This is a genomic window from Janthinobacterium paucivorans (assembly GCF_051380805.1).
GTDB lineage: Bacteria > Pseudomonadota > Gammaproteobacteria > Burkholderiales > Burkholderiaceae_D > Janthinobacterium > Janthinobacterium lividum_D.
The window spans coordinates 1-95,954 of sequence record NZ_JBNYXR010000019.1; the positions used below are offsets into that span (position 1 = coordinate 1).

Sequence of the window (95,954 nt, forward strand, 5' to 3'; positions counted from 1 at the left end):
GGATACAGCATCCAGTTACCCGGTCTTGATATGCCTACCAAGATTTTGACAGCGGTCGATACCGTTCGCAATATCACGAACGGCATGAAGGGAATAATACAAGGTCGGATTAGCGCGCTAGCGCGTAATCCGACAGCCGCCAACAATATTGTCTACGCGAACAAAACGGGCAATTCCTGCGAGCGCTTTCTCAGCGCCTGCTTGGCGCCATCGTAATCGGGATAGATCGATTCCACGGTGGCCCAGAAGCGGGGGCTATGGTTCATTTCCAGCAGGTGCGACAGTTCATGCGCCACCACGTAGTCGATCAGCGGCAGGGCGAAGTGGATCAGGCGCCAGTTCAGGCGGATCTTGCGCTCGATGGTGCAGCTGCCCCAGCGCGTACCGGCCGAGGATAGCGATAATGAATCGTAGCGCACACCGAGCTTGTCCGCATACAGGTCCAGCCGCGCTTCGAACAACTGGCGCGCTTCATGCTGGAACCAGCCCTTCACTTTTTCCTTCAACTGTTGTTCGCTGCCCGTGGGTGTGACCCAGACGTGCAGCTCATTGGTCTCGCGCTGGAAGCTGGCGCGGTGGCGCGGTGCCTGGTGCAAGCGCAATGTGATCTCGCCACCGAGGTAGGGCAGTACGGCGCCATCGATCCATGCTACGGGTGGGCGTTGCTGGCGCTGCACCTTGCGCTCGCCCCTTTCCAGCAGCTTCGAGACGATCCAGCTTTGCTTGGCGCGGATGGCATTGTCGATCTCGGACAGGGTGACGCGCTTGGGCGCGGTGACGCGCAAGCCGTTATCGTCGATCATGAAGCCGATGGAACGGCGCGTGGAGCGGCGCAGGGCGAATTCGATCAGGTGGCTGCCCAGTTGCAACTGGCGCAGCACAGGGCCATCGACAGTGCGTGGCGGGGAAGGCAGATGAGGTGAGGAAGGAAGCGCGACAGGTGACACGGGCACTGCCGGCCACGTTCGATGCTGAAGCGGTGGCGCCACGGGCGGCGCCGGCGGTGCCGTGGGGCGCACCACCGGGGGCGTGCTGGTCGAGACGTCGTGCGCGAACAAATCCAGTTGCTGGTCGCCGACCTTGATGGTCTTCATCTGCTGGCGCAGGGTCGGCTCCTGGATGACCGCGCTGATGCCGTCTAGCCAGCGTTGTAGGCGTGAGGCGAAATGACGCGCATTTCTGATTCTATCCAATTTTCCACCTGTTGCATCATGCTGTCCGGGGTTTGCCCTTCCGGCGAAATCGGTTTGCCTATCGACACGGTGATCAATCCCGGACGTTTGAGAAATGACTGCTTGGGCCAGCATTCGCCTGAATTATGTGCAATCGGCACCACCACGGAGCCCGTGGCGATTGCCAGACGCGTGCCGCCGCTCTTGTACTTGCCGGCCTGGCCTACCGGAATGCGGGTGCCTTCGGGGAACATGATAATCCATTGGCCATCGGCCAGGCGACGTTTGCCATGCGCGACCACGCTCTTGAAGGCATGTTTGCCCTGCTTGCGGTCGATGGGAATCATGCGCAGCAGCGCCATGGCCCAGCCGAAAAAGGGGATGTACAGGATTTCCTTCTTGAATACATACACCAGCGGACGGGGCAGGCTGGGCAGCAAGAAGATGGTTTCCCAGGCCGACTGGTGCTTTGACAGCACGATGGCCGGTGCATCCGGGAAGTTCTCGGCGCCTTTGATTTCATAGCGGATGCCGCAGATGACCTTGGCGCACCAGAGGATAAACACGTTCCAGCGCGAGGTGACCCAATAGCGCTTGTTGTAGCTCAATGGTGCTGCAAAAAAGCACACGCAGGCCCAGACGATGGTGGCTAGGATCATGATGCTCATGAATAGCAGGGATCGCAGGAACAGGGAAATATTACGCAATGCGGTTCTCCGAAAATTAGATACTGAATGCCATGGAGGGCGCTGGCGCCGCTGCTGCCTTGAGCAGGTGGCTGACCACAGCGGCCAGGTCGGGGAAGACCTGGGTGCCAGGTGGCAGGCCACCCGTTTCATTGGTTTTTTCGCCCTTGCCCGTCAAGACTAGGTAGGGCACGCAGCCGCTGATGAAACCGGCTTGCAGGTCGCGCAGCGAATCGCCAACCGTGGGCACGCCTTTCAGGCTGGTGTTGTAGCGCTTCGAGATTTCATGGAACATGCCCGGTTTCGGCTTGCGGCAGTCGCAATTGTCCGCGCCCGCGTGCGGGCAAAAGAAGATGGAGTCGATATCGGCGCCCACTTGCTGCGCCATGGTATGCATCTTCTGATGGATCGCGTTCAGCACCGTCATGTCGAAGTACTCGCGCGCGATGCCCGACTGGTTCGAGGCGACGATAACGCGATAGCCGGCCTGGTTCAGGCGGGCTATCGCTTCGAGCGAAGCGGGAATCGGCTGCCATTCGGCTGGCGACTTGATGAAGTCCGGCGAATCATGATTAATGACGCCGTCACGGTCGAGAATAATCAGTTTCAGCGCCGCAGTGCCCATTATGCCGCCAGCTTGGAAATGTCGGCCACGCGGTTCATCATGCCGTGCAGCGACGACAGCAAGGCCAGGCGGTTGTTGCGCAGGGCGACATCCTCGGCCATCACCATCACGTCGTTGAAGAAGCCATCGACGTCGTCGCGCAGCTGCGCCAGCGTTTGCAGGGTGCTGGTGAAGTCGCCCTTGGCAAAGGCCGCGTCGACTTCCGGCTGCACGCGCGAGACGGCTGCGGCGAGTTTTTTCTCCGCTTCGTCTTGCAGCAGGGCCACGTTCACGCCACCGGCGGCGACCTGGTTGACGGCTTCCTCATTCTTTTTCAGGATGTTGGTGATGCGCTTGTTGGCGGCGGCCAGCGAGGCGCTTTCGGGCAGGGCGGCAAACGCCTGCACCGCTTCCAGGCGCTGCACGATGTCGTCCAGGCGGTCTGGATTTTGCGCCACGACGGCTTCGATTTCATTTGGCGAGAAACCGCGTTCACGCAGGATGCCGCGCAGGCGGTCGAGCATGAAGATAGTGACGTCCGCCACCGGGTCCTTGAAGCCAGCGATGGTGGAAAATTGCGCGGCAGCGTCAGCCAGCAAGCCCTGGATCGACAGCGGCAAACGTTTTTCCAGCAGCATGCGCAGCACGCCCAGGGCGTGGCGGCGCAGCGCGAACGGGTCCTTGTCGCCTGTGGGTGCCAGGCCGATAGCCCAGATGCCAACCAGGGTTTCGAGCTTGTCGGCCAGGGCCACGGCGGTGCCGGTGGCGCTCGACGGCAGGTTGTCGCCGGCAAAGCGCGGCTGGTAGTGTTCGGAAGCGGCCAGTGCCACGTCTTCCGGCTCGCCGTCATGGCGCGCGTAATACGTACCCATGATGCCTTGCAGTTCCGGGAACTCGCCCACCATGTCGGTCAGCAGATCGGCCTTGGCCAGCAGGGCGCCGCGTTCGGCCAGTGTCACGTCGTAGCCCAGCTTGGCGGCGATGGCGCCGGCCAGCGACTTGACGCGCTCTGTGCGTGCCGCTTGCGTGCCCAGCTTGTTGTGGTAGACCACGTTGGCTAGCAGCGGCAAACGCGATGCCAGGGTTTTTTTCTTGTCTTGCTCGAAGAAGAACTTGGCGTCCGACAGGCGCGGGCGCACGACGCGCTCGTTACCGCCGATGATGTGTTCTGGCGTGTCCGTCTCGATGTTCGAGACGATCAAAAAGCGCGAGCGCAGCTTGCCTTCGCTATCGGTCAGCGCGAAATACTTCTGGTTCGTCTGCATGGTGAGGATCAGGCATTCCTGCGGCACGGCCAGGAATTCTTCCTCGAAATGGCATTCATACACGACTGGCCATTCGACCAGCGCGGTCACTTCGTCGAGCAGCGCTTCGGGCATCAGCACCTGGTCGGCGCCTGCCTTGTCCAGCAACTGGGCGCGAATGCGCTCCTTGCGTTCCTCGTTGCTGGCGATGACGCTGGCGTTGAGGATCAGGGCAGCTGCATAGTTTTCCGCGTGCGCGATGGTGATAGCCTTGCCGTCGGTGAGGAAGCGGTGGCCCAAGGTGCTGCGGCCAGCCGTCAATCCCAGCAGGGTCAAAGGCAGCACGTTGATGCCGTGCAGGGCGATCAGGCTGTGGGCTGGGCGCACGAATTGCACGCTCGTGCCGTCCGGGCGCTGATAGCTCATCAGTTTTGGAATCGGCAGCTTGGCAGCAGACTCGTTCAATGCTGCTTGCGCACCGGTGGCCAGTTCGCTGCCCGCTGCCGTATAGGTGTAGAAGAAGCTTTCTGCCTTGCCGTCGGCGGCGCGTTCCAGTTCGGCCAGCGTCAGTTCGGGGAAGCCCAGTGCAGCCAGTTTCTTGGCCAGCGGCGGCGTGCCGTTGCCATTCGCGTCCAGCGCCACGGAGACGGGCAGGATTTTTTCGCGGATGGATTTATCGGGCGACACTTCGCGCACGTTGGTGATGGAGACGGCCAGGCGGCGTGGCGAGGCATAGCTGGTAGCGACGCTGTCGGCTTCCAGGAAGTCGCGCGCTTTGAGGCCATTGACGATGCCGGCGGTGAAGGCGGCGCCCAGTTTGGCCAGCGCTTTCGGCGGCAGTTCTTCGGTCAGCAGTTCGATGAGCAGTGTTTGGTTCATGGTGTTCTTGTCTGGTACGGCGGTGTATAGGCTGGGCAATCAAGCGGCGGCGGGTTGGTCTGCGGCGGGCAGCATCGGGAAACCGAGGCGCTCGCGCGAGTCGTAATACGCTTGCGCCACCAGGCGCGACAGGGTGCGCACGCGGCCGATATAGGCGGCGCGTTCCGTCACCGAGATGGCGCCACGCGCGTCGAGCATATTGAAGCTGTGCGAGGCCTTCATGATTTTCTCGTAGGCCGGCAGTGTCAGTTGCAGTTCGATCAAGCGCTTCGCTTCCGCTTCGTAGTTGCTGAACTGTTCGAACAGCAAGTCGGTATTTGCGTGCTCGAAGTTGTAAGTCGATTGCTCGACTTCGTTCTGGTGGAAGACATCGCCGTAGGTCAGCTTCTTGGTCACCGTTTCGCCGGCTGCGCCCTTTTCTTCCCACTCGGTCCACACTAGGTCATATACGTTTTCCACGCCTTGCAAATACATGGCCAGGCGTTCGATGCCGTAGGTGATCTCGCCCAGCACGGGCTTGCAATCGAGGCCGCCGACCTGCTGGAAGTAGGTAAATTGGGTCACTTCCATGCCGTTCAGCCAGACTTCCCAGCCCAGGCCCCAGGCGCCCAGCGTCGGGCTTTCCCAGTCGTCTTCGACGAAGCGCACGTCATTTTGCTGCAAGTCCAGGCCCAAGGCGGCCAGCGAACCCAGATACAGGTCGAGGATGTTTTCCGGCGCCGGCTTCAATACCACCTGGTACTGGTAGTAGTGCTGCATGCGGTTCGGGTTTTCGCCATAGCGGCCATCTTTCGGGCGGCGCGATGGCTGCACATAGGCGGCGCGCCATGGTTCCGGTCCGATCGCGCGCAGGAAGGTGCCGGTGTGGAAGGTGCCGGCGCCGACTTCCATGTCGTAAGGCTGGAGCAGGGCGCAACCTTGCTTGTCCCAATAGGTTTGCAAGGTCAGGATAATTTGTTGAAATGTGAGCATCGTATGAGTTCGCCGCGCGCGAGGCTGCGCTTTGTTATGGGTTGCTTGAAGCCCGCACGCTGCTGACAAGCGCGTCCGGGCCGGAGTTTTGCTAATTTTAGCGGTTTTTACGGGCCCACTGTGACTCTTCGGGCAATATCGGCCGCTGATTGCTGCGCGGCGCGGTCACGACGGGCAGCGCGAGCGCGCAGGAAGGCCGTCAGCAGTGCCAGCGCGGTCAGCGCCAGCAGCAGTTTATTGCCATACAAAATGTATGGCGTCATGCCGCCCATGCCTTGCACCTTGGCCACCAGGGTGGCTTGCTGCTCCGGCGGCAACAGGCTTTGCACGATGCCCTTGCCGTCGATCACGGCGGTGGCACCCGTGTTCGTCGAGCGCAGCATGGGGCGCCCCGTTTCCAGGCTGCGCATCTGCGAAATCTGCAGATGCTGCGGGATGGCGATCGAGTCGCCAAACCAGGCCAGGTTCGACATATTGAGCAGCACCGACGCCGACTGCTTGCCATTGCGGTGGGCGCTGGCCAGCTGTCCCGCGATTTCTTCGCCAAACAGGTCTTCGTAGCAGATATTCGGCAGCACCAGCTGGTCGCGCACCTGGAGCGGCGCCTGCACCTCGGCGCCGCGGCCCATGTCGCCCAGCGGGATGGCCATCATGGCGACAAACCAGTGCAGGCCGGGCGGCACGAACTCGCCGAACGGGACCAAATGGTGCTTGCGGTACTGGTAGTAAGGGCCTGTCGCGCTGTTGGGCGTGATGCCCAGTGCCGTATTGTAGAAGCGCTGCTGTTCGTCGAGCACCGGCATGCCGAGCAAAATCGTGCTGCCCGTCTGCTGCGCGTAAGCGCTCAGGCTATCGAGGTAGCCCGGTGGCAGCTGGTGCGGCAGCACGGTAACGGCTGTTTCCGGCGTGGCGATCAGGTCTGCCGGCGCGCTGGTGATGGCACTCTGGTACATCTGCAGGGCGCCGAGGACGAAGCCGGGATCGAATTTCTGCTGCTGCGGCACATTGCCCTGCAACAGGCGTAGCGTGATCGGACGCCCGATTGGATGTGTCCAGTTGAAGTACTGCAGGCCAAGGCCGGCCGTGTACAGCGCGATCAGGCCGGCCAGCGCGCTCCAGCGCGTGCGGCGCAGCGGGTGGACTAGCAAGAGCAGGGCGCCCGCGGACAGCGCCGCCAGCCAGCCCAGGCCATACGCACCGAGGATGGGGGCAAAGCCGGCCAGCGGGCTGGCATTGTGGGCGTAGCCGGTAGCGAGCCACGGAAAGCCGGTAAATAGCCAGCCGCGCGTCCATTCGAACAGGGTCCACAGCGAAGGCAAGATCAACAGCGTCATTGTCGGCAGCGAAAGGACCCAGCGCTGGCGCAGCCAGGCGGCCGCACCCATCGCCAGCGCCACGTAGATGGCCATCAAGAGTGCCAGCAGGGCCACGGCGATGGCCGCCAGCGGCGCGGCCATGTCGCCATAGCGGTGCATGGAGATGTATAACCAGTGGGTGCCGGCCGCGCACCAGCCAAAGCCGTAGGCCCAGCCGATCAGCGCGCCGCTCTTGACGTTCGCGGCGCGCAGCACCTGGTAGAACAGCACGCCCAGGCTGAAGATTTGCAGCGGCCAGTAGCCGAAAGGGGCGAACGCCAGCACCGCGCCGGCGCCGGCGATGGCGGCAGTGAGCATGCGCGCCCATGTGCTGCGCGGCGGTTTGGCGGGAGCGTTGGGATCTGAGCGTCTGAAACGCATTTACAGCACGCGCATGTCAGAGTTCCAGTTCCGGTACGTTGGGCAGGCGCTCGATGAGCAGCACGTGCACCTGGCGCGCATCGGCGCGCAGCACCTCGAAGCGCAAATTGCCGAGGTCAAAAATATCGCCCTTGTGCGCCATGCGACCCAGGTACTTCGAGACCAGGCCGCCTATGGTGTCGACATCGTCGTCCACCAGGTGGCTGCCCACTTCTTCGTTGAATTGTTCGATCTCGGTGAGCGCCTTGACGCGCCAGCGCGGGCCGAACTGGCCTTCCTTGAGCGAGAGGATGTTGTCCTCGGCTTCATCGAAGTCGTATTCGTCCTCGATATCGCCGACGATCTGTTCCAGCACGTCTTCGATGGTGATCAGGCCGGCGACGCCGCTGTATTCATCAACGACGATGGCCATGTGGTTGTGATTGGCGCGGAAATCGCGCAGCAGCACATTCAGGCGTTTCGATTCGGGGATGAAGATGGCGGGGCGCAGCATGTCGCGCACGTCGAAAGTCTCTTCTGCGTAGTAACGCAGCAAGTCTTTCGCCAGCAGGATGCCGATGACCTTGTCGCGCTCGCCTTCGATCGCGGGGAAGCGCGAGTGGGCGGTCGACAGGACTTCCGGCATCCATTCCTCGATCGGCTTGCTGATGTCGATGACATCCATTTGCGAGCGGGGAATCATGATGTCGCGCGCACAGAGATCCGACACCTGGAACACGCCCTCGATCATCGACAGGGCGTCGGCGTCGATCAGCTTGCGTTCATGCGCATCGTGTAGAACATCGAGCAATTCTGCACGGTTCTCTGGCTCGGGGGAAATGAGTGCGGTCAGGCGTTCAAACAGTGACCGGTGGGGCTTGACGTCAGTTTTGACGCCACTAGGGTGCTCGGGCATAGGAGGCGTGAGCCGTTGTTGCGAAGGGATATAGGATACACCAAAAGCAGAGCTTTACCGGATTTCCCCGCTTTTGATGCAAATTTAATACGTTGAAGTGCGCCGTTGCGCGATCTTTTACGCCGTTTCCTGGCCCAGCACACGGCCGCGCAAGTGCGCCACGTCCGCCTGCCAGTCGGCGAAATGTTCGCTTTCCTGCCACAGCTGACGCAGTTCCGACGGCTCGGCCACGATCTTGTCGAACGCCAGGCGCGCCTTTTCCAGCAGCGGCGGCGTGACTTTCTTCTTGCAGGCGGCTACCCATTCATCCACTTCGGCTGTGGCCGGGTCGTCTTCGCCCGGCTTGCCCAGGAGGCGCGCCATCACTTCCAGTGCGGCCAGCGCCTCGGCGGCGAACGGCGCTTCCAGTTCGGCTTCCTGGCTGTCGATGACGTTATCGAGCGTGGTATCGAGTAGTTCCAAGGTTTTGTATTCGTGCAAGTCTTGCGCCCAATCCATGGCGTAGTCGTTGCCGAAGGCATCTAGCGCCCATGTGCCCATGTGCTTACTCCTTGTATGGGTCGGTAATGCCGAGTTTCGCGAGGATTTCTGTTTCCAGTGCCTCCATCTCGGCTGCTTCCTCGTCACCCATGTGGTCGTAGCCCTGCGCATGCAGCACGCCGTGCACGATCAAATGGGCCGTGTGCTCTTCCACGCTTTTCTTTTGTTCCGCCGCTTCCTTTTCCAGAACGTCCGTGCACAGGATGATGTCGGCGCGCGTCGGCTCGTCGTCATGCAACTCTTCGCCTTCGTTATAGGCGAAGGTCAGCACGTTGGTGGCGTAGTCCTTTTCGCGGTAGTCGCGGTTCAGGCTACGGCCTTCTTCGGCGTCGACGAAGCGGATGGTCAATTCGGCCGGAGCGAACAGTGCTGCCTTGACCCAGCGGCGTATCTTGGGCCGCGTGATCAGCGTTTCCAGGCGCGTATCCGGGTATTGTACGGACAGTGAGAGTTTATTTTTTTCGGACATTTTTGGCACTAGCGGGTGTGATCAGGGGAAGTAACTGGGCGGCGTTGGCGCCGCCCGCCTGCGCCATTTCATAGGCGTCGACGATGCGGGCGACGAGTGGATGGCGCACCACGTCGGTACTGTTAAATTGCGTAAAGCCGATGCCACGCACGTCTTTCAGCACCTGCACGGCGTCGATCAGGCCACTCGTCTGGCTCTTGTGCAGGTCGACTTGCGTCACGTCGCCCGTTACCACGGCCTTGCTGCCAAAGCCGATGCGCGTCAGGAACATCTTCATCTGCTCGACAGTGGTGTTTTGCGCCTCATCGAGGATGACGAAGGCGTGGTTCAGGGTGCGCCCGCGCATATAGGCCAGCGGGGCGACCTCGATCACCTGTTTTTCAAACAGTTTTTGCGTACGGTCAAAGCCCAGCAAATCGTACAGCGCGTCGTACAGCGGGCGCAGGTAAGGGTCGACCTTTTGCGCCAGGTCGCCCGGCAGGAAGCCCAGGCGCTCGCCTGCTTCGACGGCGGGACGCGTCAGGATGATGCGCTTGACGGCGTCGCGTTCGAGCGCGTCGACGGCGCAGGCGACGGCCAAATAGGTTTTGCCCGTGCCGGCCGGGCCCACGCCGAAGCTGATGTCGTGTTCAAGAATGTCGCGCAGGTAGGCGATCTGGTGGGGCGTGCGCCCGCGCAGGTCGCTGCGTCGCGTTTTCAGCACGGGGCTGGCGATGTCCGGTTCCACGAAGGTGCTGATGGGCGCGTTGGCGTGGTGTTCCGAGGCAGCGGACAGGCCGGCGCGCTGTTCCACCAGCGCCAGCTGCACTTCTTCCAGCGGCACGACCTTGTTGGCGATGGCGTAGAACTGCTCGAGGATTTCCACGGCGCGTTCTGCATTGCTGCCGCCGACGATGAATTTCTCGCCGCGGCGGAAGATCGTCACGTCGAGTGCAGCGGAAATCTGGCGCAGGTTTTCATCGAGTGGTCCGCACAAATTGGCCAGGCGCGTGTTGTCGAGCGGCTCGGGGATGAAGTAATGCGGCTGTATCGGGGCTTTGGTTTTCAACTGGCTCTTTTCAATGCGGGTGCGCTGGCGACGAATTCGCCGCGCAGGGTGTAGGAATGGCTTTCGGTGATGCGCACGTCGACCAGTTGGCCGACCAACTGCAGCGCGTCCGGGCCGGCGTCGAAGTTGACCACGCGGTTGTTCTCCGTGCGCCCTTGCAGCTCGCGATCTATCGTGTCCTTCTTCGAGCGGCCTTCGACGAGGATGGTTTGCACGCTGCCCACCATGGCCAGGCTGTACTTGCGCGTGTTGGCGTCGATGGCTGCCTGCAACTGCTGCAAACGGGCCAGCTTGACTTCATGCGGCGTGTCGTCTTCCAGGCTGGCGGCCGGCGTACCGGGGCGCTTGCTGAAGATAAAGCTGTAGCTATTGTCGAAGCCGACGTCCGCGATCAGCTTCATCATGGCGTCGAAGTCGGCCTGCGTCTCGCCGGGGAAGCCGACGATGAAGTCCGAGGAAATAGCCATCTTCGGGCGCACGGCGCGGATGCGGCGGATGATGGACTTGTATTCGAGGCCCGTGTAGCCGCGCTTCATGGCGCCGAGGATCTTGTCCGAACCATGCTGGGCCGGCAGGTACAAATGGTCGACCAACTGCGGGATCTTGGCATAGGCGTCGATCAGGCGTTGCGTGAATTCCTTCGGGTGGCTGGTGACGAAGCGCATGCGGGCGATGCCGGGGATGTCAGCCACATATTCGAGCAGCAGGGCGAAGTCGGCAATGTCTCCGCCTTCCATCACGCCACGGTAGGCGTTCACGTTCTGGCCCAGCAGGGTAATTTCCTTGACGCCCTGGGCGGCCAGGCCCGCCACTTCCGTCAGCACGTCCTCGAAGCGGCGCGATACTTCCTCGCCGCGCGTGTAGGGTACGACGCAGTAGCTGCAGTATTTGCTGCAGCCTTCCATGATGGAAACGAACGCCGAGGCGCCATCCACCTTGGCCGGCGGCATGTGGTCGAATTTTTCGATTTCCGGGAAGCTGATGTCGACTTGCGAAGCGCCGCTGGCGCGGCGCAGTTCGATCATCTGTGGCAAGCGGTGCAGCGTTTGCGGGCCAAAGACCATGTCGACATAGGGCGCGCGCTTGACGATGGCCTCGCCTTCCTGCGAGGCCACGCAGCCGCCTACGCCGATCAAGAGGTGCGGCTTGGCCAGTTTCAGTTCGCGCAGACGGCCGAGATCGGAAAACACTTTTTCCTGCGCCTTTTCGCGCACGGAGCAGGTGTTGAGCAGGATCACATCGGCATCTTCAGGCGTATCGGTACGCACCAGGCCGTCAGAGGCACCGAGCACGTCGGCCATCTTGTCCGAGTCGTACTCGTTCATTTGGCAGCCGAAGGTTTTAATGAATACTTTTTTCTGCATGGAGTCGTGTGCTTATCGGTAAATGTGGCGGCAAATAAGTGTGGCGGAAATTAAGCCGGGCAGGGGGCTTGCGCCGTGCACCGCTCGGGGCGGGAGGCGGAGCGTGACCGGCTGGGCGCCGCTGGCTGCCCGTGGCAGGCTCGCTGCAAGTTCAGGCCATAGTTTAGCGTAAATCGTCGGGACGGGCCATGCCGCACTGACCTCGCCGACAAGATTGCGGCGTGAACAGGGTGTCCGGTACGGCGTAGCCATTAAGCATTTATTGACCAGCGACACCATTGATTTGTAACAAGTCGCTGCAAATCCTTGCGCGCGACCGCTGGTAGCCTAATGTGTTGAAATGGCATCGTTAACAAGTCAACCAGCAACTTGATTGATATTTAACAATCAGGAAGTTTGCGCGAGGCGCAGATGCGGCGCGTTTGGACTAGTATATTGCTTTATATGCAATTTACTTCGGTGGGTTGCAGGTGCTCGGTGGGTTGCTCGTGCTTTTGCTCACGCGGCAAGCTGCGTACTTTGGCTGGACTGGGCTGCGTGGGTCCTGTGTCGTCAGCGCAGGTAGTGCGGGCATTGCGGGCATTGCAGGCATTGTCATAAGGAGGGAAGGCGGAGGGCCGGCTGAATCGCATGGAAGAACGTTTATTTAAACACTCTAAGCCAGCCTTAAGTTCGTATCGGCATTATTTTCTACATTCACCAGACGAGGAAAAATCATGACACATCATGCATTAGCATCGCAAGAGAGTTACAACCCGAATCACTTGCTGGACATTCTTCTCAACAAGATGCAGCTGAAGAATGATGCAGCGCTGTCGCGCCTGCTTGAAGTGGCACCACCCGTCATCAGCAAGATCCGTCACCACCGCTTGCCGGTCGGCGCCTCGTTGCTGATACGCATGCACGAAGTGACGGGCATGAGTATCCGTGACCTGCGCGACTTGATGGGCGACCGCCGCACCAAGTATCGTCTGTCCGACGCCCAGGGCCGTCCAAAAACGGAAGATCGCAGCGATGCGCAAGAATCGAATTACGCGCACTGATGTGGCGGTGGCACGCTGACTGTGCCGCTCGTGTCACTGCAGGCGGCAACAGGCTGGCGTGGACCGGGCAGCATGGACCGGTAACATGGATACACCGCAGTACCTATAACGGCTTTCGCCTCGCGGCGAGAGCCGTTTGCGTTGATGGCTTTGCCTGCCGAGTCAGCTTAGCAAGGCGGTGGTGATTTCGTCGTAGCGCAGTTCTGTTTCGCGGAAAATTTGCAGATACGTGTCTTCGCCTAGGCCCAACGCCTCCCAGGCTACCGGCGAGACGCGCGGCACCAGGTCGTCGCCTGCCTGCGCCAGGTCGAGCGCACAGACGATGGCATTGGCCACGTGGATCAGCTCTGCCAGGAAGCCTGCCCCCGGCGTTTCCGGCTGCAGGTAGTTGGCCAGCGCCAGGCGCATGGTGTCGGAAAAATTCCAGTGCTCGGCCAGTGCCACGCCAGCCTGCACGTGGTCCACTCCCAGCACGGCCTGCTCCGCTGCGAGCAGGCTGCAATCGTGCGCTGCCTGGTGTGCGATGACTTGCGCGTAGTGCGCGGGAAAGCTGCTGACCAGCACCAGGCGGCCGATGTTATGCAGCAAGCCGGCCGTGAACGCGTAATCCTGGTTGAAGCGCATCTGCCGCGCCAGCACCTTGGCGCAGGCGGCAGTGGCGACCGAATGGCGCCAGAAGGCCTTGTCGTCGAAGCCGGGGCAGCGTCCTTCCGGAAAGCAGCCCGTGATGGCGGCCGAGGTGATCAGGCTGCGCGTGGTCTGGAAGCCAAGGTAGGTGATTGCCTGCTGGATGGTGGTGGCCTTCACTTGCAAGCCATAGTGCGAGGAGTTGGCAAGGCGCAAGGTTTTCGCCGTCAGTGCCTGGTCGTATGATACTTTTTTCGCCAGCACGGAAATATCGACGTCTTCCTGTTCTATGCTGTTGAGTAACTCCATGACGACGGCGGGCAGTGAAGGCAGGTCATCGAGGTGGGCGACGATATCGTCGAGCGTGAGTAAGTTGCTCATGCCGCGTCTCCCTTGCCTAGGCGGTATTGCGTGACATAACTGCGCAGCAAAGTGGTGGCCTTGTCCTCGGGATCGTCCGGGTCATGCTTGCGGAACAGATGGGCTAGCCGGGTGCTGTGGGCCGCTTGCTGTGCGGTAACTTCTTCCGGCGAGGGCGGCGGCACCTGGATCGGCAGCATGTCGATGCCGTGGCGCGGCATCAGGGACAGCATGTTTTCCGTCAGTACCGCGCCTTGCGGCAACAGCACTTGTCCATGTGCGTCGAGCAAGACATCCGACAAGACCATGCCAGGACGCACTTGTTCAAGGGGTAGGTGTTGATGCATGACCGCCATGACGACTCCTTAGATGATTGCAAGATCTTACCATCGCCATGCCGCAATGTCTCAAGCTGCATCAATGCCTCTGAACAAAACTAGCTTGCTGTAAATCTTGCCAATAAGCATGCCATACCGTACATTTGATTCAGGCTGTTGTCTGCTGACGTATCTGTGCCCGCTCCGCGGGCCGGCGGCCCGCCTGGCCCGAGGAGTGTTGATTGATGGTGAGTATCCAAGTCCGGCTGACCCTGCTTTTTGTCGTGATTGTCACCTTGGTGCTGGGTATTTCTGGCAGCTATACCCAATATACGCTGAGCCAGGAACTTGAGTCGGGCAGCGCGCGCCTGCGCAGCGGGGTGCTCACGCGCTTGCAGACCAGCTTGCCTTCCGCCCTGTGGGACCTCGATAAATCCAAGGTCGACAGCATAGTCTCGGCCGAAATGTTGCCGCCGGAACTGCTAGGCATCCGCGTCTACGACGCCTCCGTGGGGCTGTTCGCGGGCGAAGTGCGCGACGCTGCCGGAGCTCTGGTGCCGTTGACTTCCGACGTGGCCATGGGCGGCACGCCTGTCGAGGCGCCGTTGGTGTTCCGCGATGCCGTGGCGGCCACCACGGGTGGCAAACCGGTGATTGTCGGCAAGGTTGTCGTCAATTTCAGCCGCGCGCAGATCGATGCGGCGCTGCGCGGCGAAGTGCGGCGCAAGGTGCTGGAAGTGTTGCTGCTTGACATCATCCTGGTAGGCGCCCTGGCGCTCAGCCTGCGCATCGTTTTCGAGCCACTGAAACAGTTGCGTGATGGCTTGATCGACCTGGCGACGCGCGGCAGTGATGAGGTCGAGGAACTCTCGGAAAACCGGCGCGACGAACTGGGCGACGTGATCCGCGGCTTCAATGCCGTGCAGCGCAAGCTCAAGTCCATCATCGAGGGCAGCCGCGAGGCGGAAGATATGGCGCGCCGCTCGCAGCAGGCAACGGCGCAGGCCATGGACGAGCTGCGCCTGGCGCAGGAATCGTTGCTGCAGTCGGAACGCCTGGCCGCGCTGGGCAGTCTGGTCGCTGGCGTGGCGCATGAAATCAATACCCCCGTTGGCATTGCGCTCACTAGCGCTTCGGTGTTGAAGGAGGCTACCGACCATATCAGCGCAGCGGTGGCCGGTGGCAGCGTGAAGAAAACCGATATCATGCGCTACCTGGAAACGGCCAGCGAAAGCGCGCGGCTGATCATGAACAATGCCTATCGCGCCGCGCACCTGATCCACAGCTTCAAGCAGATTGCCGTCGACCAGGTCAGCGAGGCGCGCCGCATGTTCGAATTGCGCGACTATATCGGGGAAGTGATCTCGAGCCTGCAGCCGACCCTCAAAAAGACGCGCATCAGCATCGATATCGATTGCCCCCCTGAGATCGTGCTCGACAGCTATCCGGGCGCGCTGGCGCAGGTACTGACCAACCTGGTCTTGAACTGTGTCGAGCACGCCTTCGACGCCGATACGGCCGGCAACATCCATATCGGCGTGCGTTGCGAAGGCGAGTGGCTCGTCATGCAGGTACGCGACAATGGACGTGGCATCGCGCCCGACATGCTCGACCGCGTGTTTGACCCGTTTGTCACCACGCGGCGCGGACAGGGCGGCACGGGCCTGGGCTTGAATATCGTATTCAACTTGATTGCCAAGCAGTTTGGCGGCACCATCACGGTCAGCAGCACGCTGGGGCAGGGCGCGACATTCCTGCTGCGCCTGCCTAAGACGACGCCGTTGCCGGAAAACACCAGCAGCCAGGCATAGGCAAGGAGCACAGACATGGCAGAGCTAGAAAACAGTCAGCAAGTGGCGCTTTTGCGTGGGATCAACGTGGGCCGTGCCAAGCGCGTGGCCATGGCCGACCTGCGCAAACTGCTCGGTGAGCTGGGTTTTGCGCAGATACGCACTGTACTCAACAGCGGCAACGTCGTGTATGACGCAGGGGCGCTGGCGCCGGCCGAGGCTGCTGCACGGATCGAGGAAGCGCTGGTGCTGAAACTGGGCGTGGCGGCCCGCGTGACGGTGCTGTCGGCTTGCCAGTTTGCCGAGCTGATCGAACAAAATACGCTGGCGCCGGCGGCCGATGCGGCCCGTCTGCTGACCCTGGTGTTGAACCATCCGGCCGATGTCGAGCGCCTGGCGCCGCTCTTGCAGCGGCCGTGGCAGCCGGAAGCGCTGGCGCTGGGGCGATGGGCCGCGTATGCCTGGTGTCCCGATGGCGTGCTGGCCAGCAAGGTGGTGGCAGCGCTTGGTGTCATGCTGGGCGATGGCGTCACCTCGCGCAACTGGGCGACCATGCAAAAATTAGATGCGCTGCTAAACGGGCCCGATGCGGCGGCCACATCCGCATTTACCAAGCAGCAATGATGCCTGCCATGACAGGTGCATGCGTCGTCAGCATCGCCGCGCAAACCGCGTCTGACACGACCGCGCAGTCGTGCTGGGACACCCGTAGGCAATTGCGCGCAAGGCGAAATTGTTTTTGACAATGGCAGGGGCCGGAAAAACAGGGTCAGCTATCAAATTTCTCCTGTCTTTCAGCGTGCATGCTAAAGGCCAGCAAACCGATTCCCACCAGTAACATCGAGACCATGCTCGCTTCGGGCACGGGCGGCGGCACGTTCGTTTGCTGCACGGCGGGGGACTTGGCGGCTATGGGCAGTGCGTCCTGGCGTGCACCGGCGCTGCGCCAGCGCGGGGCTGTATTGAGCATCGAGGCCCGCGTCAGCAGGCGCGCATACGGCAAGTCTTGTGTTTGCCAGCCGAAATTATCGCTGCTGTTAGTGAAACTGAAACGCTCATCGCTCACGACCTGATCGCTTGCGGCACGCGGTTTGCCCTGGATGTCGGCGCCCGTCGCCGTCGCATTGCCTGCGCTGGCCAACAGCACCAGCATGGCCATGCATAGTGGCTCAAGTATCTTCATCTTGACTCCCTGGTTCACCGCACGGCGCGGCCGACACCGGCCCGCGCCCGGACGGATAATGCGCCTGTACGGGGGCGTATCACGATTTTTCTGATGAGGTCTTATTACAGCACAAATCGTGGTAATTTCGATACTTATATTTGCTCTAAATTAAAAATATTTGTCATTTTGATAGTGTGGAGGCTATCGCGGCCTGGCACTTTGCATGCGCACGCTATCGCCGAAAAATATTGTTGTTTTTTGTATCCATCGCCAGCAGGAAAACAATATATCGATTAGTATATTGTTTTTCGTACGACAAATAAAATGATCGCCTGCAGGAGGGGAAAATGGAGACAGCCGCAACACAAAATGCCCAATACGAGCTCGACGCCATGCGTGGCGCAGCCTACAAAGCCAGCTCGCTGCTCAAGGCCATGAGCAATGCCGACCGCTTGATGCTGCTGTGTCATCTTTCGCAGGGCGAGCATTGCGTCAGCGAACTCGAGAAAAAAGTGGGCATCGGTCAGCCGACCCTGTCGCAGCAGCTCGGCGTGTTGCGCGAAGAAATGCTGGTGGCCACGCGGCGCGAGGGCAAGCAGATTTATTATCGCGTCGCCAGCGCGCCGGTGCTGGCCGTGCTGCAAGTGCTGTACCTGCAGTTCTGCGCGCCGCCTCCCCCGCTCAATGACGCAGCGGACGCAGGCTTGCCATGAGCATAGCCTGGCAGCACTTTACGCCGTGGGCCTCGCTGGCTGGCGGTATGCTGATCGGCCTGGCCGCTGCCCTGCTGATCTTGTTCAATGGGCGCATCGCCGGCATTAGTGGCATCCTCGGCGGCTTGCTGCGCCCGCGCCTGGGCGACCTGGGCTGGCGTATTGCTTTTCTTGCGGGACTGATCGGTGCGCCCTTGCTGTATTCGCTGTGGCAATCCTTGCCGCCGGTACAGATCGACGCATCCACGCCCGCTTTGATCGTGGCCGGCTTGCTGGTCGGCGTGGGCGTGCGCTATGGCGCCGGCTGCACCAGCGGCCACGGCGTGTGTGGCCTGTCGCGCCTGTCTGTGCGTTCGCTGGCGGCCACCATGGCCTTCATGGCGGCCGGTTTCCTCACCGTGTATGTATTGCGCCACCTATGAGCAAGTTAATCTTTTCCCTGTTGAGTGGCCTCGTTTTTGGCCTCGGTCTGATCATCTCCGGCATGGGCAACCCGGCCAAGGTGCTCGGTTTCCTCGACCTGGCCGGCGCCTGGGACCCGTCCCTGGCGCTAGTGATGGGCGGCGCCATCGGCGTCGCCATGCCGGCCTTCTGGCTGGCGCGACGGCGCAGCACGGCGCTGCTGGGCGAGCCCATGCAATTGCCGGCATCGCGGCGCATCGACCGGCGCTTGCTGCTGGGCAGCTTGGCCTTTGGCGCAGGCTGGGGCATCGCCGGTTTTTGTCCCGGCCCCGCTCTCGTCTCCCTGCTGGCGGGCCAGCCGAAGGCCTGGATTTTTGTGGCTGCCATGCTCGCTGGCATGGCCTTTTTCGAAGTGCTGGAGCGCCGCAAGCTAGCGGCGCCGGCCTGAGACGGTACAATCTGGCGCATCGCCACCTGAGGATACCCGTTGACATGAAGACTGTGATTTTCCGCGCCGGCGCGCGTGCCGCCTTGCTGTGCGGCATGCTGGCGCTCTCCGCTTGCGGCGGCTTGCTAAAGAAGACAGCGCCGCCCGCTCCCACACCCGTGGCTGACACTTTGCCTAATCCGCAAGTGTTGCTGCTCGGTGAAGTGCCTGACAATGTGCAAGGCCACCGTCTGCGCGTCGAGGAGTTGCGGCTTCGCCTGGCCGCTGGCTGGCGTCCCGTGATTGTCATGCAGCAGTTCGAGCGCGAAAACCAGGCCTTGCTGACGCGCGCCGCGCGCGATTGCGCCGATCCCGATTGCATCATCCGCGTGATGGAACAGCCGCGCTGGGACTGGAGCTTGTACCGGCCCTTGCTGGACCTGGTGATCAGCTATCAATTGACTCTGGTGGCCGGCAATTTGTCGCCGGCCGATGCCTCGCGCATCGTGCGCGACGGCATCCAGTGGGCTATGCCGCCCGCCATGGTTGCCACGTACCTGGCCGTGCCCGTGCCTGCCGATATTTTGGAAGGGCAACAGAAGGAAGTCCAGGCGGCCCGCTGCAATATGCTGCCCGACATGATGCTCAAAGGTGTCGTTAATGCCCAGGTGGCGCGCGATATCTGGATGGCTAAGCTGATCCGCGACCAGGCGCCGCGCGACGTGGTGCTGATCGCCGGCAATGCGCATGTACGCAAGGATATCGGCGTGCCCCGCTGGCTGAAGCTGGCCGAGCCGCAACTGAACGTGCGCAGCATCGGCTACCTGGAGCAGGGCGGCAGCGGCTACAAGGGTACGTTTGACCTGACGCAAACGATGCCGGCGCAGCCGCGCCCGGACCCATGCGCTAGGTTCAAGCAATAGGCGTTGTTGCGGGCTCTGCTGCCGCTGCAGAGCCGCCCAGGAATGCCGAAGTCATGTTGGCGTAAAATGAAGGGTAGGGCGCATGGGGTGCTGCGGTGCCCCTTTTTTTCTCGCCGTCTTTTTCTACCGCGCCGATCAGGAGTTTTCATGTCGTATGTCATTCCCGCGCCCTTGCAAGCGAGCGTACCGGTCACCGGTAGCGCCGACAGCTTCCCTGTTCACCGCCTCTATTGTGTGGGCCGCAACTATGTCGAGCACGCCAAGGAAATGGGCCATACGGGCCGCGAGGCGCCGTTTTTCTTCATGAAGCCAAACGACGCCATACTGCCCGTGCCAGCCGGCACGACGGGCGAGTTGCCGTATCCGGCGCAAACGCAGGATTTCCAGCATGAGATGGAACTGGTGGTGGCCATCGGCAAGGGCGGAAGCGATATCGGCGTGGCCGATGCGCTGAGCCACGTCTGGGGGTATGCGGTAGGCCTGGACATGACGCGGCGCGATGTACAGAGCGCAGCGAAAAAGCAGGGTCGTCCATGGGAGACGGGCAAGGCCTTCGAGCACTCGGCGCCTATCGGTGCCATCACGCCGGCCGCGCTGGCCGGCGATGTCAAGCATGCTGCCATCACCTTGCATGTGAATGGTGAGCTGCGTCAAAGCAGCAGCATCGACATGCTGATCTGGAACGTGGCAGAAACCATCGCCGATCTGTCGCGCTATTTTACCTTGCAGCCGGGCGATCTGATCTACACGGGCACGCCAGCCGGCGTAGCGGCCGTGCAGCGCGGCGACGAGTTGCTGGGCGCCATCGATGGCCTCGATACCTTGCGCGTCAAGATCGTGTAAGGCATGCTGGCGCACGTCACGGCAAGCGCGCCTGGCCTGGCATCGCCCTGTGGCTTAGCATTTTGTATCAAGGAGATGTCATGCTGAGCGACACTTATTCTGTAGAGCAACCGACGCGCACCGAGATCGACGCCCTGGCGGGGCCGGCCCTGCTGGAATTTGGCACTGGCTGGTGCGGCCATTGCCGCGCCACCGAGGCGCCGCTGGCTGCCGCGCTTGCGCAGCACCGCGAGCTGGCGCACCTGCGCGTGGAAGATGGCCCCGGCCGCGCGCTGGGCCGCGCGTTCCGGGTGAAACTGTGGCCGACCTTGATCTTTCTCAACGATGGTCAGGAAGTGGCGCGCCTGGTGCGTCCGCTCGACAGCGCAGAGATCGCCAGGGCGTTTGCCCTGATCGCGGCGTAACTGGCTTGCATAGTCTTGCCGCACTGCAGCACTGCGCGTATCATAAGGCGCTTACAGCAAGATCAACCGCATCCTCCGGGATGTAGGCGCGATCATCGCCGGTCCGCTCCACCCGGAGGGGCCGCAGGCATGGATTCACCACAAATGACCGATGCCGCGATGCCGACGCGTCGGTCTGGTACGGAATGGCTGGCGATACGCCGCGCCTGATACACGTCGCCCACCCCCTGACGACTTTCCTGCCGTGCCCCGGGTGACCGGATGGCGCACGACCGTTGTTTCTCTAAACCAGCACGGATCACGGCGCGATGACGCGCATAGGCTCATTGTTGCTTGTCGTTTTATGGCTTTATATAGCGTTATACGGCGTTAGCTGTCCTTGTTTTTCATGATGGGCGGCGTATTGCGACGTAGAAGTAGTTTGCGAATTTGATGGCGAATTGGCAGCAAATACGTGTGCGTACAGTTATGATATGGCAACAATGCGCCTCGGTAAGCGTTGGCAACGATGGTAAATTTATGCTGAGCAGAAGCCGATGTGCTGCACGGCGGCTATCGCGCAGCAATGCGCCGCTGACGAATGTCAGCAATCACAATCATTGTCCGTCGCTTACTGATCACCGTGCTGTGCTGCTGCCTGAAAAACATCCAGAGAATGGCCTTTAGACACCCCCTCCCCAAGGAGCGCAGTAAATGAGCACCCCTCCCAAGAAAAATTCCCCCGGCACCGTGCTGTTCGCCAGCCTGATCGGCACCACCATCGAGTTCTTTGACTTTTATATCTACGCCACCGCCGCCGTGCTGGTGTTCCCGAAACTGTTCTTCCCCGCCGGCGACCCGTCGGCCGCCGTGCTGCAGTCGCTGGCCACGTTCGCCATCGCCTTCTTTGCACGCCCCATCGGCTCGGCCGTGTTTGGCCACTTCGGCGACCGCATCGGTCGCAAGGCCACCCTGGTAGCAGCCTTGCTGACCATGGGGATTTCCACCGTTATCATTGGCTTGCTGCCGACGTATGCGGCCATAGGCACCCTGGCGCCGTTGTTGCTGGCGCTGTGCCGTTTCGGTCAGGGCCTGGGGCTGGGTGGCGAGTGGGGCGGCGCAGTGCTGCTGGCCACCGAGAACGCTCCGCCGGGCAAACGCGCCTGGTACGGCATGTTCCCGCAACTGGGCGCGCCGATCGGCTTCTTCCTGTCGGGCGGCATCTTCCTGCTGCTCAGCGAAACCATGACCGATGCGCAGTTCTTCAGCTACGGCTGGCGCATTCCCTTCCTGGCCAGCGCGCTGCTGGTCATCGTCGGCCTGTATGTGCGTCTGAAGATCACGGAAACACCGGACTTCCAGAAAGTCATCGACAAGAACGAAGTCGTCAAGCTGCCCGTCGCCACCGTCTTCCGCCAACATGGCCGCATGCTGTTCCTGGGCACCATCATCGCCCTGGCCACTTTCGTGCTGTTTTACCTGATGACGGTGTTCGCCTTGAGCTGGGGCACGACCAAGCTCGGCTTCACGCGCAAGGAATTTCTCATCGTGCAGCTGTTTGCCGTGCTGTTCTTTGCCCTGACGATTCCATTGTCAGCCGTGCTGGCTGACCGCCGTGGCCGCCGCGCCACCTTGATCTGGGTCTCCGTCGCCATTGCCCTCTTCGGCCTGGTGCTGGCACCCATGTTCGGCTCCGGCGTGACGTGGGAAGTGACCGTCTTCATGGCTGTCGGCCTGGGCCTGATGGGCATGACCTACGGTCCGCTGGGCACCATGCTGTCCGAGCTGTTTCCACCTGAAGTGCGTTACACGGGGGCGTCGCTGACGTTCAACCTGGCCGGCATCCTGGGCGCCTCGCTGGCGCCGTACATCGCCACCTGGCTGGCCACCAACCATGGCTTGCACTACGTGGGCTATTACCTGTCGCTGGCGGCCGTGCTGACCCTGGGTGCGCTGCTGATGGTGGGCAAGCCGCGCGCAGGCAAGGAAGCCTGGGAATAAGCGTTCGCGTTAGCTGAATCCTTCGCAAGCTGGCACGGTGTTGAAAGCGTATGAATGAGAATCTTTCATCGCAAGTGCCAGTGGCGGCTTGTCATCATCTCCTGTGCATGTGGATGCGCGGTTGTTGCGCGCAGGGTGCACGCGAGGCGGTGCCTGAAACGAAAAAACCCGCCGCTGCACGGGGCAGTGGCGGGTTTTCGGTGCTGCTAATGGTGCTGCTAATTCTTGGTGGTGATAGGTGGACTTGAACCACCGACCCCAGCATTATGAATGCTGTGCTCTAACCAACTGAGCTATATCACCAAACAGACCGGTCAGACCGGATGCTGGTTGTGATCATGGCGACTGCATGATCGTTGTTCTTTGGTGGTGATAGGTGGACTTGAACCACCGACCCCAGCATTATGAATGCTGTGCTCTAACCAACTGAGCTATATCACCCAACAGCCGAGCATTATCCAGTCTTCCCATTTCCTTGTCAATGCCGCTGATGAAAAATCTGTGGATTTTTCGTGATGGTTTGCGGCTATGATTATTTTTGTAATGGCGTCAGCAAGGGCTGGATCTGCGCCAGCATGGACGAGGCCGGATCAGTACCTAGGCAGTCGATGGTGATGCGCTCCGGCATGGAACGTAGCCGAAGTCGAGCCTAGCGCCTGGGCAGTTGTTGCGTGGCGACGCTTTGTGGCGACGCTTATTTCAGCAAGGGGGCAATTTGTGCCAGCATGGCGCTGGCCGGATCATTAGCCAGGCAGTCGATGGTGATGCGCTCCGGCATGGAACGTAACCGAAGTCTAGCCTAGCGCCTGGTCAGTTGTTGTGTGGCGGCGCTTTTTGGCGACGCTTATTTCAGCAAGGGGGCAATTTGTGCCAGCATGGCGCTGGCCGGATCATTAGCCAGGCAGTCGATGGTGATGCGCTCCGGCATGGAACGCAGCCGAAGTCTAGCCTAGCGCCTGGTCAGTTGTTGTGTGGCGGCGCTTTGTGGCGACGCTTATTTCAGCAAGGGGGCAAGTTGTGCCAGCATGGCGCTGGCCGGATCATTAGCCAGGCAGTCGATGGTGATGCGCTCCGGCATGGAACGTAGCCGAAGTCGAGCCTAGCGCCTGGTCAGTTGTTGTGTGGCGGCGCTTTGTGGCGACGCTTATTTCAGCAAGGGGGCAATTTGTGCCAGCATGGCGCTGGCCGGATCATTAGCCAGGCAGTCGATGGTGATGCGCTCCGGCATGGAACGCAGCCAGGTGAGCTGGCGCTTGGCCAGCTGGCGCGTGGCGATGATGCCCGTCTCGCGCAAGGTGGCGCGGTCGATGCGGCCATCGAGGTATTCCCAGGCCTGTCGGTAACCCACGCAGCGCATCGAGGGCAAGCCAGGATGCAGGTCGCCGCGCCGGCGCAGCTGCTCCACTTCGTCGAGCAAGGCGTCATTGTTCAGCATGACGTCGAAGCGCGTGGCGATGCGCGCGTGCAGCACGGCGCGGTCCGACGGTTCCAGTGCGAACGACTGCAGCTGGAATGGCAGCACGGTCTTTTCGCGCAGGGCCAGCAGGGCCGACATGGGTTGGCCGGACAGGGCGATGATTTCCAGTGCGCGCCCGATGCGCTGTGCGTCTTGCGGCGCCAGGCGCGCAGCCGTGATGGGGTCTTGCTGCGCCAGACGCGCATGCATGGCGGGCCAGCCGATGGCGGCCGCGTCCTCTTCCAGTTGGGCGCGCAAAACGGGATCGGCGCCGGGCAAGTCGTCGAGGCCATCGGCCAGACCCTTGAAGTACAGCATGGTGCCGCCGACCAGCAGCGGCAGCTTGCCGCGTGCCGTGATTTCGCTCACCAGGCGCAGGGTATCGGTGCGAAACTGCGCCACCGAATAGGCATCGAGCGGGTCGATGATGTCGATCAAATGATGTGGTACGGCGGCCAGTTCTTCTCGCGACGGCTTTGCCGTGCCGATATCCATGCCGCGGTAGACGAGGGCGGAATCGACGGAAATGATCTCGGAAGGAATGGCTTGCGCGATGGCCAGTGCGCTGGCTGTCTTGCCGCTGGCCGTGGGGCCCATGATGGCGACGGCCAGGGGAAGGTGTGGAGTGTTTTGCATGTTGACTTTTGTGAGGTGATGCGTAGGTCGGCTTAGCGCAAGCGTAAGCCGACGTGATGCCGCCGTTGCAGTGTCGGATTACGCTGCGCTAATCGGACCTACTGGCCGCGCAGGAATAATTTGTCTAGCGCATTGATCTCGACCTGCACCCACGTGGGCCGGCCATGGTTGCATTGGTCGGCGCGTTCCGTGCTCTCCATCTGGCGCAGCAGGGCGTTCATTTCCTGTACCGACAAGATGCGGTTGGCGCGCACGGCAGTGTGGCAGGCCAGGGTGCCCAGCAATTCGTTCTGGCGCTCGATCAGCACGCGCGAACCGCCATATTCGCGCACGTCGCGCAGCACGTCGCGCGCCAGGGTTTGTGCATCGGCGTTTTTCAGCAGGGTCGGCACGCAACGCACGGCCAGGGTGGTAGGCGACAGGGCGGCGATATCGAAGCCCAGCGCCTTGAGCGTCTCCTGGTTTTCATTCGCCGTCGATACTTCAATCGCATCGGCATAAAAGGTCACGGGTATCAGTAGCGACTGCACCTGCATGTCTTGCCCCGACACTTGCGCCTGCAGCGCGTTTTTCAGCTGTTCGTACAGGATGCGCTCGTGCGCTGCGTGCATGTCGACCAGCACCAGGCCCTTGGTGTTTTGCGCCAAAATATAGATGCCATGGAGCTGGGCCAGGGCGAAGCCCAGCGGGTATTCTTCGCGCGCCATCGCTTCGGGTGTGGCGATGTAGGGCTGTACCTGCGTGATCGGCGACGCTGCGGCGGCGCCGCCGAACAGGGCACCGTAGGCCGCCGTGTCCTGGGCGATGCCTGGCGCCTCGGCAAAGAAGGGGCGGGCCGCGCCGGGCGAGGTGGGCGCGAAGGTATTCGTAAATTGCGCGCCGAACGAGGTTTGCGTCTGCTCGCGACGCCAGATGCCGGGGCCACCGGAAGCGGCGCCAGCGTCGGCGCCACCCAGGCCGGAAGCGGCCGGCAGGGGTGCTGGCACGCTACCGAAGGCCGTCGCCGACGTTTGCGCCAGCGCGCGCTGCACTGCGTGGAAGACAAACTGGTGCACGGAGCGGCTGTCGCGGAAGCGCACTTCGATTTTCGACGGGTGTACGTTGACGTCGACCAGGGCCGGGTCGAGGTCGAGCGCCAGCACGTAGGATGGGAAGCGGTCGCCATGCAGCACGTCCTGGTAGGCCATGCGTACTGCGTGCACCAGCAGCTTGTCGCGCACGAAGCGGCCATTGACATAAAAGAACTGGCCATCGGCGCGCGCCTTCGATGCCGTCGGCAAGCCGGCAAAGCCGTGAATGCGCAAGGTGCCGGCCGATTCGTCCAGCGCCAGGCGTGCCTCGGCGAAGTCATTGCCCAGGATATGCGCGCTGCGCTTGGCCAGTTCGCTGATATTCCACTGGTCGATGGTGCGCCCGTTGTGCGACAGCGAAAACGCCACGTCTGGCCGCGCCAGGGCGATGCGACGCACCACTTCGGCGCAGTGGCCATACTCCGTCTGTTCTGATTTGAGGAACTTGCGTCGCGCCGGCGTGTTGAAGTACAGGTCCTGCACGTCGACCGTGGTGCCGTGCGAGCCGGACGACGGCGCGACGCTGCCGTTGTGCGAGCCGACGATTTCCCATGCGTGCGCCGCGTCTGCCGTGCGCGAAGTCAGGGTGACGGCGGCGACCGAGGCGATGGACGCCAGCGCCTCGCCGCGAAAGCCCAGCGTGCCCACGTTTTCCAGGTCGTGCAGGGAAGCGATCTTCGAGGTGGCGTGACGCGCCAGGGCCAGCGGCAGCTGATCTTTATCAATGCCGCGGCCATTGTCGGTAATGGCGATGCGTTTCACGCCCCCTTCTTCCAGGCGCACCGTGATTTGCGTGGCGCCCGAATCGAGCGCGTTTTCCAGCAATTCCTTGACCACGGCCGATGGCCGCTCGACCACCTCGCCAGCGGCGATTTGCGAAATCAACTGGTCAGGCAGGGCCTGGATCGGGCGGTGGGGCGTGATGGGAGCGTTCATGCTGCGATTATAACGGGTTCGCAAGGGGGGGCGCTGCTGTGCTGATGCCTGAAACCCAAAACGAAGGCCGGGGTCGTACCCTCAGGGTACGACCCCGGAATTTGCCCTTCGGGTCGCTTTATTTCCCCACCTCCCGCACCGGTATCGGCGCATTGCACAGGTCGACGTGGCCAGCCGTGACCTTGCTCCAGGGGCCACCACGGTGACGCTGCGCTTCCAGCGCGGCCTGGTAAGCGGCGCTGTCGGTGCGCATCACTTGCAGGTTCGTGCGCTGTGCGTAAGGTAGGCTGGCGGCCAGGCGGATGGCCGTGATCGGCACGTTTTTCTCGGCGCTGTCATAAAAGCCCATGGGGCCGGTACCGCGTGGCAGGGTCGACAGCAGCGCCATGCCGGAGACGACCCGGCCGACGACAGTGATGTCGCGGTCCAGGTGGCGCGGCGACTGGCCGATGACAGCGTACAGTTCCGTGCCGCCGCCGCTATCGCTCGCGCTGTCGCGGCCCACGCCCACGCTGGCGTAGCAATGCGTGAGCCAGGCCGTGCCGGTTTTCGGGTCGCGCGCGGACGGGAAACCGTTTGAATGGCCCACCTGCGGTGCATAACCATCAAGGTCCGGCAGGCGCGTGAAGCTCTTGATGTTTTTCAAGGGCGCGGTAAATTCGCCGGGCAGGGTGCGCTGTGCATGCAAGATGGGCTTCGGGTTTTTCTCGTTCGGATCGCCCCACTGCGCCACCCAGTTGTCCTGCGCGCGCGTGATGGCCAGGCCGTCGTAATACTGTTCTGCCACCAGGGCCTTGATATTGGCCACGTGCTTGGGCGCGAACTCGGGTGCCAGCTCGATCACCACGCGGCCGGCGGGAATGTCCATGTACAGGGTGTTGTCCGGGTCCAGCGCACGCCAGTCCGATGGTGTCGAAGCCTTGATCACGTCGGCGAGCGTTGCCTTGGCGGGCAGTTCGGCGGGCGCCTTGATCTGGATGGGCGCCGCATGGGCGGACAACTGGGCCAGGCCCAGCACGCTGGCCAGCGTCAGGCCCTTGAGTGGATGCAGATACATATTCTCTCCTGGTCGGCGCGGATTGCACCGGTCAGAAAGTGTAGACTGGAATGGCAATATTTCGTACAAAAAACTTTGTACGCGTCCAACAGGGCATGCGCGCAGCAAGACTGGCCTGTGCAAGTTGGCGCGGGTAGTTCCTTAACCTTTACTTAAATTGCCGGATGCTCAAGGGCAGCACATAATTAATCCTGAAATATCGGGCCGGAGACTGCCGTTGCGCTGGCCGGGTGGTGTATGATTTCGCCGCTACCTTTAGGGAAAAATATATGGATTTTGTGCAATTCCTCGACATGATCGTGCATGTCGACAAGACGCTGGGTCTTTTGATCGAGCAGTACGGTACCCTCGTGTATGCAGTGCTGTTTGCCATTATTTTTTGTGAGACCGGCCTCGTGGTGCTGTTCTTCTTCCCTGGGGATACCTTATTGTTTATCGCCGGCGCGTTTTGCGCGACCGGACAAATGCATCTGGGCTTGCTGATTGCCTTGCTGGTGACGGCGGCCGTCACGGGGAACACGCTCAATTACTGGATAGGCGAGGCCATCGGGCAAAGGGTGTTTACCCACGATTACCGCTGGATCAACAAGGATGCCATGCGTCGCACACATGAGTTCTTTGAAAAGCATGGCGGCAAGACCATCATCCTGGCGCGTTTCGTGCCGGTGGTGCGCACCTTCGCCCCCTTCGTGGCCGGTATTTCCGACATGACGCACGCGCGCTTCCAAATGTACAACGTGACGGGCGCCCTGTTGTGGGTGGTTGGCCTGGTGACGGCCGGTTACTTCTTCGGCAATATCCCGTGGATACGCGACCACCTGACCTTGATCGTACTGATCGGTGTTGGCGCCGCCGTCGTGCCGGTGGTACTGGGCGGCATGTGGAAACTCTACAAGCGCATGCTCGGCAAGTCGGCTTAAGCGCTCATCGATCCGGGGCAAGCGCGCTGTGGCACAGCCCGCAGCGCGCCCCGGATTCGCTTATTCTTCTCTGCATTCCTGCTTTGCCTCCCCCTGATTCAAGTTTTGTTGCTTTCCAGCCGTAAACCAGAAGGTATTCTCACTTTCTGGATTTCCATGCGACATTTGAGCGCCCTGTTAGCTTGCAGCCTTGCCGCGATGGCGGTCATGGCAAGCGCCAAAGATGCCCCCGCTTCGGCGACCGCCGCCGCATCAGCGTCAGCGTCAGCGAGCGCGCCCATGTCGGCGTCGGCGCGCGCGGCCGCCATGAAAACCCTGACCGAATCGGTCAAGGGCAAGGGCAAGGAGAGCAAGGCGCCTGTCGTCGTCGCGCCCACCGCGCGCGAGAAGGAAGAAGCAGCCGAAGTCGACTTGTCCGAACGTATCGCGGCGCGCCTGGCAGAAATGCGCGCCACCCAGGCCGCCCGCGCCGCCGCCCGCGCCAAGCGCGCCACCGTGGTGAAAGCGGCACCACCGCCACTACCTTCCGTGCCGCGCGCCACGCACTGGTCGTACGAGGGCGACAGCGGCCCGGAAAACTGGGGCAAGATCAATGTCGACTGGGCCAGGTGCGGCAATGGCAGCCGCCAGTCGCCGATCGATATCCGCGATGGCATGAAGGTGGAACTCGAACAGATCAGCTTTGACTATCATCCTTCGTCGTTCAATGTAGTCGACAATGGCCACACGGTGCAGGTAGGGGTGAGTGGCGGCAATTACATCACGGTGCAGAACCGCATGTTCGAGCTACAGCAATTCCATTTCCACCGCCCGTCCGAAGAACGCATCAACGGCAAGGCCTTTGAAATGGTGGTGCACCTGGTGCACCGCGACGCGGAAGGCCGGCTGGCCGTGCTGGCGCTGCTGCTGGAACGCGGCGCGCCGCAGGCGACCATCCAGACCGTGTGGAACAATCTGCCACTGGAAAAATTCCAGACCATGCAGCCCACCATCTTGCTTGACCCGGCCGAGATGCTGCCGACGCGGCGCGATTACTATACTTACATGGGATCGTTGACGTCGCCGCCTTGCAGCGAAGGCGTGCTGTGGCTGGTGATGAAGCAGCCGGTGCAGGCATCGCCAGCGCAGATGGCCTTGTTCAGCCGTTTGTACCCCTTGAATGCGCGGCCAATCCAGCCCGCTAATGGGCGCATCATCAAAGAATCAAATTGAGGTGGGATCAGACCCGGCGGGTTTGACCTCAATGTGCTGGTGGCCGGTCCATTCGGCGCCGGCAGCGAGCATATCGGGCTCGATCAGTGCTGGCTCGATGCAGATGAAGCGCTGGTATTCGTCGTCGGCCAGGTCGGGCAGGGCGGCCGCGTCTTGCGCGCCCGGATTCCACACGACGGCATCGGTAAAGCCCTGCTGCTCTAGGCGCAGGGTGTGGCTGCCCGATTGCAGGTTGATCGCCCCCGGCAACTGGTAGTAGATGCGGTCCAGTTTGTCGTCAAATTGCAGCCACTCTTGCGCCTGTAATGCCTCTTGAGGCGTGTCGTCCGAATAGCGCACGCGCTGCAGGCCGCCAACGCGCGCCAGGCTCAATTGATCAATCGCGAAATAGCTGTGCAGCGCGGCCGAGAACGCAAACGCCTGCTCGCCCGTGTTGTGCACGGATAGACTCAGCTGCAGCGATTGGCCTCGCACTGCCACGCGCAGGCGCAGGGTGAAGGCCCTTGGCCAGGCGGCGCCGATCGCCTCCGGCAGGTCCGTGTGGTGCAAAACAAATTGCGCATAGGCGGCGCCATCGGCTTCGCCGCTGGCTTCCAGCTGCCAGTTTGCCACGCGTGCAAAGCCGTGGCGCATGCCCGTGCCGCGCGCGCCGAATTGCGGAAAGATCACGGGTACGCCGCCGCGGATGGCGCGGCTGCCGTCGAGGCTTGAGGCGCGGCTGCAAAACAGGCGCTCCTGGCCGTCGCTGGTTTGCCACGACACCAGATGGCCGCCATACAGGGTGACGCTGGCCTGCGCGCCATCGGCGGCGCGGATGGTCACGGCCGGCAGCTGGCCAAAAGTGCTCTTGCTCATGCGGGTGTCCATGTCAGGTCAGGCGGCTTTTCGCCAGCGGTGGATTCTTGGCAAAGTAATTCTTGATGCCCGTGACGATGGCGTCGGCCAGCTGGTCCTGGTAGACGTTGTCGGTCAGCTTGGCCTCTTCTTCCGGATTCGAGATGAAGGCCGTCTCGATCAGGATGGAAGGGATGTCGGGTGCTTTCAGTACGGCGAAGCCGGCCTGCTCGACGGAGCCCTTGTGCAGGCGGTTGATGCCGCCGATTTCGCGTAGCACAGCCTTGCCCAGCTTCATGCTGTCATTGATCTGCGCCGTCGTCGACAGGTCGAGCAGCACGCTGGCCAGCTGCTGGTCGTGGTTTTTCACGTTCACGCCGCCGATCAGGTCGGCCTGGTTTTCCTTGTTGGCCAGCCAGCGCGCAGCCGTCGAGGTAGCACCCTTTTCGGACAGCACGAAGACGGACGAGCCACGCGCCGTCGGCTGGATGAACGCGTCGGCGTGGATCGAGACGAACAGGTCGGCCTGTACCTTGCGCGCCTTTTCCACGCGCATGCCCAGCGGGACGAAGAAATCGGCGTCGCGCGTGAGCATGACGCGCATATTGCTTTGCAGTTCCAGCTTTGTTTTCAGGCGTTTGGCGATGGCCAGCACCACGTCTTTTTCGCGACTGCCCCTGCTGCCTAAGGCGCCAGGATCCTCGCCGCCATGGCCAGGGTCGAGCGCGATGGTAATCATGCGCAGCACTTTCTGGCCCGGCAGCGAACGCGCTTCGGGGCGCTGTTCCGGACGCATATTGGGCAGCGGCGGCACCAGCGGCGCGACCGGTGGCGCCACTGCGGCCAAGGGCGGCTTGCCGCTGTCGGGCAGGGGTAGCGCCGGTGGCGGCGTATGCGTGCCGGACATAGAAGGCTTGGCCGGGTCGCTCGACCAGTCGCCCTTTTCGATCATTTGCGCGATCAGGTCCGGCTCGCGCACGGGATACAGATCGAAGATCAGGCGGTGGTTGTAGGAGCCGGCCGGCGGCAGCGTAAACAGCTGCGGCGTGACTTCTTCCTTCAGGTCGAACACCAGGCGCACCACGTTGGGCCGGTTCTGGCCCACGCGCACCTGCTTGATGTACGGGTCGTTCGACTGGATCTTCGCCACCAGGCCTTTTAGCGTGGGATTGAGTTCCAGCCCTTCGATGTCGACTACCAGGCGTTCGGGGTCCTTGACGATGAAGTGGGTCGCCTTGAGGATGCTGTCGTTCTCCAGCGTGACGCGGGTATAGTCCTCGGCCGGCCAGACGCGCACGGCGAGAATTTGCGCTGCCATCGCTGACATGGGCGCGAACACGGACAACAGCAGTGTGCCGCCGGCCTTGAGTGCCGTGCGCCGGGTGATGGGCGAGGAGATCAAAGGTTGGGGGCGAATTTGAGACGGTGAAGGCATGACAGACCCAATTCAGAAGACGCTTGCAATTCTACATTACGTCCCGACCCCGCAACGCTCAAATACACATTCAGGTCCGCCGGCGGCAGCACCGGTTCGGCTTTCTCCGGCCATTCGACGATGCAGATATTACGCCCGTCGAAGTCTTCGCGAAAACCGGCGTCGAGAAACTCCTCGGCGCTGCCCATGCGGTACAGGTCGAAGTGGATGACGTTGATGGACTGGCCATCGAGCTGCACGGTGTACGGTTCGGACAGCGTATAGGTAGGACTTTTGACATGGCCCGCATGGCCGGCTGCGTGCAGCAGGGCGCGCGTGAGGGCAGTCTTGCCGGCACCGAGGTCGCCGTGCAGGTAGATTGCCAGGCCAGGCGCCAGCGCGCGCGCCAGCGCGGCGCCCAGCGCGGCGGTACCGGCTTCGTCGTGGAGGTGGGCTTTGAAGTGTTCGGTCATTGTCGATTGGTGTGAGTAATATCGCATAAAATAGAGGCTGCTGTCATTGTAACCGCCCGCGCGCCTGCCGTTTTCCGTAAAGTCCCCTATGTCCGCCACCGTCACCGATCTCGCCGCCCTGGCGCGCACCATTAAAGAATGGGGGCGCGAGCTGGGTTTTGCCGAGGTGCGCATCGCCGATGTGGACTTGTCGCACATGGAAGCGCCCTTGCAAGCCTGGCTAGCCGCAGGGTATCACGGCGAAATGGATTACATGGCCAGCCACGGCATGAAGCGTGCGCGTCCAGCCGAGCTGGTGCCGGGCACGGTGCGCGCCATCAGCGCGCGCATGAATTATCTGCCGCCGGCGCTGGGCCAGGATTGGCGCGCGCACGAAGCAGCGCGCGATGCTGACCCCACGGCCGCCGTGATCTCCGTGTATGCGCGCGGCCGCGACTACCACAAGGTAATGCGTTCGCGCCTGCAGCAGCTGGCCGAGCGCATCAAGGGCGAGATCGGTGACTTCGGCTACCGCGTCTTCAGCGATTCGGCGCCCGTGATGGAAGTCGAACTGGCGCAAAAGGGCGGGCTGGGCTGGCGCGGCAAGCACACCTTGCTGATCAATCGCCAGGGCGGTTCCTTCTTTTTTCTCGGCGAGATCCTCATCGACGTGCCGCTGCCCGTCGACCCTCCGGAAACGCCACGCTGTGGCCAGTGCTCGGCTTGCATCACGGTGTGCCCGACGCAAGCCATCCTGGGGCCGCACCAGCTCGATGCGCGCCGCTGTATCTCTTACCTGACGATCGAATTGAAGGGCGCCATTCCCGTCGAGATGCGCCCTTTGATCGGCAACAAGGTGTATGGCTGCGACGATTGCCAGACCGTCTGTCCGTGGAACAAGTTCGCCCAGCGCGCCGTGGTGCCCGATTTCGATGAGCGTCACAGCCTGGGCAGCGCCGGCATGCTGGAACTGTTCGCCTGGACCGAAGAGCAATTCAATCGCCGCATGGAAGGCAGCGCGATCCGCCGCATCGGCCACGAACGCTGGCTGCGCAACCTGGCCGTCGGCATGGGCAATGCGGCCGCCAAGGCCAAGGGCCAGGAGGATATCGTCGCGGCCCTGCTATCGCGCCGCGAGCACCCGTCGGCCATCGTGCGCGAGCACGTGGAATGGGCGCTGGCCCTGCACGGCATCGCTTAGACTTTACCTGGACCTCGCCTAGACCGCGACACCATCGGCTGCGCGCAAACCTGCTTCAAGCATCAGGCACGCCTGCGCCGCCGGCAGGCGCAGCGCGGCTGCATGATGACTGATGGACCTGCCTGCGCCCCAAAGCGAAGACTGGGGACGGACCCTGAGGGATTCGGCATCCCCGTCCGACCCCGGCGTCAAGAACTTGGGTTTGTGGTTTACTTCAACAACCCCGCCAGCTCCACCGCCGTCTTGACCTGCATCTTGTCGAAGATATGCGCGCGGTGGACTTCCACGGTGCGCATGCTGATGCCCAGCTTGTCGGCCACCACCTTGTTCATCTTGCCCGCCAAAATCAGCTCCAGTACTTCGCGTTCGCGCGTCGACAGGGTGGCCAGACGCGCGTGCACGGCGGCCAGCTCGCCCGCCTGGCGCGAGTTGGCTAGGCCCAGTTGCACGCGGTCCATCAGGTCGTTGTCGTTGAATGGCTTTTCAAAGAAATCGAAGGCGCCGCGCTTCAGGCTGTCGACGGCCATCGGCACGTCGCCGTGGCCGGTGAGAAAAATGACGGGCAGGCGCGCCGTCAGGTCGCGCTTGACCAGCTGGTCAAACAGGGCGATGCCGTTCATGTCGGGCATGCGCACGTCGAGCAGCACGCAGTCGCCGGCGGCGTCGAAGCTGCCGTCGAAGCTATCGAGGAATTGCTGGGCGCTGGCGTAGATGCGCGCCTCGATGCTGCGCGAGGCGGCCAGCCAGGACAGGGAGTCGCGTACGACCTCTTCGTCGTCGATGATGTGTAGCATGGTGTCTCCGGCTCGTCGTTATTCGTTATTCGTCAGTGCTTGGTGCTTGGTGCTGCGGGCACGGCGCAGCCGGCACGCTGAATGTAAAGATCGTACCGCCAGCAGGGTTGGTGCTGAAGGTCAGCGCGCCGCCGTGAAATTCGATGGCGGTGCGGCAGATGTTCAGGCCCATGCCCATGCCTTCGGATTTGGTCGAGAAAAATGGCGAGAACAGCCGCTCGGCCACGTCTTGCGCAATACCATGGCCATGGTCGATCACGTCCACCGTCACCATGCCTTGCTGCGCATCGTGGCTGGCCCGCAGGCGCAGGATACGCCGTCCGGGCGCGGCATCCTGCATGGCCTCGATGGCGTTGCGCGTCAGGTTTAGCAGCACTTGCTCGATCATCACGGGGTCGGCGCGCAGCAGCGGCAGGTCCGGTGGCAGGTCTTCCTGGATACTGACATAGTATTTGCGCGCCTGCAGGTCGATCAGCGCGCGGATGCCGTCGATCAGGGTGCGGATGGCGATATCCTGGCGCTGCGGCTCGCTCTTGCGCACAAAATCATGCACGCTGCGGATGATCTGGCCGGCCCGTTGCGCTTGCGCGCCGGCCTGTTCCAGCGCCGGCTTCAGGGTGTTCGGATCAACGGGCGCGCCATGCTCGATGGCGCGCTGGATCAGGTTCAGCGCGCCCGTGGTGTAGCTGGAAATTGCCGCCAGCGGCTGGTTCAGTTCATGCGCCAGCATCGAGGCCAGCTCGCCCATGGTGGCCAGGCGCGAACTCGTTTGCAGTTTTTCCTGCTGCTGGCGATTCAGTTCCTCGACCCTTTTTTGCTCCGAAATGTCGAGCACGGAGCCCATCCATCCTGTTTGCTGGCCATTCTTGTCCACCAGCGGCGCTTCGAAGATCAGCACGGGCACGCGCGTGCCGTCGGGGCGCTGGAAATAGGTTTCGAACTGCGGTGTGGCATTGCCGGCCATCGCCTTGACGAAGCGCTGCTGGTATTGCTCAAGTGCTTCCGGTACCCAGTAGGGCATGGGCGGCAGGCAGCCCAGGATTTCCTCGGCCGGGTAGCCAACGATCTGGCAGAACGCCGGATTCACATACGTGACGCGGCCTTCCAGGTCGCGCGCGCGCATGCCCGTCACCAGCGAGTTTTCCATCGCCGTGCGAAACAGCATCTGCTGGCGCAGCGCCCCTTCGGCCACCAGACGGCGAGAAATATGTCGCCACAGGGCCAGCAAGCTCCATAGCAAACCCAGCGACAGGGCAATAACCGAGCCGACCAGCAAATTGGGTAGCAGCTTGGGCTGGCTTTTCACGCTGTCGGTAAACAGGATAATGTTGGCGCCGGGCACATCGAGCGCGCGCTTGTGCGTGTACACGCCGTGACCGGGACCGGCGGCGGCGCGTCGCGCCAGCACCTTGTCGTCACGGTCGATCAGTGAAATCTGGTTATCCTGGGCGAACCACCACGGTACCATTTCATCGAGCAGGCTGCTGATTTGGTAGGTGGCCACCAGGCTGCCCACATAGCGCTGGCCATCGAACAGGGGCTGGTAGTAATCCATCAGCATGGCGCCTGGCGGCGCATCGGGAAAGCCGCTCTGCTGCGCCGGCTGCGCATATTGGCCCCGGTGCAAACGGCGCGCATTGTCGGACGCCGTCAGCGAGGCCGGCGAAAACGACACGGCAGGGGGCAGGCTGTTGTCGCTGCTGGCCAGCATCTTGCCGCTGGCGTCGAGCCACAGCACGCGTTGCAATTCGCGGCCATTGCGCAGCATCTGCTGCAGCCGTTCGTGCACTTTTTCCGTACCCAGCGAGGCGCTGGCGATATCGACGCCCAGGTTAAACAGGCTTTCCTCGTTGCGCGCCAGTTGAAAGCGGATGGTTTGCTCCACCCACAGCGTGTCGGCGATGAGTTGCTCCTGGCGCTCGTTGCTCTCCATCTGGCGCGCCTGCCAGGGCAGCCAGAACAGGATGGAGAGGAACAGCAGCAGCAGGATAACGGGCAGCAGCCAGCGCATCGGGCTCGATAGCTTGAAGCGGCGCGCAAGGGTGGGGGGTGTCGGCATGGCTGGCAGGGTAGCGGCTTATCGGCAGCCGGCTATTGTGGTTAACCACAATAGCCGGGGCGGTTTCTTTGTCAGAGTATCGAATTAGACAAATAATAAAGTGTTTTTAAAACCATTGAGGAGACAAGCATGCAACTGCCACAAATGAAAACCTTGTTCGTCGCGCTGTGCGCCGCCATCGGCACCACCGCCGGCGTTCACGCCTACGCGCAAGCGCCCATCGTCATCAAGTTCAGCCACGTCGTGGCCACCGACACGCCGAAAGGCCAGGCCGCCGAGCGTTTCAAGCAGCTGGCCGAAAAAGCCACGAATGGTAAGGTCAAGGTCGAACTGTACCCGAACAGCCAGCTGTACAAGGACAAGGAAGAACTCGAAGCCCTGCAACTGGGCGCCGTGCAAATGCTGGCGCCATCGCTGGCCAAGTTCGGCCCGCTGGGCGTGAAGGAATTCGAAGCCTTCGACTTGCCCTACATCTTTCCTACCAAGACGGCCTTGTACAACATCACCGAAGGCGAAATCGGCAAGAGTCTGCTGAAAAAGCTGGAGCCCAAGGGTATCACGGGCCTGGCCTACTGGGACAATGGCTTCAAGGTGATGTCGGCCAACAAGCCCTTGCACAACCCGGCCGACTTCAAGGGCTTGAAAATGCGCATCCAGTCGTCCAAGGTACTCGACGCGCAGATGCGCGCGCTGGGTGCCAATCCGCAAGTGCTGGCCTTCTCGGAAGTGTATCAGGCGCTGCAGACGGGCGTGGTCGACGGCACGGAAAATCCGCCATCGAATATGTATACGCAAAAGATGCATGAAGTGCAAAAGCACGTGACCGTGTCGAACCACGGTTACCTCGGCTATGCCGTCATCGTCAACAAGAAATTCTGGGATGGCTTGCCGCCCGATATACGCGCGCAGCTGGAAAAAGCCATGCGCGAAACGACCACGTTTGAAAAAGCCATCGCCCAGCGCGATAACGACCAGGCCATCGACGCCATCAAGAAAGCCGGCAAGACGCAGATCTATACCTTGACGGCGCAGGAACAGGCGGAATGGCGCAAGGCCCTGGCGCCTGTGCAAAAGGCCATGGAAGAGCGCATCGGCAAGGATCTGATCTCTGCCATCAACAAGGAAAGTGCGAAGTAAGTCGCGCTGGCTGCGCCTCCCGGCGCGGTAGGCAGGGCAGCCCCTGCCCATGGCATGAACCGCTCCTGCGCCTCCTGCGCGGGAGTGCGTGTACCCGCATTCTTTGAAAGTCCACCATGAAATTTCTGGATCATCTGGAAGAGTGGCTGATTGCGTCCCTGATGGGCGCCGCCACCTTCATCATTTTCGTCGCGGTCGTGCACCGCTACCTGGCAGGCCTGCCGATACCTGGCCTGCAAGACTTCCTGATACAAATCAACACCAGCTGGGCTCAGGAACTGTGCATCTACATGTTTGTCTGGATGGCCAAGTTTGGCGCCGCGTATGGCGTGCGCACCGGTATTCACGTGGGCGTTGACGTACTGGTCAACCGCATGAACCCGCGCTGGCGCGACCGCTTCATCGTCTTTGGCCTGGCCGCCGGTGCCCTGTTTACGGGCATCGTCGGTACCTTGGGCGCCAGCTTCGTGTGGTCGATTGGCCACACGGACCAGACCTCGGCCGACATGGAAGTGCCGATGTGGCTGGTCTATCTGGCCGTGCCGCTGGGTTCCTACCTGATGTGCTTCCGCTTCCTGCAAGTGATGGTGCATTTCATCCAGACCGGCGCTTTGCCAAAACATGACCATTCGCATGTCGAGGGGCTGGAAGAAGAATTGACGGCGGAAGAAAAAGGAGCCAAGGCATGAACGCGCTGATTATTTTTGTGTTGCTGCTGGCGCTGATGCTGACCGGCATGCCGATCTCCATTTCGCTGGGCCTGACGGTGCTCACTTTCTTGTTTACCATGACCAGTGTGCCCATCGAGTCGGTGGCTCTGAAGATTTTCACGGGCATCGAGAAGTTCGAGATCATGGCCATTCCATTTTTTATCTTGGCGGGTAACTTCCTCACGCATGGCGGGGTGGCGCGGCGCATGATCAACTTCGCCAGCTCCATGGTCGGTCACTGGCATGGCGGCCTGGCGCTGGCTGGCGTGATGGCCTGCGCGCTGTTTGCCGCCGTTTCCGGCTCCAGCCCTGCCACGGTGGTGGCGATTGGCTCCATCATCCTGCCGGCCATGGTCAAGCAGGGTTACCCACGCGGCTTTGGCGCCGGCGTCATCACCACTTCGGGGGCGCTGGGCATCCTGATTCCACCGTCGATCGTGATGGTGATGTATTCCGTCAGTACCAACACCTCGGTGGGCAAACTGTTCATGGCGGGCGTGATTCCCGGCTTGATGCTGGCCATGCTGCTGGGCTTGACCACGTGGTTCCTGGCGCGCAAGAACAACTATCCGCGCATGAAGAAGGCCAGCTGGAAGGAGCGCTTCGTCACGTTCAAGAAGAGCGCCTGGGGCTTGCTGCTGATCGTCATCGTCATGGGCGGCATCTACTCGGGTGCCTTCACGCCGACCGAAGCGGCTGCCATGGCTGCCGTGTATGCCTTCATCATTGCCGTCTTCGTCTACAAGGACTTGAAGATCAAGCAAGTGGGCAAGGTCTTGCTTGATTCGGCCGCCATGTCGGCGATGCTGTTATACATCATCACCAATGCCGTGCTGTTCTCGTTCCTGATGACCAGCGAAAACATCCCGCAAGCGATGGCCGAGTGGATCACGGGCAAGGGCTTGGGCGTGATCAGCTTCTTGCTCGTAGTGAACGTGCTGCTGTTGTTGGCTGGTAACGTCATGGAACCGTCGTCCATCGTGCTGATCATGGCGCCGATTTTGTTCCCCGTCGCCATGAAGCTCGGTATCGATCCTGTGCACTTCGGCATCTTGATCGTGGTCAATATGGAGGTCGGCATGTGCCATCCGCCGGTGGGCTTAAATCTGTACGTGGCGTCCGGCATCACCAAGATGGGTATCTCGGAGTTGACCGTGGCCGTGATGCCATGGCTGATGACAATGCTGGCCTTCCTGATGCTGATTACTTACGTACCACAAATCTCGCTGTGGCTGCCAAATTTAATTTACAACTAAAATGGTTGTCCCCGTCATGGCGCAAAAAAAGTCGATTCCGCCGAATATATGCGCTATGATGGGGCGCCTTGAGGGGAAAAACGTCTATGCTTATGCGTCTCGGTAGCAAGGCTGAAATGCAGAATTGGTAACAAGCTTAGTGGGGGAGTGGTCTATAAAAACGGTATTGATGCCGGGGATATATTGAGGAGACACACGTTTCACAGAAGTCGTTGGGTCACCGCTGTCTGCGGCCACAAGTCGGCACAGCTGGGCTCAAACGACCGGGAACGTGAAGCAATATTTGAAGCGCACCGACGGTGCGCTTTTTTTTCGTGCGCGGATAACGTCCGCCCATCTGCCCGCAGACGGTGCATAATCGGCAGCGCGTACCAAGCGCATGAAGTTGTATATTTGCCACACTTAAACTTTAATTAGTAGATGAAAAAACAACAGGGTAGTGCGCTGTTCAGCGCCATCGTGGCCGCGCCATTTGGCGTCATGGGCATAGGATGGTCAAAACGATCATGAACAGCCTGCTGGCACCCGATAATACGACACTCATCGATGAATTCTGCGACAGCCTGTGGCTCGAGGATGGCTTGTCGAAAAACTCGCTCGACGCTTACCGGCGCGATATGCGTCTGTTCGCACGCTGGCTGGAAGTGGCGCGGCCCGGGCGCGAGAGCCTGTACGAGGTTTGCGCGGCCGATATCGCAGCGTATTTCGCCGCCCGCCACGACGAGAGCAAGGCGACGTCGTCGAACCGGCGCTTGTCCGTGCTCAAGCGCTTTTACCAGTTGGCCCTGCGCCACAAGCATATCGCCGCTGACCCCTGCCTGAAGATGGTCTCGGCCAAGCAGCCCGCGCGCTTCGTGCATACCCTGAGCGAAGCGCAGGTGGAAGCGCTGCTGGCGGCGCCCGACGTGAGCACGCCGCTGGGCCTGCGCGAGCGCACCATGCTCGAACTCATGTACGCGAGCGGCTTGCGCGTGTCGGAACTGGTGGACTTGAAGTCGGTGGAATTGAGCTTGAACGATGGCGTGCTGCGCATCACGGGCAAGGGTAGCAAGACGCGCCTGGTGCCGTTCGGAGAGCAGGCGCGGCTATGGATCGAGCGCTACCTGAAGCAGGCGCGCGGCGTGATCCTCGATGGCCAGATGGATGATGCGCTGTTCGTCACGCGGCGCGGGGGCGCCATGACGCGGCAAATGTTCTGGGTGCTGATCAAGAAACATGCGATGCATGCCGGCATCACGGCGCCGCTGTCGCCGCACACCCTGCGCCACGCATTCGCTACGCATTTACTGAACCACGGCGCGGACTTGCGTGTGGTGCAATTGTTACTCGGGCACTCCGATATTTCCACCACGCAGATTTACACGCATGTGGCGCGTGAACGGTTGAAACTGCTGCATGCCCAGCATCATCCGCGAGGCTAAACATTTGGTGTTTGCTCTAACTACGTCATAATGTGTCTTATGTGCTGATCTGTAACATCTAAAAACTAAAGAGGTAGTAAATGGCCAAGACAAATTTCCAATACGAAAAACGGCAAAAAGAGCTGGAAAAGAAGAAGAAAGCCGAGGAAAAAGCCAGGCGCAAGCTGGAAGCGAAAAACAATCCCAAGCCAGCTGACGGCAGCGAGGGCGATGAGCCGGACGCGGACGACGCTGATGACGCCGCAGATGCGCCGGCCGAAGGCGACGCGCCCGCCCAGCCGCAGTAATCGCCTGTCCTTGGTGACCGGTGCGGCCACGCCGCGCCGGCATCTCTTCGTTCTACCTTCTACCTTCCCCCGCTACAAGCGCGGCCGCTGGCCGATCGCCAGTTGCAGCTGTGTACTGGCGATGGCGGCATCGGCGCGCGCCTGCACATAGCCCTGGTAAGCTTCATCGGCCGAACGCTGCGCCGCCAGCCACTCCAGCAGCGAGGCATTGCCTTTGACGTAAGACAGGCGCATGCCATCGACCACCGTTTGCGCATCGACCAGCACGCCATCGCGGTAGCGCGCCAGCCTGTCCTGCGCCGCACGCAGCTGACGCTGCGCCGTGCGCACCTGCGTTTCCGCTTGCAATTGCGCCTGGCGCAAGGCCAGCATCGCCTGCGTCACGTCCGCTTCGGCTTGCACTATGTCACCCTCGTCGCGTCGCGACAGGGGGATGGGGATGGCCAAAGAGAGGGAGAGGGCGCGCGAACGTGCCGCGCCATCGACGCGATTGCCGCTGCCATCGACGCCGTCATGGTAGCCGCGCGCGGCTGCCAGGCCCAGCGTGACGGTAGGATCGACGTAGCGGTTGGCGCGCACCAGCGCCGCGCCGTCGCGCAGCTTGTCCAGGGTGGCGCGGGCAATGCGCACGTCGCTGCGCGCGTCGAGTGCCTGCGGCACCAGTACGCTGGCATCCTTGTTCTCATACGCGGCGAAGTCGCATGCCAGCTGGGCGTCTGGAAACAGCGTCTCGAACTGGCGTCCCAGCGGCGGCGACAGGGCCAGCATGGCGCTGTCCAGCTCGCCGAGTGCCTGCGCCAGGTCGGCCTGAAACTGGTCGCGTTCCACGCGCGACTGCAGCAGCTCGATGCCGCCCACATCGCCGGCCTTGCGCCGCACGGCGTTCGCTTGCACCACTGTCGACAGCGCTGCCATGGTCTGCTGCTTGCGCGCGGCGACTTCGCGCGTGCGGCACGCTTGCGTAAACGCAGCGGCGGCCGTCGCATACAGCTCGTACTTGAAGCCGGCCACCGTTGCCTCGGCCAGCGCGACATTGCTGTGCGCGGCCTTGATGCGCGCAGCGCGCTTGCCGCCCGTCTCGATAGCCATGCTGATGGCCGGGTTCCACGTGACGGGACGGTGTTCGACGCTGCGCACCGTCTCGCGCGTGGCGCCGAGCGTGAATTCGGGATCGGGACGCAAGCCGGCGATACCGATGCCGGCCTTGGCCGAGACGATGCTGGTCTGCTGCGCCTGCAGCTCCAGGCTATTTTTTTCCACGGCAGCCAGATAGGTGTCGAAGTTCAAGGGGCTGGCAATGGCGCTGGGCGCGATCAGCCAGGCCGTCAGCAGTAGATTAAAACGTGTCATGCTTCACTCCTTTGTCGTTCAGGCGTTTTTGTATGCACGCCTCGATCAGGTAATACAGGGCTGGCAACAGCAGCAGGGTTAGCGCCGTTGCCGTCACCAGCCCGCCCACTACCACGGTAGCGAGCGGGCGCTGCACGTCGCTGCCCAGGCCCGTCGCCAGCATGGCCGGCGTCAGGCCCAGGGCAGCCACGGTGGCCGTCATCAGCACGGGACGCATGCGCTCACGCGCGCCTTCAAGCACGGCGTCGCGCAGGCTGCGGCCCTCGTCGGCGCGCAAGCGATTGATTTGCGCCAGCATCAGGACGGCATTCAATACCGCCACGCCGAACAGGGCGATGAAGCCCACTGCGCTCGAAACATTCAAGCTCATGCCGCGCAGGTGCAGCGCGGCCAAGCCACCGAGCATCGCCAGTGGCACGGCCAGCAAGACCAGTGCGGCCTGGCGCAGGTTGCCGAATTGGCCAAACAGCAGCAGGAACATGGCACCCAGGGTCATCGGCAGTATCAGGGCCAATCGGCTCTGCGCGCGTTGCAGGTTTTCGAACTGGCCGCCCCATTCGACGCTGATGCGCTGGTGCTCGTCTGCCACGGCTTGCGCCACCAGGGGCCGTGCTTCGGCCAGGAAGCCGGCCAGGTCGCGCCCGCGGGCATTCAGGCGCACGATGATGTGGCGCCGTCCCATTTCGCGTACGATCACGCTTTCGCCCGAGGTGGTGCTAATGCTTGCCACCTGTGCCAGTGCAATCCTGGCGCCGTTGGCAGCGGTGAGCATCAGTTTGGCGATGGCATCCGGGTCGGCGCGCGCGGCGGGCGGGAAGCGCACGGCGATGTCGTAGCTTTTCTCGCCCACGTAGACTTGGCCGATGGGCGCGCCGCCGATGCCGGTGGAAATCAGGTCGGCCACCTCGGCCGCGTTGATGCCGTAGCGGGCTGCCTTGGCCCGGTCCAGCTCCACTTTCAGGTTCGGCAGTGGCGGCTCCACGTCCACCGCCACGTCGGAGGCGCCGGGGACGCCTTGCAATATGCGCGCCACCTTGCCAGCGATGGCGCGCACTTCGTCGAGGTCGTTGCCGAAGATTTTCACCGTCAGGTCACTGTGCGCGCCCGATAATTTATCTTGCACGCCATCGATCATCGGCTGCATGAAAGCCACCGTATAGCCGGGCATGCGGGCGAAGCGCTGCTGCATTTTTGCGATCAGCTGCTGCTTGCTCAGGCCCGACTTCCAGCTCTTGTACGGATGCAGGCCCACGCTCGCCTCGATGTGCGATGGCGTCCAGTAATCGGTGCCGTCGTCGTTGCGCCCCGTCTGCGTGACGATGCTCGACACCTCCGGGAATTCCAGCGCGGCGCGGCGCAGTTCACTCGCCATCGCGGAGGCCTTGCCCAGGGTGATGCCGGGAGGCATCTGCACCTGCAGCCACAAGGAGCCTTCATCGAGATAGGGCAGGAAGTCGCGTCCGATACTGCCACCCAGGAACACCAATCCTGCCAGCGAGGCGGCGCACACCGCCACCACCCAGCGCTTGCGACCCACCATGCGTTCGAGGAAGCGGCCATAGGCGGCCGCCAGCTGTTCCAGCACGCGGTTGTGGAAGGTGCGCTGCGGCTTGCGCAAAGCCAGCCAGGCCAGGCCCGGAATCAGCAGCAGCGCCACGACCAGCGCGCCCACCAGCGCTGCGCCCACCGTAAATGCCATGGGCGAAAACAGTTTGTACTCAATGCGCTGGAAGGCGAACAGGGGCAAATAGGCAGCGATGATGACGGCCATGCCGAACATGATGGGGCGCGCTACTTGCAGGGTCGCCTCGATGGCATCCTGCAGCGTGAGGGCCCGCTCCTGTTCCCGTTCACGGCGGCGCAGCATGTTTTCCAGCACCACCACCGAGCCATCGACGAGGATGCCGAAGTCAATCGCCCCCAGCGACAGCAAATTGGCGGGAATTTTAAAATGGTGCATGAAGATGAAGGCGATCAGCAGTGCCAGCGGGATCGTCAGCGCGACGATGGCCGCGGCGCGCGGGCTGCCCAGGAACAGCAGCAGCACCAGGGCGACCAGCAGCATGCCTTCGCCCAGGGTAAGGCCGACCGTGTGCACGGTGGCGTCGATCAGCGAACTGCGGTCCAGGTAGGGCACCACTTTCACATCCTTGGGCAGCACATTGGTGTTCAAGTCATCGACGGCCGCATGGATGCCGGCCAGCGCTTCGGACGCATTGAAGTCCTTCAGCAGCAAGGTGATGCCTTCGATGGTGTCGGGGTTGTCATCCTTGCCCAGGATGCCGCGCCGCTCCACGTTGCCGTAGGCGAGTTTGCCCAGGTCCTTTACCAGCACGGGTACGCCGTTCTTGCTGCTGACGACGACGTTGCCCATGTCGCCCAGCGAATGGAGCAAGCCCACGCCGCGCACCACGTACGATTGCTGGCCGCGGTCGATGGTGCTGCCACCGCCGCTGATGTTGTTGGCGTTGATGGCGTCCTTGACCTGCGCCAGCGACAAGCCGTAGCTGTCCAGTTTTTCTGGGTCGAGTTCCAGCATGAACTGTGTCGTCAGGCCGCCGAAATTGCTGACGTCGGCCACGCCGCGCACTTGCTGCAGGCGCGGCATCACGCTCCAGAACTGCAGTTCGGACAGTTCGCGCAAGGAGCGTGTTTTCGATTCCAGCGTGTAGCGGTAGATTTCGCCCGTGGGCGAGGTATAGGGGTCTAGCCCCGGCTTGGCCGCGTATGGCAAGGTGATGCTGGCGAGGCGCTCCTGCAGCCGCTGGCGCGTGAAGTAGCCATCGCTGCCATCGTCAAATACCACCGTGACCAGCGACAGCGCGAACAGGCTGCGCGTGCGCAGCACATGCATGCCCGGCGTGCCCAGCAGGGCGCGCTCCAGCGCAATAGTGATTTGCTGCTCGATTTCCTCGGCGCCCAGGCCCGGCACCTGCGTGACGATTTGCGAGGTGACGTCGGCGATGTCGGGATAGGCTTCGATGGGCAGCTGCTTCCAGCAGTAGACGCCATAGGCGGCGACGAACAGCAGTATCAGCCAGACGATGCCGCGCCGTTGGCAGCAGGTAGCGATGAAACGTTCAATCATTGAGCAGCACTCCTTCTTTGACGACGATGCGCTCGCCCGCCTTCAGGCCAGCGAGGATTTCCACCTGCCCGCCATGGCTGGCACCCACTTCCACCGTGCGCGGCGCGAAGTGCAACGGGTCGCGTTCGACCATCACACGCGTCAACAAACCACTTTGCAGCACGGCGGACGCGGGCACCAGAATGGCGCGGCGGCTGGCGCCGGCAAAATTTGCGCGGGCGAACATGCCGGGCTTGAAGGTGCCGCCGCGGTTGTCGATGGCCACGCGCACTTTCACCGTGCGCGTCTCGGGATCGAGCACCGCGCCGACATAAGCGACCTTGCCCTCGAAGTTCTTGCCGGGCCAGGCATCGACGCTGATGCGCGCTTGTTGTCCCACTGCCACTTGCGCCAAGTCCCTTTCGGCCACGTTGGCCGACAGCCACACGGTGGACAGATCGGCCACCGTCATGATGGGTGCATTGATATCGTTCCAGTAGCCGCCCTGGGCACCATCCATGGCGATCACGGTGCCGGCGATGGGCGAGTGCAGGACGTAGTTGCGGTGCGAACCGCGCGCGCTGGCACCGTATTGGGCCAGCTTGTCGGCGCTGGCCTGGGCGTCGCTGCCGGCCTGGTCGTAAATCGCCTGCGCCGCTTCGTATTCCTTGCGCGCGGCGATCTGCGCCTCGAACAGGATTTTCTGGCGCGCCAATTCCTGGCGCGCCTGCAGCAGGGCGGAGCGCGCCTTGCTGTCGTCTGCGTAGGCGGCGCTCAGTTCAGCGGAGTCCAGAGTGAACAGCGGGTCGCCCGCCTTGACGCTGTCGCCCAGCAAACGCTGCAAGCTGGTGATGCGCCCGGCCAGGGGCGCGGTGATTTTTACCATTTTTTCCGGCATCGCTTCGATGCTGCCCGGCGCCTCCGTCTGGGTGGCGATATCCTGTTCCAGCACGGCGGCGATCTGCAAGCGCTGGCGCAGGGGAGACATGTTGTCGACGGCGATGCTGCCGTCGTCCAGATGCGTCGCTTGGGCCGGCGGCGTGAGCGCTAGCGTCGGTTTTTCGCAGCCGCAGAGCAGTGAGCAACTGACGGCCACGGCGAGCGCGTAGCAGGCGCCGATGGTGTTGGGGGTGGTCGTGTTCATCCCTTGTTTCCTTCTTGTTGATGATGATGGGGCATGCGTCGCTGCCATGCCCAGGCGGGCGGTCAGGGGGGCGGGTAGCGTCATGAGAACGGGCGCACTACAGCGCCGCGAAAGCATAGCAATGCCGTCCTGAAGAAGCGCCCAAGAATGCCTGAATCATTCTTCAGGTTCCGTGCGCAGATGGTGCGGCGCGGTAAAATGCGAGCATGTAAAACGCAGCGCAACAGGAAAAGCAGGCATGAGAATCCTCTTGGTGGAAGACGACCGCAAGGCGGCGCGCCTGCTGGCGCGCGGCTTGCAGGAAGAAGGCTTCGTGGTCGACGTAGTGCACAGCGCCGAGCAAGGCGAGGACGAAAGCTACGCCGTCGATTACGATGTGATCGTGCTGGACTGGATGTTGCCGGGCAAGCAGGGCATCGATTTTTGCCGTGACTTGCGCGCGCGCGCCATTCAGACGCCCGTGCTGATGCTCACCGCGCGCGACGCCACGGCCGACCGGGTGGCGGGCCTGAACACGGGCGCCGACGATTACCTTACCAAACCGTTCGAATTCGAGGAACTGCTGGCGCGTATCCGCGCCTTGCTGCGCCGCTCCGATATCAGCCGCCCGCTGGTGCTGGCGCTGGCCGACTTGACGCTCGATCCTGTCAGCCATCAGGCGACGCGCGCTGGCGTGCCGCTGGTGCTTACGCCCAAGGAATATGCGATTCTATTGATCTTGCTGCGCCAGGCGGGCGAAGTAGTCAGTCGCGCTCGCCTGGCCGAACAAATATGGCAGGCGGACCTGATTGGTATCGACAACTTGATCGATGTTCACGTACGCAACTTGCGGGGCAAGGTGGATGCGCCTGGCTTGCCGCCATTGATACATACGGTGCGCGGACGCGGTTTCCGGCTGGCGGAAAATAACGGTGGCTAGCTTTCGCAAGCGCCTGCTGCGGGTGCACCTGGCCGCCATCCTTGCCATCGTCGCCTGTACCGCGCTGGCCGGCTACTGGGGCCTGTCGCGCGCCGTGCATGGCCAGCTCGACGCGGCCCTGCTGGCACTGGCCGAGACGGAAATGGCCATGCTGCCCGCTGCGCCGCGCCAGCCCGTGCAGGTGCACGAGGTGGCGTCGGGTCAGGCGCCGCCTTCTTTGACGCGGCTCGATCGCCTGGTACAGATCATCGATAATGAAGGCCGCGTGCTGGCGCGCAGCCGCAACCTGGAAGCGGCGCAGTTACCGGCGCCACCGGCCTTGCTGGCGCGCCTGGCGGCCGGCGAGACTGTCTTTGAAACGCTACCCAAGTTTGGCGAGGAGCCGCTGCGCATGGTTTCCATCCCCGTAGCCACATCCGGCTCGCGCCTGGCGGTGCAGGTGGCCGGTTCGCTGGACGACGCCAACCATGTGCTGGCTGCGGCCACCGTGCTGTTTGGCGCCATGGCGCTGGCCTTGCTGGCGGCCGTGGGGCTGGCAGGCGAAATGCTCACGCGCCGTGTGCTGGGCGCCATCGACGACGTGGTGCGGCAGGCGCATTCGATCGGCGAAGCGAGCTTGCACCAGCGCCTGCCGCATCCCGGTACGCAAGACGAGATCGGCCGTCTGGTCGATACCCTCAATGCCATGCTGGAACGCCTGCAGCACGGCTATGATGCGCAGCGCCGCTTCACGGCTGACGCCTCGCACGAACTGCGCTCACCGCTGTCGCGCCTGCGCACGGAAATCGAAATCACCTTGCGCCGCCCGCGCGAGGCCGCTGAATATGTCGATGCCTTGGCCTCTTGTCTCGATGAAGTGCAGCGCTTGACGACCCTGGTGCAAGAATTGCTGATGCTCACGCGCCTCGATGCGGGCCAGGAGCGCAATGCCGTGGAAACCATCGCACTCAATCCGCTCGTGCGCGCGGCCGTGCAGCGCCTGGAAAGGCCGGCAGCGCAGCGCGGCATCCGTATCGTCTTCGATGAAGGCGTGGCCGTGCACGCGCGGGTGGCGGCCGGTCCGGTGGACCTGGTGCTGGCCAACCTGCTCGATAACGCTGTGAAGTTTTCGCCGCCCGACAGCGTCATCAGCGTCCATGCGCGGCGCGAGGGCGAGCATGCGCTGGTGGGCGTGGCGGACGCAGGAGCGGGCATTGGCGTGGAAGACTTGCCGCATCTGTTCGAGCGTTTTTACCGCGGCGCCAAGGCGCGCGCGGGCGAGGCACCCGGCTTCGGCCTGGGCCTGGCCCTGTCGCAAGCCATCGTGCACGCGTATGGCGGCAGTATCGAGGCGCAGAATCTCCCCGCTGGCGGCGCGCTGTTCAGCATACGCCTGCCAGCGTCAGATTGAGGGTGCCACGCCTTCCCAGCGCACTTGCCGCACTTGTGGCCAGGCACCCGCGCGGTTGACGAAGCGCACCAGCACGGCGCGCTGTACGGCCTGGCATAGCACCGTGGCGATCAGCTGCACCACTTGCCTGGCTGCGTCCCAGCTGCGCAGCATTTGCGACGGCGCCAGGCCAGCGCCCTTGAGTTCGGCCAGCAGCAGGCGCACCACGTGGTCGGCCTGCGCCGCAGGGCAGGTGATGCTCAGGCGGTAGGTGGCCACGATGGGAGCGCGCCTGGTAAACCAATGGAAGAATTTTTTCATCATCACACTCCCCGCTCGGCGACAAATTCCGCGTTGTTGACCAGCGCCCAGCGCACGGCCGAGACGCTGCCTTCCAGGCTGACCTGGCTGACGATTTGCTCCAGCAATCCCAGGCTGGACAAAGGTGTGAGCAGGTCGGCGCGCACTTCAATGCGTCCCGCCTGTGCCGCGTCTTCGCTGTGCAAGGATTGCAGCATCAGCGCCGGCATGCCGCTGATCAAGCGCAGCATCAGCTTGCGCACCTGCACTTCCTGCTCCGCTTCGCATACGGCCGTGACGCGGTAAATGCTTTCCGTCTCGATGCCCGCTTCGCTGCCGTGGGCGTTGATGCGTTGCGCCAGGTGGCGCAGTACCAGGTTGGCGACCAGTACGAAGCCCGTGCCGATGGCCGCTTCCAGCGCAAAGCCAAGGCCGCACAGCACACCGATGGCGGCCGAGCACCACAGGGTGGCGGCCGTGTTCAGGCCGCGTACCGTCATCCCTTCGCGCATGATGACGCCGGCGCCAAGAAAGCCGATGCCCGACACCACCTGCGCGGCGATGCGCAGGTGGCCATCGGGGTCGCCTTCGAGCACGGAGACCATCACGAACAGCGAGGCGCCGACGGCGACCAGCGCATTCGTGCGCAGGCCCGCCATGCGCTGGCGCAGCTGGCGTTCGGCGCCTATCATGGCGCCCAGGGTCAAAGCTGCGGCAACGCGCAGCGCAAAGTCAAATACCACCATGAGTTTCTCCCGGCTGGGGAGCAACAGGCGAGTGCGAGGGCGAAGACAATTCGCCCCGAAAGGGGGCAGCAGGCGGTAACGCTGGAACGATGAGGAGGGAAGTGGCGGCGAATGGGTATCGCCGCTGGTAAAACCGCACCTTGCCACGGGCAAGGCGGGCGTAATGCGCGCGTCTTGCCTAAGGCCGATCGTCGATGGTCAATCGACTACTGTCACTGGAACAAGCACCCACGAGTTACTCCATATCATTGATAACGGGGAACAGTCTAGCCAGTGGGGCCGTTTGCGTCAACTGAAGCTCTCTTCAGGCAGCCGCCGCGCCGTCCCCGCCAATGCGGGGACGCTGAAGGCGACTGGTACATCAGTGAGCGTGCGCTTTGCCGTCGTCGGCGGATTCAGCATGCTCGCCGCCGCTGCCACCGAAAAAGCGTGCGGCGCGCTTGCCCAGGCTATCGAGGTAGGTGTAGGCGACGGGCACCACCACCAGCGTCAAGAGGGTCGAGGTGATGACGCCACCGATGACGGCGCGGCCCATCGGCGCCTGCGATTCGCCGCCGTCGCCCATGCCGATGGCCATCGGCAGCATGCCGAAGACCATCGCCAGGGTGGTCATCAGGATGGGGCGCAAGCGCACTTGTCCCGCTTCCATCAGCGCCTCGAATTGCCCCAGTCCTTCGCGCTGGCGCTGGTTGCTGAAGTCGACCAGCAGGATCGCATTCTTGGTCACCAGGCCCATCAGCATGATGAAGCCGATGACGGAGAAAATGTTCAGAGTGCTGCCCGTAATGAGGAGGGCTGCCAGCACGCCGATCAAGGACAGCGGCAGCGACACCATGATGGCGATCGGCTGCAAAAAGCTGCCAAATTGCGACGCCAGTACCAGGTAGATGAAGATCACGGCGATGCCCAGCGCCATCATCGCGCCGCCCATGGTCTCGGCCATCTGCTGCGCATTGCCGGCCACATCGAAGCGCACGCCTGCCGGCAGGTCGATGGACTTGATGGCTTTCTGCACGTCGGCGTCGACGTCGCCGGCAGGACGACCCTGCACGCCAGCATAGATGGCGACGCGGCGTTGCAAGGCCTGGCGTTTCAACACCTGTGGACTGGACGACGGCACGAACTGCACCACCTGGCGCAGTGGAATCATGACCGGCTTGCCGTTTGCGTCGAGCTTGCTCGACGCCAGCGACAGGTCGGCCAGGTCGGCCACTTTTTGCCGGCCCGACTTGGGCAGTTGTACGTTGACGTCATAGTTTTGCCCGTCGCTGGCCAGCCAGTGGCTGACCGTATCACCGGCCACGAATGGACGCAGGGCATTGCCTATCTGCTGCACCGACAATCCCAGGTCGCTGGCCAGTTCGTTGTTGATCTTCACGGTGGTTGACGGGTTGGCGCCTTCCTGGCTGTATTCCATGTCGGCCAGGCCCTTGATGCTGCGCATCTTGTCCATCAGGTTGTGCGCCACAGCATCGAGCTTGCCTTCGTCCGTGCCCAGGATGGCGATGAAGATGGGGCGGTTGCCCACCGACAGGGTGATGCCGGCAATCGGCGCCAGGCGTTCGCGGATCAGCTTTTCCAGTTCCTGCTGCGAGCGCCGCTTGTGCGTCTTGATATCTGTCAGCTTCAGGTTAACCTCGGCCGCGTTGCGTCCATCCGGCGTGCCGATGTTGGCCGCCACGCTGTCGATCTCGGGAAACTCCCGCAGCGCCGCTTCTACCTGGCGCACCTTGCTGTCCGTGTATTCGAGGCTGGAGCCGACGGGCGTCTTGAAGCGCAGGTTGATCCAGCCCTGATCCGTTTCCGGGAACATCTCGCCGCCTATCATGGGGACGAGCATCAGGCTGCCCACGAACAGTGCCATGGCCGTGGCCAGGGTCGTCTTGCGCCAGCGCAGCGCCACTTTCAATACCTTGCCGTAGCAGACGTGCAGGCGGTCGATGCCTGTCTCTAACCAGGCCATGAAGCGGCCCAGCCACGGTGCGTATTTAAAGCGGTCCTTGACAGGGTCGCGCCAGACCGACGACAGCATCGGATCGAGCGTGAAGCTGACGAACAGCGACACCAGCACGGCGACGGTGACGGTGATGCCGAACTGCAGGAAGAAGCGGCCGATGATGCCGTCCATGAAGGCCACCGGTACAAACACGGCGACGATGGCGAACGTGGTGGCCATCACGGCCAGGCCGATTTCATTGGTGCCGTCGTTGGCCGCCTTGTAGTGATTTTTCCCCATGCCCAGGTGGCGCACGATGTTTTCGCGCACCACGATGGCGTCATCGATCAAGAGGCCGATGCACAAGGACAGCGCCATCAGGGTCAGAAAATTCAGCGTGAAGCCGAAGGCCTTCATGGCGATGAAGCTGGCCAGCACGGAGATCGGCAGGGTCAAGCCGGTGATGATGGTCGAGCGCCATGAGTGCAGGAACAGGAAGACGATCACCATGGTCAGCACGGCGCCCTCGATGATGGTGCGCTTGACGTTATTGAGCTGACTTTGCACGCGCTCCGATTCGTCGTCCAGTACGCGCAGCTTGATGTCCGATGGCAGCGTCTTTTGCAGATCCGCCGCCACTTTCAGGATGCCGGTGCCCACTTCGACCACATTGGCATCTTGTACCTTGGTGATTTCGATGGTCACGGCCTGCTGGCCGTTCATGCGCGAGATCGACAGCTCTTCTTGCTCGCCGTCGACGACGCTGGCCACCTGGTCCAGGTAGATGGGGCCGATGGCGCGGCGTGCCACGATGATTTTGCCGAATTCGCGCGCATCCTTGATCTTGCCTTCGACGCGCACCAGTTGTTCGCTCGCGCCATGGCTGATGGAACCGGCCGGCAGGTTGGTATTCGTGGCCTGGATGGCGCGTATGACTTCATCGACGCCGATGCCCTGGGCATTGAGTTCGGTCGGCTTCATGCTGATGAGGATCTGACGCGCGCGCAGGCCGCGCAGCTTGACTTGCCCCACGCCGGCCACGCCCTGGAAGCGTTTGCTGATGATCTGCTCCGTCAAGGTCGACAGCGAACGCAGGTCATGCCCGCTTGAGGTCAGCACGATGGTGGCGATGGGGCGCTCATTGTCGCCCTCGGCGCGCGCGATGAACGGGTCCTTGGCTTCTTTCGGGAAGCGCGGACGCACCATGGCGACCTTGTCGCGCAAGTCCTGCATGGCCTTGTCCATATTCGTCGACAGCTCGAATTCCAGGTACACGCCGGCGCGTCCTTCCCACGAGTTGGCGCGAATGGTCTTGATACCGCTGACGGTATTGACGGCATCTTCGATGGGGCGCGTGATATCGTTTTCTACCGCCTCGGGCGAAGCACCAGGGTAATTGACTTCAATGGCGGCGAATGGAAATTGCACGCTGGGCATGCTTTCCACGCCCAGGCCCCGGTAGGAAAAGATGCCCAGCACTACCAGCGCCACCATGACCATGGTGGCGAAGACGGGATTTTGAATACTGACTTTGGTCATCCACATGGCTTAATCCTTGCGTGCCAGTACGGCCGCCGGCGCGGCGGGCGTGCCTGGCTGTGCGGCGAAGGTCACGCTGTGTCCCGGTTTGACGCCATCGAGCCTGGCGACGATGACTTTGGCACCCGCCACCAGGCCGGACCTCACTTCCGCATAGCCTTCTTCGTCGTTGCGCAAGCCCAGAGTGACGGGCTGTGCCACCACCTTGTTGTTGACCAGCGCATACACCACGGGGCCCTGTTTTTCATCGCGCACGGCCGTCAGCGGTACCAGCGGCGCCACGATTGATCGTTCGGTAACGATGCTGCCCTTGGCGAACATGCCACCGCGCAACGCACTATCGCCATTGTCGACGGCGATGTAGACCAGCATGGCGCGCGAGCCGCTCTCGGTGGTCGGATTGATGCGCGTGACCTTGCCGGCAAAGTCGCGCGCGCCGAAGCCGTCGACCTTGAAGTGCACGTCCTGGCCCAGTTTGATGCGGGGAATTTCGGCGCTGGGCACGGGCGCTTCCAGGGTCAGCTGTGCCAGGTTGACGATGGTATAGACGGGCATGTCTGGCGATACTTTTTCGCCTGCCTGCAGATGGCGCTTGCTGACGATGCCGGCCATCGGTGCGCGTATTACCGCGTCGGCCAGCGCGATGCGGGCGATATCGAGCATGGCGGCGGCGGACTTGACGCTGGCGCGCGCCAGGTCGACCGAGTTTTGCGTGGTGTCGTAGGCCGTCTGCGAAATGTATTTTTGCTTCAGCAGTGCCTGGCTATTCGCTTCATTCTTGGCCGCCATGGACAGGCGCGCCTGCGCTTCGTCCAGCATGGCTTGCTGTTGCGTCAGGCGGGCGCGCAGGTCGGCCGCATCCAGGCGCACGAGGATTTGCCCCTTGGCCACTTGCTGGCCTTCCTGCAAGGTTGTTTCCTCGATCACGCCGGAGACCTTGGCCTTGATGGTGGCCTGGGTCACGGGCGTCAGCGAACCGGCCAGCGGCAGGCTGATGCTCAGCGCGCGCGCATTGATGGCGGCGACGTCGCCCTGCGCCAGTTCATGCACGGGCGTCTTGAGCTGTTCCTTCTTTTTACTCGCTTGCAATTGGGCATCCTTGGCCGCTTGCTGCTTCAATTGCATGACCGTCCAGCCGCCGCCGGCCAGAGCCAGTACGAGCAGGATCAGTAGCGCGGTGCGCCAGCGCCTGCGGCGTGTGGTGGCAAGGAGAGAGGCGGGGGGCAGGGTCTCGTTTTTCATAGTTTGTTTAGTCAGGAGCGGCGCGGGGCTTGGCGCCAGGTCTCGGTGCGGACCCGGCCTGTCGCGAGCCGGGGGAATTCGGGTAGCGCATCACCGTGGCGGCCGCAGGCAGCACGCCTGCCGCTGCGGCCGTTCACGGCGATGCGCATGTTGCCACTTTAGGAAGATTCAAGTCTGGCCGCCATCGCCGTGCGACAGATTGCACAAAATCGGGGCTGGAATGCAAAAAACGGCGACTAAAGACCACTGCCGGCATGGATGCCGCGCGCATCACGCTGCTTGCGCTGGGCGACGTGGTGACATCAGTCATTGCATTGATTGATTAATTAATGTTTCCCAGCAGCTTAATGCGCGCCAGCACCTGGCCATGGTCCGATGCGTGCGGCAGGTCCAGCAGCAAATGGTCATTGAGGCAGCTCACTTCCTGCACCACGCCGATGGCGCGCGGTGAGGCGGCGTGGAAATGTTCGGACACGAGTATGTGGTCGATCGTCATATAGGTGCTGTTGTGGATATTCGTGTAACCCACGTGGCGCACGGCATCCTGGCGCAACTGGATGGCGTTGGCATCGTACAGGCGCGCGCGCATTTCCGGCATCTCACCATGGGCGTCGCACGGCGCTCCCGTTCCCATGACGATGGAGGTGGTGACGGCATTGGCGATGTCATTGAAGTCGCCCAGTACGATGCGCGGACGGCCGCTGCGACCCAGTTCGCTTGCCAGCACGCGCAGGGCCACCGCTTCCGCGCCGCGCCGCTGCAGCGAACGCAGCTCGGCCAGCGCGTAGGCGGCCGCGCTGGCATCGCCCTGGCGGTAATCGGGCCGGCGCGATTTCAAATGCACCACGACGACGTCGGTGAGTTGCCCTCCGGGCAAGTGCACCTGCACGTGCAACGGTGCGCGGGCAAAACGGTCATTGTTGTCAGCGGCGGCATGGCTGTCGGCAGACACGGTCACACCGGGGGGGAAGTTTTCCCAGGCGACACCAGCGCCGGCCAGCGGCAGCCGCGACACCAGCGCCACCGTGGGTAGCATGCGTCCTGCCGCATCGAACGTATCGTAGCCGGCCAGGGTGGCGTCGCGGTAGTGGCGCGTGCGCGACAGCACGTCGCGCAGGGCCGCTATTGAGAAAATTTCCTGGAAACCGATCACGTCGGCGTCGAGCAGATCGATTTGCCGCGCTGTCCACTCCGCCTTGGCCTCGTATTGCGCCGGGCTTAACGGTTCCAGGTTGTCATATAATTTCTCCCCGGCCGGGGCCAGGTTGCAGACATTGAATGTGGCAAAGCGGATTTCTTCCTGCATAATTAGTACTCCTCACTGAACGATCAGCGTATCACGCATGGCTAAAAAAGAGCATATTTCCGAAACTCAGGCGACGCAGCTGCTGCGCAAGCATCAGGTTTCCTTTGAAGAACACCCGTATCCCTACGAGGAGCACGGCGGCACCAGCGTCTCGGCACGCGAGCTGGGGGTGGCGGAACATGCTGTCATCAAGACCCTGGTGATGCAGGATGAGGCGGCGCGGCCGATGATCGTGCTCATGCATGGCGATTGCAAGGTATCGACCAAAAACCTGGCGCGTGGCATCGGCTGCAAGTCCGTCGAGCCGTGCAAGCCCGAGGTGGCGCAGCGCCATTCCGGCTACATGATAGGGGGCACGTCGCCCTTCGGCACCAGGAAGGCCATGCCCGTGTACGTGGAGCAATCGATTCTGGCGCTCGAACGTATCTATATCAATGGCGGGCGGCGCGGTTTTCTCATTTCGCTGGCGCCACAGGTGCTGCTCGATTTGCTCAAAGCCAAGCCGGTGCAGTGCGCGTTGCAGGATTAAGAAAACCATACACTGCCCTGTCCCTGGACTGAGCGCTGGTGTATATTCTGCTGCGCCAGCCTTGATGCTGATGTTAAAAATACAATAAAGGGAAGAAATGAATCCACTAATGACGACTGTGGCAATGACAGTGGCCGCTTACTTGCTCGGCTCGATATCGTTTGCCGTGGTGATGAGCAAGGTTTACGGCATTGCCGATCCGCGCACCTATGGCTCGAAAAATCCGGGTGCTACCAACGTGCTGCGCAGTGGCAACAAGGGCGCCGCCATCATGACCCTGCTGGGCGACGGCGCCAAGGGCTGGCTGGCCGTGTTCCTGGCCGACCATTTTGCCAGCGCGCTGGGCGTGGGTGACATGGCCGTGGCGCTGGTCGCCATCGCTGTCTTCCTCGGCCATTTGTGGCCCGTGTTCTTCCGCTTCGTCGGCGGCAAGGGCGTGGCCACGGCCCTCGGTGTGTTGCTGGGTATTAATCCATGGCTGGGCCTGGCGACCCTGGCGACCTGGCTGATCATTGCCTACGCCTTTCGTTACTCTTCGCTGGCAGCTCTGGTGGCAGCGCTGTTCGCGCCGTTTTATTATGGCTTGCTGTTCGGCATCGATCCCATCTTGCTGGCAGTTGTCGTCATGAGCGTATTGCTGGCTTACCGCCACAGCCAGAACATCGCGAACTTGCTCTCTGGTAAGGAAAGCAAAATTGGCGGCAAGAAGGACGCCGCCAAGGTGCCTGCGAAGAAGAAGTAAAATACCGGGGTCAGGCCCGTCGGGTCTGACCCGCAACCTTGCGCCGCCGCGCGGTGCGGCCGCCACCGAATCGCGCAAAGGCTGTCGACCATGAGTTCCATTCCCGCCACACCCACTGCCATCCGTATCGACTTCGTTTCCGACGTTTCCTGCCCCTGGTGCGTGATTGGCTTGAAAGCGCTGGAACAGGCGCTGGACACATTGCACGGTACCGTCCAGGCCGAGATCCACTTCCAGCCCTTCGAACTGAACGCCAATATGCCGCCGGAAGGCGAGGATATCAGCGAACACATCGCCCGCAAATACGGCTCCACTGCGGAACAGATGGCGCAATCGCGCGAAGCGATCCGCGTGCGCGGCGAGCAGCTGGGCTTTACCTTTGCCATGGACCAGCGCGGCCGCATCTACAACACCTTCGATGCGCACCGTTTGCTACACTGGGCCCAGATCGAGGGGCGCCAGAAAGCACTCAAGATGGCCCTCTTCGATGCCTATTTCACGCAAGGCCAGAACCCTTCGTCACACGAACTGTTGCTGGCCGTGGCCGGCCAGGCGGGCTTGGACAGCGTGAAGGCAGCCGAGGTGCTGGCGTCCGATGCGTATGCAGACGAGGTGCGCGCACAGCAGCAGTTCTACCAGCAGAACGGCATCAACTCGGTACCCGCCGTCATCATCAATGAGCGCCACCTGATTTCCGGCGGCCAGCCGCCCGAAGTGTTTGAGCAAGCCTTGCGCCAGATCATCGCCGGTACCTGAATGGGGCGCCAACGGCGCGCGCCATGACAGACTTTTTGCGCTACACTCGTTGTAAAGGGAGGATAGTCAAATGCCAACAGCCAGCTGGAACGGTGCCGTCATCGCGCACGCTACCGACGATCAGGTGCAAATCGTTGAAAACAATGTGTATTTTCCTTTGTCCAAGGTGAAGCAGGATTACCTGCGTCCCAGTAGCCACAGCAGCAGCTGCCCATGGAAGGGCACGGCCAGCTATTACGACCTTGTCGTCGATGGCCAGACGAATGCCAACGCGGCCTGGTATTACGCCCAGCCCAAGGATGCCGCCAAGCAAATTGCCGGCCACGTCGCCTTTTGGCGCGGCGTGAGTGTTGAGCGTTGAGCGTTGACGTATTGCATAGTCAATAAAAACCAGCAGAAAGCAGACGATGGATTTACGCCTCGCCGTGTATCAACTCGCCTCGAAATATGCGCTCGATGCCCAACAAAGCCGGCAGTTGCAGGAAGCGGCCGGTTTCCAGCGCGCCCCCGCACGCCTGGCTTACTGGCTGCCGCGCGGTGTGGCTGTGCTGGGCGCCGCGCTGCTGGGCATGGGCTTGATCTGCTGGGTCGCCGCCAACTGGGACACCTTGGGCCGCACGGGCCGTTTTGCCCTGCTGCAAGGCATGTTTGTTGCCGCTTGCGTGGGCGCCTTCGCTTCGCCCAAGGCGCGCGTGCCCTTGCTGCTGCTGGCCTTGCTGGCCATCGGCGGCCTGTTCGCGTATTTCGGCCAAACCTATCAGACCGGCGCCGATCCATGGCAGCTGTTCGCCCTGTGGGCCGCGCTGGCGCTGCCCCTGTGCCTGGTGGCGCGCAGCGACGTGCTGTGGACGCCGTGGATGCTGGTGCTGGCCACGGCCACCGCCCTGTGGATGCAGGCGCACGCGCACCACAGCTGGCGCATCGATGCCAGCGATCTGTCCATCTTCATCAGCGGCTGGCTGGCCATGCTGGCCGCCTGTGCGTTTGTCTCGCCGCTGCTGGCACGCTGGACGGGGGCTGGCCATTGGGCCTTGCGCCTGGGCCTGGTGCTGGCCACCATTCTCATTAGCGGCACGGCCGTCAGCGCCCTGTTTGGCAGCGAGGTTGCATCGCCTTACTGGGCTGGACTGGGCTTGCTGGCCATCGCCGCAATCGTGCTGGCCACGCGCCAGTTGTTTGATGGTTTCTGCCTGAGCGCCGTCGCGCTGGGCGTCAATACCTTGCTGGTGGGCGGCCTGGCGCGCGCGCTGTTCATTGGCAGTGGCGATGGCACCGGCAGGCTGGTGATGCTGGGCTTGTTCGCGGCCGTGCTGCTGGCGCTGACCGTGCAAGGCATCCTGTGGCGCACGCGCCAGGGGGCAGCATGAAGCAGGCAAACCGCGCCGATGCGCTTGCGACCCTGATCGACGATGCCACGCGCGCCGGCTTGCTGCCGCCCGGCGCTGTCCGGCCGGTGCAGGACGTGCGGCCGTGGCCGCTGGTGCTGATGACGGCTTTCGGCGCCTGGCTGGCTGCCATTCCCCTGATGATTGCGTTGTGGGCGGGCCTGGAAAGCGTGTTGCGCCACGGTCCCGGCGCGTATGTCGTGGCGGGCAGCGTGCTGGTGGCGGCCGTGCTGCTGATCCGCATGCGCGGCGTGGCCTTGTTTGTCGAGCAGCTGGCCGTGCCCTGCCTGCTGGTGGGCGGCGGCTTGCTGGGCTACGCGCTGTTCCGCGACTATGCGACGCAGATTGCCCCGCTGCTGATGTGTCTGGCATGCCTGGTGGTGGCTGCTGCCCTGCCGCGCGACTGGCTACGCGTACTGCTGGGACTGTTCGCTTGCGGCTTGCTGGCCTTAGGCGTGAGCGACTCGATTTTGCACAATGATGCCACCGAGCTGTATATCGCCTGGATGCTGGCCCTGGCATGCTGGCTGGGTACCCACTGGCTGCAGAAGCAGGCTTTCAACGATGGCCGTGGCGCGCCCGTCGCCACCTTCCTGGAATCGCTGTCGACGGGGTGGGTATTGGCCATCTTGCTGGGCCTGGTCTTCTGGTCTGGCCTGACTTTCATGCTCGGCGGTGCCTTGGGCATGGGCCTTACTGGCGACGTGGTGCGCGAAGCGAGCTGGCGTCAAGCCGCTGCCTGGTATGCGCAAGCGTTGAATGGCGTCTCGCTCGTGCTGGCCATGGCGGCCGCTGCCTGGATGGGATGGCGTTGGCCGGCGTTGCGCCAGTTGCCCGCCATCGGCGTGGCGTTGGTGCTGATCGTGCTGGCGTGGTGCATGCCGGCGCTGGGCCCCGTGCTGCTGATCCTCGCGTATTGCCTGACGAGCGGGCGCTCGCGCGTTGCCGTGGCGGCCGCGCTGGCGGCGGCGTGGATACTCGGCAGCTTTTATTACCAGCTGGCCTGGCCGCTGGCCAGCAAGGCGACGCTGCTGGCCATGGCGGGCGCGCTGCTGTGCGCGCTGTCGTGGCTGGCTACGCGCGGCACGGTATTGCATCTGGTGCAAAACCCGCCAGCGGCCGCGCTGACCGAAACCCGCACCGTGCGCCTGGGCCTGCCGGTAGGCTTGCTGCTGGTGCTGTTGGTGGCCAATATCGGCATCTGGCAAAAAGAGCAGCTGATTGCCAAGGGCGCGCCTGTGTTCGTGGAACTGGCGCCCGTCGATCCCCGTTCGCTGATGCAGGGCGACTACATGCGCCTCAATTTCCAGGGCCTCGGCATCCTCAGCACCCTGGTCAGCGTGGACAGGGCAGCTGAGCGGCCCCGCGTGGTAGCTATGCGCGATGCGCGCGGCGTGGCAGAACTGCTGCGCCCGTACGCAAAAGAGGCGCTGGCGCCCGGCGAATTCCTGCTCGAACTGACGCCCAAGGGTGGGAGCTGGGTGCTGGTCAGCGATGCCTGGTTCTTCAAGGAAGGCGAGGCGGCGCGCTGGGAAAAGGCCCGCTATGGCGAGTTCCGCGTGCTGCCCGATGGCCGCGCCTTGCTGGTAGGCATGCGTGGGGAAGATTTACAGGCGCTGTAGACGCTTGATGTGAACAAACCCAATGGCAGAATCCGGGGGCGTGCCCTGAGGGTGCGCCCCCAGCCTTTGCTGTTGGGCCGGCTGCATCCTGTAAAATTGCCCGATGGATAATATTACGCACTCAGTCATCGGCCTCGGTGTCGGTGAACTGCTACACCGCAGCCTGCCGCCCGAGCCGCAAGCCCCTGCCCAGCGCACCCGGCGCGCGCTGTTTCTCTTTTCGGCCTGGTTTGCCAGCAACGCGCCCGACCTGGACCTGCTACTGACCACGCTGCTGCCGCGCCCGTTCGGTTATATGTTGCATCACCGCGGCCACACGCATACCTTGCTGCTGGCCTTGCCGCAGGCGCTGCTGTTGCTGGCCTTGCTGTGGCTGCTGTGGCCCGGTGCGCGCCGCTTGCTCAAGGACAGCGCCCCCGCCCGGCTGGGCCTGGCGGCCTGTCTGCTGCTGGGATTCTGTCTGCACATGGGTATGGATTTCCTCAATTCCTATGGCTTGCACCCGTTTTATCCCTTTAACAGCCGCTGGCTGTACGGCGACATGGTCTTCATCGTCGAACCCATGTTCTGGGTGTTGCTGGGCGTGCCCGTGATCATGTCCTTGCGCTACGGCATTGTCAAAAGCGTGCTGCTGGCAGGGTTGGCGGCGGCCCTGTGTTTCTTCACCTATAAAACCTATCTGGCGCCCGCCTCGCTGGCTTTCTTGCTGGCACTGGGCGTGCTCCTGGCCGTGCTGCAAGGGCGAGCCGGCGAACGGGGACGCGGAGCGCTGCTGCTGGCTTTCGCGCTGGCGGCCACCTTCATCGGCACGCAGGGCGTGGCCTCGGCCATCGGGCGCGGCCGCATCGAGGCGGCCGTGCAGCGCCTGGACCCCGGCACGCGCGTGTGGGATGTGGCGATGACGGCGTTTCCCAGCAGCCCGCTGTGCTGGATCTATGTTTCGCTCGACAGCAAGACCGATGTGTATACCTTGCGGCGCGGCACCTTGAGCCTGCTGCCCACCTTGCTGGCGCCTGCCGCCTGCCCGGCCGGCCTGGCCGAAACCAGCAAGCAGGGCCAGCAACTGGCACCCGGCATCGCCGTTGCCGTCCAGGCGCAAGGTAGCCTGTCCACCTTGCGCGCCTTGCAATCGGACAATTGCTATGCGGACGCCTGGTTGCGCTTTGCCCGTATGCCCAGATTGAAGGCGGACAAGCTGACGGATGTGCGTTTCAATCCCGGCATGTTGCCCAATTTTACGACCGTCGAACTGCAACAGTTCCATGGCCGAGCTTGTCCTGCCTACGTGCCGGGCTGGGAGCGCCCGCGTGCCGACATGCTGGCGCAGCCCGCTCATGGGGGTGAATAGAATAGATATTGCCTTACGGAAAAATATCGTCTGTGCACTTACTTTGCCGTGGCCGTCCATGCGACACTAGGCATTGAGCATTGATGTCATTAAGTTAGGATTATCTTGGAAGAGCAGCACGCCTTACCTTACTTGCGAGAAACCCTGCTGTTTCTCGCCCTGGCCGGGATTTTTATTCCGCTATTGCAACGCCTGAAAGTCAGCCAGGTGCTCGGCTTCCTGGCCGTCGGTGCCTTGTTCGGCCCTTTCGGCTTTGGCCTGTGGGCCGCTGAATTTAGCTGGCTGACGCATTTTTCCTTCGTGCGAGCCGAGCAGGTCAGCGGCCTGGCCGAGCTGGGCGTCATGTTCCTGATGTTCATGATCGGCCTGGAACTGTCGACGGAACGCCTGTGGGCGCTGCGGCGCTGGGTGTTTGGTGCTGGCGTGGGACAAGTGCTCGTCAGCGCCTGCCTGATCGGCGGCGTCGCGTATTACTTCGGCCTGTCGCTGGAAGCGTCCATCGTGCTGGGCCTGGTGCTGTCCTTGTCATCCACGGCGGTGGTGATGCAACTACTGACCGACCAGCGCACCTTGCAGACGCCGGCCGGGCAGGCCGGTTTTTCCCTGTTGATGTTCCAGGATTTGATGGTGGTGCCGCTCTTCATCCTGATCGACGTGTTCGCCAGCGGGCGCAGCGACGACTTGGCGTATCTGCTCAGCTTTGCAGTCTTGAAATCGGCGGGCGCCATCTTGCTGATCTATCTGCTGGGGCGCCGCGTGATCCGTCCGCTATTCCAGTTTTTCGTCAAGAAACGCCAGCCCGACGTCTTCATGGCCCTGACCTTGCTCAGCACCCTGGGCATCGCGGGATTGACGTACCTGGCGGGCCTGTCGATGGCGCTGGGCGCCTTGCTGGCCGGCTTGCTGCTGGCGGAGACGGAATTTCGCCACGAAGTGGAAGTGACGATCGAGCCCTTCAAGGGCTTGTTGATGGGCTTGTTCTTCATGTCGGTGGGCATGCAGATCGACGTGCGCGAAATCATCAAGTCACCGATTTTGATTCCCTTGGCCGTGCTGAGCCTGTTTGCGGTGAAAACCCTGGTCATCAGCGTGATTTTCCGCATTGGCCGCTTTCACTGGGGGCGCGCCGTGGAAACGGGCGTGCTGCTGGGGCAGGGCGGCGAATTTGCCTTTATCGTCGTCGCCTATGCGCTGGGCAAGAAGTTGGTCGACCCGCAGGTGGCGCAGTTCGTCATGCTGGTGGTGGGCCTGAGCCTGTTTGCCACGCCGGCGCTGGCGAAGGCGGCGCGCGCTTTCGGCAACTGGTGGGAAAAGCGCCACCAGCATCAACTGGCAGACCTGTCGCGCGGGGCGCTGCCGCCGCAGGGCAGCACCGTCATCATTGCCGGTTTCGGTCGCGTGGGGCAGTTGCTGGCAAAGGTGCTGACGGAGCACGATATCGCTTATGTGGCGATTGAAAATGATGCGCGCCTGGTGACGACCCTGCATCCGCGCGGCTTTCCCGTGTATTTCGGCGATGCCTCGCGCGCGGAACTGTTGCAAAAAGTCAACGCCGACCGCGCTGCCGCCGTGGTGCTGACGATGGACCATGCGGCCTCCGTGCTGCATGCCGTGAAATCGATACGCCGCGAGTATCCGTTGCTGCCCGTATTTGCGCGCGCCCGCGACGAGGCGCATGCGGTGGCCCTGATACAGGCGGGCGCCACCCTGGTCGTGCCCGAGGCGCTGGAATCGGCGCTGCAGCTGACGGCCACTGTGCTGCACACGGTAGGACTGTCGGAGGCGCGCACGGCAGACATCGTGCAAGCCGAGCGCGACCGGCGTAATGCGGTGCTGCTGGCGCAGAAGTTGTTGTAGTGTTGTCGTCGTGAAACTTGTCCGGCAAACTTGCGTGTCGCCATGCTCGTTCAATTATCTATACAATAATAGTCTATGAGTACACTATCGACATGAAAGCCGCGACGAAGCGTGGCGCGGCACCCTTGACGCCGCAGCAGCTGGCGGCGCAGGAAACGCAGCAAAAATTTGGCAAGCCCGAGCGGGGCTGGCGCGAGCAGGTGTACACCGTCATCTTCGAGGCGGAAACGCGCACGGGGCGTGCCTTCGACCTGCTGCTGATCGCCGCCATCCTGCTCAGCGTGACGGTAGTCGTGCTGAGCAGCATTGCCGCCATGGCAGAGCGCTATGGCGCCTGGCTGACGGCGCTGGAATGGTTTTTCACCATTTTATTTACCATCGAATACTGTGCCCGCCTGTCGTGCCTGAAGCATCCGGTACGCTACGCCAAGAGTTTTTTCGGCGTGATTGATTTACTCGCTATCGTGCCGACTTACATCGGCTTGCTGCTGCCGGGCGCGCATGTGCTGATCGATGTGCGTATTTTGCGCCTGCTGCGCATGTTCCGTATCCTCAAGCTCACGTCCTATGTGCATGAATACACGGTGCTGGGGCGGGCCTTGGTGGCGAGCCGGCGCAAGATCCTCATTTTCTTGTCTTTTGTCATGATGGTGGTCTTTCTGTTGGGTACTGTGATGTATGTCGTGGAAGGGCCGGATCACGGCTACAGCAGCATTCCCACGTCGATTTACTGGGCCATCAGCACCATGACCACGGTGGGTTTTGGTGATATCACGCCGCGCACCGATCCTGGACGCGCTATCGCCTCCCTGATGATGCTGCTCGGCTGGGGCATCCTGGCAGTGCCTACCGGCATTATCAGTGCCGAAATGACGGTACAGCGCAGTTCCAAGCTGGTCACCACGCGCACCTGCCCCACGTGCCTGAAAGAAGGGCTCGATGACGATGCCAATTTCTGCAAGAACTGCGGCGTTGATTTGCCGCCGCTGGTACACGATTAGTCCCGATTAATCTCGCCTGATGCCAGCGTAGCGAGCGCAGCTGAGTGCTTGCCGAGACGCGCAGCTGTGCGCATGCACGGTGAGCATCGCAGGCCATCAATCGCGCCGCGCAGTAGGCGGCATCAGGCGTTTTTGCGCTTTAGCGCACCAACTTATAAAAGCTGACATGATTCCAGTTCGCCTGATCGCGACGGGCAAAGCCGTTCCCTCGCATAGTGTGACCTCGGCAAGCCTGGACCTGAAATTGGGCCATCCGGCCGGCTACACCCTGCGCAAGAGCGGAGTGCTGTCGCGTTTTGTCGCCGCGCCCGATGAGTCGCAAAGCCAGCTTGGCGCCGCCGCCCTGCTCGACGCGCTGAAGAACGCCAGCCTGCGTCCGTCCGACATCGACTTGCTGATCTGTGCCTGCGGCGTGCCCGAGCAAGCTTTGCCCAACACCGCCTGTTTCATTGCCGAACACGCGCGATTGCCGTCAGGTACGCAAAGCTTCGACGTCAATGCCAGCTGCCTCAGTTTCATGGCCGCTTTCCGCGTGGCCGCCTCCATGCTGGCCGGCGGCGCCTACCGGCGCATCGCCATCGTCTCGTCCGACCTCGCCTCGCGCGGGGTCGACTGGAGCGAGCCGGAAGCGTCGATGATCTTTGGCGACGGCGCCGCCGCCGTCATCGTCGAGCGTGGTGACGGCAGCGCCGGCATCCGCGCCTACAAGATGGGCACGTATCCGGAAGGGCGGCGCTACTGCGAAATCCGCGGTGGCGGCACCGAGCGCAATCCGCGCAACGGCTGCGAACCGGGCGACTATCTGTTTCGCATGGATGGCAAGGCCGTGTTCCGCCTGGCCGTCAAGGTGATGCCAGATTTCCTTGCTGAACTCATGCAGGAATCGGGTGCCGGTCTGGAGCGCGTCGATGTGGTTGTGCCGCACCAGGCCAGCCCGCTGGGCCTGGCGCACGCGGCGCGTATCCTCGATGTCCCCGATGCTAAAATCATCAAGATATTTGAAACGCATGGCAACCAGGTGGCCGCGTCCTTGCCCACCGCCCTGCACGAGGCGGTGATGACGGGGCGGGCCGTGGCGGGCCAGCGTTTGTTGATGATGGGCACGGCCGCAGGCCTGACCATCGGTGCCATGATTCTTGATCTGTGAAGGTAATGTGATGAGGCGGATACTGGTCACGGGAGCGACGGGCGGGCTGGGGCGCAATGCCGTGCGTACCCTGCTGGCGCAGGGGGTGGAAGTGCGCGCCACCGGCCGTAACGTCGCCGTGGGACGCGAACTCGAACGAATGGGCGCGCAATTCGTCGCGCTCGACCTGGCGCAAGCATCGCCGCGCCAGGTCGATGAGCTGGTGCGTGGCATGGACACTGTCTGGCATTGCGCCGCGCTGTCGTCGCCGTGGGGCCCCGAGTGCGATTTCATCGCCGCCAACGTCACGGCCACGGGCCAGCTGCTGCGCGCGGCCGCCAGCGTGCACGTGGCGCGCTTCGTGCATATTTCCACGCCGGCCATGTATTTCGATTATCGCAACCGTTACGAGGTACCGGAAACCTTCCGCCCCGACACTTTCGTCAACGCCTATGCGCGCTCCAAGGCGATGGCGGAAAAGCTGGTGCAGGAGTCGGTGGACCGTCATCGCGCCATGACGTGCGTGATCCTGCGCCCGCGCGCCATCTTCGGCCCGCACGACCAGGTGCTGATCCCGCGTCTGGCGCGCGTGCTGCAGGCGCGCGGCGGCAAGCTGCCACTGCCCAGGGGCGGTGCGGTCAGCATCGATGTCACCTATGTCGACAACGTCGTGCACGCGATGTGGCTGGCCACCGTGCACAAGAACATCGTTTCGGGCGCCGCCTTCAATATTACGAACGGCGAACCGGCGCGCCTGTGCGACATTTTGCGCAGCCTGTTTTGCGAGCATCTGCAGCAGCCGTTCGAGATCGTTAGCGTGCCATATCGCGTGCTGGCGCTGCTTGCCCGTCTGATGCAGTTCACTGCGCGTTTTACGCGGCGCGAGCCTGCTCTCACGCCCTACAGCGTCGGCGCGCTCAGTTTCGACATGACGCTCGATCATGCCAAGGCGCGCAAGGTACTCGGCTACCGTCCCATCGTCAGCCTGCAAGAAGGCATCGCCTTGACGGCCCAGTGGATGCGCCAGGAAGCGGCCGCGCAGCAGGTGGGCAAGGAACGCAATGGCTAGTATCACTGCGTTTCGCGTTGGCCACTGCAGCCACCCGTCCTGCATGGTCTTGAAAGGCAGCGGGCTGGCCAGCCGTTGCTTCCCCTCGCGCGCCTACCTGATCGAAACGCGCGCTGGCCTGTACCTGTGGGATACCGGTTACGCCGAACACTTCCGCGCCGCCACGGCGAAGGGCGTGTACCGGATGTATGCGTGGGTGACGCCGATTTCTTTCGACGAGAATGAATCGCTGCGGGGCCAGTTGCGCGCGCATGGCGTAGTGCCCGGCGATATCCATACCCTGCTGCTGTCGCACTTTCACGCCGACCATATCGCCGGCCTGCGCGACTTTCCTGGCGCGCGGCTGATGGCGTCAAAAGTCGGCTGGGACGCCGTGCGCCGCCTGTCCGGCGTTGCTGCCGTGCGCCAGGCCTTCGTGCCCGAACTGCTGCCAGACGATATCGCCGAGCGCCTGGCTTTTGTTGAAAGCGTGCCCGAGTCGGCCTTGCCGGCGTCCCTGTTGCCGTTTACGCACGGGCGCGACGTCAGTGGCACGGGCGAAATTTACATCGTCGACTTGCCCGGCCACGCCATCGGCCATCTCGGCGCCTTCGTGCTGCAGGAGGGCGGCTGGACCTTGCTGGCGTCGGACGCGGCCTGGGTGCCGGAAAGCTTCCAGCAACTGCGCGGGCCGTCGGAGTTGTCGTTTATCATCCAGCATAAGCGCGCGCCGTATTACGCGACCCTGAAGCGCTTGCATCAGTTGCACCAGTCGGGGAATGCGCAGATCCGCATCACGCATGAAGATACGCTCGACTATTTGCCTGTGGCGGGCCGCCCGTGAAGCGCATCGTCTGGCTGTTATTGTCGTACTGGCGCACGCGCCGCCTGCGCTTTGCCGACCGCACGCAGCTGGAAAGTTACCAGCAGCAGCAACTGGCGCGCTTCATCGACACCCTGTGCGCGCGCAGCCGCTACTTTGCGCCTTACCGCAGCTTGCCCCTGGCGCAGTGGCCATTCATGAACAAGGCGCTGATGCTTGAGCATTTCGATGCCATGAACACGGCAGGCATCACCCTGGCGCAGGCGATGGCCGCAGCCATGGCCGCCGAGCATAGCCGCGATTTCACGCCCGCCGTGGGCGACATCACCGTGGGCCTGTCATCGGGCACCTCGTCGCGCCGCGCCGTGTTTACCGTCAGCCCCCGCGAAAAGGCCCAATGGGCGGGTGTGATGCTGGCCAAGGCGCTGCCCGAGGGCCTGTTTTCCGGCGAAAGAGTCGCCCTGTTCCTGCGCGCGAACAGCAATCTGTATACGGCCGTGCGCTCGCCGTGGCTCACGTTTGCCTTCTACGATCTGTTTCAACCGTTCGACAGCCTGTGCGCGCAGCTGGCGCGCTATCAAGCAACTGTCATCGTCGCGCCGGCCCAGGTGCTGCGCCAGCTGGCCTTGCGCGTCATCGATGGCAGCCTGGCGCTGGCGCCAAAAAAAGTCATCTCGGTTGCCGAAGTGCTGGAAGCGCAAGACCGCGCGCTGATCGTGCAGGCGTTCGGCGCCGTGCATGAAATCTACCAGGCCACCGAGGGTTTTCTGGCCAGCAGCTGCGAACACGGCGTGCTGCACCTGAACGAGGAATTTGTGCACATCGAACCGCAATGGCTCGACGCTGAAGAACGTCGTTTTGTGCCCGTGATTACGGACTTTACGCGCATCACGCAGCCCATCGTGCGCTACCGCCTCGATGACATCCTGCTCGCGCGCGCCACGCCATGCCCGTGCGGCCGCGCCACGCGCGCCATCGCCGGCATCGAAGGGCGCTGTGATGATATGCTGTTGTTGCCATCACTACCATCCATGTTATCGACGAACGGTGGCGCCCCAGTTGCCGTGTTTGCCGACGTGCTGACGCGCGCCTTCGCGCAAGCCTTGCCAGCAGATGCCGACTACCGCCTGGTGCAGCAGGGCGAGAGCGCCTTGCAACTGCATGCGGCCCTGGACGCCGCCGGCCTGGCCGCCTTGCGCGAACACCTGGCAGCAGTGCTGCGCGGGCTGGGCGTGGCGGTCGAGGCCCTGGCCTGGACGATGAGCAGCGAACTGCCTCCGTTTGACCCCAGCATGAAACGGCGTCGCATCCGGCGCCTTGCGAGCGCATGAATTCCACTGCCACGTGCATGACGCTGCACAGCCGTCTGCTGCACCTGCTGGCCGGCTGGGGCAGCGTCGGCCTCGTGTATTTTTCCAGCGATCTGCTGCAAGGGCCGGGCATGCTGCTGCCCGAGACGGCGCTTGACCGCGCCATTGCCTACAGCGACGCCGCCATCTGGCTGTACCTATCCTTCTTCATACTGATCCCGTACGCTTACCTGGTGGCCGATGCCGCCCGCGTGCGCTGGCTGGCGCGCGCCATGGCGCTCTGTGCGCTGGCCTGCGGCGTAGTGTTCCTGCTGTACCCGAGCACTCTCGTGTATCCGCCCGTGGGTGACGGGAATGCCTGGAGCACGCAGGCACTGCGTATGTTGCAGGCGGCGGACTCCACGCAAAACTGCCTGCCATCGCTGCATGGCGCCCTGACACTGCTGTGCGTGTGGGCCTTGTGCGACAGGCGCCACCTGCTGCGCTGCGCGCTGGCCGTGCTGCTGGGGATCAGCATTTGCTATGCGATCATCGCGCTGCGCCGGCATGTCAGCATCGACCTGGCCGCCGGCCTGGCCGTGGGCTTGGCCGCCGGCATGCTGGCGAAAATGCCGCTATTCTGGTCTGCCCGCCGCACCATTTCCAGTCAAACCGTATCATGATGAATCCCTTTGCCCTCTCTTTCCTTGTCATGCTGGCCTGCGTGCTGGCCGAACTGCTGATTCTAAAATGGCTGCGCCAGACGCCGGTGCCGTGGAAAGACGTCATTTTCAACCTCAATTCCGGGCATATATTGATGTGGGTGTTCCGTGGCGTGGAATTGGCCGCGTTTGCTTTGCTGCTGCGCCATGTGAACCTGCATATCGTCGACCAGTGGCCCGTGGCCGCGCAATGGGGCTTCGCCTTTTTTGCCTGGGACCTGTGCTTTTACTGGATGCACCGGCTGCACCATAAAATCCCCCTGCTGTGGGCCGTGCACGTGGTGCACCATCAGGGCGAGCATTTCAACCTGTCGCTGGGCGTGCGCAATTCCTGGTATTCGTCGCTGACGAATTTCCCCTTCATCGCCATCCTGGCCGTGCTGGGCCTACCGCTGGAAATCTTCCTCGTCGTCTCGTCCCTGCATTACACGGTGCAGTTGTATAACCACAATGCGCTGGTCAATAAATCCGGCATCCTCGACAAGTTCATGGTCACGCCCTCGCACCATCGCGTGCATCACGGCACCGACAAGCGCTACCTCAATCGCAATTTCGGTGGCACCCTGCTGCTGTGGGATAAGCTGTTCGGCAGCTTCCAGCCCGAACTTGCGGGCGTGGAAATGCGCTATGGCGTGAAAGGCATGACGGCCACGCATAATCCCCTGTTAGCCAGTAATGGAAAATTATTTGGCTGGCTGCGCGCGCGCTTTCCCCACTGCCAGTCGCGCGCTACCTTTCACGTGCCCGAGCTGTTCATCGGCATTGGCGGCGTGATTTTGTTTGGCCTGGTGATCCATTACGTGAACCACGAAGCGGCGCTGGCTGGCGCACAGCAAGCGATCCTGTTCGCGCTGATCTTCGCCGGCACGCTGGCGCTGGGCGGCCTGTCGGATGCACGGCGCTGGGGCGCCATCGCCTGGGTGTTCATCGCCTTGGTCATGCCGCTGCTGTTCCTCGGCTGGTACGGCGCACGCGATGCCTGGGGCATGGCCTGCCTGGCCGCGCTGCTGGTGCATGGTCTCGATGGCGCGCGCCGCCTGTGGTGGCCGGCAGTGACGGGGACGCGCGCGTGACGCCTGTGCCTCCCTTGCCGCCGTTGCGCTTCCAGCGCGCACGCGACTCCGCCTTGCGCCGCGAACTGCGCGCGCGCGCCGACGCCTATCTGGCAGACGAAGGAAAACACCGCTTTGGCGACCTGCGCATGCATGCGAAAGCGGTCTTCCTGGCCGTGCTGACGATATCGTTGTATGTACTGGCGCTGCGCGCTGACAGCATCATGGGCTTTGTCTGCAGCTATGTCGCCTGCCTGGTCACGGCCATGGCGCTGGCCATGAATACCCTGCACGACGCGGCCCACAGCGCCGTCTTTCGCCAGGGACGCCTGAACCGCATCCTGATCCGCCTGGTGGGCTTGCCTGTGGGCGTGGACACGGATTTCTGGACCATCCGCCACGTGCACTTTCATCATACTTATGCCAACGTGGAAGGCTATGACCTCGACACGCAGCCTAACCCCTTCCTACGCCAGACGCCTTACCAACGCTGGTCGCCGCAGTACCGCTATCAATACCTGTACTGGCCCGTGGTGGCGGCCCTGTCGCTGCCTTATTTGAACTGGTATGGCGACTGGCTGGACCGCTTCGGCAAGACGCCCGTGGCGGCGCACAGCCGCTTGCAGGGCTGGCGCGGCTGGCGCTCTTTCCTGGGCTGGAAGCTCGGTCACGTGGCGCTGGTGCTGGCGCTGCCCATGTGGGTGCTGCAGCAGCACGGCATGGGTTGGGGCGTGGTGCTGGGCGCGTATTTCGTCGGCCAGATGATCGCCTCGTGCGCTCTGGTGGCGCTGATACTGGGCACGCACTGGGCCGAAGTGGCATTCTTCCAGCCGGGCGCGGACGGCACCCTGCCGCACGACTGGTACCAGCATACGTTTTACACAGCCTGCGACTGGACGCCGCAACCGCGCCGCCTGCGCTGGCTGGGCTACTGGCTGGGCGGCCTGAATCTGCACCTGACGCACCACCTGTTTCCCACCTGGAACCACCGCCACTACCCGGCGCTGGCGCGCATCATCGCCGAGCTGGCGCCGCGCCATGGCTTGGTCTACCGCGAACTCAGTTATGCCCAGCTGCACGCTTCGCAGCAGCAATTCCTGCGCGCCATGGGCCAGCGGCCCGCCAAGTTATGATGAATCGTGCTTGACTCGGTTTCTGTTTCGTCTTACATTTCTGTAGTGACAGAAATAAAGGAAAGCCATGGAACTGAGTCCAACCACGCAGAAGTATATTCTCCACTGGGGCGAAATGGGCACCCGCTGGGGCGTCAATCGCACGGTAGCGCAAATTCACGCGCTGCTGTTCCTGGCCAACGAAGCGCTGACGGCGGAAGATATCGCGGCCAGCCTGAACGTGGCCCGCTCGAACGTGAGCAATAGCTTGAAAGAATTGCAAAGCTGGGGCTTGGTGCGCATCACGCACGTATTGAAAGACCGGCGCGACCATTTTGTCGCCTTGCAGGATGTGTGGGCAATCTTCCGCGTCATCATGGAAGAGCGCAAGCGGCGCGAGATCGATCCCACCCTGACGGTGCTGCGCGAATGCGCGATCGAGGGCGAACAGGATGCGGCGATAGCGCCAGAGACGTTGGCGCGCATGGGCGAAGTGCTGGCCTTCCTGGAAATGCTCAGCAGTACTTACAGCGACTATAAAAACCTGCCACCGGCGACCTTGCAGCACATGCTGTCCATGGGCGGCAAGGTGGCCAAGTTCCTCAGTCCGGAAGACAAGCCAGGCAAGCCAAATAAGCCGGGGAACGCATGAACGCTCCATCCGAGGGAGAGCTGTTCAAAAAAGTGATGGGGACGCAGTGGCAGGCCCTGCATCCGGATATCCGCCGCCGCTTCGAGAAAAATCTCGTCCCAGGCCAGCCCCTGTATTATCGGGGCGAACTCAGTGAACTGACCAGCTCGCGCCTGGGCAAGGTGCTGGGCTGGCTCACGCGCCCCTTTATCGACGGCACCCTGATTCCGTATGACGATCATGACTTCCCTGTCGATATCGAAGTCTATTCGCACACCGCTTGTCCGTTCATCTTCAAGCAGCGCACCTACCACCTGCATGGTCGCGCGCCGATCCGCTTTACCTCCTACATGGCTGAAAGCGAGCGCGGCGAAGTGCTCGAATACGTGGGCATGGGCCTGGGCATGAAACTCGTGCTCCACGTCGAGGATGGCAATTTGCATTTCACCAGCGATGGCTATTTTTGGGAAATTTTCGGCTGGCGCCTGCCGCTGCCCGGCGTGCTCACGCCCGGCAAGACTTATCTGTCGCACCGTAACGATACGCCACAGCAGTTCAATATCCGCATCGAGATTCGCCACGCCCTGTTCGGCACGACGTTTACCCAGGTCGGCGTTTTTCGCGAAAGCGCGGCGCCCGCCCATCACAAGGAGATACCATGAATACGCATCTGCTGGCCCTGCAACTGATGGCGGCGCAAGGCTGCCTTGGCGCCTTTGACACCATCTACCACCATGAAATCACGGAGGCGCTGCCGCAAAAGACTTCGGCGCGCCGGGAATTGAGCATCCATGCCACGCGCGCCCTGATCTACAGCCTGCTGTTCCTGGGGCTGGCCGCCTGGGAATGGCATGGCGCCTGGGCTTGGGTGCTGGTGATCGTCTTTGGCGTAGAAATCGTGCTGACCCTGTGGGATTTTGTGGTGGAAGATAAAAGCCGCCTCTTGCCCGCCACGGAGCGCGTCACGCACACGCTGCTGGCGATTAACGCGGGCGCCTTCATCGTCCTGTTGGTCCTAAATAGCAGCCTATGGGCGAGCCTGCCGACGGCCCTCGTGTGGCAGCCGTATGGCTGGCTTAGCGTCTTCCTCGCGCTATGTGGCGTGGGTGTGGGCTTGTCCGGCCTGCGCGACGCGTATGCCGTGTGGCAGCTGGGGCGGCGCACAGTGCAGGAAACGGCAGAGCAAAAAGAGCAGCTGAGCTTTGCCACCGCGCCGCAGTCCGTGCTGGTGACGGGCGCCACCGGTTTCATTGGCCAGCAACTGGTGGCCGCCTTGCTGGCCGACGGCCACGCGGTGACGGTGCTGACGCGCCAGCCTAAGCAGGCCGCGTGGCGGTTCGACGGTCAGGTGCGCTGCATCACCGCGTTCGACGAGTTGCCCGCCACACAGCACATCGACATGGTGGTCAATCTGGCCGGCGCCCGCATCGTCGGGCTGCGCTGGACAGACGCGCGCAAGGCGGACCTGCGCCGCAGCCGCGTGGCGCTGACGCAGGACCTGGTGGCGTGGATCGCCCGCGCCCAGCACAAGCCGCGCGTGCTGCTGTCGGCGTCGGCCATCGGCTACTACGGCGTGCAGCCGCAGGGTGACGCGACCGAGCTTCATGAAGACAGCGCACCGCAAGCTATTTTCATGTCGCAGCTGTGTCAGGAATGGGAAGCGGCTGCGCGCCAGGCGCAGCAATATGGCGTGCAGGTCGGCTGCATGCGCTTGGGCCTGGTCTTCGGCCACCAGGGTTCGCTGCCGCAAATGCTGCTGCCGATACGCTTCGGCGCGGGCGGCCCGCTCGGCAGCGGCAAGCAATGGATGTCATGGGTGCATGTGCGCGATGTCATCCGCGGCATCGCCCACCTGGCGCGCCGCAGCGAACAGGGCGCGGTGAGCGGCGCGTATAACTTCTGCGCGCCAGAGGCCATCGAGCAGCGCCGCTTCGCCCAGGTGGCGGGCGCGGTGCTGCATCGCCCGAGCATCATGCCGACGCCCGCATTGCTCATGCGTGCCCTGCTGGGTGAACAAGCCGACCTGCTGGTGGAAGGCCAGCGCGTGGCGCCGCAGCGCATGCTGGGCGACGGCTTTGTCTTTCGCTATCCGCAGCTCGAAGGCGCACTGCGCAGCCTGTAGTGCGGCGTAGAGTGGAAGCATGGGTGGTGAATTCGCGTTCAATCCATGCCCCGCGCCAGCCATGCCGATGCCTTCGCCTGGCTGCAGGACTGGCTGCAGGACTTGCTGGCGCAGGCGTTCAACCGGCAGTTGGCGGGCGTCGACTAGAAGGATGAAACGCTGGTGGAGGGCGCGGCCCTGGCGGGCACGCGCAATTTCTTGCGGGAGTGAAGCGCCGATCAGATCTCGCGGATGTCGTCCAGTGGCCAGCGCGGGCGCACATTGAAGGAATAATCGTACTTGGCGGCCTGCGGGTTGATTTGCAGGCGCATGGCGCCGGCAAAGGCGATCATGGCGCCGTTATCGGTACAGAATTCCAGCTCCGGGTAATACACCTTGAAACGCTTCTTGGCGGCGGCCGCGTTGAGCGAGGCGCGCAGCTGCGCGTTGGCGCCCACGCCGCCGGCGATCACCAGGCGTTTCAAGCCCGTGTGCTTGAGGGCCGCCATGCATTTGGCCGTCAGCACGTCGACGATGGCGTCAACGAAGCCGCGCGCGATATTCGCCTTGTCCTGCTCGCAGATATTGGCGATGATTTTTTCTTCATGGTTTTTCACCACCGTCAGTACGGCCGTCTTCAAGCCCGAAAAACTGAAATTGAAGTCTTTCGAATGCAGCATCGGGCGTGGCAGTTTATACGCCAGCGGGTCGCCCAATTCGGCCAGGCGCGAAATGGCGGGGCCGCCCGGATAACCGAGGCCCAGCAGCTTGGCCGACTTGTCGAACGCTTCGCCGGCCGCATCATCGAGCGTTTCGCCCAACATCGTGTACTGGCCCACGCCATCGACGCGCATCAGCTGCGTATGACCACCCGACACCAGCAGCGCAATGAAGGGAAACTCGGGCGGCTCGGACGCCAGCAGCGGCGACAGCAGATGACCTTCCAGATGGTGGATGCCCAGTACCGGCTTGTTGATGGCCAGGCCCAGGCTGCAGGCGACGGAAGAACCGACCAGCAGCGCACCGGCGAGGCCCGGACCTTGCGTGTAGGCGATGGCGTCGATTTCGACCAGGCTGATGCCGGCCTTGGCCAGGGTTTCATCGAGCAGCGGGATGGCGCGGCGGATATGGTCGCGCGACGCCAGTTCCGGTACCACGCCGCCATATTGCTCGTGCATGGCCACTTGCGAATAGAGGGCGTGCGACAGCAGGCCGCGTTGCGTGTCGTACAAGGCCAGGCCGGTTTCGTCACAGGAGGATTCGACGCCAAGAACAATCATGAAGGTGCTAAGTAGGGAGGAGTAATCCGCCATTGTAAAGGAAAGCCGGGCAATCCACCGTGTGGCAGGCGCACCATTTCGGCGGCAGTGTGCACTTGCGCAGTGCGCAGCCGTACCGTTTTACTCCCTGTTTTTCCCATTATCTGCCGGTGCTGGAGCTGGCACCGCTCTTGCTTAGGCTAGCGTGTGCCTTTTTCACGGGAGTTCGCGATGCCAGAACAATGGAAAATGATATGCCGCCTGAAGGACATGCCGCTGGCGCGCGCGCGCATGGTGCAGCGCGGCCTGGCGTGGCAGGACTTGCCCGCTGTGGCGCTGTTGCGCGCCTTCGATGACACGGTGTACGCGCTGCTCGACACGCTGCCCTGCCTGGGAGGCCCGCTGGCGCACGGGGTGCTGATGGAGAAAACCCTGGTGGGGCCCAACAATAGCTGGATCATCGAGCTCGAATCGGGCCGCCTGGTGGCCCCTGTGCAGGGCTTGGCGCGCCTGTACGCAGTGCGCATCATGGACGGGCGCATCTATCTGGATGTCAATGCACTCAATATCCCGGCCAGCAAGGCCGAACAGGCGTTGGCGGGAGCGTTCGCCGTGCTGCCGCATGTGCAGATGGCATAGGTGTTTGGGGTCAGACCCTCAATGCCGGTAACGCCAGGTTCAGCGCCAACGCAAGAGGGGGTCTGACGCCAGCTGTTTACTTCGGGCGATTGAGCAAATGCGCATGCGCGTCGCGCAGCATGGTCGCCGTGGTGTCCCAGTCGATGCAGCCGTCCGTGACGGAGCAGCCGTAGGTCAGTTGCGACAGGTCTTGCGGGATCTTCTGGTTGCCGCTAACGATGTTCGATTCGATCATCACGCCCACCAGCGAGCGGTTGCCCTGACAGATCTGGTTGACCACGTCAGCCATCACCAGTGGCTGCAGTTCCGGCTTTTTATAGCTGTTCGCGTGCGAGCAGTCCACTACCAGGTTGGCCGGCAGCTTGGCCTTGGCCAGTGCCTGTTCGGCGATGGCGATCGAGACTGAATCGTAGTTCGGGCGGCCGTCACCGCCGCGCAGGACCACATGGCCATATGCATTGCCGCGCGTGCGCACGATGGCCACATTGCCTTCGGCATTAATACCGAGGAAGGAGTGCGGGTGCGCCGACGACAGGATTGCATTTACCGCGATGCTGATGTCGCCATCGGTGCCGTTCTTGAAGCCGACGGGCGTCGAGAGGCCCGACGACATTTCGCGGTGCGTCTGCGATTCGGTGGTGCGCGCGCCGATGGCGGTCCAGGCGATCAGGTCGCCCAGGTATTGCGGCGAGATCGGGTCCAGCGCTTCGGTGGCGGTGGGCAGGCCCAGTTCGCACACGTCGAGCAGGAACTGGCGCGCCTTTTCCATGCCTTCGTTGACCTTGAATGAATCGTCCATGTACGGGTCGTTGATATAGCCCTTCCAACCCGTGGTGGTACGCGGTTTTTCGAAATACACGCGCATCACCAGCAGCATCGTATCCTTGACTTCCTCTTGCAGCGCTTTCAGGCGGCGCGCGTAATCGAGGCCGGCGGCGGGGTCGTGGATGGAGCAGGGGCCGACGACGACGAACAGGCGCTGGTCCTTGCGGTCGATGATGTTACGCAGTGCTTCGCGGCCGCGGCTGACGGTGTCGAAGGCGCTCTCGGACAGTGGCAGCTTGGCGTGCAATTCGGCCGGCGTCGGCATGGGCGCGAAGGAGGTGACGTTGATATTTTCGATGTCTGGCGTATTCATGATTCTGGCTCGGCTTTCGCTAATGCGTTCTTTAAGAGGCATTAGTGTAGCGGAAATGCCGCCTGGCGGCGTGTCTGGCTGCGGCCGCACTGCCGCTCGTGCAAAAATGGCGTGAAGACCTTGCACAGGCGTCCAAGCGCGGCGCGGGCCCGTCGGCACGGGAAAATGCGTGTAAGCTGGCGCCATGACGACTGTTTCCATACCCCATACCGATGTGGCCGGAGAGCCATTCCCCGCTGCACGTTTCATCAAGGAAATAGGACGCGGCAAGAACGGTGCGCGCAGCATGACGCGTGACGACGCCCGCGCCCTGTACCGCGCCATGCTCGAGGGGCGCGTGTCGGACCTGGAACTGGGCGGCATCTTGCTGGCGATGCGCATCAAGGGCGAGTCCGTGGACGAGATCGCCGGTTTCCTCGACGCAGCCGAAGCGTCCTTTGTGCCCGTGGCTGCGCCGTCACGTGAACATGCATCCGGGTTCGCGCCCATCATCATTCCCAGCTACAACGGCGCGCGCAAGATGGCCAATCTGACGGCCTTGCTGGCGCTCCTGTTGGCGCGCGCGGGCGCGCCCGTGCTCGTGCATGGCGTCACCAGCGACCCGGGCCGCGTCACTACGGCTGAAGTGCTGGCCGCGCTGGGCGTGCCGGCCTCGCTGGACCATGCGCAAGCCGAGGCCGCCATGGCGCGCGGCGCAGTGGCCTTCTTGCCGATAGATGCACTGGCGCCGCGTCTGGCACACATGCTGTCGCTGCGGCGCGTGCTGGGCGTGCGCAATTGCACGCATACGCTGGTGAAAATCATGCAGCCCTTCGCCGGGCCTGCCCTGCGCCTGGTGTCGTACACGCATCCGGAATACCTGGAAATGCTCGGTGAATATTTCCTGACCGCCTCTGATCCTGCGCGCGGCGACGCTTTCCTGATGCGCGGCACGGAAGGCGAGACGGTGGCCAATGCCAACAAGGCACAGCAGATCGACTGGTTCCATGGCGCTGAGCGTACTGTGCTGGTGGAAAAACAGTTGCTGGTGGCGAGCTTGTCGGATTTGCCCGCCGAGCGCGATGCGGCCACCACCGCTGCCTGGATCGCTGCCGTGCTGCGCGGCGAGATGCCGGTGCCGGCGTCGATTGCCGAACAGGTGGAGCAATGCCTGATGGCATCGCGGCAGATTGCATCGCGGCCGCGCTAGCCGCGTCGCCGCAGTTTACAATGGCGTCTTTGTAATCAGCGGTGAGCGGAATTCCTATGGCAAAACAATTTGATGTGGCAGTGATCGGCGCGGGCGCGGCCGGCATGATGTGTGCGGCTGTTGCCGCCCAGCAAGGCAAGCGCGTGGTGTTGATCGATCACGCGGCCAAGTTGGCCGAAAAGATCCGCATCTCCGGTGGTGGGCGGTGTAATTTCACTAACGTTAGCACCACCCCACAAAATTTCCTCTCGGAAAATCCGCATTTCTGCAAGAGTGCGCTTTCGCGCTACACGCCGCAAGATTTCCTCGCGCTGGTGAAAAAACACCGGATTGGCTATCAAGAAAAGCACAAGGGCCAGTTGTTTTGCAATGAATCGGCCGAGCAGATCATTGAGATGCTCAAGGACGAGTGCGCCGCTGGCGGCGTGCATTGGCGCATGCCATGCAAGATCGATAATATTATCCCGCAAGACGATGGCGGCTTCGTGCTGCAGACGGACAGCGGCGACATCGAGACGGCCAGCATCGTCATCGCCACGGGCGGCTTGTCGATCCCGAAGATCGGCGCCACCGATTTTGCTTACCGCGTTGCCAAGCAATTCGATTTGCGCATGGTCGAGCCCCGTCCGGCCCTGGTGCCGCTGACTTTCGATGCGGCAAGCTGGGCGCCGTTCGCGGAACTGTCCGGCATCGCCCTGGAAGTGGATGTGGAGACGGGCAGCCTGAAAGGCCGCAAGGCGACCGGCGCGCGTTTCCGCGAAGATTTGTTGTTCACCCATCGCGGCTTGTCGGGGCCGGCGATTTTGCAAATTTCCAGTTACTGGCTGCCCGGCGCGCCCATCGTCATCAACCTGCTGCCGGAAGTGGATGTGGCGCAGACCTTGATCGAAGGCAAGGGTACCTTGAAGAAGCAGCTGGGCAATATCGTCGCGCAGTGGCTGCCACAGCGCCTGGCCGATTGCCTGCTGGCCGTCAACGGCCTGGCGCCGGACGCGCGCATCGCCGACATGCCCGACGCGCAGCTGCGCAAGCTGGCGCAGGCCATCAATGCCTGGTCCATCGTGCCGAACGGCTCCGAAGGCTATCGCAAGGCGGAAGTGACGCGCGGCGGCATCGATACGCGCGAGCTGTCGCAGCAGACCATGATGGCCAACAAGGTGCCGGGCCTGTATTTCATCGGCGAATCGGTCGACGTCACGGGCTGGCTGGGCGGCTACAACTTCCAGTGGGCTTGGGCTTCTGGCATGGCGGCTGGTATTGCCTTGCAGTAAGCTAATCTGTAACATGGGGTGCTGGCGCAAGGTGCGCCGTCTCCCATGCGTGGTTTACGCCACATTCCGGCAGCGATCGCACGCTGCATGCCGCATGCAAGTGGGGGAGGGGCTTCCCTTTTCGAATAAAAGCTGCTACTATCTATCTCTTCCTATACACCACCTCAACGGTTTGAATTTTACATGACCACTATTCGCCTTAAAGAAAACGAGCCGTTCGAAGTCGCAATGCGTCGCTTCAAACGCACCATCGAAAAAACTGGTCTGCTGACCGAATTGCGCGCACGCGAATTCTACGAAAAGCCAACGGCTGAGCGCAAGCGCAAGCTGGCAGCTGCCGTAAAGCGTCATTACAAACGCATCCGCAGCCAACAACTGCCGAAAAAATTATTCTAAGACTGTTCAGTCAGAACCAACCCGGGTAGTTCGGCGCATTGTACGCCACGGGTTTTGTTTTGATTCGCCTGAAGTGATACTTCAGATGAGTCGCATGCCCGCTCCGGTTCGCCGCAGCGGGTTTTCGCTTTTGTGGCTGCCTGCTGAGAGCGCTTAACAGAAGCGTAGTGAAGCGCGGTGAATTGCGCTGAGAAGCGCAGCTGCGCGAATGCACGGGGCTGCCGAGGCGGTCGCAAATCGCGACCCGTAGTAGCCAGTAGCCAGTAACTTTTATTAGGTGCTCTTAGTGCGCGCACACCAGCATCGAATTCCACTTACCAACACGAGGATTGCCATGAGCTTGAAAGAACAAATTACCGAAGACATGAAAAACGCCATGCGCGCCAAGGAAGCGGGCAAGCTGGGCACGATTCGCCTGTTGCTGGCGGAAATCAAGCGCAAGGAAGTCGACGAACGCATCGAATTGACGGATGCCCACGTGACGGCCATCGTGGAAAAGATGATCAAGCAGCGCAAGGATTCGATCACCCAGTTCGAAGCCGGTGGTCGCGCCGACCTGGCCGACATTGAAAAAGCCGAGCTGGTGCATCTGGCGGGCTACATGCCTGCCGGCCTGTCGGACGAAGAAGTGGCGGCTGAAGTGGCTGCCGCCGTGGCCGCCTCGGGCGCCGTTGGTCCGCAAGACATGGGTAAAGTGATGGCCATCGTCAAGCCGAAGCTGGCTGGCCGCGCCGACATGACCGTGGTGTCCGCGCTGGTCAAGCAAGCCTTGACGCCGGCAGCGTAAACATACAATAGTAGTACGCGGCTGCCGGCCCATGCCGGCAGCCGCTCAAATCGCCCACACGTTGACCTGGCTCAACTTCAGGCCGCGTGCGGTAGTATAGTCTGACCTATAACAAGACCCGCCCTAGCCAGTGATACCTCAATCCTTCATTTCCGATTTGCTCAACCGCGTCGATATCGTCGATGTCGTGGGCCGCTATGTGCAACTGAAAAAAGGTGGCGCCAATTTCATGGGCTTGTGCCCGTTCCACAGTGAAAAATCGCCCAGCTTTACCGTCAGCCCCACCAAGCAGTTCTATCACTGCTTCGGCTGTGGCGCGCATGGCACCTCGATCGGCTTCCTGATCGAGTACTCGGGCATGGGCTTTGTCGATGCCGTCAAGGACCTGGCGCAGAACGTGGGCATGGTCGTACCGGAAGCGGATGACAAGATCCCGCCCGCCCAGCGCGCGCAAATCCAGGCGCAAAGCATGGCCCTGTCCGACGCCATGACGCAGGCTTGCGATTATTACCGGGGGCAATTGCGCCACGCCCCGGAAGCCATCGCTTACCTGAAGAACCGGGGCTTGACGGGCGAAGTGGCCGCTCGCTTCGGCATGGGTTTTGCACCCGGTGGCTGGGACAACCTACGTTCCGTCTTCCCCGATTACGACGTCGTGGCCCTGGTCGAGGCCGGCCTGGTGATCGACAAGGTCGACGAGGATGGCAACAACCGCAAGCGCTATGACCGTTTCCGCGAACGCATCATGTTTCCGATTCGCAATACCAAGGGCCAGGTCATCGCCTTTGGCGGCCGCGTGCTCGACCATGGCGAACCGAAATACCTCAATTCGCCTGAAACCCCCTTGTTTTCCAAGGGCTTCGAACTATATGGGCTGTTCGAGGCGCGCCAGGCGATCCGCGACGCCGGCTATGTGCTGGTGACCGAGGGTTATATGGACGTGGTGGCGCTGGCGCAGATGGGATTCCCGCAAGCGGTGGCCACGCTGGGCACCGCGTGCACGCCCACGCACGTACAAAAACTGCTGCGCCAGACCGATAGCGTGATTTTCAGCTTCGACGGCGACAAGGCTGGCCGCCGCGCCGCGCGCCGTGCGCTCGAAGCGAGCCTGGCCCACGTGTCGGATAATAAAACCATCAAATTCCTGTTCTTGCCATCGGAACACGATCCGGACAGCTATATCCGCGAATTCGGTGCCGAAGGTTTTGAGCAGCAAGTGTATGAAGCCATGCCGCTGTCGCAGTTTTTGCTGAAAGAAGTGTCGGGCGAGCATGATTTGTCCGAGCCGGAAGGGCGCGCCCGCGTGCAGTTTGACGCCAAGCCGCTGCTGCAGCTGATGGCGCCGTCATCCCTGCGCCTGCAGATCGTGCGTGGCCTGGCGCAGCTGACGCAGTCCACGCCGGCCGAGATCGAAGCCTTGTTCGAGCTGGCCAAGCCCGTCGCCGTGGCGCGCCGCGCGCCGCCCAAATCGGGTCGCCCTGTTCCTGTCGGGCTGGAATTGAAGATCATGCGCATGCTGGTGGCGCATCCACCGCTGACCATGCGCATAGACGAAGCCGCGCTGACGGCCTTCCAGCACCTGGGGCCGGACGCAGCCCACAGCCTGGGGCAGCTGGTAGCCGTGGGCCAGGCGCTGGGCGAGCATGGCAGTTTTGCCGCCTTGGCGCAGCAGTTGAAGGAGCTGGGCAGCGAATACGACGAGATCATCGGCGAGATCGCGGCCGGCACGGAATCCGATTACGACAGCGAGTTGTCGTGGCTGGTAAGCACCATCCGCGAGATCAAATTGAATGCCTTGAAGGCGGAATTGCAGCAATTGTTTGCGTCGGGTTTGCCATCGGAGAAAATTGGTGTACGCTACCGCGAAATCACGCAAGAGCAAGGCGAGCTGGAGCGTGAGCGCGATGCTGAGTTGGTGAATCGCTAATCTTGCTCTAGGGGTATGGCGCGCACTGGAAAAACATTTTTCGCGTGCTATAATTAAATGCTAAGTATTGTGTGCTTTGGCAAGCTAGTTCTATTTCGTAAATAGTGTTTGTTTTCAGTAAGTTAGGCTCTTGATCGGCGCGGTGGATCGTGTCGGCAGCCAGAGCCAAATGGCGTTTTCGGCGTTGCGGGCAAGGCTCGCAGACGCTGGCAAGCCGCGCCAGGCTCTCGCTCCCAACGCGGTCGATGCAGCAATTTTTGCCGAGGCGGCTGGCAACAGCCGGTGGACAGGAATTGCTGCGCTTCCCGCGGATCGTGGCCGATGAGGTGTAAGTAACGTAACAGTGTCGAACTTGCGTTGTCGGCAGGTTCGAAGATGGTGGTTCCCGCCGGCAGAGGGGGAACTGGCAGCAAACTTTATCCTAATCCACCGTAAAGCAAGTCGTTGTGTAATCGAAAGCGCCTGTGCCAATCAAGAAACCCGAATCCAAAGCGGCTGCAAAGCCCAGTAAAGTTACCACGAAAGCCGAAAAGGCGCTCGACCGGCCCGAAACGCGCGTGACCAGCGCGCCCGTGGTCAGCCAGACCACCGACGCCGCCACCCTGGCGGCCATCGATACGTCCGGTTATGTCTTGCCGTCGGTGAAAGTACCAGGCCGCCGCGGCCGCAAGCCAAAAGAATTCCAGCCAGAAAATGATGAAGTCGCCGCCCTGAACGCCGTCGAGCGGGCCGAGCTGAAGGCCGTCGACAAGGCCAAGGCCAAGGACCGCAAGGCAAAAGAGCGCGCGCTGCTGAAGGACGCCTTCTCGTCCGACACGGAAGCGAGCGAGGAAGAGCTCGAACGCCGGCGTCAGAAACTCAAGACTTTGATCAAGTTCGGCAAGGAACGCGGTTTCCTCACGTATGCGGAAATCAACGATCACTTGCCCGAAAACATCGTCGATCCGGAAGCCATCGAAGGCATCATCGGTACCTTCAATGACATGGGTATCGCCGTCTACGAACACGCGCCCGATGCGGAAACGCTGTTGCTGTCCGATAACGTTGCCGTTGTCACCAGCGATGACGAAGCGGAAGCGGCGGCCGAGGCCGCACTGTCGACCGTCGACTCCGACTTTGGCCGCACCACCGACCCCGTGCGCATGTATATGCGTGAGATGGGCTCGGTCGAGCTGCTGACGCGCGAAGGCGAGATCGAGATTGCCAAGCGCATCGAAGATGGCTTGAAAGACATGATCCAGGCCATTTCCGCCTGCCCAGTGACGATCGCCGAAATCATCGCCGCCGCCGACCGCATCGCCAACGAAGAAATCAAGATCGACGAAATCGTTGACGGCTTAGTCGATGAAAACGAACCGGTCGCCGCCGCTCCTGTCGTGGCCGCTGTCGTTGAAGATGACGAGGAAGAAGGCGAAGCGGAAGAAGAGGAAGTTGGCGAAGAGGAAGAAGCCAGCGTTTCCGGCGCGGCCGGCTTCTCGGCCGAACAGCTGGAAACCCTGAAACGCACGGCGCTGGAAAAATTTGCCGTCATTTCGCAGCAGTTCGACAAGATGCGCCGCGCCTTTGAAAAAGAAGGCTACAACTCCAAGCCCTACGCCAAGGCGCAGCAAGCCATTTCGCAAGAATTGCTCGGCATCCGCTTCACGGCCAAAGTAGTAGAAAAGTTGTGCGATACCCTGCGCGGCCAGGTCGACGAGGTGCGCCATATCGAGAAGCAGATTCTCGACGTGGCCGTGAACCGCTGCGGCATGCCGCGCGCACACTTCATCAAGGTCTTCCCGGGCAATGAAACCAACCTCGACTGGGTCGATGGCGAAGTCAACGCAGGACACGCCTATAGCGCCATCCTGGGCCGCAACATTCCTACCGTCAAGGAACTGCAGCAGCGCCTGATCGACCTGCAGGCGCGCGTCGTCTTGCCGCTGCCGGACTTGCGCAACATCAACCGCCAGATGGCGGCCGGTGAAATGAAGGCGCGCAAGGCCAAGCGCGAAATGACGGAGGCCAACTTGCGCCTGGTCATTTCGATCGCCAAGAAATACACGAACCGTGGCCTGCAATTCCTCGACCTGATCCAGGAAGGCAATATCGGCCTGATGAAGGCCGTCGATAAGTTTGAGTACCGCCGCGGCTACAAGTTCTCGACTTATGCAACCTGGTGGATACGCCAGGCCATCACGCGCTCGATCGCCGACCAGGCCCGCACGATCCGTATTCCCGTGCACATGATCGAGACGATCAACAAGATGAACCGCATTTCGCGCCAAATCTTGCAGGAAACAGGCGCAGAACCCGATCCGGCCACCCTGGCGGTCAAGATGGAGATGCCCGAGGAGAAGATCCGCAAGATCATGAAAATCGCCAAGGAGCCGATCTCGATGGAAACGCCGATCGGCGACGACGACGATTCCCACCTGGGCGACTTCATCGAGGACAACAACACCCTGGCGCCAGCCGACGCAGCCCTGCACGCATCCATGCGCGGCGTGGTCAAGGACGTGCTCGATTCCCTCACGCCACGCGAAGCGAAAGTGCTGCGCATGCGTTTCGGCATCGAGATGTCCACCGACCACACCCTGGAAGAAGTGGGCAAGCAATTTGACGTGACGCGCGAGCGCATCCGCCAGATCGAAGCCAAGGCGCTGCGCAAGTTGCGCCACCCATCGCGCTCCGACAAGCTGAAAAGCTTCTTGGAAGGCAACTAGTCGCCAATAGGGCTTGACGTACGCCCCTGATACCCCTATCCTCGCGTGTCCGTTTCTAAAACGGCCGCGCGAGGCGGGCATCAACCGCAGCGCCGCGCAGCAGTTCCCGGGCCTCTAGCTCATGCTTGGTTAGAGCAGCGGACTCATAATCCGTTGGTGCCGTGTTCGACTCACGGGAGGCCCACCAGACAACAAAGCCGCAGCATGGAAAAATGTTGCGGCTTTTCTTTACGTCCTGTTGTACGGCAAAGTTGTACCCATCTAGATTTCAAGCCACAAGGCAACGAGAGTTGTTGGAAAAATAACGGCCATGTGCCCACTTGCGGAAAATACCCCCAAGTATATTCCCCTGAGACATATACTGAATCTGAGGCAATAGATGTCAAGACCTGCCTGGTTATAGACGCGTTTAACGAATAAATCCGGCTTCTTTTGCTGCCATTTTTTCATCGCCTGAATCGGTGTTTCATTATCCAAGGCGCGTTGGGGGATGTTGTGGTTGTAGATTTTCAGATAGCTTCGTAGCGTCGACTCGAGCTCGGCCCTAGAGCCGAAAAGGGTCTGGTTGACGATCTCGCTGATGCGGTCATTGAAGCGCTCGACCATGCTATTGGTTTGCGGATGGCGTGGTGTCTTGAAAATACTCGTTTATTGCACAGTGCTTGACACGTCCCAATTCGACCAGGTGAAGCCTGACCAACAATGTCTTTGGTATTCCCCAAATTACATTCGGGAGGCATTATGGCAATCGATGTGTACCTGCAAATTGATGGTATCAAAGGCGAGTCGGCAGACTCGGCGCATCAGGGTTGGATCGAGATAACGTCGGCCCATTGGGGAGTGGCGCAACCCAAAAGCGCCACGGCATCAACGGGTGGCGGTCACACGGCCGAAAGGTGCCAACACCGAACGCTTTCGATCAGCAAGCTCGCGGATCTGGCCTCGCCGATCTTGATGCAGACTTGCTCGATGGGGCGGACGATCCCGAAAGCCAAGCTTGAGTTCATGCGTGCCGACGGTCAAGGCACGCCGGTGAGGTATTACGAAGTCGAGTTGGAGAATGTGCTGATCGGTAACATGGATCAAGTGGTGACCGAGGGTAGCATTCTGCACGATTCTATCGGCCTGAAATTCTCGAAGGTGAAGTGGCGCTACACTCAGCAGAAAATCGCTGGTGGTACCGGCGGCAACACGGCCGGCGGCTGGGATCTCTCAACCAACAGGGTGGCGTGATGGAATCAAAAATTCTTCAGCTCCAACCCAAGGATTCACGCAAATACTTCATGCTTCCCCAAGCCCCGCAGGATGCTGGCTACTACGTCTACGGCTTGCTGAATGGTAGGCCAAGTGGCGGAGAGTATCAGTATGCGCATCCTTCGATGATGACCGCGATTCTACGGGTGGAAAGAGAATGGCAGGCCATCGATGATCGCCGGTTTGGCGTCGGAGATATCAGTTTGGCAGGTGGCATAGCGACACCGGACCACCAAACACATAAGAACGGGCTGGAGGTGGACGTGCGCCCTTTACGTAAAGATGGGCGTGAGGCGGGGGTACGCTGGACGGACACTAAGCACTATGACAAGGACGCAACTGCCATACTAATTGGGCTATTCCGTATCTTTGCCCCGGTCGTCCTGGTCTATTTCAACGACCCTCTCGTTCCGGGCGTCAGCAAGATGGTCAAACACGACGACCATTTCCATGTACTACTTCGAGGTTGAGATGCGAATATCGACATGGCTGGCCTTCGGCGCAACAGCACTGCTATCGTGGGCGTATGCCGCAGAGCCGTCGGCTGCCTGGAAACCACTTCGTGCGAGCTTCACCATTTTCGCCGGACAGCAACTGGCAGAGCGTGAAGCGCCAACGGCGAAAGACCGCAAGCTGGCTATCGCTATTGAAGGCCAGCCTGCGAGAGAGATTTTTGATTCGATTGGCCCTGATCGCCACCCGACATGTAGTCAGGAGAAGGGCGACCGTGATCGCCGCAAGGGCGGCGTGCAGTGCACCTTCAGCCCGAAGGGGGATGGAAACGGCTACCGATGCTGGATTGGGGTCAATCTCCGAACCGGGGGGAGCATCGCGACCGTGAGCTGCTAGGCATTTTGTCGGCGGGGTCGGAATCTTGCAAGCTAGTTGTTGCCGATTAGGCCATTCATGCAGCTTTTCGTAATTGCGTTTTTCCTTCAAGGTTGTCAGTGGTTTTGTCCGGATTTAAATGCACGACGGCGACCGGTTTCCAATTGCGCGTCGGACCGCTCCAGCGCTCAGGGCGATTGCGTTTCGCAGCCTCATACACGTCGTTGCGCGCGGCCAGAAGGGCCGTATCAAGGCCGGCGTGGCGCTGCATTGGCGTCACGAAGCCGATGGCGCTGTGGCGGTGTTCTTCGTTATACCAGTGCACAAAGGAACCGACCCATTGGCGTGCTGCCAGTAAGGTTGCAGACGGGCGTCGCGGATACGCTGGTCGATACTTCAACGTCTTGAACAGCGCTTCGGAGTACGGGCTGTCATTGCTGACGGCCGGTCGGCTGAACGATGGCGCCACGCCAAGCTCCTGTAACGTGGCCAGCATGCTTGCACCTTTCATAGAGCTACCATTATCTGAGTGCAGCACCACCTGGTCAGGGGCGATTCGCTCACGGGCACAGATGTCGCGCATCACTTCGCTCGCCAGGTCCGAGCTTTCAGCGTTGTAGATCTGCCAGCCAACGATTTTACGGCTGTAAATGTCCATGAACAGGTACAGGTAAAAGTAAATGCCTTTGACGTCTGTAGGCAAATAGGTGATATCCCAGCTGAACAACTGGCCGGACGCAGTCGCCCTCAAGGCTCGCGGTTTGCTGCGTGCCTTGGCCGGCTGCATGGCACTACGGTGCTTGAGTTGACCTGTCGCCTTCAAGAAGCGGTGGAACGTCGATTCGGATGCGATATACACGCCCTGGTCGGCCAGGCGCGGCACGATCTGGCCCGGTGGAAGATGACCAAATTCGACCGAGTTGGCGACCGTCAGAACCTGTTCTCGTTCCTGATCGCTGAGACGGTTTTTCGGCGTCTGCACCCGCTCTGGACGGCCATCGCCAATGCCCTTGATCGCGTCGTTCTTCCAGCGCTGCAAGGTGCGTCCGCTTAACGAAATGACCTCGCACGCACGCTCCTGCTTCGGCGATCATCGTCATCACATTGTCGCGCTGCAGGATCGAGGTCATTTGTCCTCGTTTTCCTGTTTGAGTACTCGCAACTCGGCGGTGCCGGAAACAGCGTCTTTGCTTGGCGCGCAAAAGGCGGCCTGCCAGCTCGTTAAATGGTGCGAGAAGATGCCTTTTTCGCGGCACTAGGCCTGCTTCGCTTCCATCGATAGCCCATGAGTTTCCTGCAGTGCCGCAAGCTGCTCGGCAGCTGTCCAATCCTGTGGCCGTTTCTCTACTGCGCCAGCGACGGCACTGGCGTTGATTGATTTATTTTTCATCCAATATTTTAACGTATGGTGATTCACGTTCAGCTCCTCGGCCACCGCATTGACCGATTTGCTGCCGCGTGAAAATACCTTCACCAAGGCTTGCTCAATAAATGCTTCAGGGTATTTTGTCGTCATTGTTGTCTCTCGTTGATAGTCACTTCCGAGGCAACAACCAGCTGGCATTCAAATCTGCGCCACTGCGCCGAACTCAGTTCCGACTCGACCAATCAACACGCCGCTACAGCGATAAAATTGATCAGGAGGATACCGGACAGGTAGTCTGACACATAGGGCTAGAGGCGAAATCACATTCCGAAATTCCTATGTGGTTTCGCTGCCATAGGTCAGCTCCGTCTTCTCTGTTTGACCGCTAGCTGAGCTTGAAAGTGTTCAAAAAACGGTGGTTTCCTGGACGTCAAGAATTTTCTTGCCGAACATTGCCGTAATAGCTATCAAACTGATAAAATTTCGATAATTTTTCAACGTCTTCCACCTATCAATGAATCAATGTGTGCTGCTGTTCACTAATACATTTGTCAATGTCGCACCGCTGTTCGCGACGCTTGGGCAGTTTTTTACTGAAAGGCATTGAGTGCAGTTCGTCCCCCACGGTCCCGATATCCCCGATACACTCTTGCAAGCGCACGAGGAAGGCCGTGTGGTGTTTTTCTGTGGCGCTGGCGTTTCTTATCCCGCCGGTCTGCCAAGTTTCAAAGGTCTGGTGGAAGATATCTACCGGCTGAGCGGCACGGCGCTCTCAGATGTCGAGCACGCGGCGTTCGAGCGCGGGCAGTTCGATGCCACACTAGATCTGCTGGAGCGGCGTCTACCTGGACAGCGGTTGGCCGTCCGTCGTGCATTGGTGCAGGCATTGAAGCCTAAACTCCGCCGCAAGGGGGCCATCGATACACAGGCGGCGCTGTTGCGCCTGGCTCGCAGCCGCGAGGGGGCGCTTCGTCTGGTCACCACCAACTTCGACCGCGTATTTCACGTTGCGGGCAAACGCACGGGCCAAATTTTTCAAACCTACGCAGCACCGATGTTGCCGATCCCAAAAAACAGTCGCTGGAACGGGCTGGTCTATCTGCACGGTCTATTATCCGAGAAGGTGGACGACACGGACCTGAACCGCCTAGTTGTTACCAGTGGTGATTTCGGTTTGGCCTACCTCACCGAACGCTGGGCGGCACGCTTTGTGAGTGAGCTGTTTCGCAACTACGTGGTCTGCTTTGTAGGCTACAGCATCAACGACCCGGTACTGCGCTATATGATGGATGCACTAGCAGCAGACCGGATGCTGGGCGAAGTCACGCCTCAGGCTTGGGCGCTGGGTGATTGTGAGTCAGGGCAGGAGTCTAGGAAGACAATCGATTGGGAAGCCAAGGGCGTCACGCCCATCCTCTATAACGTACATGCAGGTAGCGACGGTCATTTAGCGTTGCACCAGACTCTGCACGCTTGGGCAGACACTTACCGAGATGGAGTGCAGGGCAAGGAAGCAATCATCGTCAAACATGCCCTAGCCCGGCCACAAGACAGCGCGCAGTCAGACAACTTCGTCGGCCGGATGCTGTGGGCCTTGTCGGATAAATCTGGACTGCCGGCCAAACGATTTGCTGATTTCAACCCGGTCCCATCACTGGATTGGCTACTGGAATCTTTGGCGGATGAGCGTTTTGGGCACGGCGACCTGGCGCGATTTGATGTGCCGCCGCGCGAAGAGAGCGATGCGAAACTGCGCTTCAGCCTGATTCGTCGGCCCGCACCGTATGACCACGCCCAACCTATGCTGCTGGCCTCAGGAGGCGTCACCGGCAGCCAGTGGGATGACGTTATGTTCCACTTGGCCCGCTGGCTGGTGCGTCATCTGAATGACGCGAGACTGCTCATATGGGTTGCTGAGCGAGGTGGGCAGTTGCACGACCGCTGGACTTGGCTGATCGAACACGAACTAGATCGCTTTGCTTCACTGGAGCGTGACGGCAAAACATCCGAGTTGAATGAAATTCGCTTGCACGCCCCCATGTCCGTTCCTAGCCCCTTGATGCGCACCTTATGGCGCCTTCTGCTGAGCGGTCGAGTGAAATCACCGTGGCACGATCCCGATCTGTATCGCTGGCAGGGACGTCTCAAGCGAGAGGGGCTGACCACCACACTGCGCCTGGAGTTGCGCGAACTGCTCGCGCCTATGGTAGCCTTGAAGAAGCCGTTTCGCTGGACCGAGGGCGACACGAGTACTGACGAACCCACGCGGATCAGGCATTTAGTGGACTTGGAACTCGTGCTGGCCGTTGATCATGTGCATTCGACTCTGCGTGACCTCGCCGACGAGCACTGGGTGACTGCCTTGCCATTGCTGCTTGAGGACTTACAGCAACTGCTGCGGGATGCGTTGGACCTCTCGCGCGAGCTGGGTGAGGCCGATGACCGCAGCGACCGCTCTCACTGGCATCTTCCCTCCATCACACCACACTGGCAAAACCGGGGTTTCCACGACTGGGTGAGTCTGATCGAATTGCTGCGAGATGCGTGGATCGCAGTTCGTGGAAACGACGGTGCGCGCGCGACGCGAATTGCGCATGCCTGGTTCGAGTTATCGTATCCTTCCTTCAAACGCTTGGCCCTGTTTGCCGCCAGCCAGGATGACTGCATCCCGCCTGAGCATTGGGTAGATTGGCTATTGGCCGACGGCACGTGGTGGCTGTGGTCCACGGACACCGGACGGGAGGTGTTTAGATTGTTCGTTCTGCAGGGGCGGCAGTTGGCGGGAAGCGTTCAGGAACGTTTGGAGGCGGCCCTCCTTGCAGGCCCGCCACGCGAAATGTATCGGGATGATTTGGAGCCGGATCGGTGGCAAGAAATAGTGGCTCGCTCCGTTTGGTTGCATCTGGCCAAACTGAACGTATCGGGCCTCGCGTTGGGGGCGACCGCAGCGGCTCGCCTGGCAGACCTGTCCAATGATAATCCACAATGGCGGCTGGCAGCCAACGAGCGTGACGAGTTCTCGTACTGGATGAGTGGTACCGGTGATCCGGACTATGAGGACAGTCGTGATGTCGATATTGCACCTCGAAAGCGGTGTGATATTGTTCAATGGCTGAGAAAGCCGGTATCCGAACAGCGGCCGTTTTACGAAGATACATGGCGCGACGTTTGCAGCACCCGCTTCTTTCACAGCCTGCTCGCGCTAAGCGATCTGGCACAGGATGGCGTATGGCCGGCCGGCCGCTGGCGCGAGGCACTGCAGGCCTGGGCTGAAGAAGGCGCGGTTTTGCGCTCCTGGCAGTACGCCGCACCGCTGGTGCGGACCATGCCCGATACCGTACTTCAGGAGACTGCACATGCTGTCACTTGGTGGATAGAGGCCGCATCCAAGTCGAGCAGCCGCCACGAGGACATTCTGCTTGATCTGTGCCGCCGTGTGCTGGAGTTACCGCTGGAAGCAGACGCAGGTTCTCGCATCATCCGAAATGGCGTCGAAACCTATGACCCTGTCGGTTCCGCGATCAACCACCCCGTCGGGCATGTCACGCAAGCCCTAATCAATCTGTGGTTCAAACGGAACCCCAACGACAATGATCTACTTCCAGCCGATATCGGCCCCGTCTTCACCAACTTGTGCGATATGCGTGTGGACCGGTTCCGCCACGGTCGTGTACTGCTGGGATCGCGACTGATCGCATTTTTCCGTGTAGATCGCCCTTGGACCGAGCAATACTTGTTGCCGCTGTTCAGCTGGAGCAATCCAGTCGAAGCAAAAGCCGTGTGGGAAGGCTTCCTCTGGTCGCCACGCTTGTACCAGCCCTTGTTGGCGGCTTTCAAACCGCAGTTCCTGGATAGCGCAAACCACTATGCCGATCTTGGCGAGCACCGCCAGCAGTTCGCGGCGTTTCTAACATATGCGGCATTGGGCCCGACTGATGGATATGCAGAGGAGGAATTCCGATCGGCGATTGGCAAGCTGCCGCAAGCAGGGCTGGAAGAATCCGCAACGGCGCTTTCGCAAGCGCTTGAAAGTGCCGCCGATCAGCGTGAGGACTATTGGAAGAACCGCGCCCAGCCGTTCTGGCAACAGGTCTGGCCTAAGTCTCGCGATCTGGCCACCCCAAGAATCGCTGAATCACTGGCCCGGCTGGTCGTTGCCGCCCGGGGCGAATTCTCGACGGCCTTGGCTGCTGTGAAGGACTGGCTGCAACCTATTGAACACCCGCACTACGTCGTACATAAACTGCACGAATCTGACCTGTGCAGACGATTCCCTGTGGAAGCATTACAGCTACTGAATGCCGTGATTGCCGACCAACAGTGGGGCCCCCGGGAGTTGGGGCAATGCCTGGACGAGGTCGTCCAAGCAGTACCGCAGCTTGCGCAAGATGCCCGTTATCTACGGCTCCGAGAGTATTCTCGGAAGCGGGGGATTTGATTTGACGGTGCGGCTTCACGCCGCAGTGCGATCATGAACTATAAGGAGGCCAGTCAATCGTCAAACACGCCGCAGCAAGTCGTCGGTGAACTCAAGGCGTATCGAGGCGTGCAACGTACCAGATCAACAGCGGTTCAGCCAAGCAGTTGCCTACCTGTCCATATGTTGTCGCCATCAAATTTTACCGATGCTCGATTAAAAGCTAAGAGTCTCAGAATTCAGAATGCTAAATATAATGAAAAGATTATTTTTAATATTTTTAGTCAATCTGGAAAATTAAAATCCTTCTTTAGCGGATTATAAAAATAAATGAAACTAGTTTCTGAAAAATACAGAAAACTTCGCCCTGACCCACAATTGTTAGCAGATGAAGTTGTAATTAGTCAAGCCTGGAAAAAGACTCATGGTTATATGCGTACGCATAATTGGTATGCGGACACCCTTGAACTTGATATCTCTGCTCTTGCAATCGAACAGAATTCAAAAGCTTGGGCTAAAACTTTATCGAGTGGACGGATTTCTTTAAATCCCCTTGAGCTTGTGCCTGCCGCAAAAAGTGAGATATGGATTCTCGATCAAAATTCAGGCTGGGTTCCTAAAGAAACGAAAAATAGAAGAAATGCTCCGCCTATAAGGCCTCTAGCCCACCTTACCGTCAGAGATCAGACTTGGTCAACTGCGGTAATGATGTGCCTTGCTGATGCAGTGGAAAGTGCACAAGGAGATTGCTCAATAAAAGATGCACTTTTAGCACAAAAAAGAAAAGTTTATAGCTATGGAAATCGCTTACTTTGCGACTGGAAATCAGGAAAAGCATGGTTTAGATGGGGAAATGGTGAGACATACAGGAAATTTTTTACCGATTATCAAACTTTTTTGAAACGACCCATCGAAATTGGGCGAACAGTTGCAAGTAGTCTGAGTGAAACTGATCATGTTTTTATTGTAAATTTAGACTTGTCTAAATTTTATGACAATATTGATAGGGAAACTTTAATTAAGAGACTGAAAGCTATTTCAGTAGAATATGAGGAAATGGACCTTTCAGAGAAATTTTTCAAAACAACAGAAAAGGTTTTAAATTGGAAGTGGAGTAATGCCGCAGTTGAAACTGCAGATTCGTTAGGTGTTTAGTTTCGTGCGATCATATTCCTCGTCGCAGCATGGCCCTGTTTCGGGCCAAAGCTGTGCTTGACGAGTTGATCGGCGGTTTGCCACCGAGATCGTCCCACCAGTTTCA

86 protein-coding genes, 3 tRNA genes and 2 pseudogenes are annotated in these 95,954 nt (G+C 61.6%); 54 read left to right on the plus strand and 37 right to left on the minus strand.

The features are described 5' to 3' along the window. Window positions 1-152 precede the first annotated feature (152 nt). From ACQ4V8_RS19490 to miaB, 11 genes are all read right to left on the minus strand, one after another. Window positions 153-1,094, minus strand: a complete 942-nt coding sequence (locus ACQ4V8_RS19490; RefSeq protein ID WP_070346241.1) for a M48 family metallopeptidase — start codon at window positions 1,092-1,094, stop codon at window positions 153-155. A gap of 44 nt (window positions 1,095-1,138) precedes the next feature. Then, entirely contained in the window at window positions 1,139-1,840 is a 702-nt protein-coding gene (locus ACQ4V8_RS19495; protein WP_436572031.1) for a lysophospholipid acyltransferase family protein, read from the minus strand. A gap of 55 nt (window positions 1,841-1,895) precedes the next feature. Further along, window positions 1,896-2,483, minus strand: coding sequence for a D-glycero-beta-D-manno-heptose 1,7-bisphosphate 7-phosphatase (gene gmhB / locus ACQ4V8_RS19500; RefSeq protein ID WP_010401269.1), 588 nt, complete (start codon window positions 2,481-2,483; stop codon window positions 1,896-1,898). Then, complete coding sequence (gene glyS, locus ACQ4V8_RS19505; RefSeq protein WP_436572032.1) at window positions 2,483-4,585, minus strand: glycine--tRNA ligase subunit beta; 2,103 nt, start codon at window positions 4,583-4,585, stop codon at window positions 2,483-2,485. Before glyS ends, gmhB begins: the two co-directional genes overlap by 1 nt. Window positions 4,586-4,624: 39 nt before the next feature. Then, complete coding sequence (glyQ, locus tag ACQ4V8_RS19510) at window positions 4,625-5,557, minus strand: glycine--tRNA ligase subunit alpha (protein WP_010401266.1); 933 nt, start codon at window positions 5,555-5,557, stop codon at window positions 4,625-4,627. A gap of 107 nt (window positions 5,558-5,664) precedes the next feature. Next, window positions 5,665-7,230, minus strand: a complete 1,566-nt coding sequence (gene lnt, locus ACQ4V8_RS19515; protein WP_436572033.1) for an apolipoprotein N-acyltransferase — start codon at window positions 7,228-7,230, stop codon at window positions 5,665-5,667. Window positions 7,231-7,309: 79 nt separating this feature from the next. Continuing rightward, window positions 7,310-8,188: a CorC family transporter gene (locus ACQ4V8_RS19520; RefSeq protein ID WP_029496660.1), complete on the minus strand. Its 879-nt coding sequence runs from the start codon at window positions 8,186-8,188 to the stop codon at window positions 7,310-7,312. 117 nt (window positions 8,189-8,305) lie between these two features. Beyond that, complete coding sequence (locus tag ACQ4V8_RS19525; protein WP_436572034.1) at window positions 8,306-8,728, minus strand: DUF4259 domain-containing protein; 423 nt, start codon at window positions 8,726-8,728, stop codon at window positions 8,306-8,308. A 4-nt stretch (window positions 8,729-8,732) separates the two neighbouring features. Then, a complete protein-coding gene (gene ybeY / locus ACQ4V8_RS19530) occupies window positions 8,733-9,197 on the minus strand; it encodes an rRNA maturation RNase YbeY (protein ID WP_010401260.1) in 465 nt (154 codons plus the stop codon). After that, window positions 9,181-10,245, minus strand: coding sequence for a PhoH family protein (locus ACQ4V8_RS19535; protein WP_010401257.1), 1,065 nt, complete (start codon window positions 10,243-10,245; stop codon window positions 9,181-9,183). The genes ybeY and ACQ4V8_RS19535 overlap by 17 nt, the downstream gene beginning before the upstream one ends. Then, on the minus strand, window positions 10,242-11,609 hold the full coding sequence (miaB, locus tag ACQ4V8_RS19540) for a tRNA (N6-isopentenyl adenosine(37)-C2)-methylthiotransferase MiaB (protein ID WP_436572035.1): 1,368 nt from the start codon (window positions 11,607-11,609) through the stop codon (window positions 10,242-10,244). Before miaB ends, ACQ4V8_RS19535 begins: the two co-directional genes overlap by 4 nt. A 716-nt stretch (window positions 11,610-12,325) precedes the next feature. Here miaB and ACQ4V8_RS19545 point away from each other — a divergent pair. After that, a complete protein-coding gene (locus ACQ4V8_RS19545; protein ID WP_010401254.1) occupies window positions 12,326-12,652 on the plus strand; it encodes a hypothetical protein in 327 nt (108 codons plus the stop codon). Window positions 12,653-12,814: 162 nt separating this feature from the next. On the opposite strand, the gene ACQ4V8_RS19550 is transcribed toward ACQ4V8_RS19545, so the two are convergent. Further along, window positions 12,815-13,660 carry an HDOD domain-containing protein gene (locus tag ACQ4V8_RS19550; RefSeq protein WP_010401252.1) on the minus strand — a complete coding sequence of 282 codons (846 nt, stop codon included), beginning with the start codon at window positions 13,658-13,660 and terminating at the stop codon, window positions 12,815-12,817. Continuing rightward, window positions 13,657-13,995 carry a hypothetical protein gene (locus tag ACQ4V8_RS19555; protein ID WP_029496659.1) on the minus strand — a complete coding sequence of 113 codons (339 nt, stop codon included), beginning with the start codon at window positions 13,993-13,995 and terminating at the stop codon, window positions 13,657-13,659. Before ACQ4V8_RS19555 ends, ACQ4V8_RS19550 begins: the two co-directional genes overlap by 4 nt. Before the next feature lie 206 nt (window positions 13,996-14,201). On the opposite strand from ACQ4V8_RS19555, the gene ACQ4V8_RS19560 reads away from it, so the two are divergent. Both ACQ4V8_RS19560 and ACQ4V8_RS19565 read left to right on the plus strand, forming a co-directional pair. Further along, window positions 14,202-15,767 carry a sensor histidine kinase gene (locus ACQ4V8_RS19560; protein ID WP_010401246.1) on the plus strand — a complete coding sequence of 522 codons (1,566 nt, stop codon included), beginning with the start codon at window positions 14,202-14,204 and terminating at the stop codon, window positions 15,765-15,767. A 15-nt stretch (window positions 15,768-15,782) separates the two neighbouring features. After that, window positions 15,783-16,370, plus strand: a complete 588-nt coding sequence (locus ACQ4V8_RS19565) for a DUF1697 domain-containing protein (RefSeq protein ID WP_436572036.1) — start codon at window positions 15,783-15,785, stop codon at window positions 16,368-16,370. A gap of 145 nt (window positions 16,371-16,515) precedes the next feature. Here ACQ4V8_RS19565 and ACQ4V8_RS19570 read toward each other — a convergent pair whose 3' ends face one another. Continuing rightward, window positions 16,516-16,929, minus strand: a complete 414-nt coding sequence (locus ACQ4V8_RS19570) for a hypothetical protein (protein WP_128089146.1) — start codon at window positions 16,927-16,929, stop codon at window positions 16,516-16,518. A gap of 329 nt (window positions 16,930-17,258) precedes the next feature. On the opposite strand from ACQ4V8_RS19570, the gene ACQ4V8_RS19575 reads away from it, so the two are divergent. The 7 genes from ACQ4V8_RS19575 to ACQ4V8_RS19605 all read left to right on the plus strand — a co-directional run bounded on the left by ACQ4V8_RS19575 (window position 17,259) and on the right by ACQ4V8_RS19605 (window position 22,603). Beyond that, window positions 17,259-17,624 carry an ArsR/SmtB family transcription factor gene (locus ACQ4V8_RS19575; RefSeq protein WP_070346244.1) on the plus strand — a complete coding sequence of 122 codons (366 nt, stop codon included), beginning with the start codon at window positions 17,259-17,261 and terminating at the stop codon, window positions 17,622-17,624. Next, entirely contained in the window at window positions 17,621-18,046 is a 426-nt protein-coding gene (locus ACQ4V8_RS19580) for a YeeE/YedE family protein (RefSeq protein WP_010401242.1), read from the plus strand. The genes ACQ4V8_RS19575 and ACQ4V8_RS19580 overlap by 4 nt, the downstream gene beginning before the upstream one ends. Then, window positions 18,043-18,474, plus strand: a complete 432-nt coding sequence (locus tag ACQ4V8_RS19585; RefSeq protein WP_010401241.1) for a YeeE/YedE family protein — start codon at window positions 18,043-18,045, stop codon at window positions 18,472-18,474. Before ACQ4V8_RS19580 ends, ACQ4V8_RS19585 begins: the two co-directional genes overlap by 4 nt. Before the next feature lie 44 nt (window positions 18,475-18,518). Beyond that, the gene (locus tag ACQ4V8_RS19590; protein WP_082260968.1) at window positions 18,519-19,376 is read left to right on the plus strand and encodes a ChaN family lipoprotein; all 858 of its coding nucleotides are present in this window, start codon (window positions 18,519-18,521) and stop codon (window positions 19,374-19,376) included. A 147-nt stretch (window positions 19,377-19,523) separates the two neighbouring features. Further along, window positions 19,524-20,219, plus strand: coding sequence for a fumarylacetoacetate hydrolase family protein (locus ACQ4V8_RS19595; RefSeq protein WP_010401239.1), 696 nt, complete (start codon window positions 19,524-19,526; stop codon window positions 20,217-20,219). Window positions 20,220-20,299: 80 nt separating this feature from the next. Then, window positions 20,300-20,623 carry a thioredoxin family protein gene (locus tag ACQ4V8_RS19600; protein ID WP_436572037.1) on the plus strand — a complete coding sequence of 108 codons (324 nt, stop codon included), beginning with the start codon at window positions 20,300-20,302 and terminating at the stop codon, window positions 20,621-20,623. A 693-nt stretch (window positions 20,624-21,316) separates the two neighbouring features. Next, a complete protein-coding gene (locus ACQ4V8_RS19605) occupies window positions 21,317-22,603 on the plus strand; it encodes an MFS transporter (protein WP_010401237.1) in 1,287 nt (428 codons plus the stop codon). A 226-nt stretch (window positions 22,604-22,829) separates the two neighbouring features. Here the strand turns inward: ACQ4V8_RS19605 and ACQ4V8_RS19610 are convergent. The 5 genes from ACQ4V8_RS19610 to ACQ4V8_RS19630 form a co-directional block, all read right to left on the minus strand. Further along, window positions 22,830-22,906: transfer RNA gene (locus ACQ4V8_RS19610), tRNA-Met, on the minus strand. A 61-nt stretch (window positions 22,907-22,967) separates the two neighbouring features. Further along, window positions 22,968-23,044: transfer RNA gene (locus tag ACQ4V8_RS19615), tRNA-Met, on the minus strand. 703 nt (window positions 23,045-23,747) lie between these two features. Then, on the minus strand, window positions 23,748-24,695 hold the full coding sequence (gene miaA, locus ACQ4V8_RS19620) for a tRNA (adenosine(37)-N6)-dimethylallyltransferase MiaA (RefSeq protein WP_010401233.1): 948 nt from the start codon (window positions 24,693-24,695) through the stop codon (window positions 23,748-23,750). Window positions 24,696-24,793: 98 nt separating this feature from the next. Continuing rightward, on the minus strand, window positions 24,794-26,701 hold the full coding sequence (mutL, locus tag ACQ4V8_RS19625; protein WP_436572038.1) for a DNA mismatch repair endonuclease MutL: 1,908 nt from the start codon (window positions 26,699-26,701) through the stop codon (window positions 24,794-24,796). Window positions 26,702-26,819: 118 nt separating this feature from the next. Next, the gene (locus ACQ4V8_RS19630) at window positions 26,820-27,758 is read right to left on the minus strand and encodes a peptidylprolyl isomerase (RefSeq protein WP_010401230.1); all 939 of its coding nucleotides are present in this window, start codon (window positions 27,756-27,758) and stop codon (window positions 26,820-26,822) included. A 269-nt stretch (window positions 27,759-28,027) separates the two neighbouring features. Between ACQ4V8_RS19630 and ACQ4V8_RS19635 the strand changes: the two genes are divergently transcribed. Continuing rightward, window positions 28,028-28,678 carry a VTT domain-containing protein gene (locus ACQ4V8_RS19635; protein ID WP_010401229.1) on the plus strand — a complete coding sequence of 217 codons (651 nt, stop codon included), beginning with the start codon at window positions 28,028-28,030 and terminating at the stop codon, window positions 28,676-28,678. A gap of 98 nt (window positions 28,679-28,776) precedes the next feature. Here the strand turns inward: ACQ4V8_RS19635 and ACQ4V8_RS19640 are convergent, their stop codons facing one another. Beyond that, window positions 28,777-28,986, minus strand: a complete 210-nt coding sequence (locus ACQ4V8_RS19640; protein ID WP_261980864.1) for a hypothetical protein — start codon at window positions 28,984-28,986, stop codon at window positions 28,777-28,779. On the opposite strand from ACQ4V8_RS19640, the gene ACQ4V8_RS19645 reads away from it, so the two are divergent. Then, entirely contained in the window at window positions 28,985-29,890 is a 906-nt protein-coding gene (locus tag ACQ4V8_RS19645) for a carbonic anhydrase (RefSeq protein WP_436572039.1), read from the plus strand. The genes ACQ4V8_RS19640 and ACQ4V8_RS19645 overlap by 2 nt on opposite strands. On the opposite strand, the gene ACQ4V8_RS19650 is transcribed toward ACQ4V8_RS19645, so the two are convergent. From ACQ4V8_RS19650 to tsaE, 3 genes are read right to left on the minus strand one after another with little or no spacing between them, the layout of a single operon-like run. Beyond that, window positions 29,882-30,745 carry a D-hexose-6-phosphate mutarotase gene (locus tag ACQ4V8_RS19650; RefSeq protein ID WP_050855970.1) on the minus strand — a complete coding sequence of 288 codons (864 nt, stop codon included), beginning with the start codon at window positions 30,743-30,745 and terminating at the stop codon, window positions 29,882-29,884. The two genes, ACQ4V8_RS19645 and ACQ4V8_RS19650, sit on opposite strands and share 9 nt — an antisense overlap. Window positions 30,746-30,758: 13 nt before the next feature. Next, window positions 30,759-32,159, minus strand: a complete 1,401-nt coding sequence (locus ACQ4V8_RS19655; RefSeq protein WP_436572040.1) for an N-acetylmuramoyl-L-alanine amidase — start codon at window positions 32,157-32,159, stop codon at window positions 30,759-30,761. After that, window positions 32,123-32,611 (minus strand): tRNA (adenosine(37)-N6)-threonylcarbamoyltransferase complex ATPase subunit type 1 TsaE, encoded by a 489-nt coding sequence (gene tsaE / locus ACQ4V8_RS19660; RefSeq protein ID WP_010401224.1) that lies wholly within the window; start codon window positions 32,609-32,611, stop codon window positions 32,123-32,125. The genes ACQ4V8_RS19655 and tsaE overlap by 37 nt, the downstream gene beginning before the upstream one ends. 88 nt (window positions 32,612-32,699) lie before the next feature. Between tsaE and queG the strand changes: the two genes are divergently transcribed. Further along, window positions 32,700-33,791, plus strand: coding sequence for a tRNA epoxyqueuosine(34) reductase QueG (gene queG / locus ACQ4V8_RS19665; RefSeq protein WP_010401221.1), 1,092 nt, complete (start codon window positions 32,700-32,702; stop codon window positions 33,789-33,791). Between the two features lie 209 nt (window positions 33,792-34,000). Here queG and ACQ4V8_RS19670 read toward each other — a convergent pair whose 3' ends face one another. Beyond that, window positions 34,001-34,585 (minus strand): response regulator transcription factor, encoded by a 585-nt coding sequence (locus tag ACQ4V8_RS19670; protein WP_070346247.1) that lies wholly within the window; start codon window positions 34,583-34,585, stop codon window positions 34,001-34,003. Between the two features lie 25 nt (window positions 34,586-34,610). Continuing rightward, window positions 34,611-36,644: a sensor histidine kinase gene (locus tag ACQ4V8_RS19675; protein ID WP_029496656.1), complete on the minus strand. Its 2,034-nt coding sequence runs from the start codon at window positions 36,642-36,644 to the stop codon at window positions 34,611-34,613. Between the two features lie 144 nt (window positions 36,645-36,788). On the opposite strand from ACQ4V8_RS19675, the gene ACQ4V8_RS19680 reads away from it, so the two are divergent. The 5 genes from ACQ4V8_RS19680 to ACQ4V8_RS19700 all read left to right on the plus strand — a co-directional run bounded on the left by ACQ4V8_RS19680 (window position 36,789) and on the right by ACQ4V8_RS19700 (window position 41,455). After that, a complete protein-coding gene (locus tag ACQ4V8_RS19680; RefSeq protein WP_029496655.1) occupies window positions 36,789-37,781 on the plus strand; it encodes a TRAP transporter substrate-binding protein in 993 nt (330 codons plus the stop codon). 116 nt (window positions 37,782-37,897) lie between these two features. Further along, the gene (locus tag ACQ4V8_RS19685; RefSeq protein ID WP_010401214.1) at window positions 37,898-38,470 is read left to right on the plus strand and encodes a TRAP transporter small permease; all 573 of its coding nucleotides are present in this window, start codon (window positions 37,898-37,900) and stop codon (window positions 38,468-38,470) included. Then, window positions 38,467-39,747: a TRAP transporter large permease gene (locus ACQ4V8_RS19690; RefSeq protein ID WP_010401213.1), complete on the plus strand. Its 1,281-nt coding sequence runs from the start codon at window positions 38,467-38,469 to the stop codon at window positions 39,745-39,747. The genes ACQ4V8_RS19685 and ACQ4V8_RS19690 overlap by 4 nt, the downstream gene beginning before the upstream one ends. Before the next feature lie 506 nt (window positions 39,748-40,253). Next, on the plus strand, window positions 40,254-41,168 hold the full coding sequence (xerD, locus tag ACQ4V8_RS19695; protein ID WP_436572041.1) for a site-specific tyrosine recombinase XerD: 915 nt from the start codon (window positions 40,254-40,256) through the stop codon (window positions 41,166-41,168). Between the two features lie 80 nt (window positions 41,169-41,248). Further along, window positions 41,249-41,455 (plus strand): hypothetical protein, encoded by a 207-nt coding sequence (locus tag ACQ4V8_RS19700; RefSeq protein WP_010401211.1) that lies wholly within the window; start codon window positions 41,249-41,251, stop codon window positions 41,453-41,455. Window positions 41,456-41,527: 72 nt separating this feature from the next. On the opposite strand, the gene ACQ4V8_RS19705 is transcribed toward ACQ4V8_RS19700, so the two are convergent. Genes ACQ4V8_RS19705 through ACQ4V8_RS19715 form a run of 3 tightly spaced genes read right to left on the minus strand, consistent with a single transcriptional unit; the run spans window position 41,528 to window position 47,016 of the window. Beyond that, window positions 41,528-42,805 (minus strand): TolC family protein, encoded by a 1,278-nt coding sequence (locus tag ACQ4V8_RS19705; RefSeq protein ID WP_436572042.1) that lies wholly within the window; start codon window positions 42,803-42,805, stop codon window positions 41,528-41,530. Continuing rightward, complete coding sequence (locus ACQ4V8_RS19710; RefSeq protein ID WP_436572043.1) at window positions 42,792-45,893, minus strand: efflux RND transporter permease subunit; 3,102 nt, start codon at window positions 45,891-45,893, stop codon at window positions 42,792-42,794. Before ACQ4V8_RS19710 ends, ACQ4V8_RS19705 begins: the two co-directional genes overlap by 14 nt. Next, a complete protein-coding gene (locus tag ACQ4V8_RS19715; RefSeq protein WP_436572044.1) occupies window positions 45,886-47,016 on the minus strand; it encodes an efflux RND transporter periplasmic adaptor subunit in 1,131 nt (376 codons plus the stop codon). Before ACQ4V8_RS19715 ends, ACQ4V8_RS19710 begins: the two co-directional genes overlap by 8 nt. Before the next feature lie 238 nt (window positions 47,017-47,254). On the opposite strand from ACQ4V8_RS19715, the gene ACQ4V8_RS19720 reads away from it, so the two are divergent. Further along, window positions 47,255-47,935 (plus strand): response regulator transcription factor, encoded by a 681-nt coding sequence (locus ACQ4V8_RS19720; protein WP_029496652.1) that lies wholly within the window; start codon window positions 47,255-47,257, stop codon window positions 47,933-47,935. Beyond that, a complete protein-coding gene (locus ACQ4V8_RS19725; protein ID WP_010401207.1) occupies window positions 47,928-49,325 on the plus strand; it encodes a sensor histidine kinase in 1,398 nt (465 codons plus the stop codon). Before ACQ4V8_RS19720 ends, ACQ4V8_RS19725 begins: the two co-directional genes overlap by 8 nt. On the opposite strand, the gene ACQ4V8_RS19730 is transcribed toward ACQ4V8_RS19725, so the two are convergent. The 4 genes from ACQ4V8_RS19730 to ACQ4V8_RS19745 all read right to left on the minus strand — a co-directional run bounded on the left by ACQ4V8_RS19730 (window position 49,317) and on the right by ACQ4V8_RS19745 (window position 55,067). Beyond that, entirely contained in the window at window positions 49,317-49,628 is a 312-nt protein-coding gene (locus tag ACQ4V8_RS19730; RefSeq protein WP_010401206.1) for a hypothetical protein, read from the minus strand. The two genes, ACQ4V8_RS19725 and ACQ4V8_RS19730, sit on opposite strands and share 9 nt — an antisense overlap. Then, window positions 49,628-50,347, minus strand: coding sequence for an MgtC/SapB family protein (locus ACQ4V8_RS19735; protein ID WP_196855085.1), 720 nt, complete (start codon window positions 50,345-50,347; stop codon window positions 49,628-49,630). The genes ACQ4V8_RS19730 and ACQ4V8_RS19735 overlap by 1 nt, the downstream gene beginning before the upstream one ends. Before the next feature lie 364 nt (window positions 50,348-50,711). Next, window positions 50,712-53,831: an efflux RND transporter permease subunit gene (locus ACQ4V8_RS19740; protein WP_010401203.1), complete on the minus strand. Its 3,120-nt coding sequence runs from the start codon at window positions 53,829-53,831 to the stop codon at window positions 50,712-50,714. A 3-nt stretch (window positions 53,832-53,834) separates the two neighbouring features. Then, window positions 53,835-55,067, minus strand: a complete 1,233-nt coding sequence (locus tag ACQ4V8_RS19745; RefSeq protein WP_436572045.1) for an efflux RND transporter periplasmic adaptor subunit — start codon at window positions 55,065-55,067, stop codon at window positions 53,835-53,837. 95 nt (window positions 55,068-55,162) lie between these two features. Between ACQ4V8_RS19745 and ACQ4V8_RS19750 the strand changes: the two genes are divergently transcribed. Continuing rightward, on the plus strand, window positions 55,163-55,393 hold the full coding sequence (locus ACQ4V8_RS19750) for a hypothetical protein (RefSeq protein ID WP_128089148.1): 231 nt from the start codon (window positions 55,163-55,165) through the stop codon (window positions 55,391-55,393). Here the strand turns inward: ACQ4V8_RS19750 and ACQ4V8_RS19755 are convergent. Further along, window positions 55,390-56,373 carry an endonuclease/exonuclease/phosphatase family protein gene (locus ACQ4V8_RS19755; RefSeq protein WP_436572046.1) on the minus strand — a complete coding sequence of 328 codons (984 nt, stop codon included), beginning with the start codon at window positions 56,371-56,373 and terminating at the stop codon, window positions 55,390-55,392. The genes ACQ4V8_RS19750 and ACQ4V8_RS19755 overlap by 4 nt on opposite strands. A 37-nt stretch (window positions 56,374-56,410) precedes the next feature. Here ACQ4V8_RS19755 and ybaK point away from each other — a divergent pair, with 37 nt between their 5' ends. The 19 genes from ybaK (at window position 56,411) to ACQ4V8_RS19850 (ending at window position 75,538) form a co-directional block, all read left to right on the plus strand. After that, complete coding sequence (ybaK, locus tag ACQ4V8_RS19760) at window positions 56,411-56,902, plus strand: Cys-tRNA(Pro) deacylase (protein ID WP_010401197.1); 492 nt, start codon at window positions 56,411-56,413, stop codon at window positions 56,900-56,902. Window positions 56,903-57,011: 109 nt separating this feature from the next. Continuing rightward, on the plus strand, window positions 57,012-57,644 hold the full coding sequence (gene plsY / locus ACQ4V8_RS19765) for a glycerol-3-phosphate 1-O-acyltransferase PlsY (RefSeq protein WP_436572047.1): 633 nt from the start codon (window positions 57,012-57,014) through the stop codon (window positions 57,642-57,644). Between the two features lie 90 nt (window positions 57,645-57,734). Further along, a complete protein-coding gene (locus tag ACQ4V8_RS19770) occupies window positions 57,735-58,400 on the plus strand; it encodes a DsbA family oxidoreductase (protein ID WP_196855045.1) in 666 nt (221 codons plus the stop codon). Between the two features lie 70 nt (window positions 58,401-58,470). Beyond that, a complete protein-coding gene (locus tag ACQ4V8_RS19775) occupies window positions 58,471-58,761 on the plus strand; it encodes a DUF427 domain-containing protein (protein ID WP_010401194.1) in 291 nt (96 codons plus the stop codon). 46 nt (window positions 58,762-58,807) lie between these two features. Further along, on the plus strand, window positions 58,808-59,767 hold the full coding sequence (locus ACQ4V8_RS19780; RefSeq protein WP_436572048.1) for a DUF2157 domain-containing protein: 960 nt from the start codon (window positions 58,808-58,810) through the stop codon (window positions 59,765-59,767). Further along, window positions 59,764-61,407 carry a GDYXXLXY domain-containing protein gene (locus ACQ4V8_RS19785; RefSeq protein ID WP_070346254.1) on the plus strand — a complete coding sequence of 548 codons (1,644 nt, stop codon included), beginning with the start codon at window positions 59,764-59,766 and terminating at the stop codon, window positions 61,405-61,407. The genes ACQ4V8_RS19780 and ACQ4V8_RS19785 overlap by 4 nt, the downstream gene beginning before the upstream one ends. A gap of 103 nt (window positions 61,408-61,510) precedes the next feature. Continuing rightward, window positions 61,511-62,755: a metal-dependent hydrolase gene (locus tag ACQ4V8_RS19790; RefSeq protein WP_010401190.1), complete on the plus strand. Its 1,245-nt coding sequence runs from the start codon at window positions 61,511-61,513 to the stop codon at window positions 62,753-62,755. A gap of 105 nt (window positions 62,756-62,860) precedes the next feature. Then, complete coding sequence (locus ACQ4V8_RS19795) at window positions 62,861-64,612, plus strand: cation:proton antiporter domain-containing protein (RefSeq protein WP_010401188.1); 1,752 nt, start codon at window positions 62,861-62,863, stop codon at window positions 64,610-64,612. A 92-nt stretch (window positions 64,613-64,704) separates the two neighbouring features. Further along, window positions 64,705-65,613, plus strand: coding sequence for an ion transporter (locus ACQ4V8_RS19800; protein ID WP_010401187.1), 909 nt, complete (start codon window positions 64,705-64,707; stop codon window positions 65,611-65,613). A 166-nt stretch (window positions 65,614-65,779) separates the two neighbouring features. Further along, complete coding sequence (locus ACQ4V8_RS19805; RefSeq protein ID WP_010401186.1) at window positions 65,780-66,760, plus strand: 3-oxoacyl-[acyl-carrier-protein] synthase III C-terminal domain-containing protein; 981 nt, start codon at window positions 65,780-65,782, stop codon at window positions 66,758-66,760. 10 nt (window positions 66,761-66,770) lie between these two features. Further along, window positions 66,771-67,808 (plus strand): NAD-dependent epimerase/dehydratase family protein, encoded by a 1,038-nt coding sequence (locus ACQ4V8_RS19810; protein ID WP_196855051.1) that lies wholly within the window; start codon window positions 66,771-66,773, stop codon window positions 67,806-67,808. Next, window positions 67,801-68,631, plus strand: a complete 831-nt coding sequence (locus ACQ4V8_RS19815) for an MBL fold metallo-hydrolase (protein WP_043462728.1) — start codon at window positions 67,801-67,803, stop codon at window positions 68,629-68,631. Before ACQ4V8_RS19810 ends, ACQ4V8_RS19815 begins: the two co-directional genes overlap by 8 nt. Next, window positions 68,628-69,941 carry a F390 synthetase-related protein gene (locus ACQ4V8_RS19820; RefSeq protein WP_436572049.1) on the plus strand — a complete coding sequence of 438 codons (1,314 nt, stop codon included), beginning with the start codon at window positions 68,628-68,630 and terminating at the stop codon, window positions 69,939-69,941. Before ACQ4V8_RS19815 ends, ACQ4V8_RS19820 begins: the two co-directional genes overlap by 4 nt. After that, window positions 69,938-70,582 carry a phosphatase PAP2 family protein gene (locus tag ACQ4V8_RS19825; protein ID WP_436572050.1) on the plus strand — a complete coding sequence of 215 codons (645 nt, stop codon included), beginning with the start codon at window positions 69,938-69,940 and terminating at the stop codon, window positions 70,580-70,582. Before ACQ4V8_RS19820 ends, ACQ4V8_RS19825 begins: the two co-directional genes overlap by 4 nt. Continuing rightward, window positions 70,579-71,694, plus strand: a complete 1,116-nt coding sequence (locus ACQ4V8_RS19830) for a sterol desaturase family protein (RefSeq protein WP_082261036.1) — start codon at window positions 70,579-70,581, stop codon at window positions 71,692-71,694. The genes ACQ4V8_RS19825 and ACQ4V8_RS19830 overlap by 4 nt, the downstream gene beginning before the upstream one ends. Then, window positions 71,691-72,806 (plus strand): acyl-CoA desaturase, encoded by a 1,116-nt coding sequence (locus ACQ4V8_RS19835; RefSeq protein WP_436572051.1) that lies wholly within the window; start codon window positions 71,691-71,693, stop codon window positions 72,804-72,806. The genes ACQ4V8_RS19830 and ACQ4V8_RS19835 overlap by 4 nt, the downstream gene beginning before the upstream one ends. Window positions 72,807-72,873: 67 nt before the next feature. Then, the gene (locus ACQ4V8_RS19840; RefSeq protein WP_436572052.1) at window positions 72,874-73,437 is read left to right on the plus strand and encodes a GbsR/MarR family transcriptional regulator; all 564 of its coding nucleotides are present in this window, start codon (window positions 72,874-72,876) and stop codon (window positions 73,435-73,437) included. Continuing rightward, window positions 73,434-74,078, plus strand: a complete 645-nt coding sequence (locus tag ACQ4V8_RS19845; protein WP_436572053.1) for a DUF4166 domain-containing protein — start codon at window positions 73,434-73,436, stop codon at window positions 74,076-74,078. Before ACQ4V8_RS19840 ends, ACQ4V8_RS19845 begins: the two co-directional genes overlap by 4 nt. Then, window positions 74,075-75,538 (plus strand): TIGR01777 family oxidoreductase, encoded by a 1,464-nt coding sequence (locus tag ACQ4V8_RS19850; protein ID WP_010401174.1) that lies wholly within the window; start codon window positions 74,075-74,077, stop codon window positions 75,536-75,538. Before ACQ4V8_RS19845 ends, ACQ4V8_RS19850 begins: the two co-directional genes overlap by 4 nt. A 218-nt stretch (window positions 75,539-75,756) precedes the next feature. Here ACQ4V8_RS19850 and tsaD read toward each other — a convergent pair whose 3' ends face one another. Continuing rightward, the gene (gene tsaD, locus ACQ4V8_RS19855; protein ID WP_436572054.1) at window positions 75,757-76,797 is read right to left on the minus strand and encodes a tRNA (adenosine(37)-N6)-threonylcarbamoyltransferase complex transferase subunit TsaD; all 1,041 of its coding nucleotides are present in this window, start codon (window positions 76,795-76,797) and stop codon (window positions 75,757-75,759) included. A gap of 210 nt (window positions 76,798-77,007) precedes the next feature. Between tsaD and ACQ4V8_RS19860 the strand changes: the two genes are divergently transcribed. Further along, window positions 77,008-77,415 (plus strand): nitrite reductase (NAD(P)H) small subunit, encoded by a 408-nt coding sequence (locus ACQ4V8_RS19860; protein ID WP_436572055.1) that lies wholly within the window; start codon window positions 77,008-77,010, stop codon window positions 77,413-77,415. Window positions 77,416-77,491: 76 nt separating this feature from the next. Here ACQ4V8_RS19860 and ACQ4V8_RS19865 read toward each other — a convergent pair whose 3' ends face one another. Beyond that, window positions 77,492-78,553 (minus strand): 3-deoxy-7-phosphoheptulonate synthase, encoded by a 1,062-nt coding sequence (locus tag ACQ4V8_RS19865; protein ID WP_010401169.1) that lies wholly within the window; start codon window positions 78,551-78,553, stop codon window positions 77,492-77,494. A gap of 184 nt (window positions 78,554-78,737) precedes the next feature. Between ACQ4V8_RS19865 and ybiB the strand changes: the two genes are divergently transcribed. From ybiB to ACQ4V8_RS19900, 7 genes are all read left to right on the plus strand, one after another. Continuing rightward, complete coding sequence (gene ybiB, locus ACQ4V8_RS19870) at window positions 78,738-79,742, plus strand: DNA-binding protein YbiB (protein WP_436572056.1); 1,005 nt, start codon at window positions 78,738-78,740, stop codon at window positions 79,740-79,742. A gap of 41 nt (window positions 79,743-79,783) precedes the next feature. Continuing rightward, the gene (locus tag ACQ4V8_RS19875) at window positions 79,784-81,013 is read left to right on the plus strand and encodes a BaiN/RdsA family NAD(P)/FAD-dependent oxidoreductase (RefSeq protein WP_436572057.1); all 1,230 of its coding nucleotides are present in this window, start codon (window positions 79,784-79,786) and stop codon (window positions 81,011-81,013) included. Window positions 81,014-81,196: 183 nt separating this feature from the next. Then, window positions 81,197-81,409, plus strand: a complete 213-nt coding sequence (gene rpsU, locus ACQ4V8_RS19880; RefSeq protein ID WP_008451879.1) for a 30S ribosomal protein S21 — start codon at window positions 81,197-81,199, stop codon at window positions 81,407-81,409. 334 nt (window positions 81,410-81,743) lie between these two features. Next, on the plus strand, window positions 81,744-82,196 hold the full coding sequence (locus ACQ4V8_RS19885) for a GatB/YqeY domain-containing protein (RefSeq protein ID WP_010401159.1): 453 nt from the start codon (window positions 81,744-81,746) through the stop codon (window positions 82,194-82,196). Between the two features lie 130 nt (window positions 82,197-82,326). Further along, the gene (gene dnaG / locus ACQ4V8_RS19890; RefSeq protein ID WP_436572058.1) at window positions 82,327-84,123 is read left to right on the plus strand and encodes a DNA primase; all 1,797 of its coding nucleotides are present in this window, start codon (window positions 82,327-82,329) and stop codon (window positions 84,121-84,123) included. 464 nt (window positions 84,124-84,587) lie between these two features. Further along, window positions 84,588-86,828 (plus strand): RNA polymerase sigma factor RpoD, encoded by a 2,241-nt coding sequence (gene rpoD / locus ACQ4V8_RS19895; RefSeq protein ID WP_436572059.1) that lies wholly within the window; start codon window positions 84,588-84,590, stop codon window positions 86,826-86,828. A 108-nt stretch (window positions 86,829-86,936) separates the two neighbouring features. After that, a tRNA-Ile gene (locus ACQ4V8_RS19900) sits at window positions 86,937-87,015 on the plus strand. Between the two features lie 191 nt (window positions 87,016-87,206). Here the strand turns inward: ACQ4V8_RS19900 and ACQ4V8_RS19905 are convergent. Continuing rightward, a pseudogene (locus tag ACQ4V8_RS19905) lies at window positions 87,207-87,458 on the minus strand (integrase core domain-containing protein); the annotation flags it as partial. A 111-nt stretch (window positions 87,459-87,569) separates the two neighbouring features. On the opposite strand from ACQ4V8_RS19905, the gene ACQ4V8_RS19910 reads away from it, so the two are divergent. The 3 genes from ACQ4V8_RS19910 to ACQ4V8_RS19920 are packed head-to-tail and all read left to right on the plus strand — an operon-like array spanning window position 87,570 to window position 88,931. Beyond that, complete coding sequence (locus tag ACQ4V8_RS19910; protein ID WP_436572060.1) at window positions 87,570-88,061, plus strand: Hcp family type VI secretion system effector; 492 nt, start codon at window positions 87,570-87,572, stop codon at window positions 88,059-88,061. Next, on the plus strand, window positions 88,061-88,552 hold the full coding sequence (locus tag ACQ4V8_RS19915) for a penicillin-insensitive murein endopeptidase (protein WP_436572061.1): 492 nt from the start codon (window positions 88,061-88,063) through the stop codon (window positions 88,550-88,552). Before ACQ4V8_RS19910 ends, ACQ4V8_RS19915 begins: the two co-directional genes overlap by 1 nt. Beyond that, the gene (locus ACQ4V8_RS19920; RefSeq protein ID WP_436572062.1) at window positions 88,533-88,931 is read left to right on the plus strand and encodes a hypothetical protein; all 399 of its coding nucleotides are present in this window, start codon (window positions 88,533-88,535) and stop codon (window positions 88,929-88,931) included. The genes ACQ4V8_RS19915 and ACQ4V8_RS19920 overlap by 20 nt, the downstream gene beginning before the upstream one ends. A gap of 55 nt (window positions 88,932-88,986) precedes the next feature. Here ACQ4V8_RS19920 and ACQ4V8_RS19925 read toward each other — a convergent pair. Further along, a pseudogene (locus ACQ4V8_RS19925) lies at window positions 88,987-90,426 on the minus strand (IS3 family transposase). 457 nt (window positions 90,427-90,883) lie between these two features. Here ACQ4V8_RS19925 and dsr1 point away from each other — a divergent pair. Genes dsr1 through ACQ4V8_RS19940 form a run of 3 tightly spaced genes read left to right on the plus strand, consistent with a single transcriptional unit; the run spans window position 90,884 to window position 95,848 of the window. Next, window positions 90,884-94,714, plus strand: a complete 3,831-nt coding sequence (gene dsr1 / locus ACQ4V8_RS19930; protein ID WP_436572063.1) for an anti-phage defense-associated sirtuin Dsr1 — start codon at window positions 90,884-90,886, stop codon at window positions 94,712-94,714. A 33-nt stretch (window positions 94,715-94,747) separates the two neighbouring features. Next, window positions 94,748-95,017, plus strand: coding sequence for a hypothetical protein (locus tag ACQ4V8_RS19935; RefSeq protein WP_436572064.1), 270 nt, complete (start codon window positions 94,748-94,750; stop codon window positions 95,015-95,017). Between the two features lie 6 nt (window positions 95,018-95,023). After that, entirely contained in the window at window positions 95,024-95,848 is an 825-nt protein-coding gene (locus tag ACQ4V8_RS19940; protein WP_436572065.1) for a hypothetical protein, read from the plus strand. Window positions 95,849-95,954 lie beyond the last annotated feature (106 nt).

What these genes read in the sequence shown, in the direction of transcription:
- ACQ4V8_RS19490 (WP_070346241.1), bottom strand. Translation starts at nt 1,094, where the DNA reads ATGAAGACCATCAAGGTCGGCGACCAGCAACTGGATTTGTTCGCGCAC.
- ACQ4V8_RS19495 (WP_436572031.1), bottom strand. Translation starts at nt 1,840, where the DNA reads ATGAGCATCATGATCCTAGCCACCATCGTCTGGGCCTGCGTGTGCTTT.
- gmhB (WP_010401269.1), bottom strand. Translation starts at nt 2,483, where the DNA reads ATGGGCACTGCGGCGCTGAAACTGATTATTCTCGACCGTGACGGCGTC.
- glyS (WP_436572032.1), bottom strand. Translation starts at nt 4,585, where the DNA reads ATGAACCAAACACTGCTCATCGAACTGCTGACCGAAGAACTGCCGCCG.
- glyQ (WP_010401266.1), bottom strand. Translation starts at nt 5,557, where the DNA reads ATGCTCACATTTCAACAAATTATCCTGACCTTGCAAACCTATTGGGAC.
- lnt (WP_436572033.1), bottom strand. Translation starts at nt 7,230, where the DNA reads ATGCTCACTGCCGCCATCGCCGGCGCCGGCGCGGTGCTGGCGTTCGCC.
- ACQ4V8_RS19520 (WP_029496660.1), bottom strand. Translation starts at nt 8,188, where the DNA reads ATGCCCGAGCACCCTAGTGGCGTCAAAACTGACGTCAAGCCCCACCGG.
- ACQ4V8_RS19525 (WP_436572034.1), bottom strand. Translation starts at nt 8,728, where the DNA reads ATGGGCACATGGGCGCTAGATGCCTTCGGCAACGACTACGCCATGGAT.
- ybeY (WP_010401260.1), bottom strand. Translation starts at nt 9,197, where the DNA reads ATGTCCGAAAAAAATAAACTCTCACTGTCCGTACAATACCCGGATACG.
- miaB (WP_436572035.1), bottom strand. Translation starts at nt 11,609, where the DNA reads ATGCAGAAAAAAGTATTCATTAAAACCTTCGGCTGCCAAATGAACGAG.
- ACQ4V8_RS19545 (WP_010401254.1), top strand. Translation starts at nt 12,326, where the DNA reads ATGACACATCATGCATTAGCATCGCAAGAGAGTTACAACCCGAATCAC.
- ACQ4V8_RS19550 (WP_010401252.1), bottom strand. Translation starts at nt 13,660, where the DNA reads ATGAGCAACTTACTCACGCTCGACGATATCGTCGCCCACCTCGATGAC.
- ACQ4V8_RS19555 (WP_029496659.1), bottom strand. Translation starts at nt 13,995, where the DNA reads ATGGCGGTCATGCATCAACACCTACCCCTTGAACAAGTGCGTCCTGGC.
- ACQ4V8_RS19560 (WP_010401246.1), top strand. Translation starts at nt 14,202, where the DNA reads ATGGTGAGTATCCAAGTCCGGCTGACCCTGCTTTTTGTCGTGATTGTC.
- ACQ4V8_RS19565 (WP_436572036.1), top strand. Translation starts at nt 15,783, where the DNA reads ATGGCAGAGCTAGAAAACAGTCAGCAAGTGGCGCTTTTGCGTGGGATC.
- ACQ4V8_RS19570 (WP_128089146.1), bottom strand. Translation starts at nt 16,929, where the DNA reads ATGAAGATACTTGAGCCACTATGCATGGCCATGCTGGTGCTGTTGGCC.
- ACQ4V8_RS19575 (WP_070346244.1), top strand. Translation starts at nt 17,259, where the DNA reads ATGGAGACAGCCGCAACACAAAATGCCCAATACGAGCTCGACGCCATG.
- ACQ4V8_RS19580 (WP_010401242.1), top strand. Translation starts at nt 17,621, where the DNA reads ATGAGCATAGCCTGGCAGCACTTTACGCCGTGGGCCTCGCTGGCTGGC.
- ACQ4V8_RS19585 (WP_010401241.1), top strand. Translation starts at nt 18,043, where the DNA reads ATGAGCAAGTTAATCTTTTCCCTGTTGAGTGGCCTCGTTTTTGGCCTC.
- ACQ4V8_RS19590 (WP_082260968.1), top strand. Translation starts at nt 18,519, where the DNA reads ATGAAGACTGTGATTTTCCGCGCCGGCGCGCGTGCCGCCTTGCTGTGC.
- ACQ4V8_RS19595 (WP_010401239.1), top strand. Translation starts at nt 19,524, where the DNA reads ATGTCGTATGTCATTCCCGCGCCCTTGCAAGCGAGCGTACCGGTCACC.
- ACQ4V8_RS19600 (WP_436572037.1), top strand. Translation starts at nt 20,300, where the DNA reads ATGCTGAGCGACACTTATTCTGTAGAGCAACCGACGCGCACCGAGATC.
- ACQ4V8_RS19605 (WP_010401237.1), top strand. Translation starts at nt 21,317, where the DNA reads ATGAGCACCCCTCCCAAGAAAAATTCCCCCGGCACCGTGCTGTTCGCC.
- miaA (WP_010401233.1), bottom strand. Translation starts at nt 24,695, where the DNA reads ATGCAAAACACTCCACACCTTCCCCTGGCCGTCGCCATCATGGGCCCC.
- mutL (WP_436572038.1), bottom strand. Translation starts at nt 26,701, where the DNA reads ATGAACGCTCCCATCACGCCCCACCGCCCGATCCAGGCCCTGCCTGAC.
- ACQ4V8_RS19630 (WP_010401230.1), bottom strand. Translation starts at nt 27,758, where the DNA reads ATGTATCTGCATCCACTCAAGGGCCTGACGCTGGCCAGCGTGCTGGGC.
- ACQ4V8_RS19635 (WP_010401229.1), top strand. Translation starts at nt 28,028, where the DNA reads ATGGATTTTGTGCAATTCCTCGACATGATCGTGCATGTCGACAAGACG.
- ACQ4V8_RS19645 (WP_436572039.1), top strand. Translation starts at nt 28,985, where the DNA reads ATGAAAACCCTGACCGAATCGGTCAAGGGCAAGGGCAAGGAGAGCAAG.
- ACQ4V8_RS19640 (WP_261980864.1), bottom strand. Translation starts at nt 28,986, where the DNA reads ATGGCGGCCGCGCGCGCCGACGCCGACATGGGCGCGCTCGCTGACGCT.
- ACQ4V8_RS19650 (WP_050855970.1), bottom strand. Translation starts at nt 30,745, where the DNA reads ATGAGCAAGAGCACTTTTGGCCAGCTGCCGGCCGTGACCATCCGCGCC.
- ACQ4V8_RS19655 (WP_436572040.1), bottom strand. Translation starts at nt 32,159, where the DNA reads ATGCCTTCACCGTCTCAAATTCGCCCCCAACCTTTGATCTCCTCGCCC.
- tsaE (WP_010401224.1), bottom strand. Translation starts at nt 32,611, where the DNA reads ATGACCGAACACTTCAAAGCCCACCTCCACGACGAAGCCGGTACCGCC.
- queG (WP_010401221.1), top strand. Translation starts at nt 32,700, where the DNA reads ATGTCCGCCACCGTCACCGATCTCGCCGCCCTGGCGCGCACCATTAAA.
- ACQ4V8_RS19670 (WP_070346247.1), bottom strand. Translation starts at nt 34,585, where the DNA reads ATGCTACACATCATCGACGACGAAGAGGTCGTACGCGACTCCCTGTCC.
- ACQ4V8_RS19675 (WP_029496656.1), bottom strand. Translation starts at nt 36,644, where the DNA reads ATGCCGACACCCCCCACCCTTGCGCGCCGCTTCAAGCTATCGAGCCCG.
- ACQ4V8_RS19680 (WP_029496655.1), top strand. Translation starts at nt 36,789, where the DNA reads ATGAAAACCTTGTTCGTCGCGCTGTGCGCCGCCATCGGCACCACCGCC.
- ACQ4V8_RS19685 (WP_010401214.1), top strand. Translation starts at nt 37,898, where the DNA reads ATGAAATTTCTGGATCATCTGGAAGAGTGGCTGATTGCGTCCCTGATG.
- ACQ4V8_RS19690 (WP_010401213.1), top strand. Translation starts at nt 38,467, where the DNA reads ATGAACGCGCTGATTATTTTTGTGTTGCTGCTGGCGCTGATGCTGACC.
- xerD (WP_436572041.1), top strand. Translation starts at nt 40,254, where the DNA reads ATGAACAGCCTGCTGGCACCCGATAATACGACACTCATCGATGAATTC.
- ACQ4V8_RS19700 (WP_010401211.1), top strand. Translation starts at nt 41,249, where the DNA reads ATGGCCAAGACAAATTTCCAATACGAAAAACGGCAAAAAGAGCTGGAA.
- ACQ4V8_RS19705 (WP_436572042.1), bottom strand. Translation starts at nt 42,805, where the DNA reads ATGACACGTTTTAATCTACTGCTGACGGCCTGGCTGATCGCGCCCAGC.
- ACQ4V8_RS19710 (WP_436572043.1), bottom strand. Translation starts at nt 45,893, where the DNA reads ATGATTGAACGTTTCATCGCTACCTGCTGCCAACGGCGCGGCATCGTC.
- ACQ4V8_RS19715 (WP_436572044.1), bottom strand. Translation starts at nt 47,016, where the DNA reads ATGAACACGACCACCCCCAACACCATCGGCGCCTGCTACGCGCTCGCC.
- ACQ4V8_RS19720 (WP_029496652.1), top strand. Translation starts at nt 47,255, where the DNA reads ATGAGAATCCTCTTGGTGGAAGACGACCGCAAGGCGGCGCGCCTGCTG.
- ACQ4V8_RS19730 (WP_010401206.1), bottom strand. Translation starts at nt 49,628, where the DNA reads ATGATGAAAAAATTCTTCCATTGGTTTACCAGGCGCGCTCCCATCGTG.
- ACQ4V8_RS19740 (WP_010401203.1), bottom strand. Translation starts at nt 53,831, where the DNA reads ATGTGGATGACCAAAGTCAGTATTCAAAATCCCGTCTTCGCCACCATG.
- ACQ4V8_RS19745 (WP_436572045.1), bottom strand. Translation starts at nt 55,067, where the DNA reads ATGAAAAACGAGACCCTGCCCCCCGCCTCTCTCCTTGCCACCACACGC.
- ACQ4V8_RS19755 (WP_436572046.1), bottom strand. Translation starts at nt 56,373, where the DNA reads ATGCAGGAAGAAATCCGCTTTGCCACATTCAATGTCTGCAACCTGGCC.
- ybaK (WP_010401197.1), top strand. Translation starts at nt 56,411, where the DNA reads ATGGCTAAAAAAGAGCATATTTCCGAAACTCAGGCGACGCAGCTGCTG.
- plsY (WP_436572047.1), top strand. Translation starts at nt 57,012, where the DNA reads ATGACGACTGTGGCAATGACAGTGGCCGCTTACTTGCTCGGCTCGATA.
- ACQ4V8_RS19770 (WP_196855045.1), top strand. Translation starts at nt 57,735, where the DNA reads ATGAGTTCCATTCCCGCCACACCCACTGCCATCCGTATCGACTTCGTT.
- ACQ4V8_RS19775 (WP_010401194.1), top strand. Translation starts at nt 58,471, where the DNA reads ATGCCAACAGCCAGCTGGAACGGTGCCGTCATCGCGCACGCTACCGAC.
- ACQ4V8_RS19780 (WP_436572048.1), top strand. Translation starts at nt 58,808, where the DNA reads ATGGATTTACGCCTCGCCGTGTATCAACTCGCCTCGAAATATGCGCTC.
- ACQ4V8_RS19785 (WP_070346254.1), top strand. Translation starts at nt 59,764, where the DNA reads ATGAAGCAGGCAAACCGCGCCGATGCGCTTGCGACCCTGATCGACGAT.
- ACQ4V8_RS19790 (WP_010401190.1), top strand. Translation starts at nt 61,511, where the DNA reads ATGGATAATATTACGCACTCAGTCATCGGCCTCGGTGTCGGTGAACTG.
- ACQ4V8_RS19800 (WP_010401187.1), top strand. Translation starts at nt 64,705, where the DNA reads ATGAAAGCCGCGACGAAGCGTGGCGCGGCACCCTTGACGCCGCAGCAG.
- ACQ4V8_RS19805 (WP_010401186.1), top strand. Translation starts at nt 65,780, where the DNA reads ATGATTCCAGTTCGCCTGATCGCGACGGGCAAAGCCGTTCCCTCGCAT.
- ACQ4V8_RS19810 (WP_196855051.1), top strand. Translation starts at nt 66,771, where the DNA reads ATGAGGCGGATACTGGTCACGGGAGCGACGGGCGGGCTGGGGCGCAAT.
- ACQ4V8_RS19815 (WP_043462728.1), top strand. Translation starts at nt 67,801, where the DNA reads ATGGCTAGTATCACTGCGTTTCGCGTTGGCCACTGCAGCCACCCGTCC.
- ACQ4V8_RS19825 (WP_436572050.1), top strand. Translation starts at nt 69,938, where the DNA reads ATGAATTCCACTGCCACGTGCATGACGCTGCACAGCCGTCTGCTGCAC.
- ACQ4V8_RS19830 (WP_082261036.1), top strand. Translation starts at nt 70,579, where the DNA reads ATGATGAATCCCTTTGCCCTCTCTTTCCTTGTCATGCTGGCCTGCGTG.
- ACQ4V8_RS19840 (WP_436572052.1), top strand. Translation starts at nt 72,874, where the DNA reads ATGGAACTGAGTCCAACCACGCAGAAGTATATTCTCCACTGGGGCGAA.
- ACQ4V8_RS19845 (WP_436572053.1), top strand. Translation starts at nt 73,434, where the DNA reads ATGAACGCTCCATCCGAGGGAGAGCTGTTCAAAAAAGTGATGGGGACG.
- ACQ4V8_RS19850 (WP_010401174.1), top strand. Translation starts at nt 74,075, where the DNA reads ATGAATACGCATCTGCTGGCCCTGCAACTGATGGCGGCGCAAGGCTGC.
- tsaD (WP_436572054.1), bottom strand. Translation starts at nt 76,797, where the DNA reads ATGATTGTTCTTGGCGTCGAATCCTCCTGTGACGAAACCGGCCTGGCC.
- ACQ4V8_RS19860 (WP_436572055.1), top strand. Translation starts at nt 77,008, where the DNA reads ATGCCAGAACAATGGAAAATGATATGCCGCCTGAAGGACATGCCGCTG.
- ACQ4V8_RS19865 (WP_010401169.1), bottom strand. Translation starts at nt 78,553, where the DNA reads ATGAATACGCCAGACATCGAAAATATCAACGTCACCTCCTTCGCGCCC.
- ybiB (WP_436572056.1), top strand. Translation starts at nt 78,738, where the DNA reads ATGACGACTGTTTCCATACCCCATACCGATGTGGCCGGAGAGCCATTC.
- rpsU (WP_008451879.1), top strand. Translation starts at nt 81,197, where the DNA reads ATGACCACTATTCGCCTTAAAGAAAACGAGCCGTTCGAAGTCGCAATG.
- ACQ4V8_RS19885 (WP_010401159.1), top strand. Translation starts at nt 81,744, where the DNA reads ATGAGCTTGAAAGAACAAATTACCGAAGACATGAAAAACGCCATGCGC.
- ACQ4V8_RS19910 (WP_436572060.1), top strand. Translation starts at nt 87,570, where the DNA reads ATGGCAATCGATGTGTACCTGCAAATTGATGGTATCAAAGGCGAGTCG.
- ACQ4V8_RS19915 (WP_436572061.1), top strand. Translation starts at nt 88,061, where the DNA reads ATGGAATCAAAAATTCTTCAGCTCCAACCCAAGGATTCACGCAAATAC.
- ACQ4V8_RS19920 (WP_436572062.1), top strand. Translation starts at nt 88,533, where the DNA reads ATGTACTACTTCGAGGTTGAGATGCGAATATCGACATGGCTGGCCTTC.
- ACQ4V8_RS19935 (WP_436572064.1), top strand. Translation starts at nt 94,748, where the DNA reads ATGAACTATAAGGAGGCCAGTCAATCGTCAAACACGCCGCAGCAAGTC.
- ACQ4V8_RS19940 (WP_436572065.1), top strand. Translation starts at nt 95,024, where the DNA reads ATGAAACTAGTTTCTGAAAAATACAGAAAACTTCGCCCTGACCCACAA.